Origin of the sequence: Janthinobacterium psychrotolerans (assembly GCF_001677885.1) — a bacterium.
Lineage (GTDB): Bacteria > Pseudomonadota > Gammaproteobacteria > Burkholderiales > Burkholderiaceae_D > Janthinobacterium > Janthinobacterium psychrotolerans.
This window is the reverse complement of sequence record NZ_LOCQ01000050.1, coordinates 57,672-173,014: the sequence shown is the minus strand read 5'-3', so window position 1 is coordinate 173,014 and position 115,343 is coordinate 57,672. Positions and strand designations below refer to the sequence as shown.

Below are 115,343 nucleotides of genomic sequence, written 5' to 3'. Positions count from 1 at the left end.
AAGAGCTGTGGTGGAATGGCGCGGGCAAGTTGATGACGCATGCGCCGTCGACCTACAAAATACCCGGCATTTCCGATTGCCCCGAAGATTTTCGTGTGCGGCTATTCCAGAACCGCAATGTCGAAGACAGCATCCACCGCTCGAAAGCCGTCGGCGAGCCGCCGCTGCTGCTGCCGTTTTCCGTCTTCTTTGCCATCCGCGACGCCATTTCCAGCGTCGGCGGCCACGCCGTGCAGCCACCGTTGAACGCGCCGGCCACCAGCGAGGAAATCCTCAAGGCCGTGATGGCGGTGCGGGCGGCCGCCCCACTGGCGGCATGAGGAGCAGCAGATGAACGGCTGGCTGACAGCATTGCCTGACGACACCGTGCCTTCGGTGCTGGTGACGGTCGCCCTGGTCGAAGGCTCGGGTCCGCGCGAAGCGGGCGCCAGGATGCGCGTCACCAATGCGTGTCAGCTCGATACCATCGGCGGCGGCCACCTGGAATTGCGCGCCGTCGAGATCGCCAAGAGCATGCTGGCAGTCAAGGAAACCCGACCGCAGTTGCAACGCTTTGCGCTCGGTCCCAGCCTGGGCCAGTGCTGTGGCGGCGTGGTGCACCTGGCGTTCGAGCCGGTCGACGCCAGTGTGCATGGCCAGCTGCAAGTCTTGCGTGAACGCCGCCAGCAGGACAGCTGGCGCGTCAGCGCGCTCGACGGTGAACCTGCCACCATGTTGTTCGATGTGGATGGCCTGAAGCTGGCTGGCCAGCCGGGCCGGGCGCCCGCCACTTTTTCGCGCGAGCGCGGCACCCATGTGGCGCAAGATGATCATGGCCGGCGCTGGCTGGTCGACCCTTGCCTGGCGCCGCGCGCGCACCTGACCTTGTTTGGCGCCGGCCATGTGGGCGCCGCCATCGTGCGTGCGCTGGCCGATTTGCCCTGCAACGTGACCTGGGTCGATGAGCGCGAGGACATGTTCCCTGCGCAAATACCGGATAATGTGCGCGTCGCCGCCACCGATATGCCAGAGGAAATGGTCGCCCTGGCGCCAGCCGGCGGCAGCTTCCTCGTCATGACGCACAGCCATGCACTCGACCAGCGCCTGGCGGTAGCGATCATGGAACGCAAGGATGCGCTCTGGTTCGGCCTGATCGGTTCGCACACGAAACGCAAGCAGTTCGAACACCGGCTGCAGGCCAAGGGCGTGCCAGGCGAGCGCATCGCCGCCATGGTTTGTCCGATCGGCATGCCCGGCATCGCCAACAAGGCGCCGGCCGTGATCGCCGCCTCGGTGGCCTGTCAATTATTAATGGTGTGGGAGCAGGCGGCGCAAGCGGCCCAGGCCACGCCGCTGCGGCTGGTTGCTGCCAGCACGCCACCGCGCCGCGCACCGCGCGCCGCGTTTTACCCGTCATAGAAGGTCGTCATGTCCACCGTTCCAGTTTCCTTGCAAGCCTACCGTGCCAGCTTGCTGCACTTCCACGCCGATCCCGCCTTCAGCGACGACGCCCATGCTTTTCATCTTGATGGCTTGCTGATCGTGGCCGACGGCAAGGTGATGGCGGCCGGCGAACACGACCGCTTGTTACCCACCTTGCCGGCCGGCACCGAGATCATCGACTACCGTGGCAAGCTGATCGTGCCGGGCTTTATCGACACGCATTTGCACTTTCCGCAGACGGAAATGATCGCTTCGCCAGCGCCGGGTCTGCTGCCGTGGCTGGAAACCTATACTTTCCCGACCGAACGCGCGTTTGAAGACCCGGTCCATGCGCGCAATGTGGCCGAGTTTTTCCTCGACGAACTGCTGCGCTGCGGCACCACCACCGCCATGGTGTATGGCAGCGTCCATCCGCAATCGGTCGACGCTTTCTTTGGCGCCAGCGAAGCGCGCGGCTTGCGCATGGTCGCGGGCAAGGTGATGATGGACCGCAATTGTCCCGAATTCCTGCGCGACACGGCCGAGTCTGGCGCGCGCGAAAGCGAAGAGCTGATACGGCGCTGGCACAAGCGCGGCCGCTCGCTGTACGCGATCACGCCGCGTTTCGTGCCCACCTCCAGCAACGAACAGATGCACCTGGCGGGCGAGCTGGCGCGCGCCTACCCGGACACCTTCCTGCAGACCCACGTGTCGGAAAACGAGGATGAGTGCCGCTGGGTGCGCGAACTGCATCCGCAGGCGCGCAGCTACCTCGACGTGTACGACCACTACGGCATGATGCGCCCGCGCGCCATGTTCGGCCACTGCATCTGGCTCGACGAACGCGACCGCGCGCGCATGGCCGAAACGCAATCGGCGGCGGCCATCTGCCCGACCTCGAACCTGTTTCTTGGCAGCGGCTTGTTCGATTTTGAAAAAGCCGATGCGGCGCGCGTGCCGCTGTCGCTGGCGACCGATGTGGGCGGCGGCACCTCGTTCTCAATGTTGCAAACCATGAACGAAGCCTATAAAGTAGCACGCTTGAAAGGCAGCTACCTGCCCGCCTTGCGCATGTTCTACCTGGCTACCCTGGGCGCCGCGCGCGCCATGCAGCTCGAGGGTACCGTTGGCAATTTCGTACCCGGCGCGGAAGCGGACTTCATCGTGCTCGACAAGCAATCCACGCCGCTGCTCGAGCGCCGCACGGCCGCCTGCCAGAGCCTGGAAGAACTGCTGTTTGCCCTGGCACTGCTCGGCGACGACCGCGCCGTGGCCGCCACGTATTCGGGTGGGGTGCGCGTGCATGCGCGCGGGCAGGGCTGACCTTACTTTTCAACCCTACCACCCTGATCGGGATTCCTGATGCAAAAGAAAATCACGTGCCTGGCCTTGAGCATGGCGCTGGCCATGTCCGCGTCGGCGGCCACCCATGCCGCCAGCCCGGCTGCCAACGAAGCGGCTACCGCGCGCCATTTCGCCGCGCTGGTGTCCGGCAGCGCGCCCAGGACAGCCGAATTGAGCCTGTTCTTTTCCATGATGCCCAAGGGCGGCGACCTGCACCACCATTACTCGGGCGCCATTTACGCCGAGCAATTCCTGGAATGGGTGGACAAGGAAAACTATTGCGTCTACAAAACCACCTACCGCATCGAAAGCCGCAAAGAAGTGGTCGCAGCCGAGCGTGCCAAGCCGGCCGGCCAGCGCGGCTGCCTGTCCTCGACCGAAGTGTTTGCCGATGCCGGCCTGTATGCCGAACTGCTGCAGCGCTGGTCGACCAAGGATTTTTATAATCACAGCGGCCAGCAGACGCCGCCCGACCGTACCTTCTTCGACACCTTCGGTTATTTTGGCCCGGTCGCATCGAGCAATACCGGTGAAGGCTTGCGAACGCTCAAGCAGCGCGCGATTGCCGAAAACCTGAGCTATATCGAAACCATCTTTGAATTGTCGCCGTTCGTATCGAACCCGCAGTTCGACCAGCAAGTGCTCACCCCCGGCATGCGGCCCGACGCGCTGCAAGCCGTACTGGCCAGCTGGACGCAGCAGCTGGAGCAGGATGCCGCCTTCCAGAAAAGCATTACCGCTTATAACGACAATGTGAACACCAGCAGCGCCGGCATCGACGACGCCAGCTTCACCATGCGCTACCAGGCCTATGTGCTGCGCTTCCTGTCGCCGTCGCAGGTGTTCTCGTCGATGGTGGCCGGTTTCAAGGCGGCCAGCCTGAACCCGCTGGTGGTCGGCGTCAATATCGTCGGCCAGGAAAGCCTGAATGTGTCCATGCGAGACTACAGCCTGCATATGGAAATGTTCAAGTTCCTGAAAGCCAAATATCCCAACGTAAAGATCGCCCTGCATGCCGGCGAGCTGGCGCTGGGCATGGTGCCGCCCGAAGGCATGGCTTTCCATATCGCCGAAGCGGTCGATGTGGCCGGCGCCAACCGCATTGGCCACGGCATGGATATCGCGTACGAGAACAATGCGCTGGCCACCATGCAAAAGATGCGTACCCGCGATATCCCGGTGGAAGTGAACCTGACCAGCAATGACTATATCCTCGGCATCAAGGGCCAGGCGCACCCGGTGACCCTGTACCGAAAGTACGGCGTGCCGTTTGTCATTTCCACCGACGATGCGGGCGTGTCGCGCAATACCCTGTCGAACGAGTACGTGCTGTTTGCCAGCCAGTACAAGACCGACTACGCGGAAATCAAGAAGCTGTCGTATAACAGCCTGCGCTATTCCTTCCTGGCTGAGGCGGATAAACAACGCTTGTTGAAATCGCTCGCCGCGCGTTTTGCCACATTTGAAGCGCAGATCGCCGCAGCAGACGCCGCCAGCAAGGCCGTCAAACCGTAAGTTGCTTTCGCGTCGAAACTGATGCTGTCAGGGCGGCCGGGTTCTCCGGTCGCCTGTTCAATCCCCGCCAAATTTCTCCACTGTTTTTCTGCTAATTTTGTGGCGGCCAAGCGACACAATATTGGACAGATCCCCCTCTTTTTCTGTTTTCTTATGTGAAACAATTTCAAGCACAATCTGCTCACTTATAATTTCGCGCCATAAGCTTATGCCGCGCAGTCAGACAATTTTTTTTCTTGTAACACAGCTGTAATTTAGACTTTTTAAGTATAAATATCAGAAAAAAATCATATTTGTCATTCATTTTTTGATGATGCATAGTGCCATGATGGTGATGGTAAAAAGTCACAATTTGTGTATTCCTAGCGGCAAGAAGCGCGGTTTTCGCAGTAGATCAATGTGACATGCAGAGTGAAACGACAGGGCCTGGCCTTGGATGTCTGAAATCGCCACATGTCATGGCCGTGTCACAGTCTTGAAATATTTAACAATTACACTCTCGCCTTGGCTTGTGGCGCTGGCCAGGCTGTTGAGTGAATGTCACGGGAGCTAGCGCCCCGCGTCATTGGGAAGAGTGGCTCGCCACTGTCCGTTTTTGCTTGAATCCAGAGGGTTGTGACAGTGAAAAAAACGCGGTTGCGTGGTCCCGTCAAGACCCGCAGCCAAGCTGGCCGGCGTAACAGTTGCAGCATAGTAAAGAGGAAATAGTGTGGTGGTGTTGCCGAGCGCAGGCCTATCCAGTATTTCAAAAATAATAGTCTTTTTTGGGGTTACAAGATGATCAATCACAAACGACTTCGGCTGACGCAAATCGCGCTAAGCCTGTCTATCGCACTGGCGGCCGCACCATCGTTCGCACAGAATACGACTTCCTCCATCGGCGGACGCATTTCCTCCAGCAACGGCCAGCCTGCGGCCGGCGCTACCGTCACCATCGTGCACACCGAATCGGGTTCCGTCAGCAATGTGACGACCGATGCGGAAGGGCGCTACGTCGCTCGCGGCCTGCGCGCCGGCGGTCCTTACACCATCACCGTCACCAAGGACGGCCAGATTGAAAAGCGCGAAGGCGTGTACGTGCAACTGGCGGAAACGGCCAGTGTGGACGCCACCCTGGGCGCGCAGATGCAGACCGTGAACGTGACCGGCACAGGCGCGCGCGCGCAAATTTTTAATCGCAGCAATATGGGTGCCGGCACCAATATCGGCGCGAATGAACTGGCGATGCAGGCATCGATCCAGCGCAATCTGCAAGATTACGCCCGCGCCGACCCGCGTGTTTCGCAGACCGACAAAGAGCGCGGCGAATTGTCCGTAGCTGGTCAGAACTCGCGCTACAACTCGATGACCATCGATGGCGTGGCGGTGAATGACACCTTCGGCCTGGAATCGAATGGCAGCCCGACTGCCAAGCAGCCTATCTCGATCGACGCGATCCAGTCGGTCCAGGTGAACGTCGCCAATTACGACGTTACGCAAAAAGGCTATACCGGCGCCAATATCAATGCCGTGACCAAGTCCGGCACCAATGAATTCAAGGGCAGCGTCTATTACGTTTTCCGTAATGACAAGATGGCAGGCGATCGTTATAACAACGCGAAAGACACCTATTACTCGCCAGAAAAATTCCGCGAAACCACCAAGGGCGCTTCCGTTGGCGGCCCGCTGATCCAGGATAAACTGTTCTTCTTTGCCAACAAAGAAAAGCTGGAAAGCACGCGTACCGCACCGAGCTTTGGCCCGCTGGGCAGTTCCATGACCAACGTCGGTGTCACCCAGTCGGCGATCGACCAGGCGCGCGCCATTGCCCAGAGTCAGTATGGCTTGAACATCGGCACGACCGAGGTGCCGGCCGGTACCAAGATGACGGTGGACGATACTTTGCTGAAACTGGACTGGAATATCAATGACAACCATCGCGCGATGGTCCGTTATTCGAAAACCGATCAGTCCGAGCCGATGTTTACCGGCGTAACGTCAAGTGGCATCGCCTTGAACAGCGCCTGGCGTCAACAAAACAAGACAATCGAAACGACGGTCGGTCAATGGTTTGCCGACTGGACGCCAACGTTCTCGACCGAGTTCAAAGTATCGTCGCGCGACTATGAAAGTTTGCCGAAAAACAATTCCACGCTGCCGACCATGGCGCTGCAGTTTTCCGGCGCATTGCCAGCCGGCTCGCCTGCGGGCGTGTCGACCAGCAACCGTTACCTGAACTTTGGTACTGACCAGTCCTACCAGCATAACGAACTGCGCACCAAGACCAAGGATGTCTATCTGGGCGCTAACTGGGCTCTGGGTGACCATGAAGTGAAATTCGGTAGCGATTTCAGCAAGAACGACATTTACAATGCGTATCTGCAGAACATCAATGGCAACTATAACTTTGCCTGTATTAACAACGTAGCGTATTCGTTTGTGCCGAAAAATCCCGATGGCACGACCACGTTCAATTGCAGTACTGCAAGTTCTGCGATTCATCAGCAAGCTGTGCTGGAAAACTTCCGCATAGGTCGCCCCAATGGCTATCAGGTACAGGTACCGGTGCCTGGCGGTTCCCTGCAAAACGCCATCTCCGACTTCAGCATGAAGAACTATGGTTTCTTCGCGCAAGATGTCTGGACCATCAACAAGCAGCTGACCATTCAATACGGCGTGCGCGTCGATAAGGCGGGCATCAGCGATCGTCCGTTGCGCAATGTGCCAGCAGCCGCCCCGACCGTCGCAGGTGTCGTCAACCTTGCTGACACTCGTCGTGGCGGTACCGCGCAGACCGGTGGTTTTGGTCTGGACAATACGCAGACCATCGATGGACAGACTTTGGTACAGCCACGTGTCGGCTTCAATTACAAGTTCGAGAGCGCCCGCCCAACGCAATTGCGTGGTGGTTTCGGCCTGTTCCAGGGCGCGGCCGCTTCGGTCTGGCTGTCCAACCCATTCTCCAATCCTGGCGTTGCCACGGCAGTGATCGGTTGCGGTACTGGCTTCGCCGTAGCGTGCCCAAGCGTTGGCGGTACCTTCAATCCTGATCCAAACAACCAGCCGACCAATATTGGCGCAACGCCTGCCAACAACGTCGACTTCCTGTCGCCTGAGCTGCGTCAACCGTCGATCTGGAAAGGCAACCTGGCGTTCGAGCATGAGTTGCCATGGATGGGTCTGGTATTCGGCGCTGAATACCTGCGTACACAGAACAAAGACGCGATTTACTACGAGAATTTGAATCTGGGCACAGCAACCCGTACCGGTACCGATGGCCGTGCGCTGTATTACACCGCCAATGCCTATAACACCGCTTGCTGGACTTCCAATGGCGGTCTGAGCACAACTGCCGCTGCAAGCTGCGCTAACGCCAGCAACCGCGCGTTGAAGAACATCAACTACAATAATGTGTTGCTTGCAAAGAAAACTGACAAAGGTGCAGGTAATCTGGTCACGCTGTCGTTGACCCAGCCGATGAGCAAGGGTTTTGGCTGGTCGGTTGCTTATACCTATACCGATGCAACCGAAGTTGCGCCACTGACGTCGTCCGTGTCGAATTCGAACTTCAATGCTCGCGCCATTCTCAACCCGAATGAAAACATTGCAGCCAATTCAAGCTATCTGGTTAAAGACCGTTTCAATGCTGTCTTCAACTGGCAGCAGCGCTTTTTCGACAACTACAAGACCACCTTTGGTCTGTTCTATGAAGGCCGCAAGGGCAAGCCATACAGCTGGACTTACAACAATGACTTGAACGGCGACGGCGTCAACGGCAATGACCTGATGTACATTCCATCGCGTCCAGGTTCCGGTGAAGTGGTCTTCCGTGGCGATACCGCCACCAGCCATGCCAATGAAGACCGTTTCTGGGCATTTGTGAACGGCAATGGTGACCTGCGCAATACCGCTGGCGGCGTGACCAAGCGTAATGGCAGCTTCTCGCCATGGACCAACAGCTTTGACATGCGCATCAGTCAAGAAGTGCCAGGCTTCTTCAAGGGCAACAAAGGCGTGTTCACCATGGACTTCTTTAACGTGGGCAACATGATCAACCGCAAGTGGGGGCGTATCAATGAAATGGCTTTCCGCTCCGCCGGTGGCCAGACGCGCAACTTCGTTGACTTTGCCGGCCTCGATGCAAACGGTCGCTATATCTACCAGGTGCGTGACAAGGTAGAGGACTACACCGTGCGTCAACAAAAAGGCGAGTCCCAATGGGCGCTGCAAGCAACGGTCAAGTACGAATTCTGATCGTGACTGCCTTGTAAGTTAGCAAGCTCGAAACGGCTGGTGGCGACACCAGCCGTTTTTTATCGACCAGATGTTTTTCCCTTTTTTCCTTTTTATTTTTTCAAGACTGTCGATTCCATGGTGATTTTTCCACGCACTCCATTGGCCCGTGCGGCCCTGATACTGATCGTTGCCGCCCTGGCTGGCTGCGCCACGCCGCCACGCGGCCCCGTCGAACTCAACCTGGTGGCCCTGAATGATTTCCATGGCAATCTCGACAGCAGCAAATTTACCTACACCAGCGTCAACGATCCGTCCCGCAAGGTCACGGTGCAGGCCGGTGGCATCGATGTGCTGTCCGGTGCCCTGAAGGCCTGGCGCCGCGAAGATGCGCAACTGATTTTTGTCGGCAATGGCGACCTGGTCGGCGCCAGCCCCGCCATGTCGGCGCTGTGGGCGGACGAGCCGAGCATCGTCGCCATGAATATGCTGGGCATGGCGGCCAGCTCCGTCGGCAACCACGAATTTGACCAGGGCAAGGCGGAACTGCTGCGCCAGCAGCGCGGCGGCTGCGACTCCGCACGCGCCGACAAGGCCTGCAAGTACAGCCCCGATTTTGCCGGCGCCAGCTATAGCTACCTGGCCGCCAATGTGATCGACACGCAAACGGGCAAGTCGCTGCTGCCAGGCTACAAGATTGAACAGGCGCATGGCGTGAAAGTGGGCCTGATCGGCGCTGTGCTGAAAGATACGCCGTCCGTGGTGACGGCGGCCGGCATTGCCGGCCTGCAGTTCGGCGATGAAGCCGACGCCATCAACGCCACCTTGCCGGCGCTGCGCGCGCAAGGCGTGGGCGTGTTCGTGGTGCTGCTGCACCAGGGTGGCGAGACGGAAGAATATGTGGACCAGCCCGACTGCGGCAAACTCAAAGGCCCGGTGATCGACGTCGTCAAGCGCCTCGATCCGGCGATTCAACTGGTCGTCAGCGGCCATTCGCACCAGGGCTATCTGTGCAGGGTCGATGGCCGGCTGGTGACGCAGGCGCAGATGGGCGGCCATATGCTGACCCGCATCAAGCTGAAAGTCGATACGGTTAAAAATGCCGTGGTCGATGCCAGCGCGCAAAACGTCGTGATGTTGCCGGGCATGTTCGAGCCGGACGCCAAGGTGGCCGCCTACCTGGCCGCCGTGAAACAGCGCAGCGCGGCCGAACTGTCGCGTCCGGTAGCAAAGATCGCCGTGCCGCTGGTGGGCCGCAGCACCAGGGGCGGCGGCGCCTCGGCGCTGGGCGACCTGGTGGCCGACAGCACCCTGTTCGGCGCGCGCGCGGCCGGCGCCCAGATCGGGCTGATGAACAATGGCGGCATCCGCAAGGACCTGGAAGCGGGCACTGATTTGATGACCAATGTGGGCCAGAACCAGGCGGTGGTGCCGTTCGGCAATACCCTGGTCGTGGTCAGCCTGTCCGGCGCGCAGATCCGCACCCTGCTGGAACAACAATGGCCGGACACCACAGCAGAGGAGGGCAATCTGCTGCAGGTCTCGCAAGGTTTTACGTATCGCTGGGACAGCACGCGCCCGCAAGGCCAGCGCGTGCTTCCCGGCAGCATCATGCTCGATGGCGTGGCGCTCAACGATGAGCAGCAATACCGCGTGGCCGCCAACAGTTTCCTGGCCGGCGGCGGCGACCGCTTTACCGTGCTGGCCAACGGCACGCGCCGCCTGGACACCGGTGTGCGCGATATCGACGCGTTCAGCAATTACCTGATCGCGCGTGCGCGCGCCGGCAAGCCGGCCGGCAGCGCCACCGCGGCCGGCCGCATCGTGCGCGTCAAATAATCACTACAAGGAAAACTCATGCGTCGTCTTTTATATTCTGTTCTCGTTGCCAGCCTGTACACCGGCAGCGCCCATGCCGATTTCACGATCCCCGGTTTTGAGCTGGTGCATACCTCGCCGGTGGAAACCACGCTGGCCAACCCGGACCTGCGCGAGCCGGTCACGGTCTGGAGCGAGCTGTTCGACTCGGCCAAAAAAGACATCGTCATCGCCCAGTTCTACGCCGTCAGCAAACCGGGCACGGCCTTTGAAAAAGTGCTGGCCAGCTTGACGCAAGCGGGCCAGCGCGGCGTCAAGATCCGCTTCCTGCTGGACCTGAAAGGCGTGGGCCTGTCGGAGCCGGCGACCATCGAGCAACTGAAGGCGATACCCAACCTCGACCTGCGCATCATCGACTTCAACAAGATCACCGGCAACGGCATCGTGCACGCCAAATACCTGGCCGTCGATGGCCAGGTCGCCTATATCGGCAGCCAGAATTTCGACTGGCGCTCGTTCGCGCATATCCATGAAACCGGCTTGAAGATTACCGAGCCGGCCATGGTGGCCCAGGTGCAGGCGATTTTCGAGCAGGACTGGCAGGCGCAGGCTTTGACGGCCAAGGGCGGCCGCGCCACCGTGCTCAACAGCAAAACCGTGCCGGCCAACTATGCGCAGAACGCGTTTTTACTGGCCAGCCCGAACGCGTATAACCCTGCTGGCGTTGGCGACTCGGAAAGCGGCTTGCCGGCCCTGCTGGCCGACGCCAAGAGCGAGGTGCGCATCCAGCTGCTCGACTACGCGCCGCTGTCCTACGGTCCTAACCGCACGCGGCCGTATTACGCCGTGATCGACAACGCCGTGCGCGCGGCCGCCCAGCGCGGCGTGAAAATCAAATTGATGGTGTCCGCCTGGAACACCGAAGCGCCGGCGATTGCCTACCTGAAAAGCCTGGCGCTGGTGCCCAACGTCGAGATCCGCATCGTGACGATCCCCACCGCCAGCACCGGCTTTATTCCGTTTGCACGCGTCATCCACAGCAAGACCATGACGATCGACGGCAAGCTGGCCTGGGTCGGCACCAGCAACTGGGCCGGCGGCTATTTCGACCTGTCGCGCAACCTGGAAGTGGTGCTGCGCAACGAAGCGATGGCGCAGCGCCTGGCGGCCCTGCACGAGCAGACCTGGAGCTCGGGCTATGCCCAGCCCATCGATATCAACAAGCAATATCCAAAACCAGCCAAGGGGACGCCGCAGTGATGAAAAAACTGAGTTGCGTGCTGGCGCTGGCAGGCGCCTTCATGAGCGGCAACGCGCTGGCCTGGGGTACTGACGGCCACCGCGCCGTCGGGGCGATTGCCGACCAGTTGCTCAAGGGCAGCGCGGCCCAGGCGAACATCGCCGCCTTGCTGCTTCCCGGCGAAACCCTGGAGTCGATCGCCAACTGGCCCGACTGCGTGAAGGGCAGCTATTGCGGTCCGCAATCGCCCGAGATGCAGGCCTATGTGGCGGCCAATCCCAAGCACAGCGCATACCATTACACCGATATCCCGTTCCAGAACGCGCACTATCACGATGGCGCCGTGGGCAGCGCCGATGACGATATCGTGCAAACCTTGAAACAGGCGATCCTGGTGTTGCAGGGCAAGGCGGATGCGGCCAGCAATCCGCACCAGTTCACGCCGCGCCAGGCGCTGATCCTGCTCACGCACATGGTCGGCGATATCCACCAGCCCTTGCATGTGGGCGCGGCCTACCTGGCGAAGGATGGCAGCTTCGTGGTGCCGGAAAGCCGGGCGCAGATCGACGGCCTGGCGATTTTCGATGCACGTGGCGGCAATAACCTGTTGCTGGACGACGCTGGAATCACGGCCTTGTCCGATGCCGTGATTCCAGCGGCCCTGCCGCAAGAAGAGGGCGCACCGAAACCTGCCGCCTATCCGAAGTCGCCAACGAAGCCGCTGCACTCGTACTGGGACAGCACCGTGGTCGATTACGCCATGCGGCGCCTGTCGACGCGCACGCCGCGCCAGTTTGCGCAGACGGTGATCGCCAGCAAGCCTGATGTGCCCGGCAATACCGGCGAGCCGTCCAGCTGGCCGTATCAATGGGCCGATGCCTCGCTGGCCGCGTCAAAAATCGCCTACGCCGGGGTGGTGGCCGGGCCGGCCACGCAGCAGACCAGCCGCAAGGGCGAGCCCTACTATGTATGGTCGCTGAAGGTGCCCGGCGACTATCCGGTACCGAGTTCAGCCTTGGCCAAGACGCAGCTGATCAATGGCGGCTATCACCTGGCGGCCGTGCTGCGGGCGATCTGGCCTTGACGTTCAAGCGAGCGTGATGGCGATGCCCATCTCGCGATAAGGCGCCAGCAGCGCCTCGTCGGTGTCGCGCAGCACCACGATATCGCTGACCTGGTTCAATGGCGCGATCTGGAACGGCGACGAAGTATGGAGCTTTTCCGGCGAGGCCAGCACCACCGTGCGCGCGGCCGCGCCGCTCAAGGCGCGCTTGACGCAGGCTTCCTCGTGGTCGCCGGTGGTGATGCCGGCCTGCGGATGCAGGCTCGATACGCCCATGAAATACAGGTCGGCGCGCATGCGGGCGATCGCTTCGACGGTGGCGGCACCCACGTTGACGATGGAGTGCCTGAACAATCGTCCTCCCAGCATCACCACCTCGATCAAAGGGTGGTTGACCAGCTCCACCGCAATCGACGGACTGTGCGTCACCACTGTGGCGCGCAGCTCGCGCGGCAGCTGGCGCACCAGTTGCACGCAGGTGGTGCCGCCATCGATAAAGACGACCTGGCCAGCGCCGAGCATGGCCGCCGCGGCGCGGCCGATGGCCGGCTTGGCCTCAAGCGACAGCTGTTCACGGCTGGCATACGGCGCCAGCGCGGGCGAGGCGGGCAGGTTCGGTATCGCGCCGCCATGCACGCGCTGCAGCAAACCCTCCCTGGCCAGTTCGCGCAGGTCGCGCCGTATCGTGTCTTCCGATAATCCCAGCGTCTCGCTGACGGTTCTGGCGACGAGCTGGCCTTCGCGTTGCAACAGGTCCAGCAGATAGTGCTTGCGTTGATGTGTCAGCATATTTCTTGAATTCTCTCGATTTTTCTTATACTTACACGAGTTTGCATGATAAAGTCGGCGCATGCAAGCACAAGGAGACAAGATGAACGAAGAAAGAGTACGCATCCGGGATATCACGACCCTGTCGCATGACTGGTATCTGCTACAGAAAACCACGTTTGACTATCTGCGCGGCGACGGCCAGTGGCAGACGCAGACGCGCGAAACCTATGACCGTGGCGATGGCGCCACCATCCTGCTGTACAACCGCGCAAAACGCACGGTGATCCTGGTGCGCCAGTTCCGCTTTCCCACCTATCGCGAAGGCCATGACGGTTTCCTGATCGAGGCGGCGGCCGGCCTCCTGGAGCAAGCCAGTCCTGAACAGCGCATCCGCGCCGAAGTAGAAGAAGAAACCGGCTACCGTGTTGGCCAGGTGCACAAGGTGTTCGACGCCTTCATGAGCCCCGGTTCCGTTACCGAGCGCCTGCATTTCTTTGCCGCCGAATATGAGGCATCGAGCCGGCTGAACGGCGGCGGTGGGCTGGCGCAGGAAGGCGAGGATATCGAGGTGCTGGAACTGCCGCTGGACGTGGCCCTGCGCATGGTGGCCGACGGGCGCATCTGCGACGGCAAGACCATCATGCTGCTGCAGCACGCCCAGCTGCATCTGATGCCGGCCCAAAAAAGCCTGCAGATCCTGGTCGCCGGCCCTTACCGTTCGGGCACCGGCGACGATCCCGTCAAGATGGCGGCCAATGTGGCGGCGATGGAAGCGCAGTGCCTGCCGCTGTATGCGGCCGGCCATATGCCGGTGCTGGGGGAATGGCTGGCCCTGCCGATGCTGGCGCTGGCCGGTTCCAGGCAAGTGGGCGATGCGGTGTACGAGCAACTGTTTCATACGCATTGCGAACGCCTGCTGGCCCATTGCGATGGGGTGCTGCGCATCGGTGGCGATTCTTCCGGCGCCGACCGCATGGTGGCGGTGGCGCGTGGGCTGGGGCTGCCGATCTGGTTTTCGCTGGAAGAGATTCCAACGGCATAAAAAAAGCGAAGCCCGCGGGCTTCGCTTTTTTATTGGCGCAGGCTGAAGATCAGCGCGATTTGACGAAGGGAATGCCGATCGCTTTCGGCGCCACCGACTTGGCCATCAGGCCGGCCAGCACGATCACCGTCACCACGTACGGCACCATCTGGATCAGCGAGCCCGGAATGCGGCCCACCACCGGCAGATCAACGCCTTCGATCTGGATCTGGATCGCGCCGAAGAAGCCGAACATCAGGCAGCCGAGGAAGGTGTAGACCGGGCGCCAGTTGCCAAACACCATGGCGGTCAGCGCCAGGTAGCCGGCGCCGGCCGACATGTCGCGCAGGAAGAAACCGCTTTGCACGATGGCGAGATACGCACCGGAGAACGAGCACAGGATGCCGGCCACCAGCATGGCCATATAGCGCGTCGCTTCCACGCTCACGCCTGCCGAATCGGCCGCGTGCGGGTTTTCGCCACAGGCGCGCAGGCGCAGGCCGAAGCGTGTGTGGTACAGCAGCCAGTGCACCAGCGGGATCAACAGGAAAGCCACGTAGACCAGGATGGAATGGCCGCCGATCAGGTGAGCGTAGACCCAGCCGATGAACGGAATATGTTCCACGTACTGGGTGCCGGGCAGCACCACGTCGAACAATCGCGCGCTGCCGAGGTCCGGCGTGCGGCCGCCTTGCTGGAAGAAGAACTGCGCCAGCACAAAGGTCAGCCCGCTCATGGCGATATTGATGGCCATGCCGGCCACCAGCTGGTTGCCCTTTTGCGTGATGCTCACATAGGCCTGCAGCAGGGCCAGCGCGACGCACACCAGCATGCCGGCGGCCATGCCGTAATACGGGTTCTGCGTGGTGTAGGCGACGGCGGCGGACGCGAAGGCGCTGGCCAGGATCTTGCCTTCCAGGCCGATATCGATCATGCCGCTGCGTTCGGCGAACAGGCCGGCCATGGCGGCAAAGATCAGCACCGGCGCATTGCGCACGGTCGAGACCAGGATGCTGGCGAAATGAAAGTCGTCGAGTGTCATGGTGTCAGCCTTTGGTGCGCTTGAGCAGGGCGGAAATGGCCGGTGCGTAGAAGTTTTCCATCGCGCCGCAGAACAGGATGATCAGGCCCTGGATAAAGATAAAGGTCTCGGTCGGGATATTCGGTTTTTCCAGCGACAGATCAAAACCGCCCTGTATCAGCGCGCCGAACAGCACCGACGACAAAAAGATGCCGACCGGATGCTGGCGGCCCATCAGCGCGATCGCGATGCCGATAAAGCCGGCGCCGCCAACGAAATTGAGCGACAGGTAATGGGTCGAGCCCATGATGGAGTTGACGGAACCGAGGCCCGCCAGCGCGCCGGAAATCAACATGACGATGATGATCATCTTGCTGATCGACACGCCCGCATAGTGGGCCGCGTGCTTGTTCAGGCCGGTGGCGCGCAGCTTGAAGCCCCACGACGAACGCCACACCATCACGCCATAAATCGCCAGCGCGAGGATGGCCAGAATAAAGCTGATGTTCAGCGGCGTGTCGCCCAGGGCCGGGAACCAGGTCGACAAACGCGGCATTTCGCCGCTTTCGGCAAACACGCGGCTGGCGGTGTTCTGTTCGCCCGGCGGGATCAGGTATTTCACGATCACGAAGTTCATCAGGCTGGCGGCGATAAAGTTGAACATGATGGTGGTGACCACGATATGGCTGCCGCGTTTGGCTTGCAGGTAGCCGGGCAAAAAGCCCCACAGCGCGCCGAACAGGGCGGCACCGAGCATGGCGGCCGGAATCAGGAGCCAGGCGGGCAGGGTCTGGTCAAACGCCAGCATGGCCACCGTCAGGCCCAGGCCGCCGATATACATCTGGCCTTCGCTGCCGATATTGAACAGGCCGGCCTGCATCGCCACCGACACGGACAGCCCCGTGAAAATGAAGGTGCTGGCGTAGAACAAGGTGTAGCTCAGGCCTTCCGGATTGAGGATGGCGCTGTTGATCAGGATGCCCAGCGATTCGCCCGGGTCTTCGCCGAGCAGATAGATCACCAGGGCTGCGACCAGCAAGGCCGACAGCAGGTTTAACATGGGCATGACAAAGGCTGTCGCCCAGCGTGGCAAGTCGTTATTCATGATTTGTGCATTCCCCCCATCAGCAGGCCGATGCGGGTGGTATCGAATTCTTCAATTTTCAGTTCGCCGGTGATGCGTCCGCCGCACATGACCAGAATGCGGTCGGCCAGCGCCCGCACTTCTTCCAGTTCGACCGACACCAGCAGGATCGCCACGCCCGCGTCGCGCAGGGCCAGCAATTGCGTATGGATGCTTTCGATGGTGCCGATATCGACGCCGCGCGTCGGTTGCCCGACCAGCATCAGTTTCGGCTTGGCCAGCACTTCGCGCGCGATCACCACCTTCTGCTGGTTACCGCCGGACAAGAGGCCGATGCGCAGCTCCGGGTTGGCCGGACGCACGTCAAACGTCTTGAGCAATTCGGCGCAGCGCGCGCCGATGGCCTTGAAGTTGAACAGGCCCCAGCGGTTTTTCAAATGATCCTGGTAGCCGAGGATGGTGTTGTGCATCACCGAGAAATTTTTCACCACGCCATCGCGCAAGCGGTCTTCCGGGATATGGGCAATGCCAAGATCGCGAAACACCAGCGGCAGGCCGTCGGCGTCGTGGCGCTTGCCGAAAGGCAGGTCCTTGTCCTGGAAGCGCAGCTTGCCCGAGGTCGGCAGGCGCATGCCCGACAGAATTTCCAGCAGCTCGCTCTGGCCGTTGCCCGACACGCCGGCAATGGCCACGATCTCCCCGGCGCGCAAGGTAAAACCTATGTCGGCCAACAACTTCACCTGCTGCTCGTCGGCCAGCTGCAGGCCGTCCACTTCCAGCACGGTGGCGCCCGGATTGTAGGGCGCGCGCGGCAGGTGGCTCTGGATGGGGCGGCCCACCATCATGTTGGCCAGCTCTTCCTTCGAGGTGCCGGCCGTGGCCACCGCGCCCACCACCGTGCCGCCGCGCATGACGGTGACGTTGTCGGTGATTTCCAGGATCTCCTGCAGCTTGTGCGTGATCAGGATGATGGTCTTGCCTTGCTCCTTGAACAGGCGCAGGATCTCGAACAGCGAGGCCGTTTCCTGGGCCGTCAGCACGGCCGTCGGCTCGTCGAGGATCAGGATATTGGCGCTGCGGTAAATCTGCTTGAGGATCTCCACGCGCTGCTGGGCGCCGACCGACAGATCCTCGATTTTCGCCAGCGGGTCGACGTCGAGGCGGTAGCGCGTGCAGATCTCGCGCAGCTTCGCTTCGGCTTCGGCGCGGTGGCTGGCCAGGCGGAAACCGCCTTCGGTGCCGAGCATGATATTGTCGAGCACGGTGAAGTTCTCGACCAGCATGAAGTGCTGGTGCACCATGCCGATGCCCAGTGCGATGGCTTCCTGGCTGTTGCGGATAGGCTGCACTTTTCCGTCGAGCAGGATTTCTCCGCCGTCGGCACGGTAATACCCGTACAGGATGCTCATCAAGGTCGATTTGCCGGCGCCGTTTTCGCCCACCAGGCCATGGATGCTGCCCTTGGCGATGGAGAAACTGACGTCGGTGTTCGCCTTCACATGTCCAAAATGCTTGGAAATGCTGCGAAATTCTACTGCTGGCTGCATAGGCTCATAACTGGATAGTTTCATGGAAACGCGCCGCGCGGGGAAAACCCGGGCGGCGCGTTCAGCAATACGGAGGAAGTTAAACCGGGCAGCTGCTGCCGACGCGGTAATCGATCACTTTGATCTTGCCATCGATAATGTCCTTGCGCGCACCCAATACACGCTTCTCGATTTCCGGCGTGATCAGCTTGCGGTTGTTGGCGTCGAGCGCCCAATCGACGCCGCCTTCTTTCAGGCCTTTATAGCTGACGCCGCCTTTCCAGGTGCCGTTTTTCACTTGCATGAAGCTGTCATACACCGTGTTGTCGACGCGCTTGACCATCGAGGTCAGCATGGTGCCCGGGTACAGATGGTTCTGGTTCGAATCGACGCCGATGGCCAGCTTGCCTTTTTCCTTGGCCATTTGCAAAGTGCCCATGCCGCTGCCGCCGGCGACCGCGAACACCACGTCGACGCCGCGCTCGAATTGCGAACGGGCCAGTTCACCGCCCTTGGCCGGGTCATTCCAGGCGCCCGAGGTGGTGCCAACCATGTTTTGCGTCAGTTCCGCTTTCGGATTGACGGCCTTGATGCCTTGCGCGTAACCGCAGGCAAAGTTGCGGATCAGCGGAATGTCGATGCCGCCGATAAAACCGAGTTTCTTGCTCTTGCTGGCCATGGCAGCGGCCACGCCGACCAGGTAGGAGCCTTCTTCTTCCTTGAACACCACCGAGTTGACGTTGGCGCCGGTGGCCTGGCCGTCGATCAGCACGAATTTCACGTTGGGAAATTCCTTGGCGACCTTTTGTACGGCTTGCGTCTGGGCAAAGCCGATGGCGGCGATCATGTCGAGTTTCTTGCGGGCCAGGCCGCGCATGACTTGCTCGGCTTGCGTATCGCTGGAAGCCTGTACTTCGATAAAGGAGATGCCGGTGTCTTTCTTGAAGCGCTCGGCGCCTTCGAAAGCGGATTGGTTGAACGACTTGTCGAACTTGCCGCCCGCGTCATACACGACACCCAGTTTTGGGTTTGCCGCGGACGCTTGAGCAGCCAGAAATGCGGCTGCGATCGTCAAACTAAGTTGTGTAAGTTTCATGAATTGGCTCCTGGAAGATCGATATTGTATATTTTTTATAGGGCAAACAGAAAATTTGGGGCCGGTTTAGCCTGTTACGCCTGCATGAATCGATGGTTCCTTATCAACATTGCACCGTAACGCGGAAGAATATTGCTGTTGCCGCCGTTTTGCGGTCGCCAGTGTGATGCGCATGCAACAGTTCGCCTTGGGCGTTCGAACCACTATGCATCATGGCTGATATGTATGGCAAATACGTTTTTGTTTAGGGATTTATATGTAACGCATATAAATCAGGTGGTATCAGGCTGCTGGCGGATTGAGGATATTCAAAAACGCGCGCACCACCGGTGCGTCGTCGAGCGTGGTGTAACTGATATACAGATTGGCCGACGGCGGATTGGTCTTGATGGGCAGGAACACCACGCCGGGCCAGCCGATGCGGCTGGTCGTTTCCGGCACCAGGGTCACCCCCAGGCCCACGCCGACCATGGCCAGCAGGGTTTGCGGCTCGTTGGCTTCCTGGAATATCATCGGCTCGAAGCCGGCATTGACGCAGCATTGCACCAGGTAGCGGGGAAAGGCCGATTTGTCGAGCGCCAGGGTCAGCATCGGTTCGTCGGCGATATCGGTCAGTTCGATCGACGCCTGCCTGGCCAGCCGGTGGTGTTCGTTGACGGCCACGCAGACATTTTCGCGGAAGCACAGTTCCTGGCGCAGATTGTCGTGGCGCAGGTCATCGTCGTTGAGCTTGGGTTCGCGCCAGAAGCCCACATCGATCTGCTTGCTGCGCAGCGCTTCGTACTGCACCGTGGGCCCCAGTTCATGGATGGTCCAGGTGACACGGGGAAATTTCGACTGGAATTGTTCCAGCAGGCTGGGAATCGGGCCCCACATGGCCGAGCCGACGATGCCGACCCGCAAGCGGCCCACTTCGCCACGGTCGATCTGGCGGATGGTGTCGATGGTCATGCGCATCTTGCCCAGCAAGTCGGCCGCCTCGTGCATCAGCGCCTTGCCCGCCACCGTCAGCTCGAAGGTGCGGGTGGTACGTGCAAACAGGCGCACGCCCAGTTCGGTTTCCAGTTTCATGATCTGCTGGCTCAGGGGCGGCTGCGAGATATGCAGGCGCTCGGCCGCGCGGCTGAAGCTTTTCTCCTCGGCGACGGCGAGAAAATACTTTAACTGTTTCAGATCGATGGACATGCTTTCCTTGCCGTGCGTGGTGCCTGGAGGGAACAACGCGCGGGCCGGTCAGCGCCCGCGCGCTTCTTTACAGCAGTCCTATTATCGTGCGGCAAGCCCCTGCATGGCAATGGCAAGCTGAGCGCCGACCTGGGCGTTGTGCTTGACCAGCGCAATATTGGTCGCCAGGCTGCGCCCGTCCGTCAGTTGCTTGATGCGCGACAGCAAAAATGGCGTGACCTGCTTGCCTTTCACGCCGCCGGCGTCCGCTTCCCGCAGCGCTTGCGTGGTAATGGCGTCGATCTCTTCCTTCGGCATCGCCTGCGCGGCCGGCACCGGATTGCTGACCACCACGCCGCCCTTCAAACCGAGCTGCCATTTGGTGTCGATGAATGCCGCTTGTTCGGCCGCGCTGTCGAGGCGGAAATCGGCCTTGAAGCCACTTTCGCGCGTAAAGAAGGCGGGAAAACCTTCCTGGCCGACGCTGATTACCGGCACCCCGTGGGTTTCCAGGTATTCCAGGGTCAGGCCGATATCGAGGATCGATTTCACGCCGGCGCACACCACCGCCACCGAGGTTTGCGCCAGTTCCTGCAGGTCGGCCGAAATATCGAAGCTGGTTTCCGCGCCGCGGTGCACGCCGCCGATGCCGCCCGTGACGAACACGGCAATGCCGGCCAGCTCGGCGCAGATCATGGTGGCGGCCACCGTGGTGGCGCCAAGTTTTTTCTGCGACAGCACGAACGGCAGGTCGCGGCGGCTGACCTTCATGGCGTCGGGCGAAGTGGCCAGCAGCTCCAGCTGCTCGGGCGACAGGCCGATGCAGATCCGGCCGTCGATAATGGCGATGGTGGCCGGCACGGCGCCGCCGTCACGGATGATCTGTTCCACTTCGCGCGCCATTTCCACGTTTTGCGGATACGGCATGCCGTGCGAAATAATGGTGGACTCCAGCGCCACGATGGCCTTGCCGGCCGCGCGCGCGTCCAGCACTTCTTGCGAGAACAACAGGGAAGGGTGCAGTTGGGTCATGAATTTTTCCAGTCAGGAAAGGGGGAGTGGAGCATCTTCAACATCGCTGAGGACGCTGGCGGAAATCAAGGGTGAGACGGTGGCGCTGGACGCCAGGGTCATGGCGGCCAGTGTCAGGCCGCGCCGGCAGGCCAGCGCCAGGTGTTGGCTGTCGTGATACAGCGACCAGCAGACGGCGGCCGAAAAAGCGTCGCCGGCGCCGGTGACGTCGACCGCGTCGACGGCCAGGGCGGGCAGGTGGGTCATGGCCGCGTCCACTGCGCCACTTTCGCCAAACAGCACGCCGTTGGCGCCCAGGGTGACGATCAGCTGGCGCACGCCCTGGCGCAGCACTTCGCGGCAGGCGCCGTGCAGTTCCTCGTCGTTCGGCAAGGCGCGCGCGACGCGGGTTTCCAGTTCGCCACGGTTCAGTATCAGCAGCTGCAAACCCGTCAGGTCTTGCGGCAGGTGCGCCATCTTCGGTTGCGACACCGCCACGATCACCAGCGGTGCGGCGTTATGCTCGGCCGCTCTGGCTTCGTCGAGCAAAAAGGCGACGCTCGCAAGGCCGAGGTTCAGGTCGCAGACGGTCAGCGCCGCCTGCGCGCGCTGTGGCTGGCGGCTGTGCAGAAAGGCCGGGGTCAGCTGTTCATACAGCTGCATGTCGGCCATCGCCAGCAGCATTTCGCCGTGTTCATCGAGCACGGCGGTATAGGTGCCGCTGCCGGTATTGGCCAGGTGCAGGCTGCCGCGCAGGTCGATGCCGGCGTCTTCCGCATGGGTTTGCAAGGCATGGCCGGCCGCGTCGTCGCCCAGCGCCGTCAGCAGCGCCACCGGCAAGCCCAGGCGGGCCAGGTTTTCGGCGATATTGCGGCCGACACCACCGAATACTTCGGTCGAACGCACGGGGTTGGATGTGCCCATCTGCAAGGTGGCCAGGGTGCGCATCTTGCGATCCAGGTTGGCGGCGCCCAGGCACAGCACGGGCCGGCTGTCGGGCAGCACATAGGCGCGGCCCAGCAGCCGGCGTTCGCGGATCAGGCCGGCGATATGACCGGCCACAGCCGAGCGCGACAAGCCCAGCTCGCTCGCCAGTTCCTGCTGCGAAATAAACGGATTGCTGCGTATCAGCGCGTACAGCTGGTCTTTTTTGGAAAGGTCGTTCACGGCAGGCCTGTTTTAACAATTGTTTGCAAGGTTAAACTTTTGTCTGTTCGATGTCAATCGGCATCGCTGACAGGGCAGGGCCTGCTGCTTTATAATGCCGGCCATTTATATATCTTTTGTATAAATGCGCAAGAAAAATGGTATTTGCCATACATATTGTGCTTGATGCATAGTGGCGCCTGATAGCGCCCAACCGCATTCGATCGTCCTGCACAGACCGCCCGTACAACGCGCTGCAGGATGCAAGCAAAAGATCCACACCGATCCGCATACCAACTCATCAACCACGAGGAACATCATGTCGAACAACGCCCCTTTCCACGCCGCCGAAATCATCCGCGCCCGCGCCCCTGAAAATTTCAAGCCGCGCGTGGCGATGATCCTCGGTTCCGGCCTGGGCGTGTTGGCCGAACAGATGACCGACGCCGTCAGCATCAGCTTTGACGAACTGCCGGGCTTCCCGATCAGCACCGTGCACGGCCATGCCGGCGAGCTGGTGGTTGGCACCCTGTCGGGCGTGGCGGTGGTATGCATGAAAGGCCGCGGCCATTTCTACGAAGGCTACGGCATGGGCGTGATGACCAGCGCCATCCGCACCCTGAAGCTGCTGGGCTGCGAAATGCTGTTCGTCACCAATGCGGCCGGTTCCCTGCGCCCTGAAGTGGACGCCGGCAGCCTGGTGGCCATCACCGACCATATCAACCTGCTGCCAGGCACGCCGATGGTCGGCCCGAACGACGACCGCTTCGGCCCGCGCTTCTTCAGCATGGCCAATGCCTATGACGCCGAACTGCGCCAGCAAGTCAAGGACACGGCCGCCGCCAACGGCATCACCCTGCACGAAGGCGTATTCGTGGCCTACCCTGGCCCGAACTTCGAGACGGCCGCCGAGATCCGCATGATGGCCCGCCTGGGCGCCGATACGGTCGGCATGTCGGTGGTGCCGGAAGTGGTGTCGGCCCGCCATTGCGACCTGAAAGTGGTGGGCGTGTCGGTGATCACCAACCTGGCCGAAGGCATGTCGCCATTCGCCCTGTCGCACGAGCAGACCCTGAAATACGCGGCCATCGGCGCCAAAGACCTGGTCAAGCTGATCCTGGCCTTCCTGGCCAACGTTGCCGCCACACCACAAGCTTAAGCATCCCCAGCGCCGCGCACGCGTGGACAACGCCTGCGCGGCGAGGCCGGACGATCCGGCCTACACTATCCGCATTACCTCTACAGCGAGCCTTATCATGTCACGTGCATTTATCCTCCTGCTTGATTCCTTCGGCCTTGGCGCGACGCCGGACGCCGCCAAGTACGGCGATGCAGGCGCCAATACCTTTGGCCATATTGCCAGCACTGTCGCCAAAAGCGGCAAGACCTTGACACTGCCGACCATGGAGCGCCTGGGCCTGGGCGCCGCCGCCCACCTGGCCAGCGGCGAATGGGCCACCGGCTTCGAGCAGCGCGACGGTTTCACCGGCGCCTACGGCGCCGCGCGCGAACGCTCGACCGGCAAGGACACGCAAAGCGGTCACTGGGAAATCGCCGGCGTGCCGGTCGAATTCGACTGGGGATATTTCCCCCGCACCACGCCGTCGTTCCCGCAAGACCTGACCGACAAATTGAAGGCCATCTCGGGCGTGCCCGGCTTCCTCGGCGACTGCCACGCGTCCGGCACCGACATCATCAACAAGCATGGCGACGAACATGTCGCCACTGGCAAGCTGATCATCTACACCTCGGGCGACTCGGTGATGCAGATCGCCGCGCACGAAGCATCGTTCGGTCTCGAACGCCTTTACGACGTGTGCGAAATGGCCTTCAAACTGGTCGAGCCGTACAATATCGGCCGCGTGATCGCGCGCCCGTTTACCGGCAGCAACGGCAGCTACACGCGCACCAGCAACCGCCACGACTACGCCGTCCCGCCACCCGCGCCAACCTTGCTCGACCACGTGAAAAACGCCGGCGGCGAAGTGGTTGGACTGGGCAAGATCAGCGATATTTTCGCCACCCAGGGCATTTCGCGCGTGGTCAAGGGCGTCGACAATATGGCGCTGTTCGACGCGCTGCTCAAAACCGCCGATGAAGTGGGCGACAAGTCGCTGACGTTCGTGAACTTCGTCGACTTCGACCAGGCCTACGGCCACCGCCGCAATACCGAAGGCTATGCCGACGCGCTGCGCGAAATGGACGCGCGCCTGCCGGAATTCATGGCCAAGCTCAAACCGGGCGACCTGGTGGTGATCACCGCCGACCATGGCTGCGACCCGACCTGGCATGGTTCCGACCATACGCGCGAACATATCCCGATGATCTTCTTCGGCCCTGGCGTGGCGCCGCGCGCGCTCGGCATTTCCGAGAGCTTCTCCGATATCGGCCAGACCCTGGCCCATCACCTGGGCGTGGCGCCGCTGGCCAATGGCGTCAATGTGCTGTAAATCGTGAAGGCCGGGTAGGTCGGATTAGCCGAAGGCGTAATCCGACACCACCCCTGACGCATCAGAAAAAATAAAATACCACGGGAGTCACTCAATGTTTTTAACCCAGGAAATCATCCGCAAGAAGCGCGACAAGGGCGTGCTGAGCGCCGAGGAAATCGAGTTTTTCGTGCGCGGCATTACCGATGGCAGCGTCAGCGAAGGCCAGGTGGCCGCGCTGGGCATGGCGGTGTTCTTCAATGACATGAACATGGACGAGCGCGTGGCGTTTACCCTGGCCATGCGCGATTCGGGCCAGGTGCTGGACTGGCGCTCGCTGAACCTGCCCGGCCCCGTGGTCGACAAGCATTCGACCGGCGGCGTCGGCGACGTGGTGTCCTTGCTGCTGGGGCCGATGATCGCCGCTTGCGGCGGCTTCGTGCCGATGATCTCGGGCCGTGGCCTGGGGCACACCGGCGGCACGCTCGACAAATTCGACGCCATTCCCGGCTACTGCACCGTGCCGGACAACGAACTGTTCCGCAAGGTGGTGCAGGAGGTCGGCGTGGCCATCATCGGCCAGACGGCGCAGCTGGCGCCGGCCGACAAGCGCTTCTACAGCATTCGCGACGTCACCGCCACGGTGGAATCGGTGGCCATGATCACCGGCTCGATTCTGTCGAAAAAACTGTCGGCCGGCCTCGATGCGCTGGTGATGGACGTGAAAGTGGGCACTGGCGCCTTTATGCCGACCTACGACAAATCGGTGGAGCTGGCCGAGAGCATCGTCGCCGTCGGCAATGGCGCCGGCATGCAAACGTCCGCCATTTTGACGGACATGAACGAATCGCTGGCGCCGTACGCCGGCAATGCGCTGGAAGTGCGTGGCGCCATGGATTACCTGACGGGCCGCTCGCGCCCGGCGCGCCTGCATGAAGTGACGCTGGCGCTGTGCGCCGAAATGCTGGTGCTGGGCGGCCTGGCCGCCACCGACGAAGAGGCGCGCGCCCGGCTTGAAGCGGTACTCGCTTCGGGCGCGGCGGCCGAGCGCTTCGCGCGCATGGTGTCGGCCCTGGGCGGCCCGGCGGACCTGCTCGAAAATCCGGACCTGCACCTGGAGCGCGCGCCCTTCGTGGTGCCGGCGCCGGCCCTGTCGGCAGGCTTTGCCCATGTGCGCGATTGCCGCAGCATCGGCCTGGCCGTGGTGTCCCTGGGTGGTGGCCGCCGCCGTCCGACCGACGCGATCGACTTTGCCGTCGGCTTGAGCGAACTGGTCGGCCTGGGCGAGCAGGTTGCCGCCGGCCAGCCGCTGGCCATGGTGCACGCGCGCACGGAAGCGGCGGCGCGGCAGGCCGTCAAGGAAATCCAGGCGGCGTATGAAATCAGTGCGCTGGCCCTGACGCCCAAGCCGGTGATTTATCGTACCATTCGTCCGTAACAATCATAAGGAAACAATGAACAACGAAGAACTGATCGCCGAAGCCAACGCCGGCCGTGAACTGGCGTACGCGCCATATTCGCGTTTCAGGGTGGGCGCGGCGCTGCTGTGCAAGGATGGCCGCGTGTTTCGTGGCTGTAACGTGGAAAATGCCGCTTATGGCCTGTGCAACTGCGCCGAGCGCACGGCGTTTTTCAGCGCCATCGCGGCGGGCTGCAAGCCGGGCGATTTTGCCAAACTGGCCGTCACCGGCGACACGGCCCAGCCGATTTCGCCGTGCGGCGCCTGCCGCCAGGTGATGTTCGAACTGGGCGGCGCCGACCTGCCGGTGGTGCTGACCAACCTGAACAATGACATCATGGAAGTGACGGCCGGCTGGCTGCTGCCGCATGGTTTCGGCAGCTCCGACCTGGACATGAAATAAGCGCAAGTTGAACAAGACCATCGACATCCAGGCCGCCGTGGCGATCGCCGCGGCCGAAGCGCTGGCGGCCAAGACCGAGGGCACCTTCGGCGTCGGCGGGGTGCTGCTCGATGGCGCCGGCAATGTGCTGCAGTCGATGCACAACAAGGTGGTGCAGGGCGGCCTGGTGGCGGACCCCACCGCGCATGGCGAGCGCCAGCTGGTCGACTGGTATTTTGCGCAGGTATCGGCCGGCGCCGCCTTGCCGCCGCCGCAGGAACTCACCATCGTCACCTCGCTCGACCCCTGCTGCATGTGCACGGGCGCCATCCTGGCGGCCGGCTTTCATGTGGTGGTGGCCGCGCCCGATGGCAATGCGGGCATCAATTACGACAATCACGCCAGTTTCACGGCCTTGCCGGCGCCGCTGCGCGCCCAGGCGGCCAGCCGCTTTTGCTATCCCGCCGTGCGCGGCGCCACGCCGTATGCGCGCGCCGCATCGGGTGCGCGACCGAAATCCTTTTTTATCGGCAAGAGCATCAACGAGGCGACGCAGGCGCTGTGCACCCTGGTGTTCGAATCGATGGCCTCGCAGGTGATGCAGCTGCTGCATGACGGTGATGCCGGTCCGCTGTGCGATCCGGCCAGCTTGCCGCACGATCATGCGCTGGTGCGCGCCTTGCGCCAGCGCTATCCCGATGCCTTGACCTACCGCTGCGCGCCCCATGTTCCCGATGCCGGCCTGGCGCCCTTTCTACGCGCGGCGATGGAACAGGATCGCCGCAATGGCGGCGCGGGCGAGGCCGCCGCCTTGCTCGATTCCTTCGGCAACTTGCTGCTGTGCCTGCCGGGCCAGCAGTCGCAATCGCTTATCCGCACGCCGTTCATGGAATGCACGCGCCAGTATGCGCAGCTGCGCCATGCATTGATGATGGGAAAAGACAGCGCGCAGCAGGAAACCATCAAGCGCTACCTGGGCCACCCCAAGCACGGCACGTTCGTGTTGTCCGGCGGGCTGGACGGCAGCGCCGCCAGCTTCATGACCCTGGGCGCCTATGGTTCGACCATGGAAGGCGCGCTGCCGGAGAACAATCCGGCGCAGTTCCAGTATGTGCGCCCTGGCATGGCGCAAGATGCACTGCTGGCGCTGTGCCAGGCGCTGCCGCCGCTGTACAGCAAGCTGATCAAAATCGAGCCACGCCAGGTGGCCGATGCCGCCCTGATCGCGGCGCTCGCTTGAGCGCCGCTCGGTCAGGCATCCTCGTCCGGCAGATTTTTCAGTAAAAAGTCACGCACGTTTTCGCCGGCGATGCGGCGTATCTGCGCCGGCGACAGGCCCGCGTCCAGCAGCGCCTGCGTCAAGCGCGGCAGGCCGGCCGCATCGATGGCGGTGGTCACGGCGCCGTCGAAGTCCGAGCCGTAGGCCACATGCTCCACGCCCATCACCGCCACCGCATGCTTGATGGCGCGCGCGATGGCTTTTACGTCCTTGCCGCAGACGGCCGTGTTCCAGAAACCGATCCCCACCAGCCCGCCTTGCCCGGCGATGCGTTTCAACTGCGCGTCGCTGAGGTTGCGCCCGTTGGCGCAGGTGCCGCGCACGCCCGTGTGCGACACCATCACCGGGCGTTTCGCCAGGGTCAGCACCTCGTCGATGGTGGGGCCGGACGCATGGGCCAGGTCGACGATCATCTTGCGCTGTTCCATGGCGCGCAGCCAGTCGCGGCCCAGTGGCGTCAAGCCGCCCTTGAGCTTGCCGTGCTGCGAGCCGGACAATTCGGTATCGAAAAAATGCGTCGGTGCGGCCATGCGGTAGCCGGCGCGGTACAGGCTGTCAAGATTGTCGAGCTTGCCTTCGAGCGCGTGCGCGCCTTCCAGGGTCAGCCAGCCGGCCATCAGGCGCGGATCATTCTGGCGCGCGGCAATAAAGCTGCGCAGCTGGGCGCGGCTGCCGATCACGCGCATGCTGCCCTGGCTGGCGTCGGCCAGCTGGTGCAGTTCCCTGGCCTGGTACAGCGCGCGTGCCAGCAGGCTGTTCCAGGTGGCCGGCGGCAAGCCCTGCGCCATCACCAGCGCGGTGATGTTGTCGCTGTCGCCGTCGTTGCGGTCGATATTCATCTTGCGCGGCGTTTTGGTCACCACCGAAAACGCCTGCAGCGCCACATTGCCCTGCGCCAGGCGCGGAAAGTCCACATGGCCGCGTCCGCCGGCCTGGTTCAGGTCGCGCTGCCACAGCAGGCTGTCGGCATGCAGGTCGGCGATCCACAGGCTGCGGTGCAGGGCCAGCGCCTGCTTTGTTGGCGCCGGGGCGGTGACGCGATAGACCTGGTTGATTTGCTGGTCGACCAGCGCGGGAGTGGCCAGGAAACCACCGGCCAGCAGCAGGCCGGCGGCGGAAATGCTGATGATCATGGTTCTCCGTTTCACCACGGGTCGTAAGTGCCCAGGGTCCAGACATGGCCCTCGGGATCGCGGCAGGTAAAGCCACGCCCGCCGTATTCTTCATCCTTGATGTCGAGCACGATCTCGGCGCCGGCCTCAACCGCGCGCCGGTAGATGCTGTCGGCGTTCTCGACCACCAGGTAGCAGCTTTGCGTATTGGCGCCGTCGAGCTCGCGCGGCTGGCGCATCAGGCGGCCGTATTCGCTGTCGGTGACGGAGCCGAGCATGATCATGCCATTGCCGAAGCTGAGCTGGGCGTGGGCGATGCCGCCGTCGTTGTCGGGCACGACCAGCTGTTTTTCAAAGCCCAGCGCCTGGCACAGCCAGGCAATCGCGGCCGGCGCATCGTGGTAGCGCAGGCAGGGGATGGTGGTGGCCTTGGTGGCCTTTGCGGTGATGCTCATGGGAACACTCCTGTAACGGGGGATGGAGTAGCTTCGATCATGGATGGCGCGCGGCGTTCCATGCCGCTGCGCCTGCCACTATAAGCTACCCTTGTTACCCCGGCAAGAATGATTCCTTTGCATCTTATTGTGGCGGTTGCTGCTGCGTCGTTTTTTTCTCCCAGCCGAAGCCGCCACTGTTATTGGCCCATTTGACCAGCAGGAAGATCAGGAACAGGGTCAGCACCAGCGGCAGGATGGTGATGAACAGCGCCAGGCCGATGGCGCAGGCCAGCAGCATCGGCCAGGACATGGCGCCCAGCGCGTCGACGCCCTGGCGCACCAGGCCGCACAGGCCTTGCCAGAAACTGTCGAAGTTTGCGTTGCCCGGTGCCGAATTGATGTTTTTCATGCTGTTTCTCCTGTCGTTGTCGATTGCCGGTGGCCTGCTGCTGGCCTGGCGATGAATGCACTATAGCCATCGCTTTACTGACAAGCATCAAGCCTGCGACGAATGGCAGAATCGCCGGCATGAACGACGGCAGGACAGGATAGACGCTATTCGAAGACCTTCAGTTTCAGCTGGAAGCTCAGGGCGCCATACAGGCGGTCCTTGTACGACGGCACGATGGCGATATTGACGCCGACACGCTGGTATTCATAGCTGACGGTGGGTATCAGGGCCGGGAACCAGCCGCCGTCGCGCATTTTCGGGTAGCCATTGAAGCCGCCAATGACGGCGCCCACGCGCACCGGGCCGACATGGAAGGGCTGGTAATACACGCCGAGGTAATTCGAATAGGCGCGGTCGCTATTGTAGAAGCGGCCCGCCGTGGCCGACGCCACGGTGGAAAAACGGTATTCGGCGCCCAGGCCCGGATTGCCGTCGTTCAGGTTCTTGTCGCGCTGGAAATGGTAGGAGTAAAAGCCCGCGTTGAGCCAGGTTTCGCTCAAGGGCTGGTTCTCTATCAGGCCTGCGCTCTGCGCTTGCGCGGCCGACGCCGCGGCCATGGCGAGCAAGACTGCGCAGGCTGCCTGGCGCAGCGATGGTAACTGTTTCATTGCTGTCCTCTGTCTATATCGAGCGCGCCATGCTATCACTGGAATATTGTTCCTTGGGAATTTCATTGAAGGCAGCGAACAGCGGCGTTACTGTCCCATGCCGTGAAATAGTTGCACAGTAGAAAATAATTGTTGTTTATTTAGTACAGCTAATCTATTTTTGAGACAGGTAAAAAGACGTAAATATGATATCCTGTAGGTAAGTTAATGTTAATTTTGGAAATAAAATGAAAACCCTGTCGAAAGTGCCAGCGCTGCTGATCTTGTCCACTGCAATGGCCGCTGGCGCCGCCCAGGCTGACGTGCTCGACCTGACCGGCCTGGTGGGCAAGGCGAACCTTTACTCACTGAGCAATATCATCATTGGAAAAGACAACAGCTTTGCCGGTGGTATTGCGGCGGCGCGTGATATTTCCGCCAGTTCGTTCAGAATCGGCAGTGGCGCCTACGGCAATTACTCCGTGATCGCCGGTGGCAATTTCAGCTACTCCAATGCCTCTCTGGCTGGCGGCTATTACGCTGGCGGCATCACCACCATTGCCGGCAATACCAATGTGGCCGCGACGCCGCCATCGGCAGCGCCCGCAATGTCGTTTGCCACCACCTCGAGCAATGTCAGCGCCACCTCCAGCGCCATCGGCGCCCTGGCTGCGACTGGCAAAGCCACGCCCGATCAATGGGCGCCACGGGCGGTAACGCTGTCGAGTGGCGCTGGCGGCGCCAAATCGGTGGAGGTATTCAATATGAAATCCAGCGATTTCGGCATGATCAACAACCTGCAGTCCACGCTCGACAGCAGCGTGACCAAGACCGTGATCTTCAATCTGACCGGCAATGCCAACTGGGGCAACATGGGCATGTATGCCCTCAATGGCTACAACGTGCTGTTCAACTTTGTCGACGCCACCAGCGTGAACTTCAGCAGCATCGACGTGCTCGGCAGCGTGCTGGCGCCGAACGCAGTAATCGGCGGCTCGAGCGGCAATATCCGCGGTACCGTGGTCGCTGGCGACTGGAACGCCAACCTGACGCTGGACAATAGCAAAGCGTTTGCCGCCACTGGCGTGGCCGGTTTCGCGGCCGCCGTCTCGCCGGTGCCGGAGCCAGGCACCTGGGCCATGCTGCTGGCCGGCCTGGGCCTGGTCGGCTTCACCGCGCGCCGCCGCAAGAACAAGGCCGCAGCGTAAGCCTGCGCCGCCTGCTTTGCAAACCGCCCTCAGGGCGGTTTTTTTTCGCCGGTCGAGTTCACTGTCGCCGGCATGGCCACGGCCGCCAGCACCATCTGCGTGATCAGCTGTTCGGCCTCGTCGAAGTCGCGGCGCAGCAGCTGCTTGCGCTCGAGCACCAGCGCCATCTGCGCCGAAAAATCAGCATACGACTGCGTCATGGCCCAGATGGTAAACATCAGGTGGGTGGCGTTGACGGGCGCGATCTTGCCGGCGTCTATCCACTGCTCGAACACGGCGATATCCTTGCGCAGCAGCGGCACCACTCTTGCCCGTATCTGCTCGCCGTACAGCGGCGCGCCATTGATCACCTCCAGCGCATAGACGCGCGAGGCCCACGGCTGCTCGCGCGAAAAGCGCAGCTTGGCGCTGATATACGCGCGCAGCACGTCGCGCGGTTCGTCATCGGGATGGGCCAGCAGGTCCATGCGCGCCAGCCAGTCGTCGAGCACATCGTCGAGCACGCGCTGGTACAGCTGCTGCTTGGTGGGAAAGTAGTACATCAGGTTCTGCTTCGACAGCCCGGCCCGTTCGGCGATGGTGGCGATCGAGGCGCCTTCGTAGCCGCTGTCGGCGAACACGCGCACGGCCTGCCGCAGGATATCGCTTTCGAGCCGGTCGCGGTTCTGCATGCGCCGTCCGCTGGCGCTTTTCAGCGGCAGGACGGGGGATTTCTCGCTGGCCATGAGCATGCCTTTCAGCGTGGACGTATCGATTGCAGGAATGCCTGCAGCAGCGGGTGATCGGTGTAGGCGACGTTGAAGCGGAACCACACGGTTTCCGGCGCGCGCAGCATGAAAAACTCGTTCGGCGACAGCAGGATGCCGGCCCTCAGCGCCTGGTCGGCCACCAGCTTGCCGTTCCATTGCCGCGTTTGCACGTCGGGCCAGCCGGCGCTGACGAACATGCCGCCGCGCGGACGCGCCACCGGCGCCATGCCGGCCTGCGCCAGGCAGTCGATGCTGCGCTCGCGCCCGGCGTCGAGCTGCGCCACCAGGCGTTCGATCATGCGCCTGTAGGGCCTTGCCGACACCGCATGCAGCACGGCGCGTTCGTTGATTTCAGAGGTGGTCAGGCCGGCCAGCATTTTCACGCGCACCAGTTCGGCCACCAGCGAGGGCGAGGCGCAGATCGAGCCCACGCGCAGCACCGGCGACAGGGTCTTGGAAAAACTGCCGACGCGGATCACGCGGCGCAAGCCGTCCATGGCCGCCAGCGACGCCTCGCCCCGTGCGGCCAGTTCGCGGTAGATATCGTCTTCCACCAGCCAGAAATCGAACTGCTCGGCCAGCGCCAGCAGCCGGTGCGCCTGCGCCTGGGTCAGCGAGGTGCCGAGCGGGTTTTGCAGCACCGTGTTGACGAACATGATCTTCGGCTGCGTGCGTGCGGCGACTTCCGCCAGCGCATCGAGGTCGAGCCCCGCTTCGCCGCGCGCAATGCCGACCGGGATGCAGCCGTGGTGGCGTATCAGCGAGTGCAGATTGCTGTAGCCGGGGTCTTCCACCAGCACCGTGTCGCCCGGCTTGGTCAGGCTGCGAAGGATCAAATCAAAGCCATGGGTGGCGCCGTGGGTGAGCAGCACCTGGTCGGGCTCGACCTGGAACAGCTCGTCGGACAGGGTAGTGGCCAGATGCTGGCGCAGCGAGGCAAAACCGAGCGGATGGCCATAGCCGCGCAGGCGGCTGGCCGGGATGCGCATGGCCTGGCGCACGGCGTCGAGGATGGTCGCTTCGCCATACATTTCGGGCGGCAGCCAGCCGGCGCCCACCGGCAGCGCGTCGGACACGCCCGAATACAGGTCGGGCGTGAGGGCGTCGATGGCGCTCGGGCTGGCGCTGGCGTGGGCCGCCGCTGGCGGCGCTTCGGCCACATCGTGGCGCGCGACAAAATAGCCGGAGCCGCGCCGCGACGACAGCAGCCCCAGGTTGACCAGCCGGTCATACGATTCGACCACCGTGAAGGTCGAGACGCCATTGCATTTGGCAAACTGCCGTACCGACGGCATGCGCGTGCCGATGCGCAGCGCGCGGCTGCCCACCATCACGCTGATGGCGATCACGATCTGCTCGACCAGCCCGCCTTTCTTGTGGCGGCCGATTTCCAGCACCGGCCAGCCGCTGCCCGCTTCCGGCGCAGTGTCCTGCGCCTCGTTCGCGTCTTCGCTTGCGTTGTGCTTCAACGGTGGCTCCTTATGCTGCCTGCACAAAACTGTAGTGGTTTTATGACCTGTACGGTTGGGGTTTTTTGCCGTTTGTGTATCTGTGCTTATCGGTGATGGCCTGCCTATTATTACATCAGCTTTTTGCCAACTGGTAAATAATTTTACGCACCGTCAAAAACAATGTTTGACGGCATGTCAGCATTCCTGGGAGAAATTCATGAGCGAGTTCAGCCACACTGCAAGGCCGGAATCGATGTCGGCATTCTGGATGCCATTTACCAATAACCGCGACTTCAAGGCCAATCCGCGCCTGCTGGTGTCGGCCGAAGGCATGCATTACAAGGATGTCGACGGCAACAGCATTCTCGACGGCACGGCCGGCCTGTGGTGCGTGCCTTGCGGCCATGCGCAGCCGAAGATCGTCGGCGCCATCCGCGACATGGTGGGCCAGCTCGACTTCGCGCCCACCTTCCAGATGGGCCATCCGGCCGCGTTTGAACTGGCCGAAAAACTGATGGACTACACGGGCCATAAATTCGGTCACGTCTTCTACACCAACTCCGGTTCCGAAGCGGTCGACACGGCGCTGAAAATTGCGCTGGCCTATCACAAGGCGCGCGGCGAGGGCGGCCGCACGCGCCTGATCGGCCGCGAGCGCGGCTATCACGGCGTGGGCTTCGGCGGCATCTCGGTGGGCGGCATCGCCGGCAACCGCAAGACCTTCGGCCCCATGCTGCCCGGCGTCGACCATCTGCCGCACACCCACAACCTGGAAAAAAACGCCTACACACGGGGCGAACCCGAATACGGCACCCACCTGGCCGATGAACTCGAACGCATCGTCGCCCTGCATGACGCGTCCACCATTGCCGCCGTCATCGTCGAACCGGTGGCCGGCTCCACCGGCGTGCTGATTCCGCCCAAGGGTTATCTGAAGCGCCTGCGCGAACTGTGCACCAAACATGGCATCCTCCTGATTTTCGACGAAGTGATCACCGGCTTTGGCCGCATGACGACGCCGTTCGCGGCCGACTATTACGAGGTTGAACCGGACCTGATGACCACCGCCAAGGGCCTGACCAACGGCATGGTGCCGATGGGCGCCGTGTTCAGCAAAAAACATATCCACGACGCCTTCATGGACGCGCCACCCGGCATCGAACTGTTCCACGGCTACACCTATTCCGGGCATCCGCTGGCCTGCGCCGCCTCGCTGGCGACCTTGCAGGTGTTCGAGGAACAGGACATCCTCGGCCACGCAAAAAGCATGCAGGCGTACTGGGAAGATGCGGTCCACTCCTTGAAGGGGCTGCCGCACGTGATCGACCTGCGCAGCATCGGCCTGATCGCCGGCATCGAGCTCGACCCCATCGCCGGCAAGCCCGGCACGCGCGCCTTTGGCGCCTTCAAGCAGGCCTTTGCCGACGGCGTACTGATACGCACCACCGGCGACATCATCGCCCTGTCGCCGCCGCTGGTGCTGGAGAAACAGCATATCGACGAGCTGTTCGGCAAGCTGGCCACTGTCCTCAAACATCTCGACTAGGAACATCATGAACGATCTCGACACCATCACCCATTACATCAACGGCGCCAAGGTCGACAACACCAGCGGCCGCTATGGCGACGTGTATAACCCCGCCCTGGGCGAACCGGTGGCCCGCGTTGCGCTGGGCACGGCGGAAGACGTCGACACTGCCGTGCAGGCGGCCGCCGCCGCCTTTCCCTCGTGGTCGGCCACGCCACCGTTGACGCGCGCCAGGGTGCTGTTTCGCTACCTGCAGCTGTGCCAGCAGCACACCGATGAATTTGCCGCCATGCTCACGCGCGAACACGGCAAGACCTTTGCCGACGCCCAGGGCGAAGTCGCGCGCGGCATCGAGATGGTGGAATTCGCCGTCGGCATACCGCAGCTGCTGAAAGGCGAATTCACGGACCAGATTTCGCGCGGCATCGACGCCTGGTCGATGCGCCAGGCGCTCGGCGTGGTGGCCGGCATCACGCCGTTCAACTTTCCTGTCATGGTGCCGATGTGGATGTTCCCGGTGGCGATTGCCTGCGGCAATACCTTTGTTTTAAAGCCGTCCGAGCGCGATCCGTCGGCGTCCCTGCTGCATGCGAAACTGCTGAAAGACGCGGGCCTGCCCGACGGCGTGTTCAACGTGGTGCAGGGCGATAAAGTCACGGTCGACGCCCTGCTCGACCACCCGGTGGTGCAGGCGATCAGCTTTGTCGGTTCGACCCCGATCGCCGAATACATCTATGCGCGCGGCAGCGCCAGCGGCAAGCGCGTCCAGGCCCTGGGCGGTGCGAAGAACCATATGGTGGTGATGCCGGACGCCGACATGGACATGACGGTCGACGCGCTGATCGGCGCGGCCTACGGTTCGGCCGGCGAGCGCTGCATGGCCATTTCGGTGGTGGTGGCGGTGGGCGACGCGGGCGACAAATTGATCACTGCACTGGCAACGCGCACGGCCGCACTGAAAGTGCGCGACGGCATGGAGCATGGTGCGGAAATGGGGCCGGTGGTCTCGCTGGCGGCCAAGCAGCGCATCGAAAAACTGATCGCTTCGGGCGTGGAGCAGGGCGCAACATTGGTGGTCGATGGCCGCAACCATGTGGTGCTGGGGCGCGAGAACGGCTTCTTTGTCGGCGGCACATTGTTTGACCACGTCACGCCCGACATGAGCATCTACAAGGAAGAGATTTTCGGTCCCGTGCTGTGCATGCTGCGCGCGCCCGACGTGGTGCATGCGGTAGAGCTCATCAACGCCAACGAATACGGCAACGGCGTGGCGATCTATACGCGCGACGGCGGCGTGGCGCGCGAATTCGTGCGCCAGATCCAGGTCGGCATGGTGGGCGTCAACATCCCGCTGCCGGTGCCGATGGCCTTCAACAGTTTCGGCGGCTGGAAGCGCAGCATGTTCGGCGACCACCATGCTTATGGCCCCGAAGGCGTGCGCTTCTACACGCGCCACAAGGCCGTGATGCAGCGCTGGCCCAATACCGCCAGCGCTGGTGTGGAATTTGCTTTTCCCCAGATGAAGTAAACGCGTCAACTCCACCATTCACCGTAGCGTACAAGAGGAAAGCGTGATGATCGAATCGTTGAATTATTTGCCGCATGCGGCCTTGCCCAGTGCCGAACTGGCGGGCCACTTCACCGACCTGGCGCCGCCGCTGACGGCGCGCCAGGCCGCCATCGAAAGCGCGCGCTGCCTGTATTGCTACGATGCGCCGTGCAGCCGCATCTGCCCGTCGGAGATCGACGTGGCCAGCTTTATCCGCAATATCCACGACAAGAACATCAACGGCGCGGCGGCCGGCATCCTGAAAAGCAATATCCTCGGCGGCAGCTGCGCCCGCGTCTGCCCGACCGAAATCCTGTGCGAAGACGTCTGCGTGCGCAACCACGACGCCGAAGGCCAGCCCGTGAAAATCGGCCTGCTGCAGCGCTACGCGGTCGACCATATGCAATTCGCCAGCCATCCGTTCAAGCGCGCGGCATCCACCGGCAAGACTGTCGCCATCGTCGGCGCCGGGCCGGCCGGCCTGTCGTGCGCGCACCGCCTGGCCATGCTGGGCCACGACGTGGTGATCTTTGAAAAAGAAGGCAAGGCCGGCGGCCTGAATGAATACGGCATCGCCAAATACAAGCTGACCGACAACTTCGCGCAGAAGGAAGTGGAATTTTTGCTCGGCATCGGCGGCATTACCATCCGATGGTGCCAGATGCTGGGCGACAATGTGCAGCTGCGCGAGCTGCATGCGCAGTACGACGCCGTATTCCTGGGCCTGGGCCTGGGCGCCAGCCGCCAGCTGGGATTGACGGGCGAAGAGGCGCCGGGCCTGCTGGCGGCGGTCGACTATATCAGCGCGCTGCGCCAGGCCAACGACCTGGCCGCGCTGCCGGTGCCCAAACGCGCCATCGTGATTGGCGCCGGCAATACGGCGATCGACATGGCGGTGCAGATCCAGCGCCTGGGCGCCGGGGAGGTCACCCTGGTGTACCGCCGCGGTTTCGACGCCATGACGGCCACCCATCATGAACAGGAGATCGCCAAGGCCAACCAGGTACGCATGCTGACCTGGGCCCAGCCGCAGCAGGTGCTGTTGAATGGCGAGGGCAAGGTGGCCGGCATGCGCTTTGAAAAAACCCGCATGGAAGGCACGCGCTTGACGGGCACCGGCGAAACGTTTGACGTGGCGGCCGACGCCATCTTCAAGGCCATCGGCCAGAGTCTCGATACGCAGGTGCTGAACGACCCGATGGCGGCGCTGCTACGGCGCGATGGCGACAAGATCGCCGTCGATGCGGGCTTTCGCACCGTGCTGCCGGGCATCTATGCGGGCGGCGACTGCGTGGCGCCGGGGCAGGACCTGACGGTGCAAGCCGTGCAGCATGGCAAGCTGGCCGCACTGGCCATCCATGCCGATTTGCTCAACAAAGTGGAGGCTGCATAATGGCCGATCTCAGCATCGAATTTTGCGGCATCAAGGCGCCGAACCCTTTCTGGCTGGCCTCCGCGCCACCGACCGACAAGGCCTACAACGTGGTGCGCGCGTTTGAAGCGGGGTGGGGCGGCGTGGTATGGAAAACCCTCGGCGAAGACCCGGCCGCCGTCAACGTCTCGTCGCGCTATTCCGCTCTGTATGGCAAGAACCGCGAGGTGGTCGGCTTCAACAATATCGAACTCATTACCGACCGCTCCCTGGAAATCAACCTGCGCGAAATCACCCAGGTGAAAAAGGACTGGCCCGACCGCGCCATGATCGTTTCGCTGATGCTGCCCTGCGAAGAGCACTACTGGGCCGACATTTTGCCGAAAGTGGAAGCGACCGGCGCGGACGGCATCGAGCTCAATTTCGGCTGCCCGCACGGCATGCCCGAGCGCGGCATGGGCGCGGCCGTCGGCCAGGTGCCCGAGTACGTGCAGATGGTCACTGGCTGGTGCAAGAAGCACAGCAAATTACCGGTGATCGTCAAGCTCACGCCCAATATCACCGACGTGCGCATGCCGGCGCGCGCGGCCAAGGCCGGTGGCGCCGATGCGGTCTCCCTGATCAACACCATCAACTCGATCACCTCGCTGGACCTGGACCGCATGGTGGCCCTGCCCATCGTCGGCGGCGCAAGCACCCATGGCGGCTATTGCGGCGCGGCCGTGAAGCCGATCGCGCTCAATATGGTGGCCGAAATCGCCCGCGATCCGCTCACGCACGGCCTGCCGATTTCCGGCATCGGCGGCATCGGCAACTGGCGCGATGCGGCGGAATTTTTGGCCCTGGGCGCCGGCTGCGTGCAGGTCTGCACGGCCGCCATGCTGCATGGTTTTCGCATCGTCGACGAGATGAAGGATGGCCTGTCGCGCTGGATGGACGAAAAGGGTTATGAACGCATCAGCGACTTTTCCGGCAAGGCCGTGGCCAACACGACCGACTGGAAATACCTGGACATGAACTACCAGGTGATCGCGCAGATCAACCAGGACGACTGCATCAAATGCGGCAAGTGCTATGTGGCCTGCGAAGACACCTCGCACCAGTCGATCGCGCAGCTGATCGACGCGGCCGGCACGCGCACCTACGAGGTGATCAAGGAAGAATGCGTGGGCTGCAATCTGTGCGAAATCACCTGTCCGGTGCAGGGCTGCATCACCATGGTGCCGCAGACCACGGGCAAGCCCTATATGAACTGGACGCAGGACCCCAGGAATCCCGGAGCGGTGCTGGAAACGGTATAAATAGTAGGGCACGTTTTTTGCGTATGTTTATTTGATAAACATTCACTGGCAATTGCGGTAAGCTCGATTTTTACCGCAATTTCCTTTCCCTTTCCCGTATCCGCTACCGATGGAGTCTACCCTGTGAACCACGATTATTCAGGCAACACGCAGCTATGGAATGAAGACCTGGCGCCCACCACGGCGGCCCAGCGTACCTGGCGCTGGTATCACTTCGCCGCGCTGTGGGTCGGCATGGTGATGTGCATCCCCGCCTACACCCTGTCGGCCAGTCTGATCGACAGCGGCATGTCCGGCTACCAGGCGGTGCTGACGGTCTTTCTGGCCAACGCCATCGTGCTGCTGCCGATGCTCCTGATCGGCCATGCCGGCACCAAATACGGCATCCCGTATGCGGTGCTGGCGCGGTCCTCGTTCGGCACCAGCGGCGCGCGGCTGCCGGCGCTGATGCGCGCGATTGTCGCCTGCGGCTGGTACGGCATCCAGACCTGGTTCGGCGGCCAGATGATCTATACCCTGATGGGCGTGCTGGTCGGCCATGAGCTGGGCGGCGAGAAGATCGCCGGCCTGGGCATCAACGGCAGCCAGCTGCTGTGCTTTCTGGCGTTCTGGGCCATCCAGTTCTATTACATCCTGCACGGCATGGAGGCGATCCGCAAACTGGAAACCTACACCGCGCCCTTGAAAATCCTGATCTGCTTCGTGCTGCTGTACTGGGTGCACAGCAAGGCCGGCGGCGTGGGCAGCCTGCTCGACCAGCCATCGCAATTCATCGAAGGCGGCAAGAAGGCCGGCCAGTTCTGGGTGGTCTTCTGGCCATCCTTGACGGCCATGGTGGGCTTCTGGGCCACGCTGGCGCTGAACATCCCCGACTTCACGCGTTTTGCCAAGACCCAGCGCGACCAGATCATCGGCCAGTCGGTCGGCCTGCCGGTGCCGATGGGCCTTTTGGCCATGCTGGCCGTGATCGTCACGGCTGGTTCCGTCGTCATGTACGGCAAGGCCATCTGGGACCCGGTCGACCTGGCCAGCCGCATGACGGGCGCCGCCGTGCTGATCGCGCTGATCATTCTCCTGATCGACACCGTCAGCGTCAACCTGGCCGCCAACCTGGTCGGCCCTGCCTATGACTTTTCTTCGCTGGCGCCCAAGCAAGTGTCGTACAAGATGGGCGGCTATATCACCGCCTTTATCGCCATCGTCATGATGCCGTGGAAGGTGCTCGAATCGACCCAGGGCTATATCTTCACCTGGCTGATCGGCTACTCGGCGCTGCTGGGCCCCATCGCCGGCATCCTGATCGTCGACTACTATTTCGTGCGCAAGACCGAACTCGACGTGAAGCAGCTGTACCGCGACGATGGTGTCTACTCGTACGGCAATGGCTGGAACATGGCCGCGCTGGTGGCCTTTGTGATCGCCGTGCTGCCGAATATTCCGGGCTTTTTGAACGCCGCTTTCCCCACCGCGTTTCCTGGCGTGGGCGAAACATTCAAGACCATTTATACCTACGCCTGGTTTGTCGGCGTGGCGATTGCCGCCGTGGTCTACGGCGTCATGATGAAGGGCAAGTCGCCAGTGCGCGTGCAGCAGGCGCCGCTGGCCTGATCGGTTCCACCTTGGAGGAGACAAGCATGACTACACTGATACGCGGCGGCACCGTCGTCAACGCCGACCGGGCCTTTCGCGCCGATGTGCTGATCGAAGGCGATCTGATCGCCGCCGTCGGCGACCATCTTGCCGTGCCCGCCGGCGCCACCGTGATCGACGCGGCCGGCCTGTACGTGATGCCGGGCGGGATCGACACCCACACCCACATGAATTTGCCCTTCATGGGCACGGTCACGTCGGACGACTTTTTTACCGGCACGGCGGCCGGTCTTGCCGGCGGCACCACCACCATCATGGACTTCGTCATCCCCGCGCCGAAGCAGTCGCTGATCGAGGCCTATCACCAGTGGCGTGTATGGTCGGCCAAGGCGGCCGGCGACTACACGTTTCACGTGGCGATCACCTGGTGGAGCGAGCAGGTACACGAAGAGATGGGCGTGCTGGTGCGCGAGCATGGCGTAAACAGCTTCAAGCATTTCATGGCCTATAAAAACGCCATCATGGCCGACGATGAAACGCTGGTGAAAAGTTTTACCCGCTCGCTGGAACTGGGCGCCCTGCCTACCGTGCATGCGGAAAACGGCGAACTGGTCTACCAGCTGCAGCAGGACCTGCTGAAAAAAGGCATCACGGGACCGCAGGCCCATCCGCTGTCGCGCCCGCCGGCGGTGGAAGCGGAGGCGGCCAACCGCGCCATCGCGATCGCCAATGTATTGAATACCCCCGTGTATATCGTGCACGTCTCGTGCGCCGAGTCGCTCGACGCGATCACGCGCGCGCGCGCCCATGGCCAGCGCGTGTATGGCGAGGCGCTGGCCGGCCACCTGGTGATCGACGACAGCGTGTATCAGAGCGACGATTTCGCGTATGCGGCCGGCCATGTCATGAGCCCGCCGTTTCGCGGCAAGCACCACCAGACGGCGCTGTGGCACGGCCTGCAAAGCGGCAACCTGCACACCACCGCCACCGACCATTGCACCTTTTGCTCCGAGCAGAAGGCGGCCGGCAGGGACGACTTCACGCGCATTCCGAACGGCTGCGGCGGGGTCGAGGAACGCATGGCGGTGGTGTGGGACGCCGGTGTCAATTCCGGCACATTGAGCCCGTCCGAATTCGTCAAGGTCAGTTCGACCAACGCGGCGCAGATCTTCAATATCTATCCGCGCAAGGGCATAGTCGCCGTGGGCAGCGACGCCGATATCGTGCTGTGGGACCCGCAAGGAACCCGCACCATTTCCGCCGCCACGCAGTTTGCCAAGGGCGGCTTCAATGTCTTCGAAGGGCGCACCGTGCGCGGCATTCCCGTCACCACGATTGCCGCCGGCAAGGTGGTGTTCCACAAGGGCGAACTGATGGCGGTGGAAGGGGCCGGGCGCTATATCGAACGTCCTGCTTTTTCCGCCACCACTGCATAAGGAGTAGATTGATGACTGAACTGCGTATCAATGGCGGTCGCCTGTGGGACTCCCTGATGGAGCTGGCGCAGATCGGCGCGACGGCAAAGGGCGGCGTCAAGCGCCTGGCGCTGACGGACCTCGATAAACAAGGCCGCGACCTGGTGGTGCGCTGGGGCCGCGAGGCCGGCATGAGCATTACCATCGACCAGATCGGCAATGTCTTCATGCGCCGCGACGGTGTCGACAATTCCCTGCCACCTGTCATGACGGGCAGCCATATCGACACCCAGCCCACGGGCGGCAAATTCGACGGCAACTACGGCGTGCTGGCCGGCCTGGAAGTGGTGCGCACCCTGAACGACCTGAACATCAAGACCCAGGCGCCGATCGAGGTGGCGTTCTGGACCAATGAAGAAGGTTCGCGCTTCGTGCCGGTGATGATGGGTTCGGGCGTGTTCTGCGGCGCTTTTTCGCTTGAAACGGCGTATGCGGCGAAAGACACGGAAGGCAAGACGGTCGGCGAGGAACTGGAACGCATCGGTTATAAAGGCCCGCAAGTGCCGGGCGATCATCCGATCGGCGCCTATTTTGAAACCCATATCGAGCAGGGGCCCGTGCTGGAAGACGCCGACAAGGTGATCGGCGTGGTGCCGGCCGTGATGGGCCTGCGCTGGTACGACTGCACGGTGAACGGCATGGAGGCGCATGCGGGACCCACGCCGATGGGTTTGCGCCGCGACGCGCTGCAGGTGGCAACGAGCATCATGCAGGAAGTCGTCGCGATCGCCCACCGCTACCCGCCGTATGGCCGCGGCACGGTCGGCATGGTGCAGGTGTTCCCGAACAGCCGCAACGTGATTCCCGGCGAAGTCAAATTCAGCATCGACCTGCGCAATGTGAATGACGAACTGCTCGACACCATGGACGCCGATATGCGCGCCTTTATCGAGCGCACGCAGGCCACAACCGGCCTCGGCATCACGATCGAACAGGTGTCGTATTTTGCGCCGACGCCATTCCACCCGGACTGCGTGGGCGCGGTGCGCAACGCCACCGAAAAACTCGGTTATTCGGTGATGGACGTGGTCTCGGGCGCCGGCCACGACGCCATCTACGCGGCGCGCCTGGCGCCGGCCGGCATGATTTTCGTGCCCTGCAAGGACGGCATCAGCCACAATGAAATCGAGGACGCCAAGTCCGAACACCTGGAGGCGGGCTGCAATGTGCTGCTGCTGGCGATGCTGGAGCGGGCGGTCGTTCTATAACGCCGCCGTGTAGCTGCGGCGGTGCTATGCTGGCGCCATGATTTCCTCTGACGCCATTTCACAGTCCGCCGCCACGCATGCACGGCGTGGCGGCGAACTGCTGGCCGCCGGCGATGCGCCAGGCGCCGAGGCGGCCTTTCAGCTGGCCTTGCAGGCTGACCCGGATCACGTGTTTGCGCTGTCGAACCTGGCCTGGATGCGCGAGCAGCAAGGTTTGCTGGAAGACGCGGAAGGTTACTACCTGCGTGCGCTCGCGCTCGTACCCGACGATATCCATCTGCTGCAAAACCTGGGGGCGCTGCTGATGCGGCTGCGCCGCCCGGTGGAGGCCGAGCGCATCGACCGCCGTGTGCTGGCGCTGGCGCCGGAACTGCCTTCGGCCTGGTCCAACCTCGGCGCGCTGCTGGCCGCCGTGCAGCGCGAAACCGAGGCCGAACGCTGCCACCGCCATGCCATCGCGCTTGATGGAAATTACGCCAATGCGCGCTACAACCTGTCGTATCTGCTGCTGCGCCAGGGCCGCTTGCCTGAAGGCTGGCGCATGCTCGAAGCGCGCCCGCAGCCGACCGCCTTTGGCGACTATTTTCATTTTCCCCGCTGGCACGGCGAGCCGCTGGCGCGTAAATCCATCCTGATCTGTCCCGAAGCGGGCATGGGCGACATGCTGATGCTGTGCCGCTACGCGTCCGTGCTGCGCCAGCAGGGCGCGGCGCGTATCTCCATCCTGTGCCATGCGCCGCTCAAGACGCTGCTGCGGACCATGGCCGATATCGACGAGGTTATCGCCATCGGCGAAGCGGTAGCTGCCGAAAGCTGGGATTATTGGGCGCCGGTGCTGAGCTTGCCCGGCCTGTGCGAAACCACCCTGGACACCATACCGTCATCGGCCGCGTATCTGCATGCGCAGACGCCGGCGTTGCACGACTGGGCCGGGCGTTTGCCGCCAGCCAGGCTGCGCGTGGGGCTGGCCTGGAAAGGCAATGCGCAATTTGAAAATGACGCCTCGCGTTCGCTGCCCAGTCTCGATGCGCTGGCGCCTTTGGGCGCGGTGGAAGGAATACAGTTTGTCAGCCTGCAAAAAGGCGCGGGCGAAAATGAAACCTGCGCTGCATTGACGTTGGCCGGCGGCGCGGCATTGGCCGATATGGCCGATACGGCGGCGCTGATTGCCAACCTCGATCTGGTAATCAGCGTCGACACGGCGGTGGCCCATCTGGCCGGCGCGCTGGGCAAGCCCTGCTGGCTGCTGCTGCCCGACTATCTGCCCGACTGGCGCTGGTTCAGTGGCCGCCTCGATACCCCATGGTACGCCTCCATGCGGCTGTTTCGCCAGCCGGCCATCGGCGGCTGGGCGCCCTTGATCCGTCACCTCGCCGAGGAACTGGCGCACTGGCGCCAGCAGCACCGTTAAGCTTTCGGCTGGAAATTGCGCAGCAAATGCAGCAGCGCCTGCGCCGCGATATCGGCGTCGTCGGCCGTCATGGTTTCCAGCGGATTGTGGCTGATGCCGCCATTGCCGCAGCGCGTAAACAGCATGGCCACATCGGTGATGGCGGCCATCGCCATGGCGTCGTGGCCGGCGCCGGACAACAGGGCATAGGGTTCGATGTCCACTGACGCGACGGCCGCATCGAACTGCGCCATCAGCCATGGCGCGCAGGGCGCGGCGCTGGCCGACAGCAGCAGTTCGAGTTCGACATCGACCTGGCGCCGCGCGCAGATGGCGTTGATGCCGTCCAAAATGTCGTCGACGGCTGCCTGGCGCACCGCGTCGCTGGCGGCGCGGATATCGAGCGACAGCTGGCAGGCGCCGGCGATCACGTTGACGGAACCATGGGGCACTTTCAACTGGCCGACCGTGCCGACCAGCGCCTCGCCCTGGCCGCAGCGCCGCTCGACCAGCAAAATGATTTCGGCGGCGGCGCTGGCGGCGTCGCGGCGCATCGTCATCGGCGTGGTGCCGGCGTGGCTGGCCGTGCCTTTCAATTTGACCAGGTAGCGCGAGCTGCCGGCGATTGCCGTCACCACGCCCAGTGGCAGGTCGCGTTCGAGCAGCACCGGTCCCTGTTCGATATGCACTTCCACATAGCCCAGCAGATCTTGCGGATCGCGCGCGATGGCGCCTATGCTGGTGGCGTCGTGGCCGGCGGCGGCCAGCGCCTCGCGCATGCTCACGCCATCGGCGTCGACCTGCTCCAGCAGCGACAGGTCGAACTTGCCCGTCACCGCCGTGCTGCCCAAAAACGTGCTTTTGAAGCGCACGCCTTCTTCCTCGGCAAAGCCGACGATCTCGAAGTGAAACGGCAGCCGTTCGCCGCGTTCATGCAAGTGGCGCACCACCGCGATCGGCAGCACGATGCCGAGGCGGCCATCGTATTTGCCGCCATTGCGCACGGTGTCGTAGTGCGATCCCGTCATCAGGGTTTTCGCGCCGGGCAGGCTGGACGCATAACGGCCCACCACATTGCCGACCGCGTCTGTCGTCACCTGCATGCCCGCTTCCGTCATCCATGCGGCCAGTTGCGCGGCGGTCTGCTGGTGGGCTGGCGTCATGTAGGCGCAGGTCAGGTTGTAGCTGCTGTCGCTGTGACTGGCCAGGGTTTCGCAGTGGCGCATGATGGCCGGGCCGAACGGCAGGCGCACCTCAAGCAGGTCGTTCAGGCGCAGTTCGGCAATGCGCTTGATCTGGCGCAGCGACTCCACCAGTTCGTCGGCGCGGCGGTTCTTCAGGCGCCGCGCGAACGTGGCGATGATGTCCTGGCGCGTCAGGCCTTCGCCGGTTGGCCCTTTCACGGCCAGGATAAAGGGAAAGCCGAACCTGGCCTTGTAGTCGGCGTTCAGCCGCTGCAGGGTGGCGAATTCTTCGGCGCTGCACAGGTGCAAGCCGGACTTGGCCTGCTCGCGCGTGGACTCGGCCGTCAGCTGGCCGGCTATCGCCGCCTTGCCGGCCAGTTCAGGGTGGGCGCGGATCAGGCCCAGTTGTTCCTCGGGCGACGCCTGCCCCAGCACCCGCTGCAGTTCGCGCTTGAGCGCCGTCGGGCTGGCAAACGGCCGCGCCGCCGCCGCGCGCCTGGCGATCCAGGGCGAGTGTTCGTAGATGCCGTGCAGTTGCTGGACAAATTGCTCGGTGCTGCTGGCGTTCAGGTCGGAAAGGGAGGTCATGGAGATCCAATCATGCAAGCGGTGATGATAGCGCCAGGGCAGGGCGTACGGTATATGCGGTCGCTGATAAGGCTTATCGCGGCGTTTTCGCCGAATCAGTTTTTTGCCAGCGCCTTGGCCGCCGCGCTGACCTGGTCGCGCAGCCATTTGTGTTCCGGCGCCTGGTGCACGCGCTGGTGCCACAGCTGGTAGAAACGCATCGGCGGAAATTTCAGCGGCACGGTATAGGTTTTCAGCGGCAGCGTCTTTTCATAGAAACGGATGAACTGGCGCCCGGTGGTCAGCACCAGGTCGGTCTGCGTCAGCATATAGGGGATCAGGCCGAAATAGGCCGATTCCACCACCACGTTGCGCTGCAGGTTTTGCCGTTCCAGGAAGGAGTCGATCACGCCGTGGTAGCCGGGCATCATGGGCGAGGGCGCCACATGGGGCAGGCTCAGGTAATCGTCGAGGGTCATCGCGTCGCTGGCGGTGCGGCGCGCATAGGCGTTTTCGGCATGCATGGCGCAGATGATCGGGTCTTCGAACAGTTTGGAAATGTGCAGGTGGGCCGGCGGCTCGTCCCAGTTGGCGATGACCAGGTCCAGGCCGCCGTCGGACAATTGCCGGATATGGTCGATGCCCGGCCCCAGGCTGTGCAGCACCACGCGGCTTCTGGGCGAACCGCGGCGCAGCAGCGCCACCACGTTCGGCAGGAACTGGCTGTCGAGGTAGTCGGGCGCGGCGATATGAAAGGTGCGCGCCTCTTCCTGCGCCACGAACGGCGTCTTGCGCACGAACAGGCTTTCGGTCTGGTCGAGGATGCGCTTGGCCGGGTTGAGCAGGCTTTCGCCGTGCTGGGTCGGCACCATGCCGCGCGCGCCGCGCACCAGCAGCGGGTCGCCCGTCAGCTCGCGCAGCTTGCGCAGCGAAGCGGAAATCGACGGCTGCGGCTGATTGAGTTTGAGCGCAACGCGCGAGACATTCTTTTCCACCAGCAGCAGGTACAGGATGCGGATCAGGTGCAGGTCGAGGTGTTGCGGCAGGCTGGACATGTGCGGCGCCTCTGTTGTATATCGATTTGAATATGTCAAATATACGATATTTTTCATGTGATGGGCGATGAATCCAGCTATCTTGTGTAGATTGGCGCCAATATTGGTGACGCTGCGGTTCAAAGTATCACTGAAGGAATAATATGGAAGTGTTTGCCTACCTGATCCCTTATGGCCTTGAATGGCTGAACCTGATCGTGCGCTGGTTGCACGTCATTACCGGCATCGCCTGGATCGGCGCTTCCTTCTATTTCGTCTGGCTCGACAATTCCATACGCCCACCGGCGCCCGGCTCCGCACTGGCCAAAAAGGGCGTCTCGGGCGAGCTGTGGGCCGTGCATGGCGGCGGTTTCTACAACCCGCAAAAATACCTGGTGGCGCCCGCCGAACTGCCGAAGGAACTGCACTGGTTCAAATGGGAAGCGTATTCGACCTGGCTGTCGGGCTTTGCGCTCCTGACGATAGCTTACTATTTCAATGCCCAGGCCATGATGATCGACAAGTCGGTGGCGGACCTGTCCAGCGGCCAGGCGATCGGCATCGGCATCGCCACCCTGGTGATCGGCTGGACCGTCTACGACCTGCTGTGCCGCTCGCCGCTGGCCAGGCATGAATTGTGGTTCGGCGTGGTGGTGTTTGCACTGATCGTGGGCGCCGCCTATGTGCTGACGCATTTGCTCAGCGGGCGCGCCGCGTATATCCATGTGGGCGCCATGATCGGCACCATCATGGTGGCCAATGTGCTGATGCTGATTATTCCGGGCCAGCGCAAGATGGTCGAAGCGATGGCGGCCGGCAAGCTGCCCGACCCGAAGCACGGCCTGAAAGCCAAGCAGCGCAGCGTGCACAACAATTACTTCACCTTGCCGGTGCTGTTCATCATGATCAGCAACCATTACGCGATGACCTACCGTCACGATCACGCCTGGCTGGTGCTGGCGCTGATCATGGCGGCCGGCGTGTTCATCCGCCATTTCTTCAACCTGCGCCACAAGGGGCGCGTGGAATGGCGCTATCCGGTGCTGGGTGTGGCGCTGCTGCTGGCCGTGGCCGTGGCGATCGCCCCGAAGGCGCCGGTGGCGGCCGCGCCGGTGGCCGACCCGGCCGCGCAGTTCACCTCCGTGCATGCCATCATTGCCCAGCGCTGCGCCACCTGCCATTCGGCCCAACCCACGCAGCCAGGTTTTGCCACGGCGCCGGCGGGCATGATGCTGGATAATGAAACGGAAATTCGCCAGCACGCGGCGCAAATCTACAAGCAGGCCATCGAACTGAAGGCCATGCCGATCGGTAACCTGACCAATATGACGGACGCCGAGCGCACCGAATTGGGCGCCTGGCTGCAACAGACACTGCAAGGAGCAAAATGAGCACGACGGAACAAAAAATCACGGACTGGATCGACGCCCACTTCGACGAGGAAGTCGCTTTTCTGCAACAGGTGGTGCAAGTGCCGACCGATACGCCACCGGGCAACAACGCGCCGCATGCGGCCAGGGTGGCGCAGCTGCTGGAAGCCTATGGCTGGGAGGCCGAGCAGCATGCCGTGCCATCGGACCAGGTCGAAGCCTATGGCATGCAAAGCATCACCAACCTGATCGTGCGCCGTCCGTACGCGGCCGGTGGCCCCACCGTGGCGCTGAACGCCCATGGCGATGTGGTGCCGCCCGGCGACAACTGGACTTATCCGCCGTATGGCGCCCAGGTCGTCGACGGCTACCTGTATGGCCGCGCGGCGGCCGTGTCGAAAAGCGATTTCGCCACCTATGTCTTCGCCACCCGCGCATTGGAGGCGCTGGGCATTGCCTTGAAAGGCCAGCTGGAACTGCACTTTACCTACGACGAGGAATTCGGCGGCCTGCTGGGGCCGGGCTGGCTGCTGGAGCAGAAGCTGACCAAGCCCGATTTTGTGATCGCGGCCGGCTTCAGCTACAACATCGTCACCGCGCACAACGCCTGTTTGCAGCTGGAGATCACCGTGCATGGCAAGTCGGGCCACGGCGCCATGCCGGAAACCGGCATCGACGCGCTGCAGGCGGCCAGCAAGATTTTGAACGCCATCTACGGCCAGTTGCCGGAGCTGAAAAAGATCAAGTCCAAGGTGCCCGGCATCGACTCGCCGACCATGCTGGTGGGGCGCATCGACGGCGGCACCAATACCAATGTGGTGCCGGGCAAAGTGACCATGAAGATGGACCGCCGCATGATCCCCGAAGAAGATCCGGTGGCGGTCGAAGCGCAGGTGCGCGCGCTGATCGAAGACGCCGTGCAGGGCGAGCCGGGCATCCGCGTCGAAATCCGCCGCCTGCTGCTGTCGCACGCGCTGCGGCCCCTGCCAGGCTCGGAACAGCTGGTGAGCAATTTGCAGAAGAACGCGCTGGCGATTTTGGGCGAGACGATACCAGCCCAGGGCACGCCGCTGTATGCGGACGCGCGCCTGTATGGCGAGCATGGCATTCCCGCCGTGCTGTATGGCGCCGGCCCGCGCACCGTGCCCGAGTCGAATGCGAAAAAGGCCGATGAAAAGCTGGCGCTGGAAGACTTGCGCCGCGCCAGCAAGATCGTGGCGTTGACCTTGCTCGATTTCCTGGCCGTCAAAGCGTGAGCAGGACCATCCGTGAACTGGCGCTTGAGCTTGCCGCCGGCCGCCTGACCAGCGTGGCGCTCACGCAAGCCATGCTGGCGCGCGCCGAAGCACACCGTGCGCAGGGTGGCCACGCCTATGTCAGCCTGGACGGCGAACAGGCGTTGCGGGAAGCGCGCGCCAGCGATGCGCTGCGCGCGGCCGGCATGGTGGCCTCGCCGCTGGCCGGCATCCCGATTTCGATCAAGGACTTGTTCGACGTGCGCGGCCAGGTCAGCAGCGCGGCGTCGCTGGCGCTGGCCGAGGCGCCACCGGCCAGCAACGACGCGGTGGCGGTGGCGCGGCTGCGCGCGGCCGGCGCCGTGCTGCTGGGGCGCACCAATATGAGCGAGTTCGCGTTTTCCGGCCTGGGTTTGAATCCCCATCACGGCACGCCGCGCAACCCGCGCGACGCCAGCCGGGTGGCCGGTGGCTCCACTTCGGGCGGCGCCGTGACGGTGGCGCTGGACATGGCGGCCGTCGCGCTGGGCACGGATACGGGCGGTTCGATCCGCATTCCGTCGGCCTTTTGCGGCCTGACCGGCTTCAAGCCGACCGCCGCCAGCGTGTCCTTGAGCGGCACGCTGCCGCTATCGCGTTCGCTCGATTCGGCCGGTCCGATCACCAACAGCGTCGATTGCTGCGCCATCGTGCATGCGGCGCTGTCGGGCCAGGAGATATCCTGCGAAGCTGCCAGGCTGACCGGACTGCGCTTCGGCTACACCACCGACTATGTGGGCGCGAACCTGGAGCCGCAGGTGCGGCAGGCATTCGAGCGCACGCTCGACATGCTGCGCGCGGCAGGCGCACTGGTTGAACATTTTGATTTTCCCGAGCTGCTGCAACTGCCCGCCATCAATAGCGGCGGCGGCCTGGTGGCGGCCGAAGCGTGGCACTGGCACCGGGGCTTGCTCGAGCAGAAGGGCGCGCAGTACGACCAGCGCGTGGCGGCCCGCATCCGCCGCGGCCAGCAGCAGGGCGCGGCGGAATACCTCGATCTGCTCGACGCGCGTGCGCATTTGCGCGCCATCGCCAGCGCGCGCCTGGCGCCTTACGACGCGTGGCTGATGCCCAGCGTGGCGGTGGTGGCGCCGCAGCTCGCGCCGTTGGAGGCGGACGATGCGGTTTTTTTTGCCACCAACGGCCTGGTGCTGCGCAATGCCAGCGTGATCAATTTCCTCGATGGCTGCGCCTTGTCGCTGCCGTGCCAGGAGCAAGGCGAATTGCCGGTGGGCCTGTCCATCTGCGGCTTGAACGGCGCGGATGGACGCATCCTGGCGCTTGGCCGCGCGGTGGAGGCGCTGTTGCGCGAACTATAGAAAAGATGGGCGCAGAAGAATGCCTGTTTGTAATATGATAGCTGGCATTGATATGGGATAACCGCGCACGGCGTGCCGGCAAACTACACACTGTGCTCCGATACGACCTGATCAGCTGTCATGAATGCGGCGTGCTGTACCGAAAGCGGCCGCTGCGCCCGCGCGAAAAGGCGCGCTGCGTGCGTTGCCGCTCGGTACTTTACCGGGGCACTTCCGCTGACCTGAACCGGGTGGTGGCGCTGACCCTGGGCGCTGCGTTCATCTTCCTGATCGCCCAGTTCTTCCCCATCGTCGAACTCGACGTCAATGGCCTGACCTCCAGCGCCACCTTGCTCGGCGCCATACGCGTGCTGTGGCACGAACAGATGCAGGTGGTGGCCACCATGGTATTTTTGTTCACCATGCTGTTCCCTGCGATCGAACTGGGCTCCCTGCTGTATGTGTCGCTGGGCCTGCGCCTGGGCGTGAAAGTGCCGGGTTTCAGCCTGGTGCTGCGCGCGGTGCAGACGGCGCGCGCCTGGGGCATGACGGAGGTGCTGATGATCGGCATCCTGATCACCGTCATCAAGATGACCAGCCTGGCCACCGTGGTGCCGCGCCCCGGCCTGTTCGCCTTTGGCGCGCTGACCATGATGCTGGCCATCGTCGTCTCGTTCGACCCGAAGGCGCTGTGGAACGCGGGCGACGACCTGACACGACTGGCCTTGCCCGGCATCCGCTATAAAAGTTTCGCGCCCGGCGAGGCGCTCCTGCCCTGCCACAGTTGCGGCCTGGTGGCGCCGCCGGGCGGCACGGCAAAGCATCCGCACTGCGTGCGCTGTGGCTCGACCCTGCACGGGCGCCACCCGGACAGCATCAGCCGCACCTGGGCGCTGCTGATTGCCGCCGCCATCCTGTATATCCCCGCCAACCTGCTGCCCGTGATGTATACCCACTCGCTGTTTGGCGTGGAAAACGACACCATCATGAGCGGGGTGGTGTTTTTCTGGACCAGCGGTTCGAAAGGCCTGGCCATCATCATCTTTATCGCCAGCGTGGTGGTGCCGATGCTCAAACTGGCGACCCTGGCGCTGCTGGCGTTCACGGCGCAGCGCCGGTCGCGCTGGCGCCCGGCGCAGCGCACCAAACTGTACCGCATGGTCGAATTCATCGGCCGCTGGTCCATGCTCGATATCTTCGTGGTGACCCTGACGGTGGCGCTGGTGCGTTTCGATGCGCTGGCCGTGATCACGGCCGGCCCGGGCGCGCTGGCCTTTGGCGCGGTGGTGGTGCTGACCATGCTGGCCTCGATGCAGTTCGACCCGCGCCTGATCTGGGACCCGGTCGACGCCGCCGCCCAAGCACATGAACCTGCTGTAAAAAACCTGGCAATTGGAGAGCAACATGTCTGACAAGGAAGAGGGCGTCCGCGCACCCGAGACGCGGCAACTGCCGGAACCCGACGTGGACAAGGCCAGCCGCTGGCTGCCTTCGCTGGTGTGGCTCATTCCGCTGCTGGCCGCGCTGATCGGCGCCGGCCTGGCCGCCAAGGCCATCCTCGACCAGGGGCCGACGCTGACCGTCAGCTTCAAGAGCGCCGAAGGGCTGGAACCGGGCAAGACCAAGGTCAAGTACAAGGATGTGGAGATCGGCCAAGTACGCGCCATCAACCTTGGCGACGACTTGAGCCGGGTGCTGGTGACGATCGAGATGAGCAAGGAGGCGCGCCGCTTTGCCACCGCCGATTCGCGCTTCTGGGTGGTGCGCCCGCAGATCGGCGCCAGCGGCGTGACGGGCCTGGGCACCTTGCTGTCGGGCGCCTATATCGGCGTCGACACGGGCAAGTCGGTAGCAAAAAAAGACAGCTTCACCGGCCTGGAAAGTCCGCCCGCCGTCGATGGCGACCAGAAGGGCAAGCTGTTTACGCTGCATGCGGAAAGCCTCGGTTCCGTCGATGTCGGCTCGCCCGTGTTTTTCCACCGGCTGCGCGTGGGCAAGGTGGTCAGCTTCAGCCTGGACAAGGACGGCAACGGCATCACCATGACGGTCTTCGTCAATGCGCCGTATGACCAGTTTGTTGGCAAGAATGCGCGCTGGTGGCATGCCAGCGGTGTCGACGTGCGGCTCGATTCGAACGGCTTCAAGCTGAACACGCAATCGCTGGCGGCGCTGCTGATCGGCGGCATCGCCTTCGAGGCGGAAAACGGCCGCAAGCCGCCCGAACCATCGCCCGCCAACACCGCCTTCCGGCTGGCCGCCGACGAGGCCAGCGCCATGCGCGAACCGGACGGCGAAGCCATTACCACCGTGTTCTATTTCGACCAGTCGCTGCGCGGCCTGCAGCCCGGCGCCACGGTGGACTTCCGCGGCATCGTGCTTGGCGAAGTGCGCTCGGTGGGCATCGAGTTCGACCCGGTCAAGAAGAACTTCCGCATGCCCGTCACGGTGAACCTGTATCCGGCCCGCCTGGGCATGCGCTTCAAGGCCGCCGTTGACGACGCCGAAGGCTCGGCCGGCCACCAGCTGCTCGAGCGCATGGTCAGCCGCGGCCTGCGCGCCCAGCTGCGCACCGGCAACCTGCTCACCAGCCAGCTGTATATCGCGCTCGACTTCTTCCCGAAAGCGCCGAAAATAGTGCTCGACATCAGCAAGTATCCGATGGAAGTGCCGACCGTGCCGAACACGCTCGACGAATTGCAGACGCAGGTGGCCAGCATCGCCCGCAAACTCGACCAGGTGCCTTTCGGCGAGATCGGCGACAATCTGAACGCCACCATCAAGCAGGCTAACGCTCTGTTCAAGCAGCTCGACAGCCAGGTGGTGCCGGAAATGCGCGGCACGCTGACGGCGGCCAAAAACACCTTTGGCACGGCCGAACAGGTGCTGCAAAAGGATTCGCCGCTGCAGTCCGACGTGCGCCAGGCCCTGCAGCAGCTGACGCAAACCCTGCAGTCACTGAACGCCCTGACCGACTACCTGGAACGCCACCCCGAATCGCTGATTCGCGGCAAACAAGGAGATGAGAAAAAATGAAGATGACCGTTTCCACGCTGGCCGCCATCTTTGCCGGCGCACTGTTGCTGGCCGGCTGCTCCGCGCCCAAGCCCGAGCATTTTTATACGCTGTCCGGCGGCATGGCGGCGCAGCCGGCCAAGCCGGTTCAATACTATGTCGAGATGCTGGCCGTCAGCGTGCCGCAGCAGGTCAGCCGCAACCAGTTCGTGGTGACGGCGCCGTCTGGCCGCATCGAGCTGCTCGAACAGCAGCGCTGGGCGGGTCCTCTGGCCGGTGAAATCGGCCAGGCGCTGTCGACGGCGGTGACCGGCGAGCTGGGCGCCATCGACGTGTTCCGCACGCCGTATCCGGACAAGCTGCCCGTCTACCGCATCAGCACCAATGTGCAGCGGTTCGAATCGGTGATGGACCAGTACGCGCTGATCGACGCCGTGTGGAGCGTGCGCGAACTGGCCAGCAACAAGGTGGTGGCATGCCGCACCGCCGCCAATGAAAAGGTCGGCGCCGGCTACGACGAGATGGTGCTGGGCCACCGCCGCGCCGTGCAAACGATAGCGTCGCAGATGTCGGCCGTGGTGCGCGGTTTCGGCAGCGGCAGCGCCGCCTGCCCGTCCACATGAAAGTAGCCGTATGCCGCTGATTGATTTTGCCATGTTGTCTTCGCTGGCCGCCGCGTCGGCCCGCATCACGCAGCCCTGCAGCTGCTGCGCCGTGCCGCTCGACGCCTGGCAGCGCCTGCCCACCTCGCTGGAACTGGAGCGTTTCGAAGAAGTGGGCACGCTGGTGGCAGACGCTTATGATGAACCGTCGTTTGCCGAGTACCACCCGCAGGGCACGCGCGACGACAGCCCCGACGCACCGATCGCGCCGCGCTACTATCCGGCCAACCGCAGCCAGGTGGCGCGCTGCATGAATTGCGGCCGCCACTACCTGCGCTACAACGAGGCCGGCGGCTATTTCACGGAGCTGCGCATTCGGGCCTTGCAGCCCGAGTTGCTGGTTGACGCGGCGTAGGTCGGATTAGGCGCAAAGCGCCGTAATCCGACAACATTGTTGACGTCTGTGATGTTGTCGGATTATGGCCCGACGGGCCGTAATCCGACCTACGCACCACCGGCTTGCAGCAGCCAGATCACCAGCGTGCAAACGAACGCCCACAAGGCCAATGCCACCCAGGCGCGCCTGGCGCTGCGCGCATGAAATACCCACAGCACCACCACCGTGTACACCACAAAACTGAGCAGGCTGGCGACCAGCACGGCGTCGGCGCGCGAGGCGGACGAGATGCGCGGCAGCAGCAGCGCCAGCGCGGACGACAGCAACGCCGACAAGCCATAGCCGCCCAGCGCGGCGGCCAGCACGCGGCTGGCGATGCGCCAGCGATAAGCCGCAGGGAGCTGGCCTTTGACCGGTTTGCTCATGCGCGCGCCGCCCTTTGCACCGGTTTGATGACGGCCCTGGCTTGCCAGACGCGGTGGATGCGCCAGGCGCAGCAGGCAAAGACCACGCCCAGCGCCAGCGCCGTCAGCTCCACGCCCGCGCGCATGGCGTCGCCGGCCATCGCATAGCGCCACAACTGCTGGCCGGTTGTACACTGGTTCAGGAGCGGCAGCGCCAGGCACAGCAGAGCGGCGAAGGCAAACTGCTCGACCCAGGCGCGGCCCGGTGGACGTGCCAGTGCGTGCAGCAAGGTCGCGCCCCATAGCCACAGGAAGGCGCGAATTTCCCACGTGTCGCGCTGCGCCAGTTCGGCCGGCAGCAGGCGGTTGATCCACAGATAGCCGATCGAGGCGATGCAGATGCCGGCCATGGACGCCACGCTGAACGCTTCGACCACGCGGTAAAAACCGGCGGTGGCGGCGCCAAATTCCAGCTCGCTTTTGCGGCGCCGCTTGACCATGAACAGATTGGCGCCGGTGGCCACCATCACGGTGCCGAGCAGGCCGCTGATAAAGTACAAGCACTTCATGGGCCAGCCGCCAAAGCGCGCCAGGTGCAGCGCTTCGATCACGTGATGGACCTGGCCGGTCGACAAGGTGGCTGGCGGTTCTGGCCGCGTCACCTGCAGCACGGCGCCCGTGACGCCATCGAAGATCACCAGGCCCTGCGCCGGCACGATGGTGGTGGTGTGGCTGCCCGCCTCCTCGTTGGCGAACACGCGCACCGTGGCCTGGCTGTCGCCCGGCTGCTGCACCAGCACCATGGTGGCCGGCTTGCCCAGCAGCTGTTCGGCCGACGCCAGCATGGGCGCGAGCGGCAGCAGCGGCGCCGGCGTGCCCGAGCGCTTGCGCACGATCGGCGCCGCCGCGCCGTGCGCCAGTTCCTGCTGGTAGCCGGCATACGGGTCGTCGCCGCCATACGCCGTTTGCAGTGGCCAGGGCATATAGCTGGTATGGAAAAACGCCACGCCCGTGTAGACGATCATCAGCGAAAACGGCAGGGTGAACACGGCGCTGGCGTTGTGCGCGTCGAGCCAGGAGCGCTGTCCCTTGCGCGGACGGAAGGTAAAGAAGTCGGCGAAGATGCGCCGGTGCACGATCACGCCCGACACCAGCGCGGCCAGCGCGCACATGGCGATCCAGCCGACCAGCCAGTAGCCGGCCGTGCCGCCGTGCAAAGTGTAGTGAAAGCTCATGAAATGCCGGCCGCCTTCGGTCTTGCGGCCCCAGGGAGCGGGCAGCAGTTCGCCGGTGGCCGGGTGCAGCGCCGCCTGCTGGCTGCTCTTGCCATTCCTCCACGCCAGCGCCAGCGCGTCGCCCGGTTGCGCGGGCAGCTCCAGGCGCCAGAAGCTGGCCTTGGGCGCCGTGGTCGACAGATGGCGGACGGCCGCGTCCAGCGCCAGCGGCGTGCCGGCCACCGCATCGCTCATCGTACCGGCCAGCACGGGCGGCGCCGCCATCCAGCGCGTGATGGGTTCGCGAAACACGCTGAGCGTGCCCGTGAAAAAAATCGCGCACAGCAGCCAGCCGCAGGTCAGCCCGACCCAGGTGTGCAGCCAGGCCATGGACTGGCGCAAGCCGTCCTTCATGCCGCGCCGCCTGGCAGGGTGGAGGAAAGGGTCGGCTGCTGCATGGGGTGGTTCTCCATATCGTGTCTGCGTGCGGAAGGTGCGCTACAGAGGAGTAGACGCATCAGGCACGCAAAACCAGACCTGGCCCGTGAAAAAAAACGGCAAGCGCGCATCAATTGACATTGCCGATAGAAAATTGATCCAAGTCATGATACTTTTGGCATGCTTGTTTTTCGATGACTTCGCCCAAGGCTGGAACCCATGTCTTTTCTGATCGTCCTGGCCGCCCTGGCCTTTTTGATGCTGGCCGCCTACCGCGGCTACAGCGTGATCCTGTTCGCCCCCGTGGCTGCCCTGGGGGCGGTGCTGCTGACCGATGCAACGGCGGTGGCGCCCGTGTTCAGCGGCATCTTCATGGAAAAAATGGTGGGCTTTATCAAGCTGTATTTTCCGGTCTTCCTGCTCGGCGCCGTATTCGGCAAGCTGATTGAAATGTCCGGCTTTTCGCAGTCCATCGTGGTGGCGGCGATCCGCCATATCGGCCGCTCGCGCGCCAACGCCGTGATCGTGGCGGTGTGTGGCGCACTGACCTATGGCGGCGTGTCGCTGTTCGTAGTGGTATTCGCCGTGTATCCGTTCGCGGCAGAACTCTACCGCCAGAGCAATATCCCCAAGCGCCTGATGCCGGGCGCCATCGCCCTGGGCGCGTTCACGTTCACCATGGACACCTTGCCCGGCACGCCGCAGATCCAGAACATCATCCCCACCACCTTCTTTCACACCACCGGCTGGGCCGCGCCCTGGCTGGGCACCATCGGCGCCATCCTGACCATCGTCTGTGGCCTGACGTACCTGGAATGGCGGCGCCGCTCGGTGATGGCCAGCGGCGAAGGCTATGGCGGCGATACTCAGCCGATAGCCCCGGCCGATCCGTCCAGCCTGCCGTCGCCGCTGCTGGCGGTCGCGCCCCTGATCCTGGTCGGCGTGGCGAACTTCCTGCTGACGCAATGGATACCGCGCTGGTATGGCGCCAGCCACGTCATCACCAGCGATGAATTGCCTGGCCTGCACGCGCCCGTGAGCACGTCGATCAGCGCCGTGGTCGGCATCTGGGCGGTGGAGGGCGCCTTGCTGCTGGGGATCTTGCTGGTGTGCGCCACCGCGTTCAGGCGCATCAGGGACGGCTTTGCCGAAGGCACCAAGGGCGCGGTCGGCGGCGCCTTGCTCGCCGCCATGAACACGGCGTCCGAATATGGTTTTGGCGGCGTGATCGCCGCGCTGCCCGGCTTTATCGTGGTGCGCGACGCGCTGCGCAGCGTGCCCGACCCGTTGGTCAACGCGGCCGTCTCCGTCACCACCCTGGCCGGCATCACCGGTTCGGCCTCGGGCGGCATGAGCATCGCGCTGGCCGCCATGTCCGACAGCTTTATCGCCGCCGCCCAGCAGGCGAACATTCCGCTCGAAGTAATGCACCGCGTGGTGGCCATGGCCAGCGGCGGCATGGACACCCTGCCGCACAACGGCGCCGTGATCACCCTGCTGGCCGTGACGGGCCTGACGCACCGGCAGTCGTACCGCGATATTTTCGGTATCACGGTCATCAAGACGGCGATCGTGTTTCTGGTGATTGGCACGTATTATGTGACCGGGCTGGTGTGAAAGCCACCGAATGGCCGGCACATGCTCACCTTGGGCGGTGACACGGATTGTAACGCCAGCATGCGGCGTGCCTGAAAATGATATATGATGGTTGTCATGCAGAATAAATCATCCAGACGCCCGGCCACCAGCCGCAAGGAAGCCACCCACGAACGCATCGTCGAGGTGGCCTCGCGCGCGATCCGTCGCAGCGGCTACGGCGGCACCGGCGTGGCCGACATCATGAAGGAAGCGGGCCTGACGCACGGCGGCTTCTACGCGCATTTTGCCTCGCGTGATGCCTTGCTGGCCGAGGCCGGCGACCGCGCCGGCGCCGAGTCGGTGGCGCTGGCCTCGCGCGTGGCCGCCGCCGCGCCGCCGGGGCGGTCGGTGCAGGCAATCATGAAGGCGTATTTGTCGCCGGAGCATATCGCCGCCGTCGAGACCGGCTGCCCGGTCTCGGCGCTGGCCTGCGAGATGCCGCGCCAGGCGCCCGAAGTGCGCCATGCCGCCACCTTGCATATCAAGGAAATGATCGACCTGCTGGCGCGCCAGATGCCGGACTGGGGCGATGCACGCGCCCACGAGGAAGCGATGGCCCTGCTGTGCGCGCTGATCGGCACCACCATGCTGGCGCGCGCGGTGGACGATCCCAAGCTGTCGGCCGCCCTGTGCGCCGCCACCATGAAACAATTTTCACCGGGTGCCGGGTAATCGGCGCTTTTTTTTGCACAATAATATGATGATCGTCATATTAAATCACCCTGTGGCGCATGAGGCGCCACTCACCATGAAGGAAACAGACATGTCCAACATTACTCCCAATACCGCTGTCATCACCGGCGCCTCGTCGGGCATCGGCGCCGTCTACGCCGACCGTCTGGCCCAGCGCGGCCATGACCTGATCCTGGTCGCGCGCCGCGCCGATCGCCTGCAGTCGCTGGCCAACACCATTTCTGCCAAGCACGGCGTACGGGTCGAGACGCTGGTCGCCGACCTGGCCACTGCGGCGGGGCAGGACAGCGTGGCGCAATTGCTGGCCAGCGATCCGGCCATCAGCGTGCTGGTCAATAACGCGGGGACTGCACGCCTGGCGCCGGTTGCCGCCAGCACCGAGCAGGACCTGGCATCCCAACTGGCGCTGAACATCACGGCGCTGACCCGCCTCACGCATGCGGCCCTGCCTGGTTTCAAGGAGCGCAAGCAGGGCACCATCATCAATATCGCGTCCGTGCTGGGCCTGCACACCTTGCCGATCAGCGCCGTCTACAGCGGTACCAAATCCTACGTGGTGGCCTTTACGCGCGGTCTGGAGCAGGAACTGGCAGGCTCGGGCGTGAAAGTCCAGGCGGTATTGCCGGCCGCCACCGCCACCGAACTGTGGGATGCGTCCGGCGTACCGCTGGCGGCGCTGGCGCCCGAAACCGTGATGGCGGCCGACGCCATGGTCGACGCAGCCCTGTTCGGCCTCGACCAGGGTGAAAGCCTGACCTTGCCATCGGTGGCCGATAGCGGCCTGATCGAGCGCCACGAGCAGGCCCGCGTGGCCCTGTTCGCCGCCGCGCAAACCGGCAAGGTCGCACCGCGTTTGCAACAGGCTTGACCCGCTACTGCGCGACCCGCAGCAGGACGTCGGCGTGGTGGTGGCCGGTAAAACCGGAAAACATCGTGCCGTGCAACTTGACCTGCTGGCCCAGTTGCGGCCTCAGCGTGGCGTATTGCGCCGGCGTCAGCACCAGCTGGACTTCGCGTACAGCCTTGTGCGGCTCACGCTCGGCGTCGCCATTGCCCTGTGTGCAGATGGCTTGCTTGAGCGTCAGGTAAAAACCGGTTTCAGCTTCGTCACCGTCGGCGATACTTTCAAAGTTCGGGCGGCCAGGAAACGTGGCCCGGTGCAAGGTGCCGCTCAGGGCGACGGTATCGGGTTCATATTTCAGGCAATCGGCGGCATGGGCCGCCGGGCAAAACAGACTGAAGAACAGCAGGTGCAACAGCTTCGGGCGGATGGTCATGATGGGATTCCAGTAGGCGCTGGACGTATGTTAGCGGGGTTGTTGACGCGCGCAAGGCAATTTGCTGGACATTGCTTGTCTGTAATGATGTGGAAGCACGTTCGGACGGGAACCGTGCGGGTAATCTGGTCGGGGTGAGAGGATTCGAACCTCCGGCCTCTGCGTCCCGAACGCAGCGCTCTACCAGGCTGAGCCACACCCCGCCGACTGCTATTGGATTACAGCAGATGGCGGGGCGGGTTTCAAGCGGCTGTGTCAAAGGCAGGCGTCGTTTATTTTTTCTCCTGCTGCGCCTTTTTTATTTCCGCTTCCGTCACCTTTTTCGCCGGCGCATTGGTGGCCGGCGACCTGGCCGACTTGCGCGCGGCTTTGGCTTCCGCCATCACGGCGCCGCAGTCGGTGTCGGGGGCGCGGTCGACGTTGATCAGGGGCAGGATGGCGGCGACCGGGGCGACCACGGTGGCCAGGGCCACGGCGGCGCCCGCTTTCAGGGCCAGCGGGCCTTTTTGCGGACCGATTTTCGGGTCCTTGAAGGTGCCTTGCGCATACAGCGGCGTGCGCAGCGAGAACACGCGGGCGCCCTTGGTTTTCGGGCGGATGTCGAGGTCCAGCGTTTCGCTGGCCAGGCTGACGTTGCCCGTCACGTTGACGACGGCGTTGTCGGTGTCGAGCACGAAGCGGCGCACATCGGCCACGCCGTTCCTGACATTGAAATCGCTGGCCAGGCAGTTCAGCTGCACCTGCTTGTCGCCAAACACTTTCACGAACACGGCGTTGGCCAGGTTCAGGCCGGCCAGTTCCAGGATGAACTGGCTGACCGTGCCTTCGCTGACGGTGGCCGCCAGTTCGCCGTTGGCGCTGGCCAGCATCGACGACACCGAATTGCCGTGGCCGGTCAGGGCCGCGTCGGCATAGACTTCGCCGAAGCTGGCCTGCATCGACTGCAGTTTCGGGAACAGCTCGCGTATCTTCAGATGGCGCGCCGCCACCTTGGCTTGCGCGGCAATGGTTTTCTGGCGGCCGTCGAGCGTGATGTTGGACGTGATGTCGCCGCCGGCCATGCCGAAGTTCAATGGCGTCAGGCTCAGCACCTTATCTTTCATCTGGATGTGGGCGACGATATCGTTAAACGGAATATCGTGCGTGCGCACCAGTTTTTTGCCTGTAAATTTCACATCAGCATCGAGGGCATCCCACTTGGCGGTGTTGAACTGTTCCACCGGCAGGGCCTTGTCGGCCGGCTGGTTGGCGGCCTTGCCACGCGATTTTTTGCTGGCGTTGCTTTCGGCGCCGATGGTCGGACCCAGGTCTTCCAGGCGCAGCTGCTGCGAGACCAGTTCGCCGCGCAGCAGTGCGCGCGGTTTGCGCGGCAGGTAGTGCAGGGTGCCCGCGAGGTCGCTCTGGCCGACCTTGCCCTTGAATTTTTCATAGGTCCAGTTCCAGGTGTCGCCATCCTTCTTGCCCAGCAGGCGGCCCCTGGTGGCGTATTCCGGGGTTTCCGGCAGCAGCACGCCGGTCAGCGGATACAGGTCGGCCATGCTGGCGCCGGCCAGGCTCAGCTGCAAGTCGATGCCGGACAGCGAGCGCGGGTCGGTCAGGGTGCCGTTGACGCTGGCCTTGTTCTTGCCCAGCACGGCATTGGCCTGGATCGGATAGACGGTATGGTCGCCGGTCAGCGACAGTACGGCGCCGGCCTTGCCGCCACCGGTGACGGGCGCTTTGCGGTAGGTGCCGCCGAGGGTAAAGGCGATGCCGTATTTTTCGACCTTGTCACCCGCCGGCGCGTCATTGGGCGTGGCGTCGGGTGCGGTCGAGCTGACCTTGGCGTTCAGGTCCAGGGCGATGGCCTGGTCCAGGTAGCGGATGGTGCCGGCGGCAAAGGCCATGCGCTGGATTTCCACGTCCCATGCCGAAGGGCCGTTATCCTTCAGGGTCCAGCTGTTGCTGCCGTCGGCGCGGCGCTGCAGGGCGATTTGCGGCGCGTCCAGCGCCAGGTCGGTCAGCACCACGCGGTGGCTGAGCAAGGGCAGCAGATGGGTCGACACCACGATGCGCTGCGCGCTGGCCATCTGCTTGCCGGCCGTGGCCCAGTCTGGATTGCTGATCCGCACATCGTTGGCGGTGATGGTCGGACGCGGCACATAGCGGCGCCAGCCGGCTTCGGTCTTGAGTCCCTGGTGGAATTTGACTTGCAGGTCGCCGCCGATGACGAACTCGCGGCCCGTGCTTTCCGACACCTGGCGGTTGATATAGGGACGGGCGCGGTTCCAGTCGAAGGTCATGATGAAAATGATGACCAGAAGAATCAGCACCAACATGCTGGCCAGCGTCCAGCCGACTATTTTCAATGGTTTTGCGCGTGCCATAACAGATCCCGATTCTCATGATGTTTAAATCAATGTAGGGAAAGTGTTCCTTGCTGTCGGTTCGCTGGCATACTTAAGCGGCCAGCCCGTAAGCCAGGCTGGCATGAAAAACGGCGCCCTCGGCGCCGTTGTCAGGATGGCTGTGCAGCCGCGATCAGTGGTTGCGGGCCACGGCAAACGAGCACAGTTGCAGCATCGACTGTTTATAGACGCTGTCGGGCCAGCCGGCGATGGCGTCGGCCGCGCGCTGGGCGGCGATCTCCGCCTGCTGGCGTGTATAGTCGAGCGCGCCACTGCTGGTGACAGCAGCCAGGATGGCGTCGAAATGCTGTTCGTCGCCCTGCTCGATGCAGCTGCGCACCAGTTCACGCTGTTCCGGCGTGCCGTTTTCCATCAGGTAGATCAGCGGCAGGGTCGGTTTGCCTTCGCGCAAGTCGTCGCCCACGTTCTTGCCGATTTCGGCGGCGTCGCCCGCATAGTCGAGTACGTCATCGATCAGCTGGAAGGCGGTGCCCAGCGAGCGGCCGTATTCGGCGGCCGCTTCGATATCGGCTTCGCTGGCGCCGGCGATCAGGGCGCCCAGTTGCGCCGAGGCTTCGAACAATTTGGCCGTCTTCGAGCGGATCACGGTCAGGTAGCTTTCCTGCGTGACGTCCGGGTCGTGCATATTGAGCAGTTGCAGCACTTCGCCTTCGGCGATCACGTTGGTGGCGTCCGACAGGATCTGCATCACGCGCATATTGTCCAGCGCCACCATCAACTGGAACGAGCGCGAGTGCAGGAAGTCGCCGACCAGCACCGAGGCCGCATTGCCGAACAGGGCATTGGCCGTCTGGCGGCCGCGGCGCATCGATGACTCATCGACCACGTCGTCGTGCAGCAGGGTGGCGGTATGGATGAATTCGACCACCGCCGCCAGTTCGTGGTGCGCCGTGCCGCGGTAGGCATGGGCATTGGCGACCAGCAGGATCAACACGGGACGGATGCGTTTGCCGCCTGCGCTGATGATGTATTCGGCGATCTGGTTGATCAGAATGACATCGGAATGCAATTTTTGGCGGATCACCGTGTTGACTGCGTCCATATCGGCGGCAATCGTTTCCACGATGGTGTTTTGGTTAACGTGTTTGTGAGCGTCAGACAAGGCGAACCTGCAATAGATTGTGGGTGCGGCGATTATACGACATGGCTTGCTGCCGCGTGCCGTTTGACTATGGCTACAGAACAATCATTGATTTTCCGATCATGGCCGCGTGAGCCTGACATCGTATCCGGGTTGTCGACATACCACGATCATCAAGCTTTGTGCATAGTTTTTGACGCGATTTCGCAGTCCGTGTATAATCGCTGGTTCTCCCTGTTGTGCACGGCTTGCTTTTCATGGCAGTGGGACAAATTCTTTCAACATTTGATGAGGTTTCAAATCATGTACGCGGTCATAAAAACCGGTGGCAAACAATACAAAGTTGTCGCTGGCGAAAAACTTAAAGTAGAACAGATACCGGCAGACATTGGTTCCGAACTCACCATCGATCAAGTTCTCGCAGTAGGCGCGGGCGACACCATTAAATTTGGTGCGCCATTGGTCGAAGGTGCAACGGTACTGGTTACGGTTGTGGCGCATGGTCGCCATGATAAGGTCAAAATTTTCAAGATGCGTCGTCGTAAGCACTACCAGAAGCATCAAGGCCATCGCCAGAATTTTACCGAAATCCAAATCGTTTCGATCAACGGCTAATCGCCGCTGTTTGACGCAGTTTGTCTACATAATCAGCTATCAAGGAGTCTTAAATGGCACACAAAAAAGGCGGCGGCACAACGCGAAATGGCCGTGATTCAGAATCAAAACGTCTGGGCGTCAAAGTCTACGGCGGTCAAGCCATCAATGCCGGCGGCATCATCATTCGTCAGCGCGGCACCCCGGTGCGCGCTGGTGAAGGCGTAGGCATGGGCAAGGACCACACTCTGTTCGCGCTGATCGCTGGCAAAGTGAAGTTCGTTGTCAAAGGTGCTGGCTCGAAGCAGTTCGTCACCGTTGTAGCAAACGAAGCAGTACCAGCGTAATTCCAGCCGGAGCGATAATCCGCTCCGCTGCAATCGCATGATGTAAGGCGCAAGCCTTCAATCGAAAGGCTCTGCCCAAGGTAGAGCCTTTTTAGTTTTATGGCGGCAAAATTATGAAGTTTATCGACGAAGCAAAAATCGAAGTCATCGCGGGCGATGGCGGCAACGGCTGTGCCTCTTTCTGCCGTGAAAAATTCCGACCTTTTGGCGGTCCCGATGGCGGCGATGGCGGAAAGGGCGGCACCATCTGGGCAGTCGCCGACCGCAATATCAATACGCTCGTCGATTTCCGTTTTTCCAAAATGCACAAGGCCAAGAATGGCGAGCCTGGCCGCGGCGCCGACTGCTACGGCAAGGGCGCTGACGATATTCACCTGCGCATGCCGGTCGGCACACTGATCGTCGACCATGCCAGCGGTGAAATCCTGGCCGACTTGACCGAACACGGCCAGATCGAAATGCTGGCCAAGGGCGGCGAAGGCGGCTGGGGTAATATCCACTTCAAGTCCTCGACCAACCGCGCCCCGCGCCAGAAGGGCGAAGGCAAGGAAGGTGAACGCCGCGAACTGCGGCTGGAACTGAAAGTGCTGGCCGACGTGGGCCTGCTGGGCATGCCGAACGCCGGCAAGTCGACCTTCATTTCGGCCGTCTCGAATGCGCGCCCGAAAATTGCCGATTACCCATTTACCACCCTGCACCCGAACCTGGGCGTGGTGCGCGTGTCGCACGAGAAGAGCTTTGTGATCGCCGATATTCCAGGCTTGATCGAAGGCGCTTCCGAAGGCGCCGGCCTGGGCCACCAATTCCTGCGTCACTTGCAGCGCACCGGCCTGCTGCTGCACATCGTCGACCTGGCGCCGTTCGAAACCAACGTCGATCCTGTCAAGGAAGCCAAGGCGCTGGTCAAGGAACTGAAAAAATATGACGAGTCGCTGGTCGACAAGCCGCGCTGGCTGGTCTTGAACAAGCTTGACATGGTGCCGGAAGAAGACCGCAAAAAGCTGGTCAAGGACTTCCTCAAGCGTTTCGCCTGGAAAGGTCCCGTGTTCGAGATCTCCGCGCTGAACCACCAGGGTTGCCCGGAACTGGTCAACGCCATCTATCAGCATCTGGAAGAGAAGAAACACAGCGAAAGCCGCGCCGAAGAAACGCAGATGACCGAAGAAGCACGCGGCATCTCGTCGATCGATCCGGACGATCCGCGTTTCAAGATCCTGGACTGAGTTTGTCAACGGTACAGGCCGGCGCTGCCGCATCCCTGCGCAAGCAGGGATGGCAGCGCCGTGTATTGCACTTGATTACCACCGCCTACGGGCTGGGCGCTTTTGCCTGCCTGTTGTTCGCCGATGAGATGGCGGCCGGCATGGGCATCTTTCTCAATGGCGTGAACGGCTACAGCCAGTTCTACGCCACGCATGTCGGCCTCTGGGGCGCTACCGCACTCCTGGCGCTGTTCGCGGCACGGCAGGGCGAAACGCCCATCCTCGGCGATATCACTGCAATATTGGTCCTGGCGCAGCCCGCCGGCCGCTTGTTCGCGGCCATCAGCTTCGGCTTGCCCCAGGGTTTGGTGTTGTACATGTGCGCGATGGAACTGGCGGCGGGGCTGGCTTTGCTGCTGCTGCGACCTGCGCGCTGAACCATAAGAGCCTCCATGGATTCCGTGATTCAAAAAGCTACCCGCATCATCATCAAAGTCGGCTCCTCGCTGGTGACCAACGACGGCCGTGGCCTCGACCACGCCGCCATCGCGCGCTGGGCCGCGCAGATCGCCGGCTTGCGCGCCCTGGGCAAGGAAGTCGTGCTGGTCAGTTCCGGTGCCATCGCCGAAGGCATGCTGCGCCTCGGTTTCGAGCGCCGCCCCACCGATATCCACGAATTGCAGGCCTGCGCCGCCGTCGGCCAGATGGGCCTGGCGCAAATCTACGAAAGCAGTTTCCGCGCGCACAGCCTGGGCACGGCGCAAGTGCTGCTGACGCACGCCGACCTGGCCGACCGCGAACGCTACCTCAACGCGCGCTCCACCCTGACCACCTTGCTGCGCCTGGGCGTGGTGCCGATCATCAATGAAAACGACACGGTGGTGACCGACGAAATCAAGTTCGGCGACAACGACACCCTCGGGGCGCTGGTGGCCAACCTGATCGAAGCCGACGCGCTGGTGATACTGACGGACCAGCACGGCCTGTTCTCGGCCGATCCGCGCAAGGACCCGAACGCTTACCTGATCACCCGGGGCGTGGCGGGCGACCCGGCGCTGGAAGCGATGGCCGGCGGCGCCGGCAGCAGCCTGGGCCGTGGTGGCATGCTGACCAAGATACTGGCCGCCAAGCGCGCCGCCAAGTCGGGTGCCCACACCATCATCGCCTGGGGCCGTGACAGCGACGTGTTGAGCCGCCTGGCGCAAGGCGAAGCGATCGGCACCGAGTTGCGCGCGCAGACCGGGCAATTGACGGCGCGCAAGCAATGGATGGCCGACCATCTGCAGACGGCCGGCGCGGTGGTGCTCGACGCGGGCGCCGTGCAAAAGCTGACCCTGGAAGGCAAGTCGCTGCTGCCGATCGGCGTGGTGGCCGTGCAGGGCGAGTTCGGCCGCGGCGCCGTGATCACCTGCCTGAACGAGACCGGTGTGGCGGTGGCGCGGGGGCTATCGAACTACACCAGCGGCGAAGCGCGCCGCATCATGCGCAAGCCGTCCAATGAGATCGAGGCGATCCTCGGCTTTATCGAAGGCCATGAGCTGATCCATCGCGACAATATGGTGCTGCTGTAACGTACAAGGTGGGCGGCCCTGATGGGCCGCTTCAGGTCGACGCCGGCATGGGCGTTTTTTCCTTGTAATCGCACAAGTCGGCAATCATGCAATTCCAGCATTGCGGCTTGCGCGCCATGCAGGTGTAGCGGCCATGCAGTATCAGCCAGTGATGTGCGTCGAGCAAAAATTCTTTCGGTACGAATTTGAGCAGTTTTTGCTCCACGATCTCGACATTCTTGCCCGGTGCAATGCCGGTGCGGTTCGAGACGCGGAAGATATGCGTGTCGACCGCCATCGTCAGTTCGCCAAAGGCCGTATTCATCACCACATTGGCCGTCTTGCGGCCCACGCCGGGCAGCGCTTCGAGCGAGGCACGGTCGCGCGGCACTTCGCCGCCATGCTGGCCGAGCAGGATCTGGCAGGTGGCGATGACGTTTTTTGCCTTGGTGCGGAACAGGCCGATGGTGCGGATGTACTGACTCAGTTCATCGACGCCGAGCGCCAGGATCGCGGCCGGCGTATTGGCGACCGGATACAGGATGCGGGTGGCCTTGTTGACCGACACATCGGTTGCCTGCGCCGACAGCAGCACGGCGATCAGCAGTTCGAACGGCGTGGTGTACTCGAGTTCGGTTTTCGGGGAAGGGTTGGCGGCGCGAAAGCGCTTGAAGATTTCCAGGCGTTTGGCGGCATTCATGCGTCTTTTTCCGGCGTGTCGGGGGCGGGTGGGGCGCTGGCGGCCGCGGCCTTGGCGCGCGCGCGTTCCATGGCGGCGGCGATAATGGCGCGCTTGCGTTCTTTTTCGGCCGCTTCAGCCGTGGTGGCGGGTACTTCCTGCTTGAGCTCCTGCATCTTGGAGACCGCCTTGGCGGCCAGGCGCGCATCGTTTTCCTCGGCCTCGCGGCGCAGCCGCGCGGTGCGCAAATCGTGGCGCGCGCGCGCATCGTCGGCCTCAGGCTGGCTCCAGGCGTCCCAGCCGGTCGCCTCGCCGCTGACCGGGTACATGACGATGCAGTCGACCGGGCAGGGCGCCACACACAGGTCGCAGCCGGTACACAGGCTGGCCACCACCGTGTGCATCTGCTTGGCGGCGCCGGTGATGGCGTCGACCGGACAGGCCTGGATGCACAGGGTACAGCCGATGCACAGCGATTCATCGATATAGGCCAGCGAGCGGGGACGCTCGAGGCCGTTCAGCGGATTGAGCGGAATGACCTTTTTCCCCAGCAGGCTGGCCAGGCGTACGATGCCCTGCACGCCACCAGGTGGACACTGGTTGATCTCGGCGCCGCCGTCGGCAATCGCCTGCGCATACGGGCGGCAGCCGTTGTAGCCGCATTTGGTGCACTGCGTTTGCGGCAGCAAGTCTTCGATCTGGTCGGCAAGAGAGGGGGGAGCTGGGTGCGGCACGGCGGTCTTCGATACGGTAAAACCGTATTATCGGCCATCTGGCGTGCGCACAAGTGAAAAACCTGTCCGCCGTAGGGGATAGCCGGCGCTGGCCGTGTCTTGTATTTCCAACAGGAATTAATGACGTTCGATAAACAACTTTAAAAAAGTGGCATTTTATGTAAGGATGGGGTCATGCCGCATCGCCAAAAAACGCCCAGCGTTCCCCTTGCCTTGGCAGTGCCCTGTTACGCACGCCAACAGGAGCGGCACATGCGTTTGCTGAGGGCAGTTGGCTTGTCGCTGCTCACTTTCTGCGCCGTGCCAGCCCTGCAGGCGCAGACGCCGCCGGCCACGCGCGTCGTGCGTTTTGCCACCGATGACTGGCCGCCTTTTGTCTCGCCCAGGCTGCCGGCCGAGGGCATGTCGGCCGCCATGGTCAGCGCCGTCTTCGAACGCATGGGTTATCTGGTCAAATATGAGTACTTTCCCTGGAAGCGGACCATGCAGTTTGGTCTCGGCGACCCCCGCTACGCCGGCTTCATGGCTGTCTGGCGTACGCTGGAACGGGAAAAACTCTGTCATTTTTCTGTCCCGATCGGCAATACCCTGGGTGTGCTGGCGTATCTGAAGGAAGACGGGGCGCCCGGCGCCACCCTGCAGGAGCTGGGCAAGTTGCGTATCGGTACGGTGGCCGGCTATGCGAATGGCGAGCAGTTCGACGCCATGGTGGCCCGCGGCGAGCTCAATACCGAAGAAGGCCTGAACGATGCCACGAATCTCAGGAAACTGCTGATCCGGCGTTATCGCGCGATCGTCATCGAGCGCCATGTGTTGCAGCATTTGCTGATGGGGCCGGGGTTCAGCAAGGCCGAGCGCGAGCGCATCGCTTTCGTCGACACCGCCTTCAAGGAGCGGCCCGTGCATGTGTGCTTCAAGCGCGATGCGGACGGCGCGCTGCAGCAGAAACGCTTTAACGAGGCGGCGCGTGAGATCGACCTGGCCAGGCTGGAGCGCGATTACTGGAAACGCCTGGACCAGCTGCTGGCCGGCGTGCCGGCGGCGCCATGAAAAAACGGCACGCGGGCAAAATGCCGGCGTGCCGTTTTCGAGGAAGTGCGCTGGTCAGGAATGCTTCTGGATGAATTCGCCGATTTTCGGGCAAATGATTTCGCGCCAGCGGCGGCCCGAAAAGATGCCATAGTGGCCGCATTTCGGCGCCACGAAGTCCTGCTGCATGTCGGCCGGAATGCTGCTGCACAGGTCATGTGCGGCCTGCGTCTGGCCGGCGCCGGAAATGTCGTCCAGTTCGCCTTCGACGGTAAACAGCGCCACATTGGTGATGTCTTGCGGACGCACCAGCTGGCCGCCGACTTTCCACGTACCCATCGGCAGGCTGAAGTCCTGGAATACCGTTTTGATCGTTTCCAGGTAGTATTCTGCCGGCATGTCGAGTACCGCGTTGTACTCGTTGTAGAACTGGCGATGGCCTTCCGCCGGCTCATCGTCGCCCGTGACCAGGTGCATGTAGAACTCGCGGTGGCTCTGTGCATGGCGGCCCGGGTTCATGGCGATAAAGCCGGCGTGTTGCAGAAAGCCCGGATAGACCTTGCGGCCAAAGCCCGGGTAGTTCGGCGGCACCGCGTAGATCACGGTGTTTTCAAACCACGAGAATTTCTTTTCCGTCGCCAGGTTGTTGACCTGTGTCGGCGAGCGGCGCGGATCGATGGGGCCGCCCATCATGGTCATGGTTTTCGGCATGTGCGGGTCTTTTGCCGTCGCCATCAGCGAAATGGCGGCCAGCACCGGCACGGTTGGCTGACAGACAGAAATGACATGCAGGTCCGGTGCCAGCAGGCGCATGAATTCCTGCACGTAATAGATGTAGTCGTCGAGGTGGAACGGGCCTTCGCTCAAAGGCACCATGCGCGCGTCGGTCCAGTCGGTGATGTAGACATCATGCTCGGCCAGCAGGCCGCGCACGGTGTCGCGCAGCAGGGTCGAGTGGTGGCCGGACAGCGGGGCAACCAGCAGCACTTTGGGCTGTTGCACACCAGATGTTTCTTTTTTGAAGTGAATCAGGCGACAAAACGGTTTTGTCACGACAACGTGTTCGCGGATGTCGACGCTCTCGCCTTTGACGAGCACGGATTTGATGTCAAATTGGGGTTTTTCGTAGTCTTTGCCAAGGCGGTACATCAGCTCGTAGCCGGCTGCGATGCGTTGCGAAAACGGGGTATGGGCCAGTGGTGAAACCGGGTTGGTAAATAACTTGGAGGACATGTCTGCCCATTGCATCACCGGAGTGAGGAAGGAGCGTTGCAGTTCGTGCAGTTGGTAAAGCATATAGAGTCCTTGTTGAATTCCAAGCGCCAATGCGGCTCAAAGATCATAATCCAATTCTATGACATTTGTTGAGGGCAAAATGTTCTTTAACGCGCGCAGGGCCACACTTTGCGGCTTTCTGTACCCATTCGCACCACATTTTGATGGGTGATACGGCAACCATGTTTTTAAAATAAAAAAGCAGCGTTTCCGCTGCTTTTTTCCGGGGCCCGCCTGCTGCTGTTATTTGATCAGCAGGTGCAGCTTGTCCTTGACGTCTTTCATTTCCTCGGCTTCCGGCAAGGCCGCCTTGGTCTTGGTGATCGAGGGCCAGTTACGGGCCAGGTCGACGTTAATCTTGATAAAGGCCTGCTGGTCGCCCGGCACGTCTTCTTCCGCGAAAATCGCGTTCACCGGGCATTCGGCCACGCACACTGCGCAGTCAATACATTCGTCCGGATCGATCGCCAGGAAATTCGGGCCTTCCCGGAAACAATCTACCGGGCAGACATCGACGCAATCGGTGTAGCGACAGGCGACGCAGGATTCGGTGACAACGTGGGTCATAACAGTCCTATCAAATGGGGAGGTGCTGTAGCGCCTGCAGGAACTTCAACGGCGCGTACTAAAGCAAAGCACCGTATTTTAAGGCAATTCGCTATTTCTCACAAATCCCGCTTATATACAATACGTATAAGCAAATTCATTTTGAGGCGGCGCCGGGCTGCACGTGGCAGGGGGCTTGCACTGCCGCATGAGCGCTGCCGGCGGCGCGGGCAAAAAAACCACAGACAAGGCGCTGTGGCTTTATTCAGATCAAACTTTTCAGCGAAATCAGGCGTTGGCGCGGATTTTCGCCACCAGCTGCTGCCAGCGCGTTGTTTCCTCGCTGCCATCCTCGGCAAACGTGATGGTATGCTGGCTGTCGGGCGACTCGACAGTGATGCGCCATTGCGCAATATCGGCGCCCAGCGCTTCGCTGCCGGCCTGGTCGCTGGCCGGCGGCGCGCTGAAAAAACCGCAGCCGGCCAGCGCCGCTTCCAGCGCCTGGCCTGCGGGATGGGCCCGGGTGTCGATTTCGTAATGTTCGCGCAGGCCGGCAAAGCCGCCGCTGCTGGTGGCGGAAATTTTCATGGAGTGTCCTGTGGGTGGGGGTGGTGTAGCCGTTCAGTCATGGCGCGGCTGGTAATCGCGGCACCAGGCGGCCAGCGCGGCGCGCTCCGCGTCGAAGGCCTGGTCGGCCGCGCTGTACTGGGCGTTGTTCATGGTGCCGCAGCAGGCGCGCCGGTCTTGCGGGACATCGTCCTGGTCCACCGCGCCAGGCGCAAACCCCGGCATGCCATCGCCATCGCCATCGCTTTCGTCGCCATCGCCGAGCGGCGCCCCCAGCACTTCGCGCACCGTAAAGCTGTTGCGGATGAAGTCGAGGTAGGCGTCCTTGCCGTCGCTGTGTGCCAGCGACAGCATGTGCCTGGCCACGTCGGCGTAGGTGGCGGCGCGGGCGGGCGCGGCCAGCAGGGCGCGCAGCACCAGGCCGCACAGGTAGTCGCCGCAGGCCAGCAGCACCGCCGCGTCGTCTTTGATCTGTGGCTGGCGCTCATGGTCGAAGACGTCGGCCAGGATGTCGTAGATGGCACCGGTAAATACCTGCGAGATGGCGTGCACCTCGTTGCCCGCCTGCGACAGCTTGATGTCGTTGTCGGCGTTGCGCAAGCCGTTGGGCCGGCCCAGCGCCAGGCCGAACTGTTCGGCCAGGTCGGCCAGGAAGGTCTTGTCGTGCAGGTCGGCCTTGGTTTGCGTGATCACCGCTTCGACCTGGTCCAGCTGCGACAGCGCCAGGAAGATGGCGGTCAGGTCGCCGAACGACTCGTGCAGGCCACCGGTTTGCGGCGGGTTGCTGTTGAGCAGCCAGTTCGGTTTCAGGCCATCGAGCACGGCGTGCCCTGTTTCATGCGACACGATGTCGAGCGAGCGGCAGGTGTAGACGCGTTCGGTGGCGCCGCTGGGGATGAAATCGCCGAATTTGAGCGCCTGCTCGCGCCGGCTGTAATAGGCGTTCATCACATTGGGCAAGCCGTGCGGGAACACGCGCAGCGGATCGGTATTGCTGGCGCTGTTCCATTGCCAGGGCAGTGGCGCGGCCGTGCCGTCCAACGCCAGTGCGCGCTGGAACATGGTCAGGGTCATGCGCACGATGGCGAAGGTATGCACGGCGTCGAACTGGTCGGTATTGGGCGAGACGATGAAGTCGCCAAAGGCGTTCGGGCTGACCTGGGCGATGCCGGGCTCGCCAAACGTGATGCGCGCGTCGCACGGGCCGTCCAGGATCAGGCCGGGCAGGTAAGCCTTGCGCGTGCCCAGTTCGCTGACCGACGGGTCCTGCTTCCAGACCAGCACGCGCGCGCCGACCGGCAGCGCGGCGCTCTTGCGCACGGCCGCCTCGCTCAAGCGCGGCGGCCCCGGCTGCAGGGTCAGCTGCGCGTGTTTGCGGTGCTGGCGGTAGGGTGCCGACGGCGTCGGCACATAGCCGACCGGCAGTGATACGCATTTGGTCAGCACGGCTTCGACCGGCACGATGACTTTCTGGTCCATGATGGCTCTCCACGGCGGGGACGGCTGGAACTGGAATAGTCGGCCCGGGCGGCGATATGGGGTTTGACCCCGCGCAAACGATGTGAGGGAAGGGGGCGGCTGGTATCATGGCATCCTTGCTACCACCAGTTTTAACGAAAAGGAAGGTTTGATGGCGGATATAAATATAGTTCAGCAACATAAGCTGACAGCGGAAAAAGCCCGCGCGGCGGCCCAGCAGGTGGCCGACAAGCTGGCGCAGGAATATGATTTGGCCTGCACCTGGGATGGCGATGTGTTGCGCTTCGAACGCAGTGGGGTCGATGGCGCGCTGATTCTTGAGAAAGACCAGGCCCAGCTCAACCTGAAGCTCGGTTTCATGCTGAGCGCGTTTGCGCCCATGATTGAAGGCAAGATTGCTGACAAGATGCGCAAGGTATTTGCCGAGTCGGCCTGAAGCCGTCATTGCCTGTTTTTGATGATCAGGACAGCACACGCGTTCCCTGGCGGCCAGTTCTGCCCCGCCGCCAGTTTCCCCCGGATTTTGCCGCCTTATGTGTGCTGGCGAACATTGCTAACATATTTCAATTTGGAAAGCTATTGGACTTTGGCGTCCTTTTACGCTATACTTGACGCATATTACAACAGTTAAGTCCTTGCAACACTTCTGCTCCGCAGGCATTTTTCACTGATGCAGTGAGAAATAATCTCAGGGCCTTGCGCCCCATCCAGTAAGCATTTTGACCCGCGTTTTTTTGGTCAAATACATTTGGTTCCATGTATTTGCATGGTACCGCGCGTCGCTAAAAGTCCTGAACCCCAGCCTCTTTCAGCGCGCAGACGGACACCCCGGCATGGCTAGCGTCTTGCCGGCAACACGCGTGTCACCCCTTTTTCCTGTCGCTCCCGCGCGCTTGTCAGCGCCTGTGCGTCGCCGACGGTAAAAGGTTTGCTGATTCCCGCCGCTGGCGCTGCCGGCCGGGTCTCAATCCATTCGTCAATCGAGGGAGAACCACAACGTGGCAAAACAAATCATCATCGACCATGTATTCAAGGTCTTCGGCGACCAGCCGAAAGAAGCGCTGGCACTGGTACGCCAGGGCGCCAGCAAGCAGGACATCCTGGCCCGGACCGACTGCACCATCGGCGTGTTCGACGCCAGCTTCACGATTGAGGCGGGCGAGATCTTCGTCATCATGGGCCTGTCCGGTTCCGGCAAGTCGACCCTGGTGCGCATGCTCAACCGCCTGATCGAGCCGACCGACGGCCGCATCATGATCGACGGCAACGATATCAATACCCTGCCCGACAAGGAGCTGCGCGCGCTGCGCCGCAAGGACATCAGCATGGTGTTCCAGTCGTTCGCCCTGCTGCCGCAAATTACCGTGCTCGACAATACCGCCTTCGGCATGGAGCTGGCCGGCATGCCGAAATCCGAGCGCCATGCGCTGGCGCAGGAAGCGCTGTCGCAGGTGGGCCTCGATGGCTACGGCGCCAGCTACCCCGACGAATTGTCGGGCGGCATGCAGCAGCGCGTGGGCCTGGCCCGTGCGCTGGCCTGCGATCCGTCGATCCTGCTGATGGACGAGGCGTTTTCCGCGCTCGATCCGATCATGCGCACGGAAATGCAATCGGAACTGCTGCGCCTGCAACAGATCAAGCGCCGCACCATCGTCTTCATTTCGCATGACCTTGACGAAGCGATGCGCATCGGCGACCGCATCGCCATCATGAAAGATGGCCATGTGGTGCAAGTGGGCACGCCCGAAGAAATCCTGCGCAAACCGGCCAACGACTATGTGCGCAATTTCGTGCGCGGCGTCGATGCGGCGGCCGTGTTCAAGGCCAGCGATATTGCCCGCAAGAGCCAGATCGTGGTGTCCGAGTCGCCCACCCGCGGTTCGCGCGCGGCGCTGTCGATGCTGGAAGAGCAGGATCGCGCCTATGCCTATGTGGTCAGCCCGCAGCGCAAGTTTCTCGGCGTGGTGTCGGCCGATTCGCTGCGCAATGCGCTCGACGGCCATGTCGGACCGCTGGGCCTGGCGCACGCCTATTTGCCTGACGTGCAGACCATCGGTGCGGACGAGCCCGTCGCCGGCCTGTTCGGCCAGGTGGCGCAACTGCCTTACGCCGTCCCTGTGGTGGCCAACGACGGTGGCTTTCGCGGCGCCATCAGCAAGACCACCTTGCTGAAGTTCCTCGACCGCGACACGCCGCCCATTGCCGAGCCACAAATACAGAAAGGACAAGCATGAATCCAAGCACCGTTACTGCCGTAGAACCTGTCGTCGAACAGGCGGCCCAGATCAATCCCTGGCTGCCGTCCGCACCCACCGATACCACGTGGCTGGACGCCGCCGCACCGGCCGCCGCGCCCGAGCACGCCGCCGGCGGCTTTCACCTGACGCAAATTTTTGACGGCTCGCTGCCGCTGGAAGCCTGGATCAACCAGGGCCTGGGCTGGGTAGTGGCCAATTTCCGCCCCTTTTTCCAGGCCGTGCGCGCGCCGATCGACGCCACCCTGACGGGCGTGAGCGACGTGCTGCTGGCCGCGCCGTCGCTGACGGTGATCGCCATCATTGGCCTGTTGGCGTGGCAATTTACCAGCCGCGCGCTGGCCATCGGCACCGTCGCATCCCTGCTGGTGGTGTCCATGCTGGGCATCTGGCCGGAGGCGATGATTACCCTGTCGCTGGTGCTGACCTCGCTGGTGTTCTGCATGATCATCGGCTTGCCGCTGGGAATCTTCCTGGCCAGCAGCGACCGCGCGCAAAACATCCTGCGCCCGCTGCTCGACGCCATGCAGACCACGCCTGCCTTTGTGTACCTGGTACCGGTGGTGATGCTGTTTGGTATCGGCAATGCGCCTGGCGTGATCGTGACCATTATTTTTGCCCTGCCGCCGCTGGTGCGCCTGACCAACCTCGGTATCCGCCAGGTGCGTCCCGACCTGATCGAAGCGGCGCGCGCCTATGGCGCTTCGCCCTGGCAGCTGCTGACGCGGGTGCAGTTTCCGCTGGCCATGCCGAACATCATGGCCGGTATCAACCAGTCGCTGATGCTGTCGCTGTCGATGGTGGTGATCGCCTCGATGATCGCCGTCGGTGGCCTGGGCCAGATGGTCTTGCGCGGCATCGGCCGCCTGGACATGGGCCTGGCGACCGTCGGTGGCCTGGGCATCGTGCTGCTGGCCATTACGCTGGACCGTTTGACGCAAGCGATGGGCCAGCCCCGCCGCGGCGTGCGTCACTGGTACCAGACGGGCCCTGCCGGTTTCGTCATGCGCCTGGTGCGCGGCAATCCGGCGCCGGCGCAAGACGCCGCGCCGGCCCCGCTGGCCACCGCACAATAACAAGAAAGGATTTCCATGCATCAAGTTGAACATTTTAAAGTGACACGCAAATCGCAACGCAAGTTCCAGTGGCTGTCGTTTCTCGGCATCGCCGCCCTGGCCCTGAGCACCAGCCTGGCCATGGCGCAAACACCGGCCGCCGATTTACCCGGCAAGGGCATCAAGGTGCAGGCGCTGCAAAGTTCGATCGCGGAAGAAACCTTCCAGACCATGCTGGTCGAGCGCGCGCTGGAAAAGCTCGGTTATGACATGCAGCCGGTCAAGGAAGTGGAGTACCCGACCGCGCATATCGCCATTGCCAATGGCGACGCGACCTTCCTGGCCGTGCACTGGGACCCGCTGCACAAGGACTATTACGACAATGCCGGCGGTGACGCCAAGCTGATGCGGGTGGGAAAATATGCGGGCCCTGCCGCGCAGGGTTACCTGATCGACAAAAAGACGGCCGACAAATACAACATCACCAATATCGACCAGTTGCGCGATCCGACCCTGGCCAAGCTGTTCGACCACGACGGCGACGGCAAGGCCGACCTGACCGGCTGCAATCCGGGCTGGGGCTGCGAGGCGATGATCGAAAATCATATGGACGCCTACAAGCTGCGCGCGACCGTGCAGCACGTGCAGGGCAGTTATTCGGCGCTGATCGCCGACACCATCGGCCGCTACAAGCGTGGCGAACCTATCCTGTACTACACGTGGACGCCGTACTGGGTCAGTGGCGTGCTGGTGCCGGGCAAGGATGTGGCCTGGCTGAAAGTACCGTTCTCGTCGAATCCGGACAAGACCAATACCCGCATGGACGATGGCAGCGATTACGGTTTCGCCGTCAACACCACGCGCATCGTCGTCAACCGCGCCTGGGCCGAGAAAAACCCGGCGGCCCTGAAGCTGTTTGAAGTGATGCGTTTGCCGATTGCCGATATCAATGCGCAAAACGAGCGCATGCGCACCGGCCAGAATACACAAGCCGATATCGCCCGCCATACGGCCGGCTGGATCAAGTTCCACCAGAAGGAATTTGACGGCTGGATCGCGCAGGCATTGGCGGCAGCCAAGAAGTAAGTTTTTTGGCAATAAAAAAGTGGCTACCGGTTTGGTAGCCACTTTGACGTTAACCGCCGGTTCTGGTGGTTATTCGTGAGTTTTTCAGCTTTTTGGCCTGTTTTGGCCCTAAAACGAGCTGATCAGTCCTTCAGATCCTCGATCAGATCGATATATTGCTGTTGCGCCTCTTCTTTCGAGGTGCCGGCCAGGGCGGCCCAGGCGTCGAACTTGGCGCGGCCGACGAAATCGGTCATGCCGGGGCGCTCGCCGGTGGCGTCGCCGCTCGATGCCTGCTTGAACAGGGCATAGATTTTCAGCAAGGTCATATTGTCCGGACGTTCGGACAGTGTCTTCGAATCGAGCTGGGCCTGATCGAATTGTTCTTGCAAGTTCATGGTTGCTCCTCAATGCTGGATGGATCACGGTGTGGGTATACGGCAGGCCTGGCGGAGTGGCCACCGTGCTTGCCGCAATGCCAGACATCATAGTAAAAAAACCGCGCGCTGCATTAGAGTGCCGCCTCAAAAAAAACGCCGCCTGTAGAGGCGGCGCATGCTGCGCTTGAGCGGGGAGGGGAAATTACACGCCCAGCAGCTCGACGTCGAAAATCAGGGTGGCGTTCGGTGGAATCACGCCGCCGGCGCCGCGTGCGCCATAGCCCAGCGCCGCAGGAATGATCAGCTGGCGCTTGCCGCCGATTTTCATGCCTTGCACGCCTTCGTCCCAGCCCTGGATGACGCGGCCTGCGCCCAGCGGGAATTCGAATGGATCGTTGCGGTCCTTGCTCGAATCAAACTTCGAACCGGCGCTGCCGTCGTCGTTTTGCAGCCAGCCCGTGTAGTGCACGACAACATTGTTGCCTGCCTTGGCTTCGGCGCCGTCGCCGATCACGGTGTCGGTATATTGCAGGCCGGAGGCGGTGGTGGTGATGGACATGAGATTCCTTTTGAAGACGATGAAAGCTACAGATTGTAGAGCATGGGCCGCGAATGCGCCACGGCGCGCTTTATCGCGCCTGCCGGCGCTGCCGCGCACCACTTTGTCATGAGCGTGTCGTCGATTATTGCTATCATCGCGCCTCGCACCGTTTTGTTTGACGACGTACATAAAGGGACGCACTGATGCGCAATGTAATCAATTCCTATGGCCGCGCGCTGTTGTCCCAGCTGCATGGCAAGATGTTGCTGCTGAGCGCGTTGCCGTTCCTGCTGTCGCTGCTGCTGTGGGGCGCCTTGCTGTGGTTCGGCCTGCAGCCGCTGATCGACAGCCTGCACGCCTGGTTTACCGAATACGATTTCTTCCGCACCAGCGGCGCCGTGCTGAGCACCTTCGGCCTGGGCATGCTCAAAGCCGTGATCGTGCCGCTGATCGCCATGTTCATGCTGCTGCCGCTGATGATCCTGACGGCGCTGATCTTCATGGGCCTGTTTGCCATGCCGGCGATTGCGCGCCACGTGGGCGGACGCCACTTTGCGCAGCTGGAACAAAAGCATGGTGGCAGCGTGCTGGGCAGTGTCGGCACCTCGCTGGCGACGTTCTTGCTGTTCATTATCGCCTGGGTCGTGATGCTGCCGCTGTATGCGTTTCCGCCGGCCGCGCTGGCAGGACAGGCCGTGCTGTGGGGCTGGCTCACTTACCGCGTGATGGCCTACGACGCGATGGCCGACTACGCCAGCGCGGACGAGCGCCAGACCATCATGCGCACGCGCCGCATGCAGCTGTTCGTGATCGGCCTGGTATCCGGCGTGGCCGGCGCCGTGCCCGGCATGCTGTGGATGGGCGGCGTGATGTCGGTGGTGTTCTTCCCCTTCCTGGCGGGCTTCGCCATCTGGCTGTATGTGCTGATCTTTATTTTTACCGGCCTGTGGTTCCAGTATTACTGCCTGGAAGCGCTGGCCGCGCTGCGCGGCGTGCAGGGCATGAAGGACGTGCCGGCGGCCGACGCGTAATACCCATTATCATATTGAATCGAACAAGGGAGTGACATGGCTATCGGACTGATCATCATCGGCGACGAAATTTTGTCGGGCAAGCGTACGGACCAGCATTTCCCGAAAGTGGTGCAGATGCTCAAGGCGCGTGGCCTGCAGCTGAGCTGGGCGGAATACGTGGGCGACGAGCCGGAGCGCATTGTCGCCTTGCTCAAGCGTACCTTCGCCAGCGGCGACATCGTGCTGTGCTTTGGCGGCATCGGCGCCACGCCGGACGACCACACGCGCCAGGCGGCGGCCAGCGCGCTGGGCCTGCCACTGGTACTGCACCCGCAAGGCAAGCTCAACATCCAGCAGCGCATCACGGAAATGGGTGCGGAAGCGGGCGTGGCGGTCGACCTGGCGTCGCCGGAAAACCTGCACCGTCTGAAGATGGCCGAGTTTGCCGAAGGCGCCGAGCTGATCCCGAACCCGTACAACAAGATTGCCGGCTTTGCCGTGCGTGAACATTATTTCGTGCCCGGTTTCCCCGTCATGTCGTGGCCGATGGTCGAATGGGTGCTCGACACCCATTACGCCCACCTGTTCAACCAGGTGCCGCATGCGGAACACGCCTTGCTGGTGTATGAAACGGCCGAATCGTTGCTGACGCCACTGATGGTGCGGCTCGAAGCGCAGTTCCCGCTGATCAAGGTGTTCAGCCTGCCCAGCGTCGGCGACGCCAACACGCGGCGCCATATCGAGCTCGGCGTCAAGGGCGAGCCGGCCCAGGCGCAGGCCGCGTTTGCCGGGATGCGCGCCGCGCTCGACACCATGCGCGCCGAATACCAGACCATCTGACGCTGGCGGGCGGCTGGCGCGCCTGCATCTATGTATGGAAGCGTACAGTCCGGTCGTTGTTTTTTTGCGAAAATCTTCGTGGAAGAAAAATTTTTGTGCGCGCTCGTCAATGCTGGTCATGCCGATGTGGTGCAATGGTGAACAGGACTTTTGCGTCATTGCCGCCCTGCCCGGGCAGGCGGCGTCTGGTTGCGTATTGTTGATTCACCGGTCTGGATATCATGTCAAGCAAGCAGCATCACCGGCCCCGCCTGGCCACCGCCTTATCTTGCGCAGAGCACGCCGGCTGCATGTGCCGTCACCGCCTGGCTCGCGCCAACCACCCCCTTATTCAAACTGACCCCAGCATCCCATGAAAGACACAGGCGACAACCTGGCCCATGCGCAAGTACGGCCACCCGAAGAACCCGCCGCCGGACCCGAGGCGCCACCGCCGGCCGGCCCGCGCCAGAAGCGCCGTTCGCGCGTCTGGCCGATTTTTGTACTGATCCTGCTGGCGCTGATCGCCGGCGCGGCCTGGTTTGTCATGCGCGAAGTGCGCACCTCGGCCTTGCAGGCGGAGTTTTTCAACCGCCTGAGCCGCCAGCTGACCTACAAGGTCGAGCCCGGTGCCAGCCCCGCCGGCGCGATCCGCTATCCGCAGCATGGCCCGTATGACGAGCGGCTCGGCTACGCCAGCCTGCCCGACTATATCGGCCGGCTCAATGCGCGCGACTATACCGTCACGGCGCAGGCACGCATGTCGCCGAAAATGGTGGAGCTGGCCGACATGGGCGTGTTCGCCACCTACCACGAGAAAAGCCGCGCCGGCCTGACCATCCTCGACTGGCGCGCCGCGCCGCTGTTTTCGGCCGTCTATCCCGAGCGCGCCTTCAACGGTTTTGCCGAAGCGCCGCCGGCGCTGGTGCAAAGCCTGCTGTTCATCGAAAACCGCGAACTGCTCGATCCGGGCACGCCCGAGCGCAATCCGGCTGTCGAATGGGATCGCCTGAGCAAGGCCGTGCTCGACAAGGCCCTGAACATGGTCGGCGGCCATCGCGGCGGCGGCGGCAGCACCCTGGCCACGCAGATCGAAAAATACCGCCATTCGGAAGATGGCCGCACCAGCTCCATGAAGGACAAGCTGTTCCAGATGCTGTCGGCCAGCCTGCGCTCGTACCAGGATGGCGAAAACACCATGGCCGTGCGGCGCAAGATCGTCCTCAACTACCTCAATACCGTGCCGCTGTCGGCAAAGAGCGGCTTTGGCGAAGTCAACGGCATCGGCGACGGCATGTGGGTCTGGTATGGCCGCAACTTCGATGACGTCAAAAAACAACTCAATGCCGGGCTCGACCAGCCGGGCAGCGCGCTGGCCTACAAGCAGGCGCTGAGCCTGCTGATCGCGCAGCGCCGTCCCTCGCACTACCTGGTGGCCGGCGGCGCCGACCTCGAAGCGCTGACCAATAGCCACCTGCGCCTGCTGGCGCAGGCGGGCGTGATCACGCCGCAGTTGCGCGACGCCGCGCTGGCCCAGCCATTGCGTCCGTCGGCGGCGTCGGGCGTGCAGTCGGAAGCGGCCACCTCGTTCGTCACGCGCAAGGCCTCGAATGCCGTGCGCAATCACCTGGCCGGCATGCTGGGCGACCCGCGCCTGTACAACCTCGACCGGCTCGACCTGAAGGTGGTCAGCACGCTTGACGCGCAGGCGCAAAACGCCGTCACCAAGGTCTTGCGCGAATTGCGCGATCCCGAAGTGGCGAAAGCGGCCGGCCTGACCGGCAAGGGCATGCTGGGCAATGGCGACCCGGCCAATGTGGTGTACAGCTTCACCTTGCTGCAAAAAGGCGACAAGGCCAATTTGCTGCGCGTGCAGACCGATAACTTCGACCAGCCGCTCGATATCAACGAAGGCGCCAAGCTGGACCTGGGTTCCACCGCCAAGCTGCGCACCCTGGTCAGCTACCTCGATATCGTCGACCAGCTGCAGCGGCGCTACGGCGCCATGCCGGCGGCCGAACTGTCGAAAGTGGCCGTCGATCCGAAGGACATGCTGACACAGTGGGGTATCGCGTATCTGGCATCGAAACCGGTGGGCGAGGCGCGCAACCTGCCCGACATGCTGGCAGCGGCGATGGAGCGCAAGTATTCGGGCAACCCGGGCGAAGGCTTTTTCACGGGCGGCGGCCTGCATCACTTCGGCAACTTCTCCAAGCTCGACGACAGCCGCATCATGACGGTGCAGCACGCCTTGCAGCAGTCGACCAACCTGGTGTTCGTGCGCCTGATGCGCGACGTGGCGCGCTACTACATGTTCTCGCGGCCCGATTCCTCGGCGTCCTTGCTGGCCGACGCCGACGATCCGCGCCGCGCGCAGTACCTGAGCCGTTTTGCCGACAAGGAAGGGCGTGAATTCCTGCACCGCTTCTACCAGAAGTACCGCGGCAAGAGCGTCGACGAACAGGAAAAGGTCTTGCTGGCCAGCATACGGCCAACGCCGGTGCGCCTGGCCAATATCTACCGCACCGTCAATCCGAAGGGCACGCGCGCCGAGTTCGCCGACTTCCTGAACGTCAACCTGACGTCGCAAAACGAAGTGCCGCCCGAGCGCGCGGCGAAGCTGTACGACCAGTATGCGATGGAGAACTGGTCGCTGGCCGACCGCGGCTACCTGGCCAATGTGCATCCGCTCGAATTGTGGATGGTGGCTTTCCTGCGCCAGAACCCGGGCGCGACCTTGTCGCAGATGGTGGCGGCCAGCGAAAAGCAGCGCCAGGAAGTCTACAAATGGCTGTTCAACACGCACCGCAAGCATGCCCAGGACCGCCGCATCGCCGACTTGCTGGAAGTCGAAGGATTTCTGGAAATTCATCGCCAGTGGAAAAAGATGGGTTATCCGTTTGATTCCCTGGTGCCGTCGTTTGCCACCACCCTGGGCGCCTCGGCCGACCGTCCCGCTTCGCTGGCCGAGTTGATGGGCATTATCATCAACGACGGCGTGCGCAAACCGAGCGTGCGCATCGATTCCATGCATTTTGCCGCCAACACGCCGTATGACACCATGGTCAAGCGCGCTGCCAACGTGAAGGCCGAACAGGTGCTGTCGCCGGACGTGGCGCGCGCGGTGGCCAAGGCGATCCGCGCGGTGGTCTCGGACGGCACCGCCAAGCGCGCGAAAACCGCCTTCATAGGCGCCGACGGCGAGCCGATTCCGGTCGGCGGCAAGACCGGTACCGGCGACCAGCGCTTCGACGTGTATGGCGCCGGCGGCCGCCTGATCGAGTCGCGCTACGTGAACCGCTCGGCCACGTTCGTGTTCAATATCGGCGAACGCTTCTATGGCAGCATGACGGCCTATGTGCGTGGGCCGGAGTCGAAAAACTACGACTTCACCAGCGCCTTGCCGGTGCAGTTGCTGGTGTCGCTGGCGCCCAGCCTGATGCCGCTGATCGATCCGGATGCGCCGGTCCGTGCTGCGCTCAAACCGCCGGTCACGCCGCCAGTCACGCCGGCTGCCAAGCCGCCGGTCAAACAACCGGTCAAACAGGCGGACAAGCAGCCAGCCAAACCGCCGGTCAAACAGGCGGACAAGCAGCCCGTCAAACAGGCCGACAAACTGCCGGTCAAACAGTCTCTCAATTAGCCTGCGAACGCCGCCGTCTTGTGCGCCAGGCGCGCATGATAGGCGGCGATCGCAGGGTAGTCGGGATGCGGCAGCGGCGCCATCAGCCAGCGCTTGACGGACAGGCCCAGCACGATATCGGCCACGGTGAAGCGCTCGCCGCAGACATGCGCGCCGGTGCGCTGCAGCTGCTGTTCCAGCACGCCCATCATGGCGTTCCAGCCTGCAATGCCGGCCGCCAGCTGCGTCGCGTCCTGGTGCGCCGGACTCTGGCGCACCAGCGACATGAAGGCATAGCGCCATGAATTGTTCAGCTCGCCCATCTGCCAGTCCATCCATTTTTCCACTTCGGCGCGCCCTCGCGGGTCCACCGGCAGCAGGTCGTCGCGGCCTTCGCGCGCACACAGGTAGCGGCAGATGGTGTTCGATTCCCACAGCACCAGTTCGCCGTCGCGCAGCACCGGCACCATCGCGTTGGGATTGAGCGCCAGGAACGCCGGGTCGTGGGTGGTGCGAAAGCCGCTGCCCCAGTCTTCGCGTTCGTAGGGCAGGTGCAGTTCTTCGCAGGTCCACAACACCTTGCGGACATTGATCGAGGCGGCTTTGCCGAGGATATGCAACATGTATGGCTCCGTACAGATGGCAGGACTGCCAATGTAGCGCACGCGAAAGCCGCTTGCATAGTCGTCCATTTCTTGGCATGGTAGCCCCCCATGAAACCCATGCGCCACCATATGTCCAAAATCCTCGCGTTCAGCCGTTTTTCCATACGCGACTTTCTCGCCGCCGCCGGCCCCACCTTGCTGCTGATCGCAGCCGTCTGCGCGCTGGCCTACTGGCTGGTCGATCCGGCGCCGCCGCGCCAGGTGCGACTGTCCACCGGGCAGGACAACAGCGCTTACGAAGAGTTCGGCAAAAAGTATGCGGCCACCCTGGCCAGGCACGGCGTCAAGGTCGGCTTGCAGCCTTCGCTGGGGTCGCAGGAAAACCTGCAGCGCTTAAACAGCGGCACCACCGATATCGCCTTCGTGCAAAGCGGCTCGACCGAACACGCCGATGCCGAACGCCACGGCCTGATTTCCCTGGGCAGCCTGTTTACAGAACCGGTCTGGCTGTTCCTGCGCGAGGATAAGGCGGTCACGGAGCTGACGCAATTGCGCGGCATGAAGATCAACCTCGGGCCGGAGGGCACGGGCGTGCCGGGCCTGTTCCGGCAACTGCTGGCTGTCAATGGCGTCGAGCCGAATGAACTGACGGTCAGCGCGCTGCAAAACACGCCGGCCACGGTGGAACTGCTGGAAGGGCGCATCGACGGCCTGGTGTTCAGCTCGGCGCCGGAAGCGCCGCTGATCCAGATGCTGCTGCAAACGCCGGGCATCCGGCTGTTCGATTTTTCGCAGGCCGAGGCGTACACGCGGCGCCTGCCTTTCCTGACGCATGTGGTGCTGCCGCGCGGCATTGTCGACCTGGGGCGCAATATCCCGGCGCAGGATTATCACCTGATCGCGCCGACCGCCACCCTGGTGGCGCGTGAGGACTTGCATCCGGCGCTGGTCGACTTGTTCGTGCAGGCGGCCGCAAGCATCCATGGCGGCACCGGCTGGTTCCAGCAGCAGGGCCAGTTTCCGTCGGCGCGCTACACGGAAATTCCGGTGGCGCCCGAAGCGCTGAAATTCTACAAGGATGGCGCACCGGTGCTGCAGCGCTACATGAGCTTCTGGCTGGCCAATTTTTTTGACCGCATGTGGGTGCTCGTGGTGGCGCTGGGTGCGCTGATCTTGCCGCTGTCGCGCGTGGTGCCGCCGCTGTATGTGTGGCGCATCCGCTCGCGCGTGTACCGCTGGTACGGCCAGCTGCGCACGGTGGAGCAGGCGCTGGAAGACGTGCCGGGGCAGCGCCGCGCGCAGGTGTATGCGGAACAATTGCAGCGCCTGGACGAGATCGAAGAGATGGTCAACCAGATCTCGATACCGCTGTCGTTTGCCGATGGACTGTACGGCTTGCGCAGCCATATCAATTTCGTGCGCAAGCGCATCCTGAGCCTGATGGGCGAGCACGCGACCGAGGCTATACCAGAGTAAGCGACAGCTTGCCCGACCAGCGCGGCCGCGCGTTCCGGTGGGCGAGGAGAATTGGCGCTGTTGCGCTGTTATTAACAGCGGCTTCAGGCCCCCAGCCAGGGCAGGCCGGCCTTGCACCAGCCGCCGATTGCCTTGCGGTGGCCATCGGCGTCCTTGTCGCCTTCAAAACCTTCCAGGATGTCATAACAGTTTGCGTAGCCATGTTCGGTGGCCAGCTTGGCCGCGTGGCGCGAGCGCACGCCGGAGCGGCACAGGAACAGCAGCACCTGGTCCTGGCCGGCCTGGCTGGCCAGTTGCTGCATGAAGTCGGGATTGGGCACGCCGCCCGGATAGGTGGCCCACTGCACCGCGCCATGCTGGGTATCGGCGATATCGACCCGGCCGACCCAGTCGCGCTCGGCATTGGTGCGCACGTCGATCAGCTTGACGGCGGGATCGCGCTGCAACAGCTCATAGGCTTCCTGTGGCGTGACGGCGCCCGCATATGGCGTGCCCTCGTTGGCGCGGCTGCGGGCAAGGTTCAGGATGTCGGCGGCGGTGCTCATGATGTGCTCCTGTGTGGGAATCGGTGGGGACGGCGATGTGAGCAATTATAGTGCGGCGATGGCGCACCGCAACCGACAGCGGGCAGTGCACCATCAGCGTGCATTTTCCATGGTTTTCAAATAAACGCTGCAAAATGGTGCATTATTTGTTTTGCGCACTTGCATGGTGCATTTTTGATTTGGCGCAAGACGGACTTAAAAAATAACGTCGTTGAAGCTTTTACGGGGATAGCCATGCTTTGCCAGTGCCGGTGACTACTACTTAAAAGCTGGCATGGAATCTGCTATGATTCCTGTGAGTTTTGGTGGCACGCAATCTTTGCTTCGCTTCATCAGCCCGGACGCATTCAGGTCGGCTCACCCCACATTCATTTAGGAGATACGCATGGCAATGACAGCCGCAGAAGTCTTGAAGATGGTAGAAGAGAACGAAGTCAAATTCGTTGATTTCCGCTTTGCCGACACCCGTGGTAAAGAGCAGCACGTAACGGTGCCCGTGTCGCACTTCGACATGGACAAATTCGAATCGGGCCACGCCTTTGACGGCTCCTCGATCGCTGGCTGGAAGGGCATTGAAGCGTCCGACATGATTTTGCTGCCGGATCCAAGCACCGCCAATATCGACCCGTTCATGGAAGAAACCACGCTGTTCATGCAGTGCGACGTGATCGAACCGTCGGACGGCAAGGGCTATGACCGCGACCCGCGCTCGATCGCGAAACGCGCCGAAGCCTACCTGAAATCGTCGGGCATGGGCGACACCGCCTACTTCGGCCCGGAGCCGGAATTCTTCATCTTCGACAGCGTGCGCTGGAAAATCGACATGTCGGGCTGCTTCGTCAAGATCGGTTCGGACGAAGGTTCGTGGTCGACCGGCAAGGACATCGAAGGCGGCAACAGCGGCCACCGTCCGACCGTCAAGGGCGGTTACTTCCCGGTGCCACCAGTGGACAGCTTCCAGGACATGCGTTCGGAAATGTGCCTGATCCTCGAATCCCTGGGCATCCCGGTCGAAGTGCACCACCATGAAGTCGCCGGCGCCGGCCAGAACGAAATCGGCACCAAGTTCTCGACCCTGGTCGAGCGCGCCGACTGGACGCAAAACCTGAAATACGTGGTCTGGAACGTGGCGCACAGCTATGGCAAGACCGCCACCTTCATGCCGAAACCGATCGTTGGCGACAACGGTTCGGGCATGCACGTGCACCAGTCGGTATGGAAAGACGGCAAGAACCTGTTCGCCGGCGACGGCTATGCCGGTCTGTCCGATTTCGCCCTGTACTACATCGGCGGCATCATCAAGCACGCCAAGGCCCTGAACGCGATCACCAACCCGGGCACCAACTCGTACAAGCGCCTGGTGCCAGGCTACGAAGCACCGGTGAAACTGGCGTACTCGGCGAAGAACCGTTCCGCCTCGATCCGTATTCCGCACGTCGCCAATCCAAAAGGCCGCCGCGTCGAAGCACGTTTCCCGGATCCACTGGCCAACCCATACCTGTGCTTCGCCGCACTGCTGATGGCCGGCCTGGACGGTGTTGCCAACAAGATCCATCCGGGCGAAGCCGCCTCGAAAGATCTGTACCATCTGCCGCCTGAGGAAGATGCACTGATCCCTACCGTCTGCGCGTCGCTGGAAGAAGCCCTGGACGCCCTGGACAAGGACCGCGAGTTCCTGACCCGTGGCGGCGTATTCAGCGATTCGATGATCGATGCCTACCTGGAACTGAAAATGCAGGACGTGCAGCGCATGCGCATGACCACGCACCCTGCCGAGTTCGACATGTACTACTCGCTGTAAGCGGGCGTCATGCCGGCTTGTATGCCGGCATCAACAGAAACGCGGGTGAGGCGATCGGTCTTGCCCGCGTTTTTTTATGAATCGCGCCACTGCGATGTTGTATAGTCGGCCCGGTACCGTGAGAGCTGACAGGAGTGGAACGTGAACAAGCATTACAGGATGGCGCTGGCGGCGGCCCTGCTGGGCGCCGCCAGCCAGGCGCATGCACAATTGTATGTGTGCAGCGACGCCGGGGGCCATAAAACGTATACCGACAAGCGCGAAAACGCGGCCTGCAAGCTGCTCGATCTGCCCGGCGCCATGAGCGAACCGCCGCGCCGCAGCGCACCGGTGGCCGCGCCCGCCGCCAGGACGGCATTGCCGCCGGCCGCTGCGGCGCCTGCGAGTGGCACGGGCAACTTTCCCCGCGTCGACGGTGCCGAGCAGCGCGCGCGCGACCTGGACCGGCGCCAGATCCTGCAGGACGAGCTGCGCAGCGAAGAGCAGAAGCTGGCCGCGCAGCGCCAGGAATTCAACCAGGGCCAGCCTGAACGCCAGGGTAACGAGCGCAACTATGCCAAGTACCAGGAGCGGGTGGCCCAATTGAAAGACAACCTCAGCCGGACGCAGCAAAACGTCGAGGCCTTGAAACGAGAGATTGCGAATATCCGATGACCGATTCCCACCCCCCTGCGTTCCGTCCGCCGCACCTGGCCGGACTCGACCTGCTGGCCTCGGCCGTGATCGTGCTGGACCACGAGGGCCGCATCAGCTACGCCAACGCGGCGGCGGAAAACCTGCTGGAAAGCTCGCTCAAAGCGCTGTCGCGGCAAAAGCTGACGGCCCTGTTCTCCAACCCGGACGAGCTGGCCGGCATCTGCGCCCAGGCCCGCGAACACAAGTTTTCCGACCTGCGCCAGGACCTGAGCCTCGAGCGCCTGGGGCGCGACCCCTTGCGCGTGCACAGCATCATCAGTGCGCTCGATGGTCCCGAGGACAGCATCCTGATCGAATTGCGCGAGAACGTGCAGCAGTTGAAGCTGGACCGCGAGGAGCGCATCCTCGACCAGAGCCAGGTCAACAAGGAGCTGATTCGCAACCTGGCGCACGAAATCAAGAATCCGCTGGGCGGCATCCGCGGCGCGGCCCAGCTGCTGGAACTGGAACTGCCGGCGCTGCACCTCAGTGAACTGCGCGAATACACGCAGGTCATCATCAAGGAAGCGGACCGGCTGCAGACCCTGGTCGACCGCCTGCTGGCGCCGCACCGCCGCCCGCACATCGTCGGCGACGTCAATATCCACGAGGTGTGCGAGCGCGTGCGCAGCCTGATCCTGGCCGAGTTTCCCAGCGGCCTGACCATCTCGCGCGACTACGACGCCTCGATTCCCGAGTTCCGCGGCGACAAGGAGCAGCTGATCCAGACCGTATTGAACATCGCCCACAACGCGGCGCAAGCCTTGTCCGACCGCATCGAAGCGGGCGACGCCGAACTGATTTTCAAGACCCGCGTGGCGCGCCAGGTGACCCTGGCGAAGGTCCGTTACGGCCTGGCATTAGACTTGCATATCATTGACAATGGACCGGGCATCGCACCCCAGATCCGTGACCGGATTTTCTACCCGCTGGTGTCGGGACGGGAAGGCGGCAGCGGATTGGGACTGACCTTGGCACAGACCTTCGTGCAACAGCACCTGGGCGTGATCGAATGCGAAAGCCGGCCTGGATATACCGATTTCAGGATTGTTTTGCCTTTGCCATAAGCGTGGGAAGCACCTGCCGTCGTATCCCACTCATGAAATCCATTGCGGGACGCACACACTAATGAAGCCAATCTGGATAGTTGACGACGACGAATCAATCCGCTGGGTGCTGGAAAAAGCCCTGGCCCGTGAAAACCTGGCCACCAAGAGCTTTGCCAATGCGCGCGACGCCATTGCCGCGCTCGAGTTCGATACGCCGCAGGTGCTGGTGTCCGACATCCGCATGCCGGGTGCCTCGGGACTCGACCTGCTGCAAATGGTCAAGACGCGCTTTCCCGGCTTGCCGGTCATTATCATTACCGCCTTTTCCGACCTCGATTCGGCCGTCGCCGCCTTCCAGGGCGGCGCCTTCGAATACCTGGCCAAGCCCTTCGACATCGACAAGGCGGTCGAACTGATACGCCGCGCGCTCGAAGAAAGCCTGCGCGAGACCAGCGTCGAGTCGGGGCCGTCGGAAACGCCGGAAATCCTCGGCCAGGCGCCGGCGATGCAGGAAGTGTTTCGTGCCATCGGCCGTTTGTCGCAATCGAACGTCACGGTGTTGATTACCGGCGAATCCGGTTCCGGCAAGGAACTGGTGGCGCGCGCGCTGCACAAGCACAGTCCGCGCGCGGCCCAGCCGTTCATTGCCCTGAACACGGCGGCGATTCCGAAGGACCTGCTTGAATCGGAACTGTTCGGCCATGAACGCGGCGCCTTTACGGGCGCGCAGACGACGCGGCGCGGCCGCTTCGAGCAGGCCGAAAACGGCACCCTGTTCCTGGACGAGATCGGCGACATGCCGTTCGACCTGCAGACGCGCCTGCTGCGGGTGCTGTCGGACGGGCATTTTTACCGCGTCGGCGGCCATCAGCCGATGAAGGCCAATGTGCGTGTGATTACCGCCACGCACCAGAACCTCGAGCAGCGCGTGCGCGACGGCCTGTTCCGCGAAGACTTGTATCACCGCCTGAACGTGATCCGCCTGCGCCTGCCCAGTTTGAGGGAGCGGCGCGAGGACATCCCCATTCTGGTGCGTCACTTCCTGGTGCAGAGCGCGCGCCAGCTCGGCGTGGAAGCGAAACGCATGAGCGAGCCGACCATGCAGTTCCTCAGCAGCCTCGACTTGCCCGGCAACGTGCGCCAGCTGGAAAACCTGTGCAACTGGATTACCGTGATGGCGCCAGGCCAGACGGTGGAAATCAAGGACTTGCCGCTGGAGCTGACGCAGGGGCAGGGCGAGTCGACCGGCATGGTCAATGCGCCGGCGCCGCCGCAGGCGCAGGGCGAGCCAGCGGCCAGCGCGCCGCACGGCGGCCAGGTGTTCGATGCCGCCGTGCCCGTCAACGGCGCGCCACCGGGCTGGATCGGGCTGCTGGAACTGCAGGCGGCCGGCATGCTGGGCGCCGGCCAGCAGGAAGTGATGGCCGTGCTGGGACGCCAGTTCGAGTCGGCCCTGATCAAGACCGCGCTCAAGCATACGCACGGCCGCAAGAATGACGCCGCCGTGCGCCTGGGCATCGGCCGCAACACCATCACCCGCAAGATCGCCGAACTGGGCATCGACGGCGCCAAGGAAGACTGATTGCGGTAGCAACTGTTCCTTCCGGGCGGGGCGTTCTGCTCCGCCCGCTTTCCTTCCCGCCTGTTTCCATACACGCCACAACATAGCGCGAACAATAGGGTAAGCTGGCGCCTGCCGGACTGTGTCGTCCGGCGTCAACTTGAACTGTGGAATTGTATGCTGATTAACTGTGTGGCCTACCAGGATGGCAAGAAACTGGCCGACTTGCCGATCGACGATATCAGCGATTACGTGGAGCGGCCCGACTGCTTCGTGTGGGTCGCCCTGCTCGACGCCACGCCGGACGAATTGAAACAGATGCAGCATGAGTTTTCCCTGCATGAACTGGCGGTGGAAGACGCGCAGCGCGGCCATCAGCGCCCGAAGATCGAAGAATATGGCGACTCGCTGTTTGCGGTCGTAAAAACCGTGGAAATGGTCGGCGACGAGCTGGTGCTGGGCGAAGTCGATGTGTTTGTCGGCGCCAATTACGTGCTGTCGTCGCGCACCAACTGCTCGCAAGGTTTCCTCGGCGTACGGGCGCGCGCCGAACGCGAACCGCACCTGCTGCGCCAGGGCTCGGCCTTCGTCCTGTATGCGCTGATGGACGCCGTCGTCGACCGCTATTTTCCCGTGCTCGACGCGCTGGAATCGGAACTGGAGGCGATCGAAGACCGCATGTTCGACTCCGGCACCGAGCGCGTCAATATCGAGCGGCTGTACCAGTTGAAGCGCAAGGTCATGGTGCTGCGCCATGTGGTGGGGCCGCTGATGGAAGCGGTCGGCAAATTGCATGGCGGCAGGGTGCCACCGCTGGCACACGACACGCAGGAATATTTCCGCGACGTCCACGACCATCTGGCGCGCATCAACGCCACGCTCGACTCGATCCGCGACACCATCAGCACGGCGATCCAGGTAAATTTGTCGATGGTGGCCATCGACGAGAGCGAAGTGAACAAGCAACTGGCGGCCTGGGCGGCCATCTTTGCCGTGTTTACCGCGTTTGCCGGCATCTGGGGCATGAACTTCAAGTTCATGCCGGAACTGGACTGGCAATATGGCTATCCGGCCGCCGTGGCCGTGATGTGCGGCGCCTGCGGCTATATGTATTACCTGTTCAAGCGCTCCGGCTGGCTATAAAAATTGGCTATGTCACCAGCAAATGTGGGAACGTCCCCAAAGTAGCCCTGAGCAAGCTTTCGGGGGACAATATTCTTTTGGCGTCCAGGATCCAGCGCCAGCCCAGGTAGTTGGGCAGGTAGCGCGTGGCGACGCCATGAAAGGCACGCAGCCAGCCGCGCAGCGGGCTGTGATAGGCGTTGCCACTGGGCGGTGTCCATGATCGGCTCCTGGAAGGAAATACCTGATCAGTTAGACCTCAGCAACTGCGGCGCGTTCCCACCGTATTGGGTGACATAACCTAAAAATTTCCGTACGTCTGTATTATTCAACAATATCCAGGGGTACAATCAGCGAGGGTCCGCCTTCGCTGGCCCGCGAGGAGGACCATTGCCGGGCTGCGCAGGAGCATGCATGAGTATTCCGCTGTTTGATGTCAATTCGCAAGAACCCCTGTTCGACCAGGCGCAGCGGCGCACCCTGGCCGAAGCGGCGCTGCGCTCGATCACCGCCTCGACGGCGCATGCGCGCGGCGACGATTTTTTGCGCATCCTCGTGCGCGAGCTGGCCGAAGCGCTCGATGTGCGCTATGTGATCGCCGGGCGCCTGGTACGACAGGCGGACGGCGCCGAAGCCATCCGTACCCTGGCCCTGTGGGGCGGCGAGGGCTATCGCGACAATATCGAATACAGCCTGCAGCACACGCCTTGCCAGGACGTGACCCGCCAGGACATGTGCTTTCACGGCAGCGGCATCCAGCGCCGTTTCCCGCTCGACACCATGCTGGCCGATATGCATGCCGAAAGCTATGTCGGCATGCCGCTGGTCGATACCGAAGGGTGCACCCTGGGCATCCTGTCGGCGATCGACACGCGCCCCATCGACGAAGACAAGCGCTTGCTGGCGCTGCTGCTGCTGTCGATCTTCTCGGCGCGCGGCGCGGCCGAGCTGCAGCACCAGGAGCGTACGCGCCAGCTCGAGGAAACCGTGCGCCAGCGTGGCGAGTCGCTGCTGGCGGCCCAGGCCAGCTTGCTGGAACAGGAACAGATGGCGGCGCTCGGCTCGCTGGTGGCCGGCGTCTCGCATGAAGTGAACACCCCGATCGGCGTGGCGCTGACGGCGGCGTCCAGCATGGGCAGTTATGCCGATCAATTGGTGTGCATGTTGTCGGCGCCGAAAGTCAGCCGTACCGAACTGATCGAAATTGCCCAGGCGCTGACGGGCGCGGCCGCGCTGGTCGAGCGCAACCTGACGCGGGCGGCCGAACTGATCGGCAATTTCAAGCAGCTGGCGGTGGACCAGGCCAGCGAATACGTGGCCGACCTGGTGCTGTACGACTACGTGCACGGGCTGGTGTCGGCGCACAGCCCCGAACTGCGCAAGTGCGCCTTGCAGGTGAGCATCGAGATCGATCCGACCTGCCGGGTGCGGCTGGCGTCGGGCAAGCTGTCGCAGATCCTGTCGAACCTGCTGATGAACAGCGCCCGCCACGGCTACCCGGACGGCGGTCCGGGAAAAATCACCATCCGTGCCAGCCTGGAGGCGCCGGCGGATGGCAAAACCTGGCTGCTGCTGGAATTTTGCGACGACGGCATTGGCCTGGCGCCCGTCGTGCGCGAACACATGTTCGAACCGTTTTTTACCACCAAACGCGGCAAGGGCGGCTCCGGCCTGGGCATGCACATCGTGCACACCATCGTGCAGCAGCTGGGCGGCCAGGTGCGCGCCGTCGACGGCGCGGCCGGCTGCCACATTCATGTCAGGCTGCCGCTGGCAGCCTGACGGCTTGCCTTACCTGGCGGCTGCGATCGCCAGCGCCACCGCTTCGGCCACCTTGATGCCGTCGACAGCCGCCGACAGGATGCCACCCGCATAGCCGGCGCCTTCGCCGGCCGGGAACAGGCCGCGCGTGTTCAGGCTTTGCAGGTCGTCGTCGCGGCGCTTGATGCGGATCGGCGACGAAGTGCGCGTCTCCACGCCCGTCAGCACGGCGTCGGCCTTGTAATAGCCCTTGATCTGCTTGTTAAATGCCGGAAATGCTTCGCGCAGCGCCGTGATCGCGTACTCGGGCAGGGCCGACGCCAGGTCGGTCAGGTGCACGGCCGGCTTGTACGACGGCACCACGCTGCCAAATTCCGTCGAGGCGCGTCCGGCGACAAAATCGCCGACCAGCTGGCCCGGCGCGTCGTAGTTGCCGCCACCCAAGGCGAACGCGCGCTCTTCGAGTTCGCGCTGCAGCGCGATGCCGGCCAGCGGATCGCCGGGGTAGTCGGCCGGGGTGATGCCCACCACGATGGCGCTGTTGGCGTTGCGCTCGTTGCGCGAATACTGGCTCATGCCATTCGTCACCAGGCGGCCCGGCTCGGACGCGGCCGCCACCACCGTGCCGCCAGGGCACATGCAGAAGCTGTACACGGAGCGGCCATTGCTGGCGTGATGCACCAGCTTGTAGTCGGCGGCGCCGAGAATGGGGTGGCCGGCGCTGGGGCCGAAGCGGCAGCTGTCGATCAACGACTGCGGGTGTTCCACGCGAAAGCCGATCGAGAACGGTTTTGCCTCGATATACACGCCGCGCCGGTGCAGCATCTCGAAGGTGTCGCGTGCGCTGTGGCCGATCGCCAGCACCACGTGGTTGCTGGCGATGGTCTCGCCGCTGGCCAGCACCACGCCGCGTACCTGGCCGCCGTCCGCACCGGGCACGATATCGATATCGACCACCTTGCTCTCGAAACGGTATTCGCCTCCGAGCTGCTCGATATTGGCGCGCATTTCTTCCACCATTTTCACCAGGCGGAAGGTGCCGATATGCGGTTTGCTGACATACATGATTTCCTCGGGTGCACCGGCCTTGACGAATTCGGTCAGCACCTTGCGGCCGTAGTGTTTCGGATCCTTGATCTGGCTGTACAGCTTGCCGTCGGAAAAGGTACCGGCGCCGCCTTCGCCGAACTGCACGTTCGATTCCGGATTGAGTTCGCGCTTGCGCCAGAAGCCGAAGGTGTCGACGGTGCGCTCGCGCACCTGCTTGCCGCGCTCGAGGATGATGGGGCGCAGGCCCATTTGCGCCAGGATCAGTGCCACGAACAGTCCGCACGGGCCGGTGCCGATGACGATCGGGCGCGTTTCATGGCTATGGCCGGCCAATTGTTCGCCACCGGCGACGAACTTGTATTCAGTATCGGGCGCGGGCATCAGGTGGATGTCGTGCGGCAGGCGTGCCAGGACAAACGCTTCATTGCGTACCTCGACGTGCAGCGAATAGATCAGCACCACGGCGCTGCGCTTGCGCGCGTCGTAGCTGCGCTTGAAGACGGTAAAGCCGAGCAGGTCGGCGGCGGGAATGGCCAGGCGCGCCAGGATGGCGGCGGGTAGGGCCGCTTCGTCGTGTTCGAGGGGGAGTTTTACTTCGTTGAGTCGCAGCATGGTCAATATCTGGAAAATTGCTTGGCTCCGTAGTTAGCGGAGAGTTCATGAGACGCGGTGCGATCACCAGCGAATCAGGGCGCTATTTTACCTGTTTACCTGGCCAGCTTGCCTGGCGCTGTTAACGGCCCGGCCCGGCCGCTGGTACGGCATCGGCTACCCGTTGATTGCAACGCGATAGTGCATATGCGCATGCAGGGCATTATTAACAGCGGTTCGCACAACAGGGCCTTTCCGTCAAGAACAGTTTGCCCTCTGCGCCACAGCGACGGCTTGGCAGCGCTGTCAGCGGCCGGCCTTTGCCACAATGATGAGCAGCATTTTTTTCATGATGTTCTGGTATCTGTAGTTTTTTTCAACGTTTTTCTTGTCTTATCACTTGCTTTTCCGATGCAAAAAAATATATGGCACTATACGTGAAGCGTTGCAGTTGAAAATAAAGTCTTGTTCGTTGTGGCAACGTTATCCTGGCTTCAATGGTGACCTGCTTTAACTCTGCTGCATTAGTGTTTATGCGAAGTTAGCTGCGTCAGTAATTAACTATTTGGGAGGAAGCATGAAAAAGATCACTCTGGCAATGTTGTTGTTGACAAGTTTTGGCTTTGTGCAAGCAGCCGAACTTGAGGATGCGCAAAAACTTTGGGATGACAAACAATTTTACAAAGCATTTCAAATTTTTAATAAGCTGGCCCATGAAGGCAATTTCAGCGCGCAGTGGCAACTCGGTGAAATGTACGGTTTTGGCGAGGGAACGGTTGAGGATGCGGACAAGGCGGAATTTTGGCTCAAGCAGGCCGCTGCCAAGGGCAGTGCCGAGGCTGCTACTTCATTGGCAGCAGTGAAGCAACGCCAGGCACACCGTGCCGATATTGCCTATTACACCACCAGCTTTGATGGCGCGAACGCGGCCTACGCAAAATTCGGCTGCACCCGTCCTGCCATTCCTGCGCGCTCGACCACCAACGAGGAGATAGCCGCCGTGAATGCTTCCATCGGCGCGTGGACCCAATGCTACGATCGTTTCGTTAGCAATTTGCGTAATGTGGCGCCACCTGAAAAAACCATCAGTTCATCCATCCTGCCGCTCATGAATAATGAGGAATTCAAGAAATCATCGGTATTGATCAGCAAAGTGTATGAGAATATATGGAATAATGCGAAGCAGATTGAAAAGGGTGTGGCAGAAGAAAGCAATTCATGGAAGGCTGCTACCGAAAAATTCGCGTCTGATAATAATTCGGTAGCCAAAGAGATTAAAGTTAATACGGAAAATGAAATGCAGCGAGTTAGCCGGCTTCAAAGTGAACTGATAACACGCAAGCAAGTGCTTGCCGTCGGCATGAATAAATAAATCCTGTTTGCTGAGATGTTTGACAGGTAAATTCACTACTGTTTGGTGTTGTATTTTCGCAACATCTCCGCATCACTCCTCTTGTATGTTGTCGCGCCTCATGGCGCCAACGCTGGCAGCCTTTTCGTGGCTGACCAGCGGTGGCCATGATGGCGCTTTTTTTATGTCTGGCGACTGCCCTGTTGCGGTGCAAAAACTGTCCATCTTAAAGCATCTGATTCCCTGTTATATGAGAATAATGCCCTTGCTTACGCGGAAAAGTTTGTTATTGCAATGCACCATTTCGGTGCGTCATCCGGGTAATGAAAAACCCGGGTTTTTTTCACGTTGTTGTTTCTATGCACTAAATGTTCGCTCCTTATTGACACTAAGTTATACGCTATGGTTTTATGTATTGCTTGAACGAATAAGGTTTGCACGTTTTATTCGTTTGGGGAGTCCGCGCTATCAGCACGGATGGAAAAGCAACTTACTTAAAAACTAAAGCCGGAAACAAAAACGTATTGAACATGATTTAGTGCTCGCAATTTATCAAAAACTGCCCTATAAGGGCGGATAAAATAATTAGGAAACCACATGTTGAGAAAAACTGTTTTAGTACGCGCGCTGTCCCTCGCGTTCAGCACCGCCGCCCTGACCGCTGCAGTCGTGCCTGTTGCGATGGCGCAATCGAATGCCTCCGGTAACATCTACGGTAACGTCGAGGCAGCGCCGGGCAGCACGGTTGTCCTGCTCAATACCGATACCGGTGCCAAGCGTACTGTCGTGCCGGATGCCAGCGGCCGCTATTTCGCTACCGCCTTGCCACCAGGCCACTACAAAGTAGAACTGGTACGTGACGGTCAAGTCAGCAACACCGTCGAAGTTGACGTCCTGGTCGGTCAAGGTGTAGATGCCTCGTTTGCCACCGCTACCGCAGGCGTGCAAGCCGTTCAAGTAACGGGTCGCCGCAATCGCATCGACGTCTCGAGTTCGAACAATGGCGCGACCTTCACCGCCAAGGAACTGGCCCGCCTGCCGATCGCACAAAGCGTCGCGGCCATCATCCAGCTGGCACCGAACACCACCCGCGCCGACTCCCGTTATTCGGCCGGCGCCTCGTTCGGCGGCGGTGGTGCTTCCGAGAACGCGTACTACATCAACGGTTTCCCTGTCACCAATCCATTGACGCAGCTGGGCGCGTCTGAACTGCCGTTTGGCGCGATCGCCCAGGCACAGATCCTGACCGGCGGCTTCGGCGCCGAGTTTGGCCGTTCGGTCGGTGGCGTGGTCAACATCACCACCAAGAGCGGTACCAACAACTGGGAATTTGGCGCGACCGCCAGCATTGAGCCAAATTCGCTGCGTTCGGACTACAAAAACAGCATGTACGCTGTCACCGGCAAGCCTGAAAATGCGGCAACCGATGGTACCCTGTACCGCCGCAACTCCGAAAATTCGAAGACCGAGCGCATCTATGGCGCCTATGTTGGCGGTCCGATCATCCAGGACAAGCTGTTCATGTTCCTGTCGGCTGAAGCACGTGGTACCGACTGGTCACGCGTCAATGGCACGCGTACCTCGGCATCGAACAGCACCACCGGTTTTGTCACCAATAAAGACAAAATCAACCGCTACTTCGGCAAGTTTGACTGGAACATCACCGACAATCATCGTCTGGAGTTGAGCCTGATCGGTGATGAAGGCAAGACTGATCGCAATCTGTATGGCTACGATTATTCGACCAGCCAGCGCGGCGTGAAAACCGCCCAGCAGCATTACAAGAACAACGAAGACTTTTCGCCATCCGTCGGCGCCGAAACGCAGATCCTGCGCTACCTGGGCAACCTGACCGACAACCTGACCGTGACCGCACTGTATGGTGAAAGCAAAACGCCAAGCACCTCCGTATACGATCCGATCGGTACCGCACCGGCCAATCTGTACCAGGTTGTGGCTGCGTCGAACAACCGCGTTCCTGGCCTGAACTACTCCAGCCCGCAAGTACTGAGCGGCACCGTGGCGGCCCTCGACGCCAGCAACAAAGTCAGGTCGACGCGTTTCGACCTGGAATACAAGATCGGCCAGCACACACTGCGCGGCGGCTTCGACAACAACAAGCTGTCGTCGGTCAATGCCGGTGACGTGATGGGCGGCGGCGGCCAATGGTCGTACGCCAAGGCCGCTAACCCGAATACCCCGCTGAACTTCGGTGGCGGCTATCGCGTTTCGACGGCCAGTGGTGGCGGTTTCGGTACCCAGGGTTACTATGTACGTGAACAGCTGTTCGATTCGCGTACCGACGCGTTTTCGGATCAATCGGCTCAGTACATCGAAGACCGCTACCAGGCAACCAAAGACCTGCTGCTGACAGTTGGTCTGCGTAACGAGACTTTCACCAACAAAAACGGTGATGGCCAGAAATTCCTGGAAATCAAGAACCAGTTCTCGCCACGTCTGGCTGCGGCCTGGGACGTGAACGGTGACGCATCGATGAAAGTGTACGGTAGCGCCGGTCGCTACGCCGTGCAGATCCCTACCCACCTGGCCGTGCGTGGCGCCAGCCGTTCGCTGTTCACCTACCAGTACTATACGTACACCGGTACTGACCAGTTCGGTCGTCCTACGGGCCTGAACCCATTGACCGGTGCATTCTCGACCAACAATGAACTGGGTCAGGAGAAAGATTACCGTACCGTTACGGCCGTCGATCTGAAGCCGACCTACCAGGATGAGCTGACCCTGGGCTTTGAAAAAGCGTTCTCGCCTAGCCTGAACTTCGGCGCCAAAGTCACTTATCGTCAGCTGCGTCAAACGATCGATGACTATTGCGATGACCGTGCAGTACAAGGCTGGGCTGACCGCAACAACGTCGATACGTCGAACTGGGCTGGCCTCGGCTGCGTGACGTTCAATCCAGGCAAGGACAATACTTTCCGTGTTGACTTCAATGGCGACCGCAAATATACCCTGGTGCATCTGACCGCTGATGAACTGGGCTTCGACAAGGCGAAACGTACTTACACCGCCGTCGATCTGTTTGCTGAGCATCCATTCCGCAACGGCTGGTATGGCCGTGTGAACTACACTTGGTCGCGTAGCAAGGGCAACACCGAAGGTCAGACCCGTTCGGACAATGCACAGACCGACGTGGCCGCAACATCGACCTGGGATACGCCTGAGCTGATGGAAGGCGCCTACGGCTTGCTGCCGAATGATCGTGAACACCAGATCAAGGCCTTCGGTTACTACGAGCTGAGCCCAGAGTGGAGTGTTGGCGGTAATGCACTGGCCGCTTCGGGTCGTCCACGCAGCTGCTTCGGCAACAAGGACAACCTGTCAGACGATGCACCTAACTACGGCTCCGTGTATTTCTTCTGCGACGGCAAGGATGCAAAACGTGGTAGCTACGGCAACCTGCCTTGGGATATCCGCTTTGACGCCAACGTTGCTTATCGCCCAGCGATGATCAAAGGTTTGACGCTGAAGATGGACGTTTTCAACGTAATGAACAAGCAGACCGTACAAGTTGTTGATGAGCAATACAACGTTGCTGCTGGTAACAATGCTGTCAACCCGACGTACGGCCGTGGCATCAGCTACACTTCGCCACGCGCTGTGAAACTGACCGCCGAGTACAACTACAAGTTCTAATAAAGCTTGAATCTGCCTTGCACATGCATATGTGCAAGCGCAACTCAAAACCGCCAGCGCAAACTGGCGGTTTTTTTTGGCTATATCACTTTCAAGTGGGGAGACGTGCCCATGGTGGCCCTGAGCAAGCTTTCCGCTGACAAGATGCGCCTGGCGTCGAGTATCCGGCACCAGTCGAGTCAGTTCGGCAGGTAGCCTGTCGCCACGCCGTGGAAGGCTCGCAGCCAGCCACGCAAGCGGCTGTGATAGGCGTTGACGTTCTGCACGTGGACCGTGCCGCGCACGGGATGCCGGCACGCAAGTTGACCGTTTCGTGCTGGATGCCAATTTCCCTGACGAAAATGGGATAGGCCGGATGGCCATCGCTGACCAGGAGGATGTCGCGATCGATTACCGCTGGCAGGCAAGCGTGCAGGTTCGCTCGCGCCGTCGGCTCGATTAGCGTGATGGCGTCATGTTGCGATGCACCACCCAGCAGACCTGTGCTGGACATGACGCTGGCGCTGCGACAGTTGCGCGAACTGCGCGATGAAGCATTGCCACTGGGCTGGATGCATGATGAGCTCCGGGAACGATAGGTCTGTTCAGTCAGGCCTCGGCAATTTTCAGGATGTTCCCACCGCTTGTGTTGACAGAGCTTTTTTGATGGCCGGCGTCACAAATCGCCTACATGCCGCCCCACAGCGCGCTCAAGGTCGCCAGCGCCGCCAGTCCCGCCGTCTCGGTGCGCAAGATGCGCGGTCCCATCGCCAGGCCGATGGCGCCGGCGGCGACGGCCGCTGTTTCTTCCGCCTCGGTAAACCCGCCTTCCGGCCCGACCATCAGGGTCAGTGCCTGCGGCCGCTGGTGGCGCGCCCAGTTGGCCAGTGACTGCCCGGCGCGCGGCGTCAGGATGATGCGCTGGTGCGGGTCCTGCTGGCGGCTCCATGCATGGAATTCCTGTAGCGGCGCCAGCTGCGCCAGGCGGTTGCGCCCGCTTTGCTCGGAGGCCGAGACGATGATGCCCTGCCAGTGGGCCAGTTTCTTTTCGGCCCGCTCGTTTGACAAGCGCACCACGCAGCGCTGGGCCGCCAGCGGCACGATGCCGGCCGCGCCCAGTTCGATCGCCTTTTCGATGATCCAGTCCATCTTGGACGCTTCCGGCAGGGCTTGCGCCAGGGTCACGGCATACGGCAGCTCCACCTCGCACGCAATATGCGTCTGTACGGCAGCGGTCACGCTGCGCTTGGCGACCGACACGATGCTGGCCTGCACTTCGCCGCCCTCGCCATTGAACAGGGTGATCAGTTCGCCGGGCGCCAGGCGCACCACGGCGATATGGTGGGCGACGGCTTCCGGCAGGTCGATGGTGGTGCCGGGGACGAGCGGCAGGGGGCAGTAAAAACGTGGCATGCAATTCCTGAACGGGAAAAAAGATGGATAAACAGGCACTAAAGTATAGCGAGTTGGCGTGGCAGTACGCTGCAATTCTAATTTGCGGCCCCCCAGTCTGGTAAAATAGTTGACTACAAAAGCGGCCTGCTGCTTGTGCGCGCTGCTGCAAACGAATCTCAAACTCGCGACTGACCCACACCACCATGACAACTACGCTCCCGACTACCAAAATGGCCAATGCGATCCGCGCACTGGCAATGGACGCTGTACAAAAGGCCAACTCCGGCCATCCTGGCATGCCGATGGGCATGGCCGAGATCGCAGTTGCCCTGTGGAGTGGGCACTACCGCCACAATCCGAGCAATCCGAAATGGCCGAACCGCGACCGCTTCCTGCTGTCGAACGGCCACGGCTCGATGCTGCATTATTCCCTGCTGCACCTGACCGGCTACGACTTGTCGATGGACGACATCAAGGCCTTCCGCCAGATGCATTCGAAAACCCCGGGCCACCCGGAAGTCGATATCACGCCCGGCATTGAAACGACCACCGGCCCGCTGGGCCAGGGCATTGCCAACGCCGTCGGCATGGCGCTGTCGGAACAGCTGCTGGCCGCCGAATTCAACAAACCCGGCCACGACATCGTCAACCACCACACCTACGCTTTTGTCGGTGATGGTTGCCTGATGGAAGGCATCTCGCACGAAGTGTGCGCGCTGGCCGGCACCCTGGGCCTGAACAAGCTGATCGCCCTGTACGACGACAACGGCATCTCGATCGACGGCAAGGTCGAAGGCTGGTTCACCGACGACACCCCGGCCCGCTTCGAAGCCTACGGCTGGAACGTGATCCGCGCCGTCGACGGCCATGACGTCGCCGCTGTCGACGCCGCCATCACTGCCGCCAAGGCCGCATCGAAACCGACCCTGATCTGCTGCAAGACCATCATCGGCAAGGGTTCGCCGAACCTGCAAGGTGGCGACAAGGTCCATGGCGCCGCTCTGGGCGACAAGGAAATCGCCGCCGTGCGCGAATACATCGGCTGGGATGCGGCCCCGTTCGAGATTCCTGCCGAGCTGTACACGGCCTGGGACGCGAAAGAACAAGGCGCCGTGCTGGAAAACGACTGGAATGAGCGTTTCGCTGCCTACAGCCGCGAATTCCCGCAGCAAGCATCCGAGTTGAGCCGCCGCATGAAGGGCGACCTGCCAGAGGCGTTTGAAACCGCGCTGGCCGCAGCGATCGCTTCCTGCGTCGAGAAAAAGGAAAACATCGCCACCCGCAAGGCCAGCCAGAACGCGATCCAGGCGCTGGCGTCGTCGCTGCCGGAATTTTTGGGCGGCTCGGCTGATCTCACCAGCTCGAACCTGACCAACTGGAAAGAATCGATCCCCGTGCGTTCGGGCAAACCGGGCAACCACGTCAACTATGGCGTGCGCGAATTCGGCATGAGCGCCATCATGAACGGCATCACCCTGCACGGCGGCTATATTCCGTTCGGCGCCACCTTCCTGACGTTCTCGGACTACAGCCGCAACGCGCTGCGCATGGCTGCGCTGATGAAGCTGCGCTCGATCTTCGTGTTTACCCACGACTCGATCGGCCTGGGCGAAGACGGTCCGACCCACCAGTCGGTCGAGCACGTCTCGTCGATGCGTTTGATCCCGAACCTGGACAACTGGCGTCCGTGCGACACGGTCGAATCGGCCGTGGCCTGGGGCGCGGCAGTGCGCCGCAAGGATGGTCCGTCGACCCTGATCTTCTCGCGCCAGAACCTGCCGTACCAGGAACGGTCCAATGAAACGATCGCCAACATCTTCCGCGGCGGTTATGTGCTCAACGACGTGGCTGACGCCAAGGCGATCCTGATCGCCACCGGTTCCGAAGTGGAACTGGCGGTTGCCGCCGCCAGCGCGCTGGCCTCCGAAGGCATCAACGTGCGCGTGGTGTCGATGCCGTCGACCGACGTGTATGACCGCCAGGACGCAGCTTACAAAGCCAGCGTATTGACCAAAGGCGTGCCGCGCGTGGCCATCGAAGCGGGCGTGACCAGCTTCTGGTACAAATACGTCGGCCTGGAAGGCGACGTGGTGGGTATCGATACCTTCGGCGAGTCGGCCCCGGCCGGCGTGCTGTTCAAGCATTTCGGTTTCACCGTCGAGAACGTCGTGGCGAAAGTCAAGGCTGTTATCGCCGGGTAAGACGATTTTGCGGCATCCGGTGCTGCGTGCCGGATGCTGTGCTATGTACCTTTTTTTTAATCAGGAGCAGAGTATGACGATCAAAGTTGCAATCAATGGCTACGGCCGCATCGGCCGTAATGTGTTGCGCGCTTTCTACGAAGGCGGCAAGAAACAGGACATCCAGATCGTTGCCATCAACGACCTGGGCGATGCCAAATCGAATGCCCACCTGACCCGCTACGACACCGCGCACGGCAAGTTCCCGGGCACCGTGACCGTGGAAGGCGACAACATGATCGTCAACGGCGATCCGATCCGCGTGTTTGCGCAGCGCAATCCTGCTGAAATTCCATGGGGCGAACTGGGCGTGGACGTGGTGCTCGAGTGCACCGGCTTCTTCACCACCAAGGAAAAAGCGTCGGCTCACCTGAAGGGCGGCGCCAAGAAAGTCATCATCTCGGCGCCAGGCGGCAAGGACGTCGACGCCACCATCGTGTTCGGCGTGAACCAGGACGTGCTCAAGTCGACTGACACCGTCATCTCGAACGCCTCGTGCACCACCAACTGCCTGGCCCCGCTGGTCAAGCCGCTGAACGACGCCATCGGCCTGGAAACCGGCCTGATGACCACCGTGCACGCTTACACCAACGACCAGGTATTGAGCGACGTGATGCATGAAGACCTGCGCCGCGCCCGTTCGGCCACCATGAGCATGATCCCGACCAAGACCGGCGCCGCCGCCGCGGTCGGCCTGGTGCTGCCCGAGCTGAACGGCAAGCTGGACGGTTTCGCGATCCGCGTGCCGACCATCAACGTGTCGCTGGTCGACCTGTCGTTCATCGCCAAGCGCGACACCACCGTCGAAGAAGTCAACGCCCTGATGAAGGCCGCTTCCGAAGGCGCGCTGGCCGGCATCCTGACCTACCAGACCGAACCGCTGGTATCGATCGACTTCAACCACAACCCGGCCTCGTCGAACTTCGACTCGACCCTGACCAAAGTGTCGGGCCGCCTGGTGAAAGTCTCGTCGTGGTACGACAATGAGTGGGGTTTCTCGAACCGCATGCTCGACACCACCGTGGCGCTGATGGCCGCCAAGTAAATTTCGGCTGAATCATCAAAAACGCCTGGGTCTCGCGACTCAGGCGTTTTTTTTCGTCGCTAGCCGGCGCCGGTAAAAACGCCATAGCAGGCGCACATCATGCAGCACCGGCATGCCGGCCAAGAGGGTCAGCACGCAGGCCAGGATGATGGTGGCGGCGGGAAAGCCGATATGCTTGAAGGCCAGCGCGCCGGTCACGCCGCCGGTAAAAAAGCAGCTGATCAGCAGGCTGTGGGTGACGAGTTTGGCGCGGTTGACGCGCACCGAGCGCGCCCCGAGCGGGCGGCGGTTGTAGTACAGCATCTTGCCCACCTCAATGCCCATGTCGGTCGACAAGCCTGTCACGTGGGTGGTGCGGATGGCCGCACCCGAGATCTTGGTGATGATGGCGTTTTGCAGTCCCATCACAAAGCACAGCAGCAAGATGGTGACCGGGCCCAGCACGTTTGGCATGGCCGCCAGGTAGTTGCCCGTCAAGCCGAACAGCAGCAACAGCAGCGCTTCGAGCAGCAAGCTCATGGCGAACTGGCTGTGCAGGCGCCGGCGGCGGCCCCAGTTGACCATGATGGCGGTCACGGCCGCGCCGCTGACAAACGCCAGCCAGGCGCCCCAGGCCGCCAGCGCCAGCGTGATGTTGCCCAGCGCCAGGTCGTCGGCCATGCCCGAGACGATGCCCGTCATGTGTGAGGTATAGCCGCCGATGGCCAGGAAACCGCCGGCATTGACGGCGCCTGCCACCAGCGCCAGCACGCAGCCGAGCTGCAAATTGGCCTTGGTGTCGCGCCGCGCGCCGCTCAGCCGTGTCAGGTAGTCGATGGCCATGCGCGGCGGCGGGGGCGGCTTATTTGTAGATGCCGGAGCCGACGATCATATTGTCGACCGTTCGATATAGCCCGATTTTTGCTCGACCACCTTGGTGGTCGGGTTGGGCCACTTGAAGTCGACCCAGCCGCGTCCTTCCTTGCTGCCGGCGGTGGCGATCAGCGCGCGGATCACGGCCTTGCCCTCGTTGTCCTTCATGTCGATCAGGTTCTTGCCGACCATCTTGGGATTGTTGCCGTGTGCCAGGGTGACGCCATTCATGTCATACACATAGATATACAGGTCGCGGTCATGGAAGCTGGTATTCGCCGGATCGGAAATCGCCGCAAACGCTTTTTCCTTGCCGTCGGACTTGATCATGGCGACGGCGCGCTTGGTCATGGCGATCGCTTCGTCTGCGGTGCCTTTCGGCGCGGCCCATGCCGCCGCGCTGGCGCAGACCATGAAGCCGGCGAGGAGGGCGTGCACGCCCGCTTTGACACATGTATTCATTGCTGTCTCCTGGGATGATGGGCAACCCCGGCGCGGCCTGTACGGCACTGGGAAGTGGAGTTGCCTGTTCGTATCATACGCCGCTGCCTCATTTACGCAATCACGCTGGCAAAGATGGTGTGCCATAAATGCATCACCTGGTCGGCATGCGCTTGCACGCGCTCGGGCGCCACGCGCGCCAGGTCCTGCCCTTGCAGACGCAGCTGGTGCTGCAGCTTGCGCAGCGCGCGGTAGGCGTCAGCCACGCCGGTGGCCAGGGTGGCGTCGATCAGCCCCAGTTCGCCGCACAGGCGCAGCAGGGCGATATTGCCCGAGTTGGCGGTCAGCTGTGGATACCGCGCCGCATGCTGCAGCACCAGGTATTGCACCATGAACTCGATATCGATCATGCCGCCGGGGTCCTGCTTCAGGTCGAAACTGCCGGGGCGCGGCGGATGGGCGTCGATCATGCGTTTGCGCATGGCCACCACTTCGCCCTTCAGCGGGCCGTTTTCCGGGCGTTCCTTGCACAGGATGGTGTTGCGGATGCGCTCGAAATGCTTGCCGATATTGACGTCGCCGGCGCAAAAGCGCGCCCGCGTCAGCGCCTGGTGTTCCCACACCCAGGCCGCGCTGCTCTGGTAGCGCTCGAACGCCTGCACGCTCGACACCAGCATGCCGGACGCGCCATCGGGGCGCAGCGCGATATCGATATCGAACAGGATGCCGGCCGAAGTATGCGAGGTCATCCAGGTAATGAAGCGCTGCGCCAGCTTGGCGTACAGGCCCGGCGCTTCCTGGTCGTCGTCATCGAACAGAAAGATCACGTCGAGATCGGAGACATAGCCTAGCTCCTTGCCGCCCAGCTTGCCATATGCGATGACGGCGAACTTCGGCACCTCGCGGTGGCGCGTGGGCAAGGTTTGCCAGACCGCCTGCACGGTGGCGGCGACGATGATGTCGGCCAGCTGTGACAGGTAGTCGGCCAGTTTTTCCACGCTCAGGTCGCCGGCCAGGTCCTGCGCCAGGCACTGGAACAGCTGCGCATGATGGGTTTCGCGCAAGATATCCATCTGCCGCTCGGTGTCGCCCGGTGCGTCGTCGAGCTGGCGCTGCAGGTCTTGCGCCAGGGCTGCCGGATCGGGCACGCTGTGGCGGATGCGCTCATCCAATAGTTCATCGAGCAGTATCGGGTGTTGCGTCAGGAAGGTGGCGGCCCAGCCGCTGGCGCACACCATGCGCACCACGCGTTCCAGGGTGTGCGGGTATTCGGTCAGCAGCGACAGGTAGGCCGAACGGCGCGCAATGGCTTCGAGGAAATCGAGCAGCCGGCCCAGGGTGGCCAGCTGGCTGGCGTTGCCGTTCGACATGGAGCAGTCGGTGATCAGGGGCAGGGCCGCATTGACCAGCGCGACCAGGCGCGCGCGGCTCGCTTCGGGCAGCGACTGCAGGCGCGGCGCCTGCCAGGTGGCCAGCAGCCGGCGCGCACAGGCGGCCGGCTCATGGAAACCGAGGGCGGCAAAGCGTGCCTCGATGGCTTCCTGCTGGTCCGAGGCGGCGCAGTCGTTCGAGCTCTGCGGATCGAGGCCGGTATCGGCCGGCGGCGCGCCGCTGGTCTTGTCGCTGAACATCTCGTCGAACTGGCCGGCCACGAACACGCGGTGCGCTTCGAGCCGTGCCAGCAGGGTGGCCGCATCGGGCAGGCCCATCATCCGCGCCACGGTCAACCGGTCGTCCTCGCTGGCGGGCAGGGTATGGGTTTGCGCATCGTCGAGGTATTGCAGCCGGTGTTCCAGGTTGCGCAAAAAGGTGTAGGAGGCCAGCAGTTTTTCAACAATCAGCGGCTCCAGGTAGCCTTTGTCGGCCACCGTGCGCAAGGTGGCGCGCGTGGAGCGTTCGCGCAGCTCGGCGTCGCGCCCGCCGCGTATCAGCTGGAACACCTGCGCCAGGAACTCGATTTCGCGGATGCCGCCACGGCCCAGCTTGACGTTATTGCTGCGGTCCGGGTGCAGCCGCTCCTGGCGGTTGACCTCGGCGCGGATCTGGCCATGCATATTGCGGATCGCATCGATCACGCCAAAGTCCAGGTAGCGGCGGAACACGAAGGGGCGCACGATGGCGTCGAGCGCGGCGATGTCGTCCGGCTTGCCGGTAACGGCGCGCGCCTTGACCCAGGCATAGCGCTCCCATTCGCGGCCCTGCACGATCAGGTATTGCTCGACCATGCCCAGGCTGGCGGCCAGCGGCCCCGAGTTGCCGTTCGGCCGCAGCGCCATGTCGACGCGGAAGGTAAAACCGTCCTGCGTGATCTCGGCCAGGGCGGCGATCAGCTTTTTGCCCATGCGTATGAAAAACTCGTGATTCGACAGGCCGCGCTGGCCCGGCTGGGTCGCTTGCGTGTCGCCGTCCTCGGGGTAGACGAAGATCAGGTCGATGTCCGATGACACGTTCAGTTCGCCGCCGCCCTGCTTGCCCATCGCCAGCACCATCAGTTCCTGTTCCTGGCCCGATTCCTCGCCCACCGGCATGCCGTGCGCGGCCACCATTTCGGCCATGATGGCGGCGCAGTGGCGCACAATCGCGAAGTCGGCAAACCGCGTCATGGCGGTGACCACCTCGTGCAGGTCGGCCTGGCCGTCGAGGTCGCGCGCGATCAGGCCGCACACCAGCAGGTTGCGCAGCTGGCGCATGGCGCGCTCGAGTGGCAAAGGCGGCGTGGCGGCGCCGGCCAGCCGGGCCAGCTCGGCGTCGAAGTCGAGCCCGTCAAGCGGCGCTTGCACCAGGCGCGCGGCCTGGCCGGCGCGGTCCGGGGCGGCGTTAAGCCAGCGCTGGTAAAAACGCGAGGCGGAGGTCAGGGACGGATGGCTCATGGTGGCGATTTCTATGGTGTTGATCGTTTATCGTGGCGAAAGTACGCACTTTGTCGCCGGGCTTGCCTGCGAACAGCAGGGGATGCGGTAAAATTGGGCCGCCTGCACAGTTTGCCCGGCAGTCTCCCGGACGATGGTAAGGGAGGCGCCGCCCGGACGCAAGCGCAGGGATGACGCCAAGATCATGGCAACCCCCGGAAACCAGGCGATTTTTGCCATTATTTGACGCCAGGCCAGTTTATTAGCTTATCGATGCAAAAACCGCCAGAAGCAAGCCCGACAGAACATGTGCCGCTGGCCCTGCGCTGGCGGCGGCTGCGTGCCGCCTGGCGCATGGCCAACCTGGCCACCCACCATGTGCTCGGTTTTGCCGCCAAGGCGGTGGTACTGGCGTATTTCGCCTTCGCCGTGCTGTTCCTGTTCCTGCGCTACGCCATCCTGCCCAATATCGATTACTACAAAGGCGATATCGAGCGCGCCGCCAGCCGCGCGCTGGGCAACCCCGTCAGCATTGCGCGCGTGTATGCTTCCTGGCATGGCTTGCGGCCCAATCTGTTCTTCGGCGAGGTTACCCTGCGCGACCAGGCGGGACGGCCGGCGCTGAGCGTGCCGAGCATTTCGGCCACGGTATCGTGGTGGAGCGTGTTCGGTTCGGTGCGCTTCGAGCGCCTGGAAATCACGCGCCCGGACCTGGCCGTGCGCCGCAGCAAGGATGGCGCCCTGTACGTGGCCGGCGTGCTGGTCGATAACAAGGAAAAAGGCGATGGCAGCGGCGCCGACTGGCTGCTGTCGCAGCACGACGTGATCATCCGCGACGGCAAGCTGCGCTGGACCGACGAATTGCGCGGCACGCCCGAACTGGCGCTGGACCAGGTCAACCTGTTGCTGCGCAACCGCTGGCGCAGCCACCGGCTCGGGCTGCAGGCGACGCCGCCGGCCAGCCTGGCCGCGCCGGTCGATGTGCGCGCCCACTTCACCCACCCGGCCTTCAGCACGCGCATTTCCGATGTGTCGATGTGGAAGGGCGAGCTGTATGCCGACCTGAAGAATGCCGACCTGGCCGCTTGGCGCGCCTATCTCGATTATCCGTTCGAACTGAGCCAGGGCAAGGGCGCGCTGCGCGCCTGGCTGAACCTGGACCATGCGCGCCTGGCCGGCTTTACGGCCGATGCCAGCCTGAGCGATGTGCAGGCCCGTCTCGGCAAGGACATTCCCGCGCTTGACCTGCTGAGCGTGAGCGGAAGAGTCTCGGCCAGGGAGACCTTGTCGGCCGCCGCGCCCGATGGCAAGCCCACCTTCGGCACCAACGGTCACCAGGTGGAGCTGGCCGATTTTGCGCTGGAAACGCGCGACGGCCTGAGCTTGCCGCCGACCACCTTGTCCGAGCGCTACGTGGCCGCCACCCGCCGCCAGCCGGCGCAAACGCAGATCACGGCGCGGCTGCTCGACTTGCAGACCTTGGCCGCGCTGGCCGAAAAACTGCCCTTGAGCATGCCGCAGCGCGCACAGCTGGCGGCGCTGGCGCCGCGTGGCCGCCTGCAGGATTTTTCGGCCGAGTGGCAGGGCGATATCGCCAGCGCCAGCAGTTACCGCATCCGTGGCCGCCTGCTGGGACTGGGCCTGAACGCCCAGCCGGCGCGCCTGGCGCTGGAAAAAACCGCGAGCAGACCGGCACTGGCTGGCGCGCCGGCGATTCCCGGCTTTGACAACCTCAGCGGCACCATCGACGCCAGCGAGCAGGGCGGCCAGATCGACATCGATGCGCATGACCTGGTGCTGCAGTTGCCATCCTACCTGCTTGAGCCGGCGATGCCGTTCGAACAATTCCAGATGAAGGCACGCTGGGCTTTCGAAGCCAACAATATATTGCAGGTCGACCTGGCGCAGCTGCTGTTCAACCAGCAAGGCTTGCGCGCCAACCTGCGCGGCAGCCACCGCATGCCGCTCGACGGCAAGAACCTGGGCCAGGTCGACCTGACCGGCACCGTGGATAACTTTGAAATCAATACCATCGGCCGCTACCTGCCGCTGCAAACCCCCGAGCACCTGCGCCACTGGCTGACCGGCGCGCTCGAAGGCGGCGTGGCGCGCGACGTCACCTTGCGTTTGCGCGGCGAACTGGAACACTTTCCGTTCAAGGCCGACACCGCCGCGCAACGCAGCCGCGGCGAATTCCGCGTGGCCGGCAAGATCGACAATGGCACGCTCAACTACGCGCCCGGCGAATATGCCGCAGCCGGTCCGCTGGCCGGCAAGGCGCCGCTGTGGCCGCAAGCGGAAAAAATCAAGGGCAGCTTCGTGTTCGAGCGCGCGCGCATGGAGATCCGCGCCGACACGGCCACCACCGGTGGCGTGGCGCTGGCCAACGTGAAAGCCGTGATTCCCGACCTGACCGTGTTCGACACGCTGCTCGATATCGAAGGCAATGCGGCCGGTCCCATGCAAGAATTGCTCAAGTATGTGAGCGCCAGCCCGGTGCTGGCCTGGATCGATCATTTTACGGACGAGACGACGGCCACCGGCAATGCCAGACTGGCGCTGAAACTGCATTTGCCGATCGAGCGCATGATGGAGGCGAAAGTGCAGGGCGGCTTGCAGCTGGCCGGCAACGACGTGGTGCTGTTCAACGACATGCCGCCCGTGCTGGGCGCCCAGGGCAAGATCGAATTCAATGAAAAAGGCGTCAACCTCAATGGCCTGAACGGTAATTTGCTCGGTGGGCCGCTGGCCATTTCGGGCGGCAGCCAGCCCGACAATTCGATCCAGGTCAAGCTGGCCGGTACGATGACGGTCGACGGCCTGCGCAAGACCTACCCCACGCCGGTGGTGCAGCGGCTGGCAAAACATCTGAACGGCAGCGCACGCTACAGCGGCCTGATCACTGCGCGCGACCATCAGCTGGTGGTCAGCGTCGACAGCCCCCTGACGGGCCTGGGCCTGGACTTTCCGGCGCCGTTGAAAAAATCCGCCGGCGACAGCATGCCCGTCAAATTTACCTTGAGCGGCAATGGCGCCAACGCGGCCGGCCTGCGCAGCGACGAGATCCGCATCGCTTTGGGCGCCGGCCTGGCCGCGCGCTACCAGCGCCAGAAACAGGGCAAGGAACCGTGGCGCCTGGTGCGTGGCGGCATCGGCGTCAATACCCCCGCGCCGGAACCGGACTCGGGCATGATGCTCAATGTGAACCTGAAAAGTTTTGACGTCGACAGCTGGATCGCCGCCGGCAGTACGATTGCCGGCGGCGGCG

92 protein-coding genes, 1 tRNA gene and 4 pseudogenes (2 of these 97 cut by a window edge) are annotated in these 115,343 nt (G+C 62.6%); 58 read left to right on the top strand and 39 right to left on the bottom strand.

Features of this window, described 5'->3' with window-relative positions; genetic code table 11:
- The 8 genes from xdhB to ASR47_RS08925 all read left to right on the top strand — a co-directional run.
- A protein-coding gene (gene xdhB / locus ASR47_RS08960; RefSeq protein ID WP_065307422.1) for a xanthine dehydrogenase molybdopterin binding subunit crosses the window boundary here: on the top strand, positions 1-320 show its 3' portion. It extends 2,029 nt beyond the left edge of the window; 320 of the gene's 2,349 nt are visible here — the last part of the coding sequence; its start codon lies off the left edge, out of view; the stop codon is at positions 318-320.
- Positions 321-330: 10 nt separating this feature from the next.
- Complete coding sequence (gene xdhC / locus ASR47_RS08955; RefSeq protein ID WP_065307421.1) at positions 331-1,398, top strand: xanthine dehydrogenase accessory protein XdhC; 1,068 nt, start codon at positions 331-333, stop codon at positions 1,396-1,398.
- A gap of 9 nt (positions 1,399-1,407) precedes the next feature.
- Complete coding sequence (gene guaD, locus ASR47_RS08950; RefSeq protein ID WP_065307420.1) at positions 1,408-2,724, top strand: guanine deaminase; 1,317 nt, start codon at positions 1,408-1,410, stop codon at positions 2,722-2,724.
- Between the two features lie 39 nt (positions 2,725-2,763).
- The gene (locus ASR47_RS08945) at positions 2,764-4,260 is read left to right on the top strand and encodes an adenosine deaminase family protein (protein WP_065307419.1); all 1,497 of its coding nucleotides are present in this window, start codon (positions 2,764-2,766) and stop codon (positions 4,258-4,260) included.
- A gap of 777 nt (positions 4,261-5,037) precedes the next feature.
- Positions 5,038-8,493, top strand: coding sequence for a TonB-dependent receptor (locus ASR47_RS08940; protein WP_065307418.1), 3,456 nt, complete (start codon positions 5,038-5,040; stop codon positions 8,491-8,493).
- A 117-nt stretch (positions 8,494-8,610) separates the two neighbouring features.
- Complete coding sequence (locus tag ASR47_RS08935; protein ID WP_065307417.1) at positions 8,611-10,311, top strand: bifunctional metallophosphatase/5'-nucleotidase; 1,701 nt, start codon at positions 8,611-8,613, stop codon at positions 10,309-10,311.
- An 18-nt stretch (positions 10,312-10,329) separates the two neighbouring features.
- Positions 10,330-11,550 carry a phospholipase D-like domain-containing protein gene (locus ASR47_RS08930; protein WP_065307416.1) on the top strand — a complete coding sequence of 407 codons (1,221 nt, stop codon included), beginning with the start codon at positions 10,330-10,332 and terminating at the stop codon, positions 11,548-11,550.
- Positions 11,550-12,614, top strand: a complete 1,065-nt coding sequence (locus ASR47_RS08925) for a S1/P1 nuclease (protein ID WP_065307415.1) — start codon at positions 11,550-11,552, stop codon at positions 12,612-12,614. Before ASR47_RS08930 ends, ASR47_RS08925 begins: the two co-directional genes overlap by 1 nt.
- A gap of 3 nt (positions 12,615-12,617) precedes the next feature.
- Here ASR47_RS08925 and ASR47_RS08920 read toward each other — a convergent pair whose 3' ends face one another.
- Positions 12,618-13,382, bottom strand: a complete 765-nt coding sequence (locus tag ASR47_RS08920) for a DeoR/GlpR family DNA-binding transcription regulator (RefSeq protein ID WP_065307414.1) — start codon at positions 13,380-13,382, stop codon at positions 12,618-12,620.
- An 82-nt stretch (positions 13,383-13,464) separates the two neighbouring features.
- Between ASR47_RS08920 and ASR47_RS27865 the strand changes: the two are divergent.
- Positions 13,465-14,040 (top strand): annotated as a pseudogene (locus ASR47_RS27865) (NUDIX domain-containing protein); the annotation flags it as partial.
- 415 nt (positions 14,041-14,455) lie between these two features.
- On the opposite strand, the gene ASR47_RS08910 reads toward ASR47_RS27865, so the two are convergent.
- The 7 genes from ASR47_RS08910 to ASR47_RS08880 all read right to left on the bottom strand — a co-directional run bounded on the left by ASR47_RS08910 (position 14,456) and on the right by ASR47_RS08880 (position 22,454).
- The gene (locus ASR47_RS08910; RefSeq protein WP_065307412.1) at positions 14,456-15,427 is read right to left on the bottom strand and encodes an ABC transporter permease; all 972 of its coding nucleotides are present in this window, start codon (positions 15,425-15,427) and stop codon (positions 14,456-14,458) included.
- Between the two features lie 4 nt (positions 15,428-15,431).
- Positions 15,432-16,511: an ABC transporter permease gene (locus tag ASR47_RS08905; RefSeq protein WP_065307411.1), complete on the bottom strand. Its 1,080-nt coding sequence runs from the start codon at positions 16,509-16,511 to the stop codon at positions 15,432-15,434.
- Positions 16,508-18,037: an ABC transporter ATP-binding protein gene (locus ASR47_RS08900; protein WP_065307410.1), complete on the bottom strand. Its 1,530-nt coding sequence runs from the start codon at positions 18,035-18,037 to the stop codon at positions 16,508-16,510. Before ASR47_RS08900 ends, ASR47_RS08905 begins: the two co-directional genes overlap by 4 nt.
- A 79-nt stretch (positions 18,038-18,116) precedes the next feature.
- Positions 18,117-19,112, bottom strand: a complete 996-nt coding sequence (locus tag ASR47_RS08895; protein ID WP_065307409.1) for a BMP family lipoprotein — start codon at positions 19,110-19,112, stop codon at positions 18,117-18,119.
- A gap of 282 nt (positions 19,113-19,394) precedes the next feature.
- A complete protein-coding gene (locus tag ASR47_RS08890; RefSeq protein ID WP_065307408.1) occupies positions 19,395-20,297 on the bottom strand; it encodes a LysR family transcriptional regulator in 903 nt (300 codons plus the stop codon).
- Positions 20,298-20,378: 81 nt separating this feature from the next.
- The gene (locus ASR47_RS08885) at positions 20,379-21,299 is read right to left on the bottom strand and encodes a pseudouridine-5'-phosphate glycosidase (protein WP_065307436.1); all 921 of its coding nucleotides are present in this window, start codon (positions 21,297-21,299) and stop codon (positions 20,379-20,381) included.
- Between the two features lie 21 nt (positions 21,300-21,320).
- Positions 21,321-22,454: a carbohydrate kinase gene (locus ASR47_RS08880; protein WP_065307407.1), complete on the bottom strand. Its 1,134-nt coding sequence runs from the start codon at positions 22,452-22,454 to the stop codon at positions 21,321-21,323.
- Between the two features lie 298 nt (positions 22,455-22,752).
- Here ASR47_RS08880 and xapA point away from each other — a divergent pair, with 298 nt between their 5' ends.
- The 5 genes from xapA (at position 22,753) to ASR47_RS08855 (ending at position 27,943) form a co-directional block, all read left to right on the top strand.
- Entirely contained in the window at positions 22,753-23,592 is an 840-nt protein-coding gene (xapA, locus tag ASR47_RS08875) for a xanthosine phosphorylase (RefSeq protein ID WP_065307406.1), read from the top strand.
- A gap of 97 nt (positions 23,593-23,689) precedes the next feature.
- Positions 23,690-24,883, top strand: coding sequence for a phosphopentomutase (locus ASR47_RS08870; RefSeq protein WP_065307405.1), 1,194 nt, complete (start codon positions 23,690-23,692; stop codon positions 24,881-24,883).
- Between the two features lie 94 nt (positions 24,884-24,977).
- A complete protein-coding gene (gene deoA, locus ASR47_RS08865) occupies positions 24,978-26,300 on the top strand; it encodes a thymidine phosphorylase (protein WP_065307404.1) in 1,323 nt (440 codons plus the stop codon).
- The gene (locus ASR47_RS08860) at positions 26,281-26,724 is read left to right on the top strand and encodes a cytidine deaminase (protein ID WP_281218433.1); all 444 of its coding nucleotides are present in this window, start codon (positions 26,281-26,283) and stop codon (positions 26,722-26,724) included. The genes deoA and ASR47_RS08860 overlap by 20 nt, the downstream gene beginning before the upstream one ends.
- Before the next feature lie 7 nt (positions 26,725-26,731).
- Positions 26,732-27,943, top strand: coding sequence for a nucleoside deaminase (locus tag ASR47_RS08855; protein WP_065307402.1), 1,212 nt, complete (start codon positions 26,732-26,734; stop codon positions 27,941-27,943).
- 11 nt (positions 27,944-27,954) lie between these two features.
- Here the strand turns inward: ASR47_RS08855 and ASR47_RS08850 are convergent, their stop codons facing one another.
- The 4 genes from ASR47_RS08850 to ASR47_RS08835 all read right to left on the bottom strand — a co-directional run bounded on the left by ASR47_RS08850 (position 27,955) and on the right by ASR47_RS08835 (position 30,590).
- Positions 27,955-29,115, bottom strand: a complete 1,161-nt coding sequence (locus ASR47_RS08850; RefSeq protein ID WP_065307401.1) for a dipeptidase — start codon at positions 29,113-29,115, stop codon at positions 27,955-27,957.
- Between the two features lie 11 nt (positions 29,116-29,126).
- Positions 29,127-29,549, bottom strand: coding sequence for a VOC family protein (locus ASR47_RS08845; protein WP_065307400.1), 423 nt, complete (start codon positions 29,547-29,549; stop codon positions 29,127-29,129).
- Between the two features lie 124 nt (positions 29,550-29,673).
- Positions 29,674-29,940 carry a hypothetical protein gene (locus ASR47_RS08840; RefSeq protein ID WP_065307399.1) on the bottom strand — a complete coding sequence of 89 codons (267 nt, stop codon included), beginning with the start codon at positions 29,938-29,940 and terminating at the stop codon, positions 29,674-29,676.
- Positions 29,941-30,086: 146 nt separating this feature from the next.
- The gene (locus tag ASR47_RS08835; RefSeq protein ID WP_245714300.1) at positions 30,087-30,590 is read right to left on the bottom strand and encodes a hypothetical protein; all 504 of its coding nucleotides are present in this window, start codon (positions 30,588-30,590) and stop codon (positions 30,087-30,089) included.
- A gap of 227 nt (positions 30,591-30,817) precedes the next feature.
- Here ASR47_RS08835 and ASR47_RS08830 point away from each other — a divergent pair, with 227 nt between their 5' ends.
- Entirely contained in the window at positions 30,818-31,777 is a 960-nt protein-coding gene (locus tag ASR47_RS08830) for a collagen-binding domain-containing protein (RefSeq protein ID WP_065307398.1), read from the top strand.
- A 29-nt stretch (positions 31,778-31,806) separates the two neighbouring features.
- On the opposite strand, the gene ASR47_RS08825 is transcribed toward ASR47_RS08830, so the two are convergent.
- Positions 31,807-32,502 carry a TetR/AcrR family transcriptional regulator gene (locus tag ASR47_RS08825; protein WP_065307397.1) on the bottom strand — a complete coding sequence of 232 codons (696 nt, stop codon included), beginning with the start codon at positions 32,500-32,502 and terminating at the stop codon, positions 31,807-31,809.
- Between the two features lie 11 nt (positions 32,503-32,513).
- A complete protein-coding gene (locus ASR47_RS08820; RefSeq protein WP_065307396.1) occupies positions 32,514-33,995 on the bottom strand; it encodes an aminotransferase-like domain-containing protein in 1,482 nt (493 codons plus the stop codon).
- A 199-nt stretch (positions 33,996-34,194) separates the two neighbouring features.
- On the opposite strand from ASR47_RS08820, the gene aptA reads away from it, so the two are divergent.
- From aptA to ASR47_RS08780, 8 genes are all read left to right on the top strand, one after another.
- Positions 34,195-35,523, top strand: a complete 1,329-nt coding sequence (gene aptA / locus ASR47_RS08815) for an omega-aminotransferase AptA (RefSeq protein ID WP_082988824.1) — start codon at positions 34,195-34,197, stop codon at positions 35,521-35,523.
- 7 nt (positions 35,524-35,530) lie between these two features.
- Entirely contained in the window at positions 35,531-37,033 is a 1,503-nt protein-coding gene (locus ASR47_RS08810) for a CoA-acylating methylmalonate-semialdehyde dehydrogenase (RefSeq protein ID WP_065307394.1), read from the top strand.
- 46 nt (positions 37,034-37,079) lie between these two features.
- Positions 37,080-38,447, top strand: coding sequence for an NAD(P)-dependent oxidoreductase (locus ASR47_RS08805; RefSeq protein WP_065307393.1), 1,368 nt, complete (start codon positions 37,080-37,082; stop codon positions 38,445-38,447).
- On the top strand, positions 38,447-39,727 hold the full coding sequence (gene preA / locus ASR47_RS08800; protein ID WP_065307392.1) for an NAD-dependent dihydropyrimidine dehydrogenase subunit PreA: 1,281 nt from the start codon (positions 38,447-38,449) through the stop codon (positions 39,725-39,727). The genes ASR47_RS08805 and preA overlap by 1 nt, the downstream gene beginning before the upstream one ends.
- A 123-nt stretch (positions 39,728-39,850) precedes the next feature.
- On the top strand, positions 39,851-41,335 hold the full coding sequence (locus tag ASR47_RS08795) for an NCS1 family nucleobase:cation symporter-1 (RefSeq protein WP_065307391.1): 1,485 nt from the start codon (positions 39,851-39,853) through the stop codon (positions 41,333-41,335).
- Between the two features lie 26 nt (positions 41,336-41,361).
- Positions 41,362-42,753 (top strand): dihydropyrimidinase, encoded by a 1,392-nt coding sequence (hydA, locus tag ASR47_RS08790; RefSeq protein WP_065307390.1) that lies wholly within the window; start codon positions 41,362-41,364, stop codon positions 42,751-42,753.
- 11 nt (positions 42,754-42,764) lie between these two features.
- Positions 42,765-44,000, top strand: coding sequence for a Zn-dependent hydrolase (locus ASR47_RS08785; RefSeq protein WP_065307389.1), 1,236 nt, complete (start codon positions 42,765-42,767; stop codon positions 43,998-44,000).
- Positions 44,001-44,037: 37 nt separating this feature from the next.
- Positions 44,038-45,411 carry a tetratricopeptide repeat protein gene (locus ASR47_RS08780; protein ID WP_065307388.1) on the top strand — a complete coding sequence of 458 codons (1,374 nt, stop codon included), beginning with the start codon at positions 44,038-44,040 and terminating at the stop codon, positions 45,409-45,411.
- Here ASR47_RS08780 and ASR47_RS08775 read toward each other — a convergent pair.
- Together ASR47_RS08775 and ASR47_RS08770 are read right to left on the bottom strand one after the other, a co-directional pair.
- On the bottom strand, positions 45,408-47,162 hold the full coding sequence (locus ASR47_RS08775; RefSeq protein WP_065307387.1) for an allantoate amidohydrolase: 1,755 nt from the start codon (positions 47,160-47,162) through the stop codon (positions 45,408-45,410). The genes ASR47_RS08780 and ASR47_RS08775 overlap by 4 nt on opposite strands.
- A 95-nt stretch (positions 47,163-47,257) precedes the next feature.
- Positions 47,258-48,196, bottom strand: a complete 939-nt coding sequence (locus ASR47_RS08770) for a LysR family transcriptional regulator (RefSeq protein WP_065307386.1) — start codon at positions 48,194-48,196, stop codon at positions 47,258-47,260.
- Positions 48,197-48,339: 143 nt separating this feature from the next.
- On the opposite strand from ASR47_RS08770, the gene ASR47_RS08765 reads away from it, so the two are divergent.
- The 7 genes from ASR47_RS08765 to ASR47_RS08735 all read left to right on the top strand — a co-directional run bounded on the left by ASR47_RS08765 (position 48,340) and on the right by ASR47_RS08735 (position 56,146).
- Entirely contained in the window at positions 48,340-49,566 is a 1,227-nt protein-coding gene (locus ASR47_RS08765) for a urate hydroxylase PuuD (RefSeq protein ID WP_065307385.1), read from the top strand.
- Positions 49,563-50,801 (top strand): M20/M25/M40 family metallo-hydrolase, encoded by a 1,239-nt coding sequence (locus ASR47_RS08760; protein ID WP_065307384.1) that lies wholly within the window; start codon positions 49,563-49,565, stop codon positions 50,799-50,801. The genes ASR47_RS08765 and ASR47_RS08760 overlap by 4 nt, the downstream gene beginning before the upstream one ends.
- Entirely contained in the window at positions 50,798-52,138 is a 1,341-nt protein-coding gene (locus tag ASR47_RS08755; RefSeq protein WP_065307383.1) for an amidase, read from the top strand. Before ASR47_RS08760 ends, ASR47_RS08755 begins: the two co-directional genes overlap by 4 nt.
- A 131-nt stretch (positions 52,139-52,269) precedes the next feature.
- On the top strand, positions 52,270-53,529 hold the full coding sequence (locus ASR47_RS08750) for a paraquat-inducible protein A (protein ID WP_425402726.1): 1,260 nt from the start codon (positions 52,270-52,272) through the stop codon (positions 53,527-53,529).
- The gene (locus ASR47_RS08745; protein WP_065307381.1) at positions 53,522-55,150 is read left to right on the top strand and encodes a PqiB family protein; all 1,629 of its coding nucleotides are present in this window, start codon (positions 53,522-53,524) and stop codon (positions 55,148-55,150) included. The genes ASR47_RS08750 and ASR47_RS08745 overlap by 8 nt, the downstream gene beginning before the upstream one ends.
- On the top strand, positions 55,147-55,752 hold the full coding sequence (locus ASR47_RS08740; RefSeq protein ID WP_082988822.1) for a PqiC family protein: 606 nt from the start codon (positions 55,147-55,149) through the stop codon (positions 55,750-55,752). The genes ASR47_RS08745 and ASR47_RS08740 overlap by 4 nt, the downstream gene beginning before the upstream one ends.
- Positions 55,753-55,783: 31 nt before the next feature.
- Entirely contained in the window at positions 55,784-56,146 is a 363-nt protein-coding gene (locus tag ASR47_RS08735; protein ID WP_245714299.1) for a hypothetical protein, read from the top strand.
- An 89-nt stretch (positions 56,147-56,235) separates the two neighbouring features.
- Here the strand turns inward: ASR47_RS08735 and ASR47_RS27690 are convergent, their stop codons facing one another.
- Both ASR47_RS27690 and ASR47_RS08725 read right to left on the bottom strand, forming a co-directional pair.
- The gene (locus ASR47_RS27690) at positions 56,236-56,553 is read right to left on the bottom strand and encodes a hypothetical protein (RefSeq protein ID WP_065307379.1); all 318 of its coding nucleotides are present in this window, start codon (positions 56,551-56,553) and stop codon (positions 56,236-56,238) included.
- Positions 56,550-58,160 (bottom strand): PepSY-associated TM helix domain-containing protein, encoded by a 1,611-nt coding sequence (locus ASR47_RS08725; RefSeq protein ID WP_065307378.1) that lies wholly within the window; start codon positions 58,158-58,160, stop codon positions 56,550-56,552. The genes ASR47_RS27690 and ASR47_RS08725 overlap by 4 nt, the downstream gene beginning before the upstream one ends.
- Positions 58,161-58,403: 243 nt before the next feature.
- On the opposite strand from ASR47_RS08725, the gene ASR47_RS08720 reads away from it, so the two are divergent.
- The 3 genes from ASR47_RS08720 to ASR47_RS08710 all read left to right on the top strand — a co-directional run bounded on the left by ASR47_RS08720 (position 58,404) and on the right by ASR47_RS08710 (position 61,383).
- A complete protein-coding gene (locus tag ASR47_RS08720) occupies positions 58,404-59,801 on the top strand; it encodes a GntP family permease (protein ID WP_065307377.1) in 1,398 nt (465 codons plus the stop codon).
- 84 nt (positions 59,802-59,885) lie between these two features.
- Positions 59,886-60,494: a TetR/AcrR family transcriptional regulator gene (locus ASR47_RS08715; RefSeq protein WP_065307376.1), complete on the top strand. Its 609-nt coding sequence runs from the start codon at positions 59,886-59,888 to the stop codon at positions 60,492-60,494.
- A 91-nt stretch (positions 60,495-60,585) separates the two neighbouring features.
- Positions 60,586-61,383: an SDR family NAD(P)-dependent oxidoreductase gene (locus tag ASR47_RS08710; RefSeq protein ID WP_065307375.1), complete on the top strand. Its 798-nt coding sequence runs from the start codon at positions 60,586-60,588 to the stop codon at positions 61,381-61,383.
- 4 nt (positions 61,384-61,387) lie between these two features.
- On the opposite strand, the gene ASR47_RS08705 is transcribed toward ASR47_RS08710, so the two are convergent.
- The 4 genes from ASR47_RS08705 to ispB form a co-directional block, all read right to left on the bottom strand.
- Positions 61,388-61,792: a DUF4431 domain-containing protein gene (locus ASR47_RS08705; RefSeq protein WP_065307374.1), complete on the bottom strand. Its 405-nt coding sequence runs from the start codon at positions 61,790-61,792 to the stop codon at positions 61,388-61,390.
- A 126-nt stretch (positions 61,793-61,918) separates the two neighbouring features.
- A tRNA-Pro gene (locus ASR47_RS08700) sits at positions 61,919-61,995 on the bottom strand.
- Between the two features lie 69 nt (positions 61,996-62,064).
- Positions 62,065-64,158, bottom strand: coding sequence for an AsmA family protein (locus ASR47_RS08695; RefSeq protein WP_065307373.1), 2,094 nt, complete (start codon positions 64,156-64,158; stop codon positions 62,065-62,067).
- A gap of 154 nt (positions 64,159-64,312) precedes the next feature.
- On the bottom strand, positions 64,313-65,242 hold the full coding sequence (gene ispB / locus ASR47_RS08690; RefSeq protein ID WP_245714298.1) for an octaprenyl diphosphate synthase: 930 nt from the start codon (positions 65,240-65,242) through the stop codon (positions 64,313-64,315).
- Positions 65,243-65,584: 342 nt separating this feature from the next.
- Between ispB and rplU the strand changes: the two genes are divergently transcribed.
- The 5 genes from rplU (at position 65,585) to proB (ending at position 68,995) form a co-directional block, all read left to right on the top strand.
- Positions 65,585-65,896, top strand: coding sequence for a 50S ribosomal protein L21 (rplU, locus tag ASR47_RS26450; RefSeq protein WP_054268134.1), 312 nt, complete (start codon positions 65,585-65,587; stop codon positions 65,894-65,896).
- A 53-nt stretch (positions 65,897-65,949) separates the two neighbouring features.
- Positions 65,950-66,222 carry a 50S ribosomal protein L27 gene (gene rpmA / locus ASR47_RS26445; protein ID WP_082988821.1) on the top strand — a complete coding sequence of 91 codons (273 nt, stop codon included), beginning with the start codon at positions 65,950-65,952 and terminating at the stop codon, positions 66,220-66,222.
- A gap of 113 nt (positions 66,223-66,335) precedes the next feature.
- The gene (obgE, locus tag ASR47_RS08675) at positions 66,336-67,445 is read left to right on the top strand and encodes a GTPase ObgE (RefSeq protein WP_065307369.1); all 1,110 of its coding nucleotides are present in this window, start codon (positions 66,336-66,338) and stop codon (positions 67,443-67,445) included.
- Positions 67,446-67,447: 2 nt separating this feature from the next.
- Positions 67,448-67,861: a hypothetical protein gene (locus ASR47_RS08670; protein WP_065307368.1), complete on the top strand. Its 414-nt coding sequence runs from the start codon at positions 67,448-67,450 to the stop codon at positions 67,859-67,861.
- 15 nt (positions 67,862-67,876) lie between these two features.
- Positions 67,877-68,995 carry a glutamate 5-kinase gene (gene proB / locus ASR47_RS08665; protein WP_065307367.1) on the top strand — a complete coding sequence of 373 codons (1,119 nt, stop codon included), beginning with the start codon at positions 67,877-67,879 and terminating at the stop codon, positions 68,993-68,995.
- A gap of 31 nt (positions 68,996-69,026) precedes the next feature.
- Here proB and nth read toward each other — a convergent pair whose 3' ends face one another.
- Together nth and rsxB are read right to left on the bottom strand one after the other, a co-directional pair.
- On the bottom strand, positions 69,027-69,674 hold the full coding sequence (nth, locus tag ASR47_RS08660) for an endonuclease III (RefSeq protein ID WP_065307366.1): 648 nt from the start codon (positions 69,672-69,674) through the stop codon (positions 69,027-69,029).
- Positions 69,671-70,396, bottom strand: a pseudogene (gene rsxB, locus ASR47_RS08655) (electron transport complex subunit RsxB); the annotation flags it as partial. The pseudogene rsxB and the gene nth, both read right to left, overlap by 4 nt.
- A gap of 243 nt (positions 70,397-70,639) precedes the next feature.
- Here rsxB and ASR47_RS08650 point away from each other — a divergent pair.
- The gene (locus tag ASR47_RS08650; RefSeq protein WP_082988820.1) at positions 70,640-71,437 is read left to right on the top strand and encodes a substrate-binding periplasmic protein; all 798 of its coding nucleotides are present in this window, start codon (positions 70,640-70,642) and stop codon (positions 71,435-71,437) included.
- A gap of 54 nt (positions 71,438-71,491) precedes the next feature.
- Here the strand turns inward: ASR47_RS08650 and ASR47_RS08645 are convergent, their stop codons facing one another.
- The 4 genes from ASR47_RS08645 to ASR47_RS08630 all read right to left on the bottom strand — a co-directional run bounded on the left by ASR47_RS08645 (position 71,492) and on the right by ASR47_RS08630 (position 75,283).
- Positions 71,492-72,712, bottom strand: a complete 1,221-nt coding sequence (locus tag ASR47_RS08645) for a polyhydroxyalkanoate depolymerase (RefSeq protein ID WP_065307364.1) — start codon at positions 72,710-72,712, stop codon at positions 71,492-71,494.
- Positions 72,713-72,934: 222 nt separating this feature from the next.
- Positions 72,935-73,258 (bottom strand): ferredoxin FdxA, encoded by a 324-nt coding sequence (fdxA, locus tag ASR47_RS08640; RefSeq protein ID WP_065307363.1) that lies wholly within the window; start codon positions 73,256-73,258, stop codon positions 72,935-72,937.
- A gap of 267 nt (positions 73,259-73,525) precedes the next feature.
- The gene (locus ASR47_RS08635; protein WP_065307362.1) at positions 73,526-73,825 is read right to left on the bottom strand and encodes a protealysin inhibitor emfourin; all 300 of its coding nucleotides are present in this window, start codon (positions 73,823-73,825) and stop codon (positions 73,526-73,528) included.
- 33 nt (positions 73,826-73,858) lie between these two features.
- Positions 73,859-75,283 carry a gluzincin family metallopeptidase gene (locus ASR47_RS08630; protein WP_065307361.1) on the bottom strand — a complete coding sequence of 475 codons (1,425 nt, stop codon included), beginning with the start codon at positions 75,281-75,283 and terminating at the stop codon, positions 73,859-73,861.
- Between the two features lie 151 nt (positions 75,284-75,434).
- Between ASR47_RS08630 and ASR47_RS08625 the strand changes: the two genes are divergently transcribed.
- The 4 genes from ASR47_RS08625 to proX all read left to right on the top strand — a co-directional run bounded on the left by ASR47_RS08625 (position 75,435) and on the right by proX (position 79,679).
- The gene (locus ASR47_RS08625; protein ID WP_065307360.1) at positions 75,435-75,719 is read left to right on the top strand and encodes a polyhydroxyalkanoic acid system family protein; all 285 of its coding nucleotides are present in this window, start codon (positions 75,435-75,437) and stop codon (positions 75,717-75,719) included.
- Positions 75,720-76,281: 562 nt separating this feature from the next.
- Positions 76,282-77,517: a glycine betaine/L-proline ABC transporter ATP-binding protein ProV gene (proV, locus tag ASR47_RS08620; protein WP_065307359.1), complete on the top strand. Its 1,236-nt coding sequence runs from the start codon at positions 76,282-76,284 to the stop codon at positions 77,515-77,517.
- Positions 77,514-78,614 carry a glycine betaine/L-proline ABC transporter permease ProW gene (proW, locus tag ASR47_RS08615; protein ID WP_065307358.1) on the top strand — a complete coding sequence of 367 codons (1,101 nt, stop codon included), beginning with the start codon at positions 77,514-77,516 and terminating at the stop codon, positions 78,612-78,614. The genes proV and proW overlap by 4 nt, the downstream gene beginning before the upstream one ends.
- Before the next feature lie 15 nt (positions 78,615-78,629).
- Entirely contained in the window at positions 78,630-79,679 is a 1,050-nt protein-coding gene (gene proX, locus ASR47_RS08610; protein ID WP_065307357.1) for a glycine betaine/L-proline ABC transporter substrate-binding protein ProX, read from the top strand.
- A gap of 122 nt (positions 79,680-79,801) precedes the next feature.
- Here proX and ASR47_RS08605 read toward each other — a convergent pair whose 3' ends face one another.
- Both ASR47_RS08605 and ASR47_RS08600 read right to left on the bottom strand, forming a co-directional pair.
- Positions 79,802-80,056, bottom strand: coding sequence for an acyl-CoA-binding protein (locus tag ASR47_RS08605; protein ID WP_065307356.1), 255 nt, complete (start codon positions 80,054-80,056; stop codon positions 79,802-79,804).
- A 184-nt stretch (positions 80,057-80,240) separates the two neighbouring features.
- Positions 80,241-80,597 (bottom strand): FKBP-type peptidyl-prolyl cis-trans isomerase, encoded by a 357-nt coding sequence (locus ASR47_RS08600; RefSeq protein WP_065307355.1) that lies wholly within the window; start codon positions 80,595-80,597, stop codon positions 80,241-80,243.
- A 185-nt stretch (positions 80,598-80,782) separates the two neighbouring features.
- Between ASR47_RS08600 and ASR47_RS08595 the strand changes: the two genes are divergently transcribed.
- The 3 genes from ASR47_RS08595 to ASR47_RS08585 all read left to right on the top strand — a co-directional run bounded on the left by ASR47_RS08595 (position 80,783) and on the right by ASR47_RS08585 (position 86,054).
- Entirely contained in the window at positions 80,783-81,610 is an 828-nt protein-coding gene (locus ASR47_RS08595; protein ID WP_065307354.1) for an EI24 domain-containing protein, read from the top strand.
- 36 nt (positions 81,611-81,646) lie between these two features.
- A complete protein-coding gene (locus tag ASR47_RS08590; RefSeq protein ID WP_065307353.1) occupies positions 81,647-82,432 on the top strand; it encodes a competence/damage-inducible protein A in 786 nt (261 codons plus the stop codon).
- A 352-nt stretch (positions 82,433-82,784) separates the two neighbouring features.
- Positions 82,785-86,054, top strand: coding sequence for a transglycosylase domain-containing protein (locus tag ASR47_RS08585; protein ID WP_082988819.1), 3,270 nt, complete (start codon positions 82,785-82,787; stop codon positions 86,052-86,054).
- On the opposite strand, the gene ASR47_RS08580 is transcribed toward ASR47_RS08585, so the two are convergent.
- Entirely contained in the window at positions 86,051-86,656 is a 606-nt protein-coding gene (locus tag ASR47_RS08580) for a glutathione S-transferase family protein (RefSeq protein WP_065307432.1), read from the bottom strand. The genes ASR47_RS08585 and ASR47_RS08580 overlap by 4 nt on opposite strands.
- Positions 86,657-86,767: 111 nt before the next feature.
- On the opposite strand from ASR47_RS08580, the gene ASR47_RS08575 reads away from it, so the two are divergent.
- Complete coding sequence (locus ASR47_RS08575) at positions 86,768-88,114, top strand: TAXI family TRAP transporter solute-binding subunit (RefSeq protein WP_065307431.1); 1,347 nt, start codon at positions 86,768-86,770, stop codon at positions 88,112-88,114.
- An 83-nt stretch (positions 88,115-88,197) separates the two neighbouring features.
- Here the strand turns inward: ASR47_RS08575 and ASR47_RS08570 are convergent, their stop codons facing one another.
- Positions 88,198-88,659 carry a rhodanese-like domain-containing protein gene (locus ASR47_RS08570; protein WP_065307352.1) on the bottom strand — a complete coding sequence of 154 codons (462 nt, stop codon included), beginning with the start codon at positions 88,657-88,659 and terminating at the stop codon, positions 88,198-88,200.
- 385 nt (positions 88,660-89,044) lie between these two features.
- Between ASR47_RS08570 and glnA the strand changes: the two genes are divergently transcribed.
- The 5 genes from glnA (at position 89,045) to corA (ending at position 94,888) form a co-directional block, all read left to right on the top strand.
- Positions 89,045-90,460 carry a type I glutamate--ammonia ligase gene (gene glnA, locus ASR47_RS08565; protein WP_065307351.1) on the top strand — a complete coding sequence of 472 codons (1,416 nt, stop codon included), beginning with the start codon at positions 89,045-89,047 and terminating at the stop codon, positions 90,458-90,460.
- 141 nt (positions 90,461-90,601) lie between these two features.
- Positions 90,602-91,114, top strand: coding sequence for a DUF4124 domain-containing protein (locus ASR47_RS08560; protein WP_342670534.1), 513 nt, complete (start codon positions 90,602-90,604; stop codon positions 91,112-91,114).
- Positions 91,111-92,202, top strand: coding sequence for a nitrogen regulation protein NR(II) (glnL, locus tag ASR47_RS08555; RefSeq protein ID WP_065307349.1), 1,092 nt, complete (start codon positions 91,111-91,113; stop codon positions 92,200-92,202). Before ASR47_RS08560 ends, glnL begins: the two co-directional genes overlap by 4 nt.
- Positions 92,203-92,263: 61 nt before the next feature.
- On the top strand, positions 92,264-93,766 hold the full coding sequence (gene ntrC / locus ASR47_RS08550; protein ID WP_065307348.1) for a nitrogen regulation protein NR(I): 1,503 nt from the start codon (positions 92,264-92,266) through the stop codon (positions 93,764-93,766).
- A gap of 156 nt (positions 93,767-93,922) precedes the next feature.
- Positions 93,923-94,888, top strand: a complete 966-nt coding sequence (gene corA / locus ASR47_RS08545; protein ID WP_065307347.1) for a magnesium/cobalt transporter CorA — start codon at positions 93,923-93,925, stop codon at positions 94,886-94,888.
- Between the two features lie 7 nt (positions 94,889-94,895).
- Here corA and ASR47_RS26965 read toward each other — a convergent pair.
- Positions 94,896-95,069, bottom strand: a pseudogene (locus ASR47_RS26965) (IS1595-like element ISJsp4 family transposase); the annotation flags it as partial.
- Between the two features lie 212 nt (positions 95,070-95,281).
- On the opposite strand from ASR47_RS26965, the gene ASR47_RS08540 reads away from it, so the two are divergent.
- Positions 95,282-96,649: a GAF domain-containing sensor histidine kinase gene (locus tag ASR47_RS08540; RefSeq protein WP_065307346.1), complete on the top strand. Its 1,368-nt coding sequence runs from the start codon at positions 95,282-95,284 to the stop codon at positions 96,647-96,649.
- Between the two features lie 9 nt (positions 96,650-96,658).
- Here the strand turns inward: ASR47_RS08540 and ASR47_RS08535 are convergent, their stop codons facing one another.
- On the bottom strand, positions 96,659-98,290 hold the full coding sequence (locus ASR47_RS08535) for an NAD(P)/FAD-dependent oxidoreductase (protein ID WP_065307345.1): 1,632 nt from the start codon (positions 98,288-98,290) through the stop codon (positions 96,659-96,661).
- A gap of 556 nt (positions 98,291-98,846) precedes the next feature.
- On the opposite strand from ASR47_RS08535, the gene ASR47_RS08530 reads away from it, so the two are divergent.
- Both ASR47_RS08530 and ASR47_RS08525 read left to right on the top strand, forming a co-directional pair.
- Complete coding sequence (locus ASR47_RS08530; protein WP_150127725.1) at positions 98,847-99,641, top strand: sel1 repeat family protein; 795 nt, start codon at positions 98,847-98,849, stop codon at positions 99,639-99,641.
- Between the two features lie 576 nt (positions 99,642-100,217).
- Positions 100,218-103,274, top strand: a complete 3,057-nt coding sequence (locus ASR47_RS08525) for a TonB-dependent receptor (protein WP_065307343.1) — start codon at positions 100,218-100,220, stop codon at positions 103,272-103,274.
- Between the two features lie 80 nt (positions 103,275-103,354).
- Here the strand turns inward: ASR47_RS08525 and ASR47_RS26960 are convergent.
- Positions 103,355-103,695: pseudogene (locus tag ASR47_RS26960) on the bottom strand (transposase); the annotation flags it as partial.
- Between the two features lie 245 nt (positions 103,696-103,940).
- Positions 103,941-104,666 (bottom strand): 16S rRNA (uracil(1498)-N(3))-methyltransferase, encoded by a 726-nt coding sequence (locus ASR47_RS08520; RefSeq protein ID WP_065307342.1) that lies wholly within the window; start codon positions 104,664-104,666, stop codon positions 103,941-103,943.
- A 185-nt stretch (positions 104,667-104,851) separates the two neighbouring features.
- Between ASR47_RS08520 and tkt the strand changes: the two genes are divergently transcribed.
- Both tkt and gap read left to right on the top strand, forming a co-directional pair.
- The gene (gene tkt, locus ASR47_RS08515) at positions 104,852-106,849 is read left to right on the top strand and encodes a transketolase (RefSeq protein WP_065307341.1); all 1,998 of its coding nucleotides are present in this window, start codon (positions 104,852-104,854) and stop codon (positions 106,847-106,849) included.
- A 73-nt stretch (positions 106,850-106,922) separates the two neighbouring features.
- On the top strand, positions 106,923-107,933 hold the full coding sequence (gene gap, locus ASR47_RS08510; protein ID WP_065307340.1) for a type I glyceraldehyde-3-phosphate dehydrogenase: 1,011 nt from the start codon (positions 106,923-106,925) through the stop codon (positions 107,931-107,933).
- Between the two features lie 39 nt (positions 107,934-107,972).
- Here the strand turns inward: gap and ASR47_RS08505 are convergent, their stop codons facing one another.
- From ASR47_RS08505 to glnE, 3 genes are all read right to left on the bottom strand, one after another.
- Positions 107,973-108,755 carry a YoaK family protein gene (locus ASR47_RS08505; protein ID WP_065307339.1) on the bottom strand — a complete coding sequence of 261 codons (783 nt, stop codon included), beginning with the start codon at positions 108,753-108,755 and terminating at the stop codon, positions 107,973-107,975.
- Positions 108,756-108,800: 45 nt separating this feature from the next.
- Complete coding sequence (locus tag ASR47_RS08500) at positions 108,801-109,247, bottom strand: cache domain-containing protein (protein WP_342670533.1); 447 nt, start codon at positions 109,245-109,247, stop codon at positions 108,801-108,803.
- A 92-nt stretch (positions 109,248-109,339) separates the two neighbouring features.
- Entirely contained in the window at positions 109,340-112,096 is a 2,757-nt protein-coding gene (glnE, locus tag ASR47_RS08495; protein ID WP_065307338.1) for a bifunctional [glutamate--ammonia ligase]-adenylyl-L-tyrosine phosphorylase/[glutamate--ammonia-ligase] adenylyltransferase, read from the bottom strand.
- Between the two features lie 252 nt (positions 112,097-112,348).
- On the opposite strand from glnE, the gene ASR47_RS08490 reads away from it, so the two are divergent.
- Positions 112,349-115,343, top strand: the 5' portion of a protein-coding gene (locus ASR47_RS08490) for a YhdP family protein (RefSeq protein ID WP_065307337.1). Its footprint extends 1,175 nt past the window's final position; the window shows 2,995 of its 4,170 coding nt (coding positions 1-2,995); its start codon is at positions 112,349-112,351; its stop codon lies beyond the right edge, outside the window.

What these genes read in the sequence shown, in the direction of transcription:
- xdhC (WP_065307421.1), top strand. Translation starts at nt 331, where the DNA reads ATGAACGGCTGGCTGACAGCATTGCCTGACGACACCGTGCCTTCGGTG.
- guaD (WP_065307420.1), top strand. Translation starts at nt 1,408, where the DNA reads ATGTCCACCGTTCCAGTTTCCTTGCAAGCCTACCGTGCCAGCTTGCTG.
- ASR47_RS08945 (WP_065307419.1), top strand. Translation starts at nt 2,764, where the DNA reads ATGCAAAAGAAAATCACGTGCCTGGCCTTGAGCATGGCGCTGGCCATG.
- ASR47_RS08940 (WP_065307418.1), top strand. Translation starts at nt 5,038, where the DNA reads ATGATCAATCACAAACGACTTCGGCTGACGCAAATCGCGCTAAGCCTG.
- ASR47_RS08935 (WP_065307417.1), top strand. Translation starts at nt 8,611, where the DNA reads ATGGTGATTTTTCCACGCACTCCATTGGCCCGTGCGGCCCTGATACTG.
- ASR47_RS08930 (WP_065307416.1), top strand. Translation starts at nt 10,330, where the DNA reads ATGCGTCGTCTTTTATATTCTGTTCTCGTTGCCAGCCTGTACACCGGC.
- ASR47_RS08925 (WP_065307415.1), top strand. Translation starts at nt 11,550, where the DNA reads ATGAAAAAACTGAGTTGCGTGCTGGCGCTGGCAGGCGCCTTCATGAGC.
- ASR47_RS08920 (WP_065307414.1), bottom strand. Translation starts at nt 13,382, where the DNA reads ATGCTGACACATCAACGCAAGCACTATCTGCTGGACCTGTTGCAACGC.
- ASR47_RS08910 (WP_065307412.1), bottom strand. Translation starts at nt 15,427, where the DNA reads ATGACACTCGACGACTTTCATTTCGCCAGCATCCTGGTCTCGACCGTG.
- ASR47_RS08905 (WP_065307411.1), bottom strand. Translation starts at nt 16,511, where the DNA reads ATGAATAACGACTTGCCACGCTGGGCGACAGCCTTTGTCATGCCCATG.
- ASR47_RS08900 (WP_065307410.1), bottom strand. Translation starts at nt 18,037, where the DNA reads ATGCAGCCAGCAGTAGAATTTCGCAGCATTTCCAAGCATTTTGGACAT.
- ASR47_RS08895 (WP_065307409.1), bottom strand. Translation starts at nt 19,112, where the DNA reads ATGAAACTTACACAACTTAGTTTGACGATCGCAGCCGCATTTCTGGCT.
- ASR47_RS08890 (WP_065307408.1), bottom strand. Translation starts at nt 20,297, where the DNA reads ATGTCCATCGATCTGAAACAGTTAAAGTATTTTCTCGCCGTCGCCGAG.
- xapA (WP_065307406.1), top strand. Translation starts at nt 22,753, where the DNA reads ATGTCGAACAACGCCCCTTTCCACGCCGCCGAAATCATCCGCGCCCGC.
- ASR47_RS08870 (WP_065307405.1), top strand. Translation starts at nt 23,690, where the DNA reads ATGTCACGTGCATTTATCCTCCTGCTTGATTCCTTCGGCCTTGGCGCG.
- deoA (WP_065307404.1), top strand. Translation starts at nt 24,978, where the DNA reads ATGTTTTTAACCCAGGAAATCATCCGCAAGAAGCGCGACAAGGGCGTG.
- ASR47_RS08850 (WP_065307401.1), bottom strand. Translation starts at nt 29,115, where the DNA reads ATGATCATCAGCATTTCCGCCGCCGGCCTGCTGCTGGCCGGTGGTTTC.
- ASR47_RS08845 (WP_065307400.1), bottom strand. Translation starts at nt 29,549, where the DNA reads ATGAGCATCACCGCAAAGGCCACCAAGGCCACCACCATCCCCTGCCTG.
- ASR47_RS08840 (WP_065307399.1), bottom strand. Translation starts at nt 29,940, where the DNA reads ATGAAAAACATCAATTCGGCACCGGGCAACGCAAACTTCGACAGTTTC.
- ASR47_RS08835 (WP_245714300.1), bottom strand. Translation starts at nt 30,590, where the DNA reads ATGAAACAGTTACCATCGCTGCGCCAGGCAGCCTGCGCAGTCTTGCTC.
- ASR47_RS08830 (WP_065307398.1), top strand. Translation starts at nt 30,818, where the DNA reads ATGAAAACCCTGTCGAAAGTGCCAGCGCTGCTGATCTTGTCCACTGCA.
- ASR47_RS08825 (WP_065307397.1), bottom strand. Translation starts at nt 32,502, where the DNA reads ATGGCCAGCGAGAAATCCCCCGTCCTGCCGCTGAAAAGCGCCAGCGGA.
- aptA (WP_082988824.1), top strand. Translation starts at nt 34,195, where the DNA reads ATGAGCGAGTTCAGCCACACTGCAAGGCCGGAATCGATGTCGGCATTC.
- ASR47_RS08810 (WP_065307394.1), top strand. Translation starts at nt 35,531, where the DNA reads ATGAACGATCTCGACACCATCACCCATTACATCAACGGCGCCAAGGTC.
- ASR47_RS08805 (WP_065307393.1), top strand. Translation starts at nt 37,080, where the DNA reads ATGATCGAATCGTTGAATTATTTGCCGCATGCGGCCTTGCCCAGTGCC.
- preA (WP_065307392.1), top strand. Translation starts at nt 38,447, where the DNA reads ATGGCCGATCTCAGCATCGAATTTTGCGGCATCAAGGCGCCGAACCCT.
- hydA (WP_065307390.1), top strand. Translation starts at nt 41,362, where the DNA reads ATGACTACACTGATACGCGGCGGCACCGTCGTCAACGCCGACCGGGCC.
- ASR47_RS08785 (WP_065307389.1), top strand. Translation starts at nt 42,765, where the DNA reads ATGACTGAACTGCGTATCAATGGCGGTCGCCTGTGGGACTCCCTGATG.
- ASR47_RS08780 (WP_065307388.1), top strand. Translation starts at nt 44,038, where the DNA reads ATGATTTCCTCTGACGCCATTTCACAGTCCGCCGCCACGCATGCACGG.
- ASR47_RS08775 (WP_065307387.1), bottom strand. Translation starts at nt 47,162, where the DNA reads ATGACCTCCCTTTCCGACCTGAACGCCAGCAGCACCGAGCAATTTGTC.
- ASR47_RS08770 (WP_065307386.1), bottom strand. Translation starts at nt 48,196, where the DNA reads ATGTCCAGCCTGCCGCAACACCTCGACCTGCACCTGATCCGCATCCTG.
- ASR47_RS08765 (WP_065307385.1), top strand. Translation starts at nt 48,340, where the DNA reads ATGGAAGTGTTTGCCTACCTGATCCCTTATGGCCTTGAATGGCTGAAC.
- ASR47_RS08760 (WP_065307384.1), top strand. Translation starts at nt 49,563, where the DNA reads ATGAGCACGACGGAACAAAAAATCACGGACTGGATCGACGCCCACTTC.
- ASR47_RS08745 (WP_065307381.1), top strand. Translation starts at nt 53,522, where the DNA reads ATGTCTGACAAGGAAGAGGGCGTCCGCGCACCCGAGACGCGGCAACTG.
- ASR47_RS08740 (WP_082988822.1), top strand. Translation starts at nt 55,147, where the DNA reads ATGAAGATGACCGTTTCCACGCTGGCCGCCATCTTTGCCGGCGCACTG.
- ASR47_RS08735 (WP_245714299.1), top strand. Translation starts at nt 55,784, where the DNA reads ATGTTGTCTTCGCTGGCCGCCGCGTCGGCCCGCATCACGCAGCCCTGC.
- ASR47_RS27690 (WP_065307379.1), bottom strand. Translation starts at nt 56,553, where the DNA reads ATGAGCAAACCGGTCAAAGGCCAGCTCCCTGCGGCTTATCGCTGGCGC.
- ASR47_RS08725 (WP_065307378.1), bottom strand. Translation starts at nt 58,160, where the DNA reads ATGAAGGACGGCTTGCGCCAGTCCATGGCCTGGCTGCACACCTGGGTC.
- ASR47_RS08720 (WP_065307377.1), top strand. Translation starts at nt 58,404, where the DNA reads ATGTCTTTTCTGATCGTCCTGGCCGCCCTGGCCTTTTTGATGCTGGCC.
- ASR47_RS08715 (WP_065307376.1), top strand. Translation starts at nt 59,886, where the DNA reads ATGATGGTTGTCATGCAGAATAAATCATCCAGACGCCCGGCCACCAGC.
- ASR47_RS08710 (WP_065307375.1), top strand. Translation starts at nt 60,586, where the DNA reads ATGTCCAACATTACTCCCAATACCGCTGTCATCACCGGCGCCTCGTCG.
- ASR47_RS08705 (WP_065307374.1), bottom strand. Translation starts at nt 61,792, where the DNA reads ATGACCATCCGCCCGAAGCTGTTGCACCTGCTGTTCTTCAGTCTGTTT.
- ASR47_RS08695 (WP_065307373.1), bottom strand. Translation starts at nt 64,158, where the DNA reads ATGGCACGCGCAAAACCATTGAAAATAGTCGGCTGGACGCTGGCCAGC.
- ispB (WP_245714298.1), bottom strand. Translation starts at nt 65,242, where the DNA reads ATGGACGCAGTCAACACGGTGATCCGCCAAAAATTGCATTCCGATGTC.
- rplU (WP_054268134.1), top strand. Translation starts at nt 65,585, where the DNA reads ATGTACGCGGTCATAAAAACCGGTGGCAAACAATACAAAGTTGTCGCT.
- rpmA (WP_082988821.1), top strand. Translation starts at nt 65,950, where the DNA reads ATGGCACACAAAAAAGGCGGCGGCACAACGCGAAATGGCCGTGATTCA.
- obgE (WP_065307369.1), top strand. Translation starts at nt 66,336, where the DNA reads ATGAAGTTTATCGACGAAGCAAAAATCGAAGTCATCGCGGGCGATGGC.
- proB (WP_065307367.1), top strand. Translation starts at nt 67,877, where the DNA reads ATGGATTCCGTGATTCAAAAAGCTACCCGCATCATCATCAAAGTCGGC.
- nth (WP_065307366.1), bottom strand. Translation starts at nt 69,674, where the DNA reads ATGAATGCCGCCAAACGCCTGGAAATCTTCAAGCGCTTTCGCGCCGCC.
- ASR47_RS08650 (WP_082988820.1), top strand. Translation starts at nt 70,640, where the DNA reads ATGCGTTTGCTGAGGGCAGTTGGCTTGTCGCTGCTCACTTTCTGCGCC.
- ASR47_RS08645 (WP_065307364.1), bottom strand. Translation starts at nt 72,712, where the DNA reads ATGCTTTACCAACTGCACGAACTGCAACGCTCCTTCCTCACTCCGGTG.
- fdxA (WP_065307363.1), bottom strand. Translation starts at nt 73,258, where the DNA reads ATGACCCACGTTGTCACCGAATCCTGCGTCGCCTGTCGCTACACCGAT.
- ASR47_RS08635 (WP_065307362.1), bottom strand. Translation starts at nt 73,825, where the DNA reads ATGAAAATTTCCGCCACCAGCAGCGGCGGCTTTGCCGGCCTGCGCGAA.
- ASR47_RS08630 (WP_065307361.1), bottom strand. Translation starts at nt 75,283, where the DNA reads ATGGACCAGAAAGTCATCGTGCCGGTCGAAGCCGTGCTGACCAAATGC.
- ASR47_RS08625 (WP_065307360.1), top strand. Translation starts at nt 75,435, where the DNA reads ATGGCGGATATAAATATAGTTCAGCAACATAAGCTGACAGCGGAAAAA.
- proW (WP_065307358.1), top strand. Translation starts at nt 77,514, where the DNA reads ATGAATCCAAGCACCGTTACTGCCGTAGAACCTGTCGTCGAACAGGCG.
- proX (WP_065307357.1), top strand. Translation starts at nt 78,630, where the DNA reads ATGCATCAAGTTGAACATTTTAAAGTGACACGCAAATCGCAACGCAAG.
- ASR47_RS08605 (WP_065307356.1), bottom strand. Translation starts at nt 80,056, where the DNA reads ATGAACTTGCAAGAACAATTCGATCAGGCCCAGCTCGATTCGAAGACA.
- ASR47_RS08600 (WP_065307355.1), bottom strand. Translation starts at nt 80,597, where the DNA reads ATGTCCATCACCACCACCGCCTCCGGCCTGCAATATACCGACACCGTG.
- ASR47_RS08595 (WP_065307354.1), top strand. Translation starts at nt 80,783, where the DNA reads ATGCGCAATGTAATCAATTCCTATGGCCGCGCGCTGTTGTCCCAGCTG.
- ASR47_RS08590 (WP_065307353.1), top strand. Translation starts at nt 81,647, where the DNA reads ATGGCTATCGGACTGATCATCATCGGCGACGAAATTTTGTCGGGCAAG.
- ASR47_RS08585 (WP_082988819.1), top strand. Translation starts at nt 82,785, where the DNA reads ATGAAAGACACAGGCGACAACCTGGCCCATGCGCAAGTACGGCCACCC.
- ASR47_RS08580 (WP_065307432.1), bottom strand. Translation starts at nt 86,656, where the DNA reads ATGTTGCATATCCTCGGCAAAGCCGCCTCGATCAATGTCCGCAAGGTG.
- ASR47_RS08575 (WP_065307431.1), top strand. Translation starts at nt 86,768, where the DNA reads ATGTCCAAAATCCTCGCGTTCAGCCGTTTTTCCATACGCGACTTTCTC.
- ASR47_RS08570 (WP_065307352.1), bottom strand. Translation starts at nt 88,659, where the DNA reads ATGAGCACCGCCGCCGACATCCTGAACCTTGCCCGCAGCCGCGCCAAC.
- glnA (WP_065307351.1), top strand. Translation starts at nt 89,045, where the DNA reads ATGGCAATGACAGCCGCAGAAGTCTTGAAGATGGTAGAAGAGAACGAA.
- glnL (WP_065307349.1), top strand. Translation starts at nt 91,111, where the DNA reads ATGACCGATTCCCACCCCCCTGCGTTCCGTCCGCCGCACCTGGCCGGA.
- ntrC (WP_065307348.1), top strand. Translation starts at nt 92,264, where the DNA reads ATGAAGCCAATCTGGATAGTTGACGACGACGAATCAATCCGCTGGGTG.
- corA (WP_065307347.1), top strand. Translation starts at nt 93,923, where the DNA reads ATGCTGATTAACTGTGTGGCCTACCAGGATGGCAAGAAACTGGCCGAC.
- ASR47_RS08540 (WP_065307346.1), top strand. Translation starts at nt 95,282, where the DNA reads ATGAGTATTCCGCTGTTTGATGTCAATTCGCAAGAACCCCTGTTCGAC.
- ASR47_RS08535 (WP_065307345.1), bottom strand. Translation starts at nt 98,290, where the DNA reads ATGCTGCGACTCAACGAAGTAAAACTCCCCCTCGAACACGACGAAGCG.
- ASR47_RS08530 (WP_150127725.1), top strand. Translation starts at nt 98,847, where the DNA reads ATGAAAAAGATCACTCTGGCAATGTTGTTGTTGACAAGTTTTGGCTTT.
- ASR47_RS08525 (WP_065307343.1), top strand. Translation starts at nt 100,218, where the DNA reads ATGTTGAGAAAAACTGTTTTAGTACGCGCGCTGTCCCTCGCGTTCAGC.
- ASR47_RS08520 (WP_065307342.1), bottom strand. Translation starts at nt 104,666, where the DNA reads ATGCCACGTTTTTACTGCCCCCTGCCGCTCGTCCCCGGCACCACCATC.
- tkt (WP_065307341.1), top strand. Translation starts at nt 104,852, where the DNA reads ATGACAACTACGCTCCCGACTACCAAAATGGCCAATGCGATCCGCGCA.
- gap (WP_065307340.1), top strand. Translation starts at nt 106,923, where the DNA reads ATGACGATCAAAGTTGCAATCAATGGCTACGGCCGCATCGGCCGTAAT.
- ASR47_RS08505 (WP_065307339.1), bottom strand. Translation starts at nt 108,755, where the DNA reads ATGGCCATCGACTACCTGACACGGCTGAGCGGCGCGCGGCGCGACACC.
- ASR47_RS08500 (WP_342670533.1), bottom strand. Translation starts at nt 109,247, where the DNA reads ATGAATACATGTGTCAAAGCGGGCGTGCACGCCCTCCTCGCCGGCTTC.
- glnE (WP_065307338.1), bottom strand. Translation starts at nt 112,096, where the DNA reads ATGAGCCATCCGTCCCTGACCTCCGCCTCGCGTTTTTACCAGCGCTGG.